The 115,343-nt window shown below is 43.4% G+C and carries 108 protein-coding genes, 5 tRNA genes and 1 rRNA gene (2 of these 114 running past the window's edge); 48 read left to right on the plus strand and 66 right to left on the minus strand.

Annotation, left to right across the window (positions count from 1 at the left end; translation table 11 throughout):
• Positions 1-251, plus strand: partial view of a (Fe-S)-binding protein gene (locus QW087_00525; protein MEM2943217.1) — the 3' end only. Its footprint begins 601 nt before the window's first position; the window shows 251 of its 852 coding nt (coding positions 602-852); its start codon lies off the left edge, out of view; it ends in the stop codon at positions 249-251.
• Between the two features lie 412 nt (positions 252-663).
• On the opposite strand, the gene QW087_00530 is transcribed toward QW087_00525, so the two are convergent.
• A tRNA-Ser gene (locus QW087_00530) sits at positions 664-762 on the minus strand.
• A 244-nt stretch (positions 763-1,006) separates the two neighbouring features.
• Here QW087_00530 and QW087_00535 point away from each other — a divergent pair.
• Both QW087_00535 and QW087_00540 read left to right on the plus strand, forming a co-directional pair.
• Complete coding sequence (locus QW087_00535) at positions 1,007-1,177, plus strand: hypothetical protein (GenBank protein ID MEM2943218.1); 171 nt, start codon at positions 1,007-1,009, stop codon at positions 1,175-1,177.
• Between the two features lie 117 nt (positions 1,178-1,294).
• A 16S ribosomal RNA gene (locus QW087_00540) occupies positions 1,295-2,762 on the plus strand.
• A gap of 191 nt (positions 2,763-2,953) precedes the next feature.
• Here QW087_00540 and QW087_00545 read toward each other — a convergent pair.
• From QW087_00545 to pyrG, 3 genes are all read right to left on the minus strand, one after another.
• Positions 2,954-3,868, minus strand: a complete 915-nt coding sequence (locus QW087_00545) for a presenilin family intramembrane aspartyl protease PSH (protein MEM2943219.1) — start codon at positions 3,866-3,868, stop codon at positions 2,954-2,956.
• A gap of 205 nt (positions 3,869-4,073) precedes the next feature.
• Positions 4,074-4,706, minus strand: coding sequence for a translation initiation factor IF-2 subunit beta (locus tag QW087_00550; GenBank protein MEM2943220.1), 633 nt, complete (start codon positions 4,704-4,706; stop codon positions 4,074-4,076).
• Positions 4,707-4,802: 96 nt separating this feature from the next.
• Positions 4,803-6,467, minus strand: coding sequence for a CTP synthase (glutamine hydrolyzing) (gene pyrG / locus QW087_00555; GenBank protein MEM2943221.1), 1,665 nt, complete (start codon positions 6,465-6,467; stop codon positions 4,803-4,805).
• A 124-nt stretch (positions 6,468-6,591) separates the two neighbouring features.
• Here pyrG and QW087_00560 point away from each other — a divergent pair, with 124 nt between their 5' ends.
• A complete protein-coding gene (locus QW087_00560) occupies positions 6,592-7,242 on the plus strand; it encodes a metallophosphoesterase (GenBank protein MEM2943222.1) in 651 nt (216 codons plus the stop codon).
• A 279-nt stretch (positions 7,243-7,521) separates the two neighbouring features.
• Complete coding sequence (locus QW087_00565) at positions 7,522-7,965, plus strand: ferritin-like domain-containing protein (GenBank protein MEM2943223.1); 444 nt, start codon at positions 7,522-7,524, stop codon at positions 7,963-7,965.
• Positions 7,966-8,283: 318 nt separating this feature from the next.
• On the opposite strand, the gene QW087_00570 is transcribed toward QW087_00565, so the two are convergent.
• The 8 genes from QW087_00570 to QW087_00605 all read right to left on the minus strand — a co-directional run bounded on the left by QW087_00570 (position 8,284) and on the right by QW087_00605 (position 15,167).
• On the minus strand, positions 8,284-8,406 hold the full coding sequence (locus tag QW087_00570) for a hypothetical protein (protein MEM2943224.1): 123 nt from the start codon (positions 8,404-8,406) through the stop codon (positions 8,284-8,286).
• A 993-nt stretch (positions 8,407-9,399) separates the two neighbouring features.
• Positions 9,400-10,515, minus strand: coding sequence for a hypothetical protein (locus tag QW087_00575; protein MEM2943225.1), 1,116 nt, complete (start codon positions 10,513-10,515; stop codon positions 9,400-9,402).
• Positions 10,512-10,985: a hypothetical protein gene (locus tag QW087_00580; protein MEM2943226.1), complete on the minus strand. Its 474-nt coding sequence runs from the start codon at positions 10,983-10,985 to the stop codon at positions 10,512-10,514. The genes QW087_00575 and QW087_00580 overlap by 4 nt, the downstream gene beginning before the upstream one ends.
• A gap of 35 nt (positions 10,986-11,020) precedes the next feature.
• Positions 11,021-11,962, minus strand: coding sequence for a hypothetical protein (locus tag QW087_00585; GenBank protein ID MEM2943227.1), 942 nt, complete (start codon positions 11,960-11,962; stop codon positions 11,021-11,023).
• Between the two features lie 70 nt (positions 11,963-12,032).
• On the minus strand, positions 12,033-13,046 hold the full coding sequence (locus QW087_00590; GenBank protein ID MEM2943228.1) for a homoserine dehydrogenase: 1,014 nt from the start codon (positions 13,044-13,046) through the stop codon (positions 12,033-12,035).
• A gap of 1 nt (position 13,047) precedes the next feature.
• On the minus strand, positions 13,048-13,545 hold the full coding sequence (locus QW087_00595; protein ID MEM2943229.1) for a hypothetical protein: 498 nt from the start codon (positions 13,543-13,545) through the stop codon (positions 13,048-13,050).
• Between the two features lie 366 nt (positions 13,546-13,911).
• Positions 13,912-14,016: transfer RNA gene (locus QW087_00600), tRNA-Ser, on the minus strand.
• Positions 14,017-14,372: 356 nt separating this feature from the next.
• A complete protein-coding gene (locus tag QW087_00605; GenBank protein MEM2943230.1) occupies positions 14,373-15,167 on the minus strand; it encodes a carbon-nitrogen hydrolase family protein in 795 nt (264 codons plus the stop codon).
• Between the two features lie 116 nt (positions 15,168-15,283).
• Here QW087_00605 and QW087_00610 point away from each other — a divergent pair, with 116 nt between their 5' ends.
• Positions 15,284-16,084 carry an NAD+ synthase gene (locus QW087_00610; protein MEM2943231.1) on the plus strand — a complete coding sequence of 267 codons (801 nt, stop codon included), beginning with the start codon at positions 15,284-15,286 and terminating at the stop codon, positions 16,082-16,084.
• Here QW087_00610 and QW087_00615 read toward each other — a convergent pair.
• Positions 16,053-16,577: a hypothetical protein gene (locus QW087_00615; GenBank protein ID MEM2943232.1), complete on the minus strand. Its 525-nt coding sequence runs from the start codon at positions 16,575-16,577 to the stop codon at positions 16,053-16,055. The two genes, QW087_00610 and QW087_00615, sit on opposite strands and share 32 nt — an antisense overlap.
• A 237-nt stretch (positions 16,578-16,814) precedes the next feature.
• On the opposite strand from QW087_00615, the gene QW087_00620 reads away from it, so the two are divergent.
• Positions 16,815-16,889, plus strand: a tRNA-Glu gene (locus QW087_00620).
• Between the two features lie 163 nt (positions 16,890-17,052).
• Here QW087_00620 and QW087_00625 read toward each other — a convergent pair.
• Both QW087_00625 and cimA read right to left on the minus strand, forming a co-directional pair.
• On the minus strand, positions 17,053-17,607 hold the full coding sequence (locus tag QW087_00625; protein MEM2943233.1) for a hypothetical protein: 555 nt from the start codon (positions 17,605-17,607) through the stop codon (positions 17,053-17,055).
• A gap of 129 nt (positions 17,608-17,736) precedes the next feature.
• Complete coding sequence (gene cimA / locus QW087_00630; GenBank protein ID MEM2943234.1) at positions 17,737-19,356, minus strand: citramalate synthase; 1,620 nt, start codon at positions 19,354-19,356, stop codon at positions 17,737-17,739.
• 158 nt (positions 19,357-19,514) lie between these two features.
• On the opposite strand from cimA, the gene QW087_00635 reads away from it, so the two are divergent.
• The 3 genes from QW087_00635 to QW087_00645 all read left to right on the plus strand — a co-directional run bounded on the left by QW087_00635 (position 19,515) and on the right by QW087_00645 (position 23,442).
• Positions 19,515-20,816, plus strand: coding sequence for a glutamate-5-semialdehyde dehydrogenase (locus tag QW087_00635; protein MEM2943235.1), 1,302 nt, complete (start codon positions 19,515-19,517; stop codon positions 20,814-20,816).
• Positions 20,813-21,910: a glutamate 5-kinase gene (gene proB / locus QW087_00640; GenBank protein ID MEM2943236.1), complete on the plus strand. Its 1,098-nt coding sequence runs from the start codon at positions 20,813-20,815 to the stop codon at positions 21,908-21,910. The genes QW087_00635 and proB overlap by 4 nt, the downstream gene beginning before the upstream one ends.
• Positions 21,911-22,149: 239 nt before the next feature.
• A complete protein-coding gene (locus tag QW087_00645) occupies positions 22,150-23,442 on the plus strand; it encodes a hypothetical protein (GenBank protein ID MEM2943237.1) in 1,293 nt (430 codons plus the stop codon).
• A gap of 209 nt (positions 23,443-23,651) precedes the next feature.
• Here the strand turns inward: QW087_00645 and QW087_00650 are convergent, their stop codons facing one another.
• The 4 genes from QW087_00650 to QW087_00665 all read right to left on the minus strand — a co-directional run bounded on the left by QW087_00650 (position 23,652) and on the right by QW087_00665 (position 26,699).
• Positions 23,652-24,386, minus strand: a complete 735-nt coding sequence (locus tag QW087_00650; GenBank protein ID MEM2943238.1) for an ATP-binding cassette domain-containing protein — start codon at positions 24,384-24,386, stop codon at positions 23,652-23,654.
• Complete coding sequence (locus QW087_00655; protein MEM2943239.1) at positions 24,383-25,039, minus strand: ABC transporter permease; 657 nt, start codon at positions 25,037-25,039, stop codon at positions 24,383-24,385. The genes QW087_00650 and QW087_00655 overlap by 4 nt, the downstream gene beginning before the upstream one ends.
• Entirely contained in the window at positions 25,040-26,026 is a 987-nt protein-coding gene (locus QW087_00660) for a substrate-binding domain-containing protein (GenBank protein ID MEM2943240.1), read from the minus strand. It lies immediately after the preceding gene.
• A 142-nt stretch (positions 26,027-26,168) separates the two neighbouring features.
• On the minus strand, positions 26,169-26,699 hold the full coding sequence (locus tag QW087_00665) for an inorganic diphosphatase (protein ID MEM2943241.1): 531 nt from the start codon (positions 26,697-26,699) through the stop codon (positions 26,169-26,171).
• A 298-nt stretch (positions 26,700-26,997) separates the two neighbouring features.
• On the opposite strand from QW087_00665, the gene QW087_00670 reads away from it, so the two are divergent.
• Positions 26,998-28,203, plus strand: a complete 1,206-nt coding sequence (locus QW087_00670) for a cation:proton antiporter (GenBank protein MEM2943242.1) — start codon at positions 26,998-27,000, stop codon at positions 28,201-28,203.
• A gap of 118 nt (positions 28,204-28,321) precedes the next feature.
• Here QW087_00670 and QW087_00675 read toward each other — a convergent pair whose 3' ends face one another.
• Positions 28,322-29,275 (minus strand): NAD(P)-dependent oxidoreductase, encoded by a 954-nt coding sequence (locus QW087_00675; GenBank protein ID MEM2943243.1) that lies wholly within the window; start codon positions 29,273-29,275, stop codon positions 28,322-28,324.
• Between the two features lie 290 nt (positions 29,276-29,565).
• Here QW087_00675 and QW087_00680 point away from each other — a divergent pair, with 290 nt between their 5' ends.
• The 5 genes from QW087_00680 to QW087_00700 all read left to right on the plus strand — a co-directional run bounded on the left by QW087_00680 (position 29,566) and on the right by QW087_00700 (position 36,190).
• Complete coding sequence (locus QW087_00680; GenBank protein MEM2943244.1) at positions 29,566-30,396, plus strand: polysaccharide deacetylase; 831 nt, start codon at positions 29,566-29,568, stop codon at positions 30,394-30,396.
• Positions 30,397-30,728: 332 nt separating this feature from the next.
• Positions 30,729-31,871 carry a glycerol dehydrogenase gene (locus QW087_00685; protein MEM2943245.1) on the plus strand — a complete coding sequence of 381 codons (1,143 nt, stop codon included), beginning with the start codon at positions 30,729-30,731 and terminating at the stop codon, positions 31,869-31,871.
• 375 nt (positions 31,872-32,246) lie between these two features.
• Positions 32,247-33,629 carry an FAD-binding oxidoreductase gene (locus QW087_00690; GenBank protein MEM2943246.1) on the plus strand — a complete coding sequence of 461 codons (1,383 nt, stop codon included), beginning with the start codon at positions 32,247-32,249 and terminating at the stop codon, positions 33,627-33,629.
• Positions 33,630-33,632: 3 nt separating this feature from the next.
• Positions 33,633-34,754, plus strand: a complete 1,122-nt coding sequence (locus QW087_00695) for a (Fe-S)-binding protein (protein ID MEM2943247.1) — start codon at positions 33,633-33,635, stop codon at positions 34,752-34,754.
• Between the two features lie 293 nt (positions 34,755-35,047).
• Positions 35,048-36,190 carry a zinc-binding dehydrogenase gene (locus tag QW087_00700; GenBank protein MEM2943248.1) on the plus strand — a complete coding sequence of 381 codons (1,143 nt, stop codon included), beginning with the start codon at positions 35,048-35,050 and terminating at the stop codon, positions 36,188-36,190.
• Between the two features lie 188 nt (positions 36,191-36,378).
• On the opposite strand, the gene QW087_00705 is transcribed toward QW087_00700, so the two are convergent.
• The gene (locus tag QW087_00705; GenBank protein MEM2943249.1) at positions 36,379-36,612 is read right to left on the minus strand and encodes a hypothetical protein; all 234 of its coding nucleotides are present in this window, start codon (positions 36,610-36,612) and stop codon (positions 36,379-36,381) included.
• An 89-nt stretch (positions 36,613-36,701) separates the two neighbouring features.
• Positions 36,702-38,168: a 4-hydroxyphenylacetate 3-hydroxylase family protein gene (locus QW087_00710; GenBank protein ID MEM2943250.1), complete on the minus strand. Its 1,467-nt coding sequence runs from the start codon at positions 38,166-38,168 to the stop codon at positions 36,702-36,704.
• 207 nt (positions 38,169-38,375) lie between these two features.
• Here QW087_00710 and QW087_00715 point away from each other — a divergent pair, with 207 nt between their 5' ends.
• Positions 38,376-38,699 carry a cupin domain-containing protein gene (locus QW087_00715; GenBank protein ID MEM2943251.1) on the plus strand — a complete coding sequence of 108 codons (324 nt, stop codon included), beginning with the start codon at positions 38,376-38,378 and terminating at the stop codon, positions 38,697-38,699.
• Positions 38,700-38,775: 76 nt separating this feature from the next.
• On the opposite strand, the gene QW087_00720 is transcribed toward QW087_00715, so the two are convergent.
• Positions 38,776-38,940, minus strand: a complete 165-nt coding sequence (locus tag QW087_00720) for a preprotein translocase subunit Sec61beta (protein MEM2943252.1) — start codon at positions 38,938-38,940, stop codon at positions 38,776-38,778.
• A 141-nt stretch (positions 38,941-39,081) separates the two neighbouring features.
• Between QW087_00720 and lysS the strand changes: the two genes are divergently transcribed.
• Positions 39,082-40,632, plus strand: a complete 1,551-nt coding sequence (gene lysS / locus QW087_00725) for a lysine--tRNA ligase (GenBank protein MEM2943253.1) — start codon at positions 39,082-39,084, stop codon at positions 40,630-40,632.
• A 57-nt stretch (positions 40,633-40,689) separates the two neighbouring features.
• Here the strand turns inward: lysS and QW087_00730 are convergent, their stop codons facing one another.
• The 3 genes from QW087_00730 to QW087_00740 form a co-directional block, all read right to left on the minus strand.
• Positions 40,690-41,787 (minus strand): DNA topoisomerase IV subunit A, encoded by a 1,098-nt coding sequence (locus tag QW087_00730; GenBank protein ID MEM2943254.1) that lies wholly within the window; start codon positions 41,785-41,787, stop codon positions 40,690-40,692.
• A complete protein-coding gene (locus QW087_00735) occupies positions 41,777-43,768 on the minus strand; it encodes a DNA topoisomerase VI subunit B (protein MEM2943255.1) in 1,992 nt (663 codons plus the stop codon). The genes QW087_00730 and QW087_00735 overlap by 11 nt, the downstream gene beginning before the upstream one ends.
• A gap of 99 nt (positions 43,769-43,867) precedes the next feature.
• The gene (locus QW087_00740) at positions 43,868-44,854 is read right to left on the minus strand and encodes a zinc ribbon domain-containing protein (protein ID MEM2943256.1); all 987 of its coding nucleotides are present in this window, start codon (positions 44,852-44,854) and stop codon (positions 43,868-43,870) included.
• Positions 44,855-45,102: 248 nt separating this feature from the next.
• Here QW087_00740 and arcC point away from each other — a divergent pair, with 248 nt between their 5' ends.
• The 4 genes from arcC (at position 45,103) to hisS (ending at position 49,806) form a co-directional block, all read left to right on the plus strand.
• Entirely contained in the window at positions 45,103-46,053 is a 951-nt protein-coding gene (gene arcC / locus QW087_00745; protein MEM2943257.1) for a carbamate kinase, read from the plus strand.
• Positions 46,054-46,064: 11 nt separating this feature from the next.
• Entirely contained in the window at positions 46,065-47,198 is a 1,134-nt protein-coding gene (locus QW087_00750; protein ID MEM2943258.1) for a GTP-binding protein, read from the plus strand.
• Positions 47,199-47,291: 93 nt separating this feature from the next.
• Positions 47,292-48,476 (plus strand): PLP-dependent aspartate aminotransferase family protein, encoded by a 1,185-nt coding sequence (locus tag QW087_00755; GenBank protein MEM2943259.1) that lies wholly within the window; start codon positions 47,292-47,294, stop codon positions 48,474-48,476.
• 55 nt (positions 48,477-48,531) lie between these two features.
• On the plus strand, positions 48,532-49,806 hold the full coding sequence (gene hisS, locus QW087_00760) for a histidine--tRNA ligase (protein MEM2943260.1): 1,275 nt from the start codon (positions 48,532-48,534) through the stop codon (positions 49,804-49,806).
• A 175-nt stretch (positions 49,807-49,981) separates the two neighbouring features.
• Here the strand turns inward: hisS and QW087_00765 are convergent, their stop codons facing one another.
• Positions 49,982-50,407, minus strand: a complete 426-nt coding sequence (locus tag QW087_00765; GenBank protein MEM2943261.1) for a ribonuclease HI family protein — start codon at positions 50,405-50,407, stop codon at positions 49,982-49,984.
• A gap of 161 nt (positions 50,408-50,568) precedes the next feature.
• Positions 50,569-50,910, minus strand: a complete 342-nt coding sequence (locus QW087_00770) for an aspartate 1-decarboxylase (protein ID MEM2943262.1) — start codon at positions 50,908-50,910, stop codon at positions 50,569-50,571.
• A gap of 198 nt (positions 50,911-51,108) precedes the next feature.
• On the opposite strand from QW087_00770, the gene QW087_00775 reads away from it, so the two are divergent.
• Both QW087_00775 and QW087_00780 read left to right on the plus strand, forming a co-directional pair.
• Entirely contained in the window at positions 51,109-51,447 is a 339-nt protein-coding gene (locus tag QW087_00775; GenBank protein MEM2943263.1) for a hypothetical protein, read from the plus strand.
• Positions 51,448-51,510: 63 nt separating this feature from the next.
• A complete protein-coding gene (locus QW087_00780) occupies positions 51,511-56,820 on the plus strand; it encodes a PKD domain-containing protein (protein MEM2943264.1) in 5,310 nt (1,769 codons plus the stop codon).
• A 96-nt stretch (positions 56,821-56,916) separates the two neighbouring features.
• Here QW087_00780 and QW087_00785 read toward each other — a convergent pair.
• Positions 56,917-57,009 (minus strand) — tRNA-Asp (locus tag QW087_00785).
• Between the two features lie 153 nt (positions 57,010-57,162).
• Between QW087_00785 and QW087_00790 the strand changes: the two genes are divergently transcribed.
• Positions 57,163-57,960 (plus strand): CBS domain-containing protein, encoded by a 798-nt coding sequence (locus QW087_00790; protein ID MEM2943265.1) that lies wholly within the window; start codon positions 57,163-57,165, stop codon positions 57,958-57,960.
• 38 nt (positions 57,961-57,998) lie between these two features.
• Here the strand turns inward: QW087_00790 and ppsA are convergent, their stop codons facing one another.
• On the minus strand, positions 57,999-60,332 hold the full coding sequence (gene ppsA / locus QW087_00795) for a phosphoenolpyruvate synthase (GenBank protein MEM2943266.1): 2,334 nt from the start codon (positions 60,330-60,332) through the stop codon (positions 57,999-58,001).
• A gap of 476 nt (positions 60,333-60,808) precedes the next feature.
• Between ppsA and QW087_00800 the strand changes: the two genes are divergently transcribed.
• The 4 genes from QW087_00800 to QW087_00815 all read left to right on the plus strand — a co-directional run bounded on the left by QW087_00800 (position 60,809) and on the right by QW087_00815 (position 63,775).
• On the plus strand, positions 60,809-61,393 hold the full coding sequence (locus QW087_00800) for a 2-oxoacid:acceptor oxidoreductase family protein (protein ID MEM2943267.1): 585 nt from the start codon (positions 60,809-60,811) through the stop codon (positions 61,391-61,393).
• Complete coding sequence (locus QW087_00805; GenBank protein MEM2943268.1) at positions 61,393-61,680, plus strand: 4Fe-4S binding protein; 288 nt, start codon at positions 61,393-61,395, stop codon at positions 61,678-61,680. Before QW087_00800 ends, QW087_00805 begins: the two co-directional genes overlap by 1 nt.
• A complete protein-coding gene (porA, locus tag QW087_00810; protein ID MEM2943269.1) occupies positions 61,680-62,840 on the plus strand; it encodes a pyruvate ferredoxin oxidoreductase in 1,161 nt (386 codons plus the stop codon). The genes QW087_00805 and porA overlap by 1 nt, the downstream gene beginning before the upstream one ends.
• 95 nt (positions 62,841-62,935) lie before the next feature.
• Positions 62,936-63,775 (plus strand): thiamine pyrophosphate-dependent enzyme, encoded by an 840-nt coding sequence (locus QW087_00815; GenBank protein MEM2943270.1) that lies wholly within the window; start codon positions 62,936-62,938, stop codon positions 63,773-63,775.
• Between the two features lie 112 nt (positions 63,776-63,887).
• On the opposite strand, the gene QW087_00820 is transcribed toward QW087_00815, so the two are convergent.
• The 5 genes from QW087_00820 to QW087_00840 form a co-directional block, all read right to left on the minus strand.
• Entirely contained in the window at positions 63,888-64,601 is a 714-nt protein-coding gene (locus tag QW087_00820) for a radical SAM protein (GenBank protein ID MEM2943271.1), read from the minus strand.
• 767 nt (positions 64,602-65,368) lie between these two features.
• Complete coding sequence (locus QW087_00825) at positions 65,369-65,584, minus strand: HypC/HybG/HupF family hydrogenase formation chaperone (GenBank protein ID MEM2943272.1); 216 nt, start codon at positions 65,582-65,584, stop codon at positions 65,369-65,371.
• Between the two features lie 8 nt (positions 65,585-65,592).
• Positions 65,593-65,988, minus strand: coding sequence for a nascent polypeptide-associated complex protein (locus tag QW087_00830; GenBank protein MEM2943273.1), 396 nt, complete (start codon positions 65,986-65,988; stop codon positions 65,593-65,595).
• Between the two features lie 62 nt (positions 65,989-66,050).
• Complete coding sequence (gene glnA, locus QW087_00835) at positions 66,051-67,403, minus strand: type I glutamate--ammonia ligase (protein ID MEM2943274.1); 1,353 nt, start codon at positions 67,401-67,403, stop codon at positions 66,051-66,053.
• 188 nt (positions 67,404-67,591) lie between these two features.
• Entirely contained in the window at positions 67,592-68,788 is a 1,197-nt protein-coding gene (locus QW087_00840) for an alanine--tRNA ligase-related protein (GenBank protein MEM2943275.1), read from the minus strand.
• Between the two features lie 256 nt (positions 68,789-69,044).
• On the opposite strand from QW087_00840, the gene QW087_00845 reads away from it, so the two are divergent.
• Together QW087_00845 and aspS are read left to right on the plus strand one after the other, a co-directional pair.
• Positions 69,045-69,527: an Lrp/AsnC family transcriptional regulator gene (locus QW087_00845; GenBank protein MEM2943276.1), complete on the plus strand. Its 483-nt coding sequence runs from the start codon at positions 69,045-69,047 to the stop codon at positions 69,525-69,527.
• Positions 69,528-69,767: 240 nt separating this feature from the next.
• Positions 69,768-71,594: an aspartate--tRNA ligase gene (aspS, locus tag QW087_00850; GenBank protein ID MEM2943277.1), complete on the plus strand. Its 1,827-nt coding sequence runs from the start codon at positions 69,768-69,770 to the stop codon at positions 71,592-71,594.
• An 18-nt stretch (positions 71,595-71,612) separates the two neighbouring features.
• Here aspS and gatB read toward each other — a convergent pair whose 3' ends face one another.
• The 3 genes from gatB to gatC are packed head-to-tail and all read right to left on the minus strand — an operon-like array spanning position 71,613 to position 74,574.
• Complete coding sequence (gene gatB / locus QW087_00855) at positions 71,613-72,968, minus strand: Asp-tRNA(Asn)/Glu-tRNA(Gln) amidotransferase subunit GatB (GenBank protein ID MEM2943278.1); 1,356 nt, start codon at positions 72,966-72,968, stop codon at positions 71,613-71,615.
• Positions 72,965-74,269: an amidase family protein gene (locus QW087_00860; GenBank protein ID MEM2943279.1), complete on the minus strand. Its 1,305-nt coding sequence runs from the start codon at positions 74,267-74,269 to the stop codon at positions 72,965-72,967. The genes gatB and QW087_00860 overlap by 4 nt, the downstream gene beginning before the upstream one ends.
• Before the next feature lie 32 nt (positions 74,270-74,301).
• On the minus strand, positions 74,302-74,574 hold the full coding sequence (gene gatC, locus QW087_00865) for an Asp-tRNA(Asn)/Glu-tRNA(Gln) amidotransferase subunit GatC (GenBank protein MEM2943280.1): 273 nt from the start codon (positions 74,572-74,574) through the stop codon (positions 74,302-74,304).
• 242 nt (positions 74,575-74,816) lie between these two features.
• On the opposite strand from gatC, the gene QW087_00870 reads away from it, so the two are divergent.
• Positions 74,817-75,308, plus strand: a complete 492-nt coding sequence (locus tag QW087_00870) for a tetratricopeptide repeat protein (protein MEM2943281.1) — start codon at positions 74,817-74,819, stop codon at positions 75,306-75,308.
• Between the two features lie 293 nt (positions 75,309-75,601).
• Here the strand turns inward: QW087_00870 and QW087_00875 are convergent, their stop codons facing one another.
• Both QW087_00875 and mptA read right to left on the minus strand, forming a co-directional pair.
• Positions 75,602-76,267, minus strand: a complete 666-nt coding sequence (locus tag QW087_00875) for a phosphoglycolate phosphatase (protein ID MEM2943282.1) — start codon at positions 76,265-76,267, stop codon at positions 75,602-75,604.
• A 47-nt stretch (positions 76,268-76,314) separates the two neighbouring features.
• Complete coding sequence (gene mptA / locus QW087_00880; GenBank protein MEM2943283.1) at positions 76,315-77,220, minus strand: GTP cyclohydrolase MptA; 906 nt, start codon at positions 77,218-77,220, stop codon at positions 76,315-76,317.
• A 460-nt stretch (positions 77,221-77,680) separates the two neighbouring features.
• On the opposite strand from mptA, the gene rnhB reads away from it, so the two are divergent.
• The 8 genes from rnhB (at position 77,681) to QW087_00920 (ending at position 84,629) form a co-directional block, all read left to right on the plus strand.
• Positions 77,681-78,334 (plus strand): ribonuclease HII, encoded by a 654-nt coding sequence (gene rnhB / locus QW087_00885; protein MEM2943284.1) that lies wholly within the window; start codon positions 77,681-77,683, stop codon positions 78,332-78,334.
• Positions 78,331-78,672, plus strand: coding sequence for an SCP2 sterol-binding domain-containing protein (locus tag QW087_00890; protein MEM2943285.1), 342 nt, complete (start codon positions 78,331-78,333; stop codon positions 78,670-78,672). Before rnhB ends, QW087_00890 begins: the two co-directional genes overlap by 4 nt.
• 58 nt (positions 78,673-78,730) lie before the next feature.
• Positions 78,731-78,805: transfer RNA gene (locus QW087_00895), tRNA-Met, on the plus strand.
• Positions 78,806-78,937: 132 nt separating this feature from the next.
• Positions 78,938-80,446, plus strand: a complete 1,509-nt coding sequence (gene glpK, locus QW087_00900; protein ID MEM2943286.1) for a glycerol kinase GlpK — start codon at positions 78,938-78,940, stop codon at positions 80,444-80,446.
• 9 nt (positions 80,447-80,455) lie between these two features.
• A complete protein-coding gene (gene glpA, locus QW087_00905) occupies positions 80,456-82,042 on the plus strand; it encodes an anaerobic glycerol-3-phosphate dehydrogenase subunit A (protein MEM2943287.1) in 1,587 nt (528 codons plus the stop codon).
• Entirely contained in the window at positions 82,014-83,291 is a 1,278-nt protein-coding gene (locus QW087_00910) for an FAD-binding protein (protein ID MEM2943288.1), read from the plus strand. The genes glpA and QW087_00910 overlap by 29 nt, the downstream gene beginning before the upstream one ends.
• Before the next feature lie 3 nt (positions 83,292-83,294).
• Positions 83,295-84,365: a (Fe-S)-binding protein gene (locus QW087_00915; protein ID MEM2943289.1), complete on the plus strand. Its 1,071-nt coding sequence runs from the start codon at positions 83,295-83,297 to the stop codon at positions 84,363-84,365.
• Between the two features lie 48 nt (positions 84,366-84,413).
• The gene (locus QW087_00920) at positions 84,414-84,629 is read left to right on the plus strand and encodes a hypothetical protein (GenBank protein ID MEM2943290.1); all 216 of its coding nucleotides are present in this window, start codon (positions 84,414-84,416) and stop codon (positions 84,627-84,629) included.
• A gap of 4 nt (positions 84,630-84,633) precedes the next feature.
• Here QW087_00920 and QW087_00925 read toward each other — a convergent pair whose 3' ends face one another.
• Both QW087_00925 and gvpD read right to left on the minus strand, forming a co-directional pair.
• Positions 84,634-85,320: an ATPase domain-containing protein gene (locus tag QW087_00925; GenBank protein MEM2943291.1), complete on the minus strand. Its 687-nt coding sequence runs from the start codon at positions 85,318-85,320 to the stop codon at positions 84,634-84,636.
• An 11-nt stretch (positions 85,321-85,331) separates the two neighbouring features.
• Positions 85,332-86,843 (minus strand): gas vesicle protein GvpD P-loop domain-containing protein, encoded by a 1,512-nt coding sequence (gene gvpD, locus QW087_00930; protein ID MEM2943292.1) that lies wholly within the window; start codon positions 86,841-86,843, stop codon positions 85,332-85,334.
• Positions 86,844-86,997: 154 nt separating this feature from the next.
• On the opposite strand from gvpD, the gene QW087_00935 reads away from it, so the two are divergent.
• Together QW087_00935 and glmS are read left to right on the plus strand one after the other, a co-directional pair.
• Positions 86,998-88,188 (plus strand): sugar phosphate nucleotidyltransferase, encoded by a 1,191-nt coding sequence (locus QW087_00935; GenBank protein MEM2943293.1) that lies wholly within the window; start codon positions 86,998-87,000, stop codon positions 88,186-88,188.
• Positions 88,189-89,979: a glutamine--fructose-6-phosphate transaminase (isomerizing) gene (gene glmS, locus QW087_00940; GenBank protein ID MEM2943294.1), complete on the plus strand. Its 1,791-nt coding sequence runs from the start codon at positions 88,189-88,191 to the stop codon at positions 89,977-89,979. It begins immediately after the preceding gene.
• Here the strand turns inward: glmS and cas4 are convergent, their stop codons facing one another.
• Entirely contained in the window at positions 89,980-90,957 is a 978-nt protein-coding gene (gene cas4 / locus QW087_00945; GenBank protein ID MEM2943295.1) for a CRISPR-associated protein Cas4, read from the minus strand.
• A 69-nt stretch (positions 90,958-91,026) separates the two neighbouring features.
• Complete coding sequence (locus QW087_00950; protein MEM2943296.1) at positions 91,027-91,785, minus strand: C15orf41 family protein; 759 nt, start codon at positions 91,783-91,785, stop codon at positions 91,027-91,029.
• A gap of 295 nt (positions 91,786-92,080) precedes the next feature.
• Between QW087_00950 and QW087_00955 the strand changes: the two genes are divergently transcribed.
• The gene (locus QW087_00955) at positions 92,081-92,686 is read left to right on the plus strand and encodes a hypothetical protein (GenBank protein ID MEM2943297.1); all 606 of its coding nucleotides are present in this window, start codon (positions 92,081-92,083) and stop codon (positions 92,684-92,686) included.
• Between the two features lie 6 nt (positions 92,687-92,692).
• On the opposite strand, the gene QW087_00960 is transcribed toward QW087_00955, so the two are convergent.
• Positions 92,693-92,956 (minus strand): RNA repair domain-containing protein, encoded by a 264-nt coding sequence (locus QW087_00960; GenBank protein MEM2943298.1) that lies wholly within the window; start codon positions 92,954-92,956, stop codon positions 92,693-92,695.
• A gap of 62 nt (positions 92,957-93,018) precedes the next feature.
• On the opposite strand from QW087_00960, the gene ade reads away from it, so the two are divergent.
• The 3 genes from ade (at position 93,019) to hpt (ending at position 96,025) form a co-directional block, all read left to right on the plus strand.
• Positions 93,019-94,662 carry an adenine deaminase gene (gene ade, locus QW087_00965; protein ID MEM2943299.1) on the plus strand — a complete coding sequence of 548 codons (1,644 nt, stop codon included), beginning with the start codon at positions 93,019-93,021 and terminating at the stop codon, positions 94,660-94,662.
• A 71-nt stretch (positions 94,663-94,733) separates the two neighbouring features.
• Entirely contained in the window at positions 94,734-95,396 is a 663-nt protein-coding gene (locus QW087_00970; protein ID MEM2943300.1) for a phosphoribosyltransferase, read from the plus strand.
• A 71-nt stretch (positions 95,397-95,467) separates the two neighbouring features.
• A complete protein-coding gene (gene hpt / locus QW087_00975) occupies positions 95,468-96,025 on the plus strand; it encodes a hypoxanthine/guanine phosphoribosyltransferase (GenBank protein ID MEM2943301.1) in 558 nt (185 codons plus the stop codon).
• On the opposite strand, the gene QW087_00980 is transcribed toward hpt, so the two are convergent.
• A complete protein-coding gene (locus QW087_00980) occupies positions 96,018-96,803 on the minus strand; it encodes an ABC transporter permease (protein MEM2943302.1) in 786 nt (261 codons plus the stop codon). The genes hpt and QW087_00980 overlap by 8 nt on opposite strands.
• Positions 96,800-97,708 carry an ATP-binding cassette domain-containing protein gene (locus QW087_00985; GenBank protein MEM2943303.1) on the minus strand — a complete coding sequence of 303 codons (909 nt, stop codon included), beginning with the start codon at positions 97,706-97,708 and terminating at the stop codon, positions 96,800-96,802. The genes QW087_00980 and QW087_00985 overlap by 4 nt, the downstream gene beginning before the upstream one ends.
• 159 nt (positions 97,709-97,867) lie before the next feature.
• On the opposite strand from QW087_00985, the gene QW087_00990 reads away from it, so the two are divergent.
• Complete coding sequence (locus QW087_00990) at positions 97,868-99,448, plus strand: tripartite tricarboxylate transporter permease (protein MEM2943304.1); 1,581 nt, start codon at positions 97,868-97,870, stop codon at positions 99,446-99,448.
• 37 nt (positions 99,449-99,485) lie between these two features.
• On the opposite strand, the gene trpA is transcribed toward QW087_00990, so the two are convergent.
• From trpA to QW087_01020, 6 genes are read right to left on the minus strand one after another with little or no spacing between them, the layout of a single operon-like run.
• The gene (trpA, locus tag QW087_00995) at positions 99,486-100,298 is read right to left on the minus strand and encodes a tryptophan synthase subunit alpha (GenBank protein MEM2943305.1); all 813 of its coding nucleotides are present in this window, start codon (positions 100,296-100,298) and stop codon (positions 99,486-99,488) included.
• Complete coding sequence (trpB, locus tag QW087_01000; GenBank protein ID MEM2943306.1) at positions 100,295-101,473, minus strand: tryptophan synthase subunit beta; 1,179 nt, start codon at positions 101,471-101,473, stop codon at positions 100,295-100,297. The genes trpA and trpB overlap by 4 nt, the downstream gene beginning before the upstream one ends.
• Complete coding sequence (locus QW087_01005; GenBank protein ID MEM2943307.1) at positions 101,464-102,054, minus strand: phosphoribosylanthranilate isomerase; 591 nt, start codon at positions 102,052-102,054, stop codon at positions 101,464-101,466. Before QW087_01005 ends, trpB begins: the two co-directional genes overlap by 10 nt.
• The gene (trpD, locus tag QW087_01010; protein ID MEM2943308.1) at positions 102,051-104,027 is read right to left on the minus strand and encodes an anthranilate phosphoribosyltransferase; all 1,977 of its coding nucleotides are present in this window, start codon (positions 104,025-104,027) and stop codon (positions 102,051-102,053) included. Before trpD ends, QW087_01005 begins: the two co-directional genes overlap by 4 nt.
• Positions 104,024-104,599 (minus strand): aminodeoxychorismate/anthranilate synthase component II, encoded by a 576-nt coding sequence (locus QW087_01015; protein ID MEM2943309.1) that lies wholly within the window; start codon positions 104,597-104,599, stop codon positions 104,024-104,026. The genes trpD and QW087_01015 overlap by 4 nt, the downstream gene beginning before the upstream one ends.
• A 1-nt stretch (position 104,600) precedes the next feature.
• Complete coding sequence (locus QW087_01020; protein MEM2943310.1) at positions 104,601-105,998, minus strand: anthranilate synthase component I family protein; 1,398 nt, start codon at positions 105,996-105,998, stop codon at positions 104,601-104,603.
• A 330-nt stretch (positions 105,999-106,328) separates the two neighbouring features.
• Between QW087_01020 and QW087_01025 the strand changes: the two genes are divergently transcribed.
• Complete coding sequence (locus QW087_01025) at positions 106,329-106,757, plus strand: hypothetical protein (GenBank protein MEM2943311.1); 429 nt, start codon at positions 106,329-106,331, stop codon at positions 106,755-106,757.
• A gap of 391 nt (positions 106,758-107,148) precedes the next feature.
• On the opposite strand, the gene QW087_01030 is transcribed toward QW087_01025, so the two are convergent.
• The 13 genes in view from QW087_01030 to QW087_01090 are tightly spaced (at most 18 nt apart) and all read right to left on the minus strand, a layout consistent with a single transcriptional unit that may run on beyond the window.
• Entirely contained in the window at positions 107,149-108,105 is a 957-nt protein-coding gene (locus QW087_01030; protein MEM2943312.1) for an RNA-guided pseudouridylation complex pseudouridine synthase subunit Cbf5, read from the minus strand.
• A complete protein-coding gene (locus QW087_01035; GenBank protein ID MEM2943313.1) occupies positions 108,090-108,635 on the minus strand; it encodes an AAA family ATPase in 546 nt (181 codons plus the stop codon). Before QW087_01035 ends, QW087_01030 begins: the two co-directional genes overlap by 16 nt.
• Complete coding sequence (locus QW087_01040; protein ID MEM2943314.1) at positions 108,632-109,279, minus strand: EMC3/TMCO1 family protein; 648 nt, start codon at positions 109,277-109,279, stop codon at positions 108,632-108,634. The genes QW087_01035 and QW087_01040 overlap by 4 nt, the downstream gene beginning before the upstream one ends.
• A gap of 2 nt (positions 109,280-109,281) precedes the next feature.
• Positions 109,282-110,862, minus strand: a complete 1,581-nt coding sequence (secY, locus tag QW087_01045; protein MEM2943315.1) for a preprotein translocase subunit SecY — start codon at positions 110,860-110,862, stop codon at positions 109,282-109,284.
• Positions 110,863-110,880: 18 nt separating this feature from the next.
• Complete coding sequence (locus tag QW087_01050; GenBank protein MEM2943316.1) at positions 110,881-111,306, minus strand: uL15 family ribosomal protein; 426 nt, start codon at positions 111,304-111,306, stop codon at positions 110,881-110,883.
• A gap of 10 nt (positions 111,307-111,316) precedes the next feature.
• A complete protein-coding gene (locus QW087_01055) occupies positions 111,317-111,781 on the minus strand; it encodes a 50S ribosomal protein L30 (protein ID MEM2943317.1) in 465 nt (154 codons plus the stop codon).
• A gap of 4 nt (positions 111,782-111,785) precedes the next feature.
• Entirely contained in the window at positions 111,786-112,487 is a 702-nt protein-coding gene (locus tag QW087_01060) for a 30S ribosomal protein S5 (GenBank protein ID MEM2943318.1), read from the minus strand.
• Entirely contained in the window at positions 112,488-112,988 is a 501-nt protein-coding gene (locus QW087_01065; protein MEM2943319.1) for a 50S ribosomal protein L18, read from the minus strand. It abuts the gene before it with no gap.
• Positions 112,988-113,443, minus strand: coding sequence for a 50S ribosomal protein L19e (locus QW087_01070; GenBank protein MEM2943320.1), 456 nt, complete (start codon positions 113,441-113,443; stop codon positions 112,988-112,990). Before QW087_01070 ends, QW087_01065 begins: the two co-directional genes overlap by 1 nt.
• 1 nt (position 113,444) lies before the next feature.
• A complete protein-coding gene (locus tag QW087_01075) occupies positions 113,445-114,251 on the minus strand; it encodes a 50S ribosomal protein L32e (GenBank protein ID MEM2943321.1) in 807 nt (268 codons plus the stop codon).
• Positions 114,248-114,820 carry a 50S ribosomal protein L6 gene (locus tag QW087_01080; GenBank protein MEM2943322.1) on the minus strand — a complete coding sequence of 191 codons (573 nt, stop codon included), beginning with the start codon at positions 114,818-114,820 and terminating at the stop codon, positions 114,248-114,250. The genes QW087_01075 and QW087_01080 overlap by 4 nt, the downstream gene beginning before the upstream one ends.
• Positions 114,810-115,199 carry a 30S ribosomal protein S8 gene (locus tag QW087_01085; GenBank protein MEM2943323.1) on the minus strand — a complete coding sequence of 130 codons (390 nt, stop codon included), beginning with the start codon at positions 115,197-115,199 and terminating at the stop codon, positions 114,810-114,812. Before QW087_01085 ends, QW087_01080 begins: the two co-directional genes overlap by 11 nt.
• 11 nt (positions 115,200-115,210) lie before the next feature.
• Positions 115,211-115,343 carry the 3' portion of a 30S ribosomal protein S14 gene (locus QW087_01090; protein ID MEM2943324.1) on the minus strand. Its footprint extends 14 nt past the window's final position, so only the last 133 of its 147 coding nucleotides appear in the window; its start codon lies off the right edge, out of view; the stop codon is at positions 115,211-115,213.

Raw genomic sequence — 115,343 nt, forward strand, 5'->3', positions numbered from 1 at the left:
TTATTTTCGCATGTGCTGGGTGTTACAGAATGTTCACCGAGATCTATCCTAAGTTCCTTCGCATTGATTTCAGAGTACAGCATCTTAGCCAATTCCTGCTTGATCGATTGGGAAAAGTATCATCCAGCAAACCTTCATCAATAAGAATACTCTTTCGTGAATCGTGTATGAGCAGACGTACGCGAGTGTCGGAGCACGATCTTAGACTCCCGGTGGCATTACCAGGCGTGGAAATTGTTAACATTGGCTGAATTTATTGCGGTGGTACGCCGGGCCTATGACTGTGCCGAAAACTGTTTTGAAACTAGGACCTATTATGTTAAAAACAATTGAAAGGAAATCAAGTTGTCAGGAAGTTGATTGTGTTGTGAAGGATTACCAATTGTTCGGATTGGTATGTCATCGTACAGGAAACAAGAAGTTCTGTGAAGTGAAAGATACATGGACCTTGATCAGTAAAATACCTGATGGCAGAACGTACGAAGGTCTCTGGGAGATTTTCGAAGGATTGGATAGTATCGAGAAATTTCTGCAAGGCAAAAAATTTCTTCAAGAGAATTGTACAAGCGAACAAGAAGCGAAATCGATCTTACTCTCGCTGTTCCCATAAAATATTCTCTTTTATGACTAATGAAATATTATTTCAAAAATAGCGATTAAAAGCGCGGGGAGGGGGATTTGAACCCCCGAGTCCTTTCGGACAATGGATGTTTGCCATTAATGATAGCAATCCATCGCCTTGCCGAGCTGGGCCATCCCCGCTTTTTTCTCAAAAGATTTTTGACGCTAATAATTCTTTTGATCATGGTATTACCAAATTATTATAATCGAGTTCATTCATTCTTTTGAACTGTGAACGAAGCTCTTTTATTGGACAACGAATGAAAAAATGATGATCTTATGAATAGAGGTCCCACTCCGGTTTAAATCTGGATAGAGAGCTGGAAAACTATCAACATAGAAATGCTCAAATACTTCCTCAAGTGATTAAATAAACAGGCGCTATTTGGAAAATGGCGCCCCGAAACGCATAAATACGGCCTCGATATTAGAGGGGCCTACGCTTATCCACAGCGTGCGAATTGATGCTGAGAAGGTCGCAGGACCGTCTATGAGGCAATCAAATCCAGAGCTGTGGACAATGATGGGGGACCGAGATCCCCGTGTTTGCACGTGAACTCTCGGTTCCGACGTTCGATGTACGACGATCAAATTGATTGTCGTTGGTGAAACTTGGAGATCCTGCCAATCTCCTAGAATCCTTAGCGGCATTTGATAATTGCCGAATGGATCGATTCCGGTTGATCCTGCCGGCGGCCACCGCTATTGGAATTCGACTAAGACATGCGAGTCGAGAGTCTTCGGGACTCGGCGGACCGCTCAGTAACACGTGGATAACATACCCTTGGGTGGGGGATAACCTCGGGAAACTGAGACTAATACCCCATAGGTCCAGGATGCTGGAATGCTTCTGGGCCGAAAGCTCCGGCGCCCAAGGATTGGTCTACGGCCTATCAGGTTGTAGTGGGTGTAACGTACCCACTAGCCTATGACGGGTATGGGCCTTGAGAGAGGGGGCCCAGAGATGGACTCTGAGACATGAGTCCAGGCCCTACGGGGTGCAGCAGTCGCGAAAACTTCACAATGGGAGAAATCCCGATGAGGGAATTCCAAGTGCCAACACACTGTGTTGGCTGTTCTCCTGTCTAAAAAGCAGGAGAAGTAAGGGCCGGGTAAGACGGGTGCCAGCCGCCGCGGTAATACCCGCGGCCCGAGTGGTGGTCGATATTATTGAGCCTAAAACGTCCGTAGCCGGTCTCGTAAATCCTTGGGTAAATCGGCCAGCTTAACTGTCCGAATTCCGGGGAGACTGCGAGACTTGGGACCGGGAGAGGTCAGAGGTACTTCCGGGGTAGGGGTAAAATCCTGTAATCCTGGAAGGACCACCGGTGGCGAAGGCGTCTGACTAGAACGGATCCGACGGTGAGGGACGAAGCCCTGGGGCGCAAACGGGATTAGATACCCCGGTAGTCCAGGGTGTAAACGCTGCGGGCTTGGTGTTGGGGGTCCTTTGTGGGCGCCCAGTGCCGGAGAGAAGTTGTTAAGCCTGCTGCTTGGGGAGTACGTCCGCAAGGATGAAACTTAAAGGAATTGGCGGGGGAGCACCGCAACGGGAGGAGCGTGCGGTTCAATTGGATTCAACGCCGGACAACTCACCAGGGGCGACGGTTACATGAAGGCCAGGCTGATGACCTTGCCAGATTTTCCGAGAGGTGGTGCATGGCCGTCGTCAGTTCGTACCGTAAGGCGTTCTCTTAAGTGAGATAACGAACGAGACCCTCGCCATTAGTTGCCAACGTCTTCTCCGGAAGGCGTGCACACTAATGGGACCGCTGGTGCTAAACCAGAGGAAGGAGAGGTCAACGGTAGGTCCGTATGCCCCGAATCCCCTGGGCTACACGCGCGCTACAAAGGACGGGACAATGGGCTCCGACACCGAGAGGTGAAGGCAATCCCGAAACCCGTCCGTAGTTCGGACTGAGGGCTGTAACTCGCCCTCACGAAGCTGGATTCCGTAGTAATCGCGGGTCAACATCCCGCGGTGAATATGCCCCTGCTCCTTGCACACACCGCCCGTCAAGCCACCCGAGTTGGGTCTCAGTAAGGATCTCTCATTTTGGGGGGTTCGAACTGAGATTCAGCAAGGAGGGCTAAGTCGTAACAAGGTATCTGTAGGGGAACCTGCAGATGGATCACCTCCTGCGCAAGGAGGGGCAGCAACGCCCCTCCACCAATTCCCGGCAGGATCCCAAGCACCATAAAACATCGAACGTCTGAACCCTGAGAATTTCTCACGATTTTCATTTCCAAACAAATGGCGTATCGTTACTTTTCAATGATCATAAATTGAAGGACCCAAATGAAACGACGATGGGGTCGCAACTTAAATTATCTAAAAAGTAAAATTGCCAAATATTAAAAGGTAAGTAATCAAGAACCCTGCTATCGCTCCCCCGTTGATAAAGGGTAGAGCTGCATGTGGCTTACCTTTTTTTGCAGAGAAAAAGAGCATTAACAAACCGCAAAAAGATCCGATCAGTGTGCCAACCGATACCAGCAAATTTGCTGAATATACAGAGCCTGGAACCCCTGAAAGAGAGACAAAAGAAGAGACGACCAAAATGCCAGGAATGATGGCATCGCCCAAACCCATGATCACTACTTCCCGTATAGAAGTTCCTTTTGGTATTTTGTCCAAGTTCATCGACCCAATCGAGAATCCCTTTCGCTTGGGAATGATAAACACAACGGGGATGCCCATGGAAACAATACCTTCGGCAAGCGGGACCATATGTTTCGTTACGTAGACAGCAATTGCGTCATAAAGCGCCAAAATCACTAAGAGAACGAGTGCAGGGATAACGCCCAGAGACATACCCAATAAAGCGGCGACGCCGCATCCCATCAGGAATGCCACGGTATTCATCACGTACCATTCTGAATGTATAAACAATAGAGCAATCATGAATCCCGCAAATATCATTGAAAGCGCAAGAGAAATCAGCATGTCTTCAATGACCATGAAGGCGAGCGGAAAAACAACAAAGGAGATCGTAACGAACACCGCATATGCAAAAACCGCCTTGAGAACGACTTCCATTCGCAGCTTCAAAAGGAGTAGCATCAATGCTGTAACCACAATAATAATCAGTACATAAAAGAGTGAGTTTTTGATGTCTCCTGGGTCACCGAAGATTCGGTATTCACGAGGATATATCGGCACAATCAAGAGCGCTACGATCTGTACGCCTAGGAATGTGAATGCCATTAATACCCGCGGAGAAATCGACTTCACTACAAATGCCATGATCTTGCTCCTCTGTTTCCAGCAATACAGGTTACGCGATCAATAATTAAAAGAACTACCTTTGAAGTTTGTCGATTAACTTTTTTATAGGATGGCTTTGAGGATAGTTTCTTACATAGAAACAACTGGCAATGGCAATCTATTTTGCTTTTTCACGAGCTCACTGCTAAAAGAATTTTTGGTTTTTCATTCCAGCTAAACAAAGTCACCTGTTGCCGGATTCTATGTGCACCGTGGCAAACGCGACGTTGCCTGCGACCTTATTGATTTTCACCTTTGTTCTTATCCCCTTTACCGTTCCAGGTACATAGATGATATAGTTGCCCAGTCGTGCAATGCCATCCCCTTTTTTGCCAACGTCCTCGATGAGCACTTCAATAATATCGCCGTCCTTGAGCGCCGTCTTCTCTTCGACCTTTGTAGTCTTTTTGACGCTCACGGGTCTATGAGCTCCACACGCCTCACATTCAAGGATGAGTATTCGACCTTCTTTCACTATGTGCGTATCTGGTCGCCCACATTCAGAACAAAGAACAAACGCTTCTGTGTAATCCCGAATTCTATCAGCAATCTGGCTGTCAGCAATTTTCGCTTTGAATACTGCTCTAGTTCCCTCTATATACCCAGGTGCCCCGAGTTCCCTCAAAAGAAACTGCAGTAAATGTGTTGGCTCGCGACGCAATGCGTCTGCGATTTCATTGAAATTCCTTATCATCGTTGTCTTCCCCTCTTGGAAGACATCCGGTTCAGGTACGGTGAATCGTTCATGCTTTTCAATTTTCTCAGGCAATTTCTGCTTTGCCCTATCAAGAAGGGCTAAATACTCTTCTTCAGCCATATTACCGAGCCTTCAAGCCGCTTCCCCCTTATAAATTTTGTCAGCAAATAGAGTGTAGCTGGATTGTGATGCAGTCTTTGAATAAATCGAAATGCCTCATCCGTATTTTCGTTTCAAAGCTTCCTGGACAAGACCATAATGAAGCGGAGAAGGTCTTCTCGGTCTTGATTTGAACTCAGGATGAAATTGCGCAGCTACGAAAAAATCATTGGCGCTGAATTCACCAACCTCCATTCTCTTTCCATCGGGCGATTTACCTGTGAATTCCCAACCATTCTTCTCAAATTTCTCTATGTACCTGGGATTGATCTCATACCTGTGTCTATGTCTTTCCACAATTAGCGCCTTTCCGTAAAGATTGAATGCCCTGGAATTCTCTTTAACGACAATCGGCTGCGCGCCCAATCGCATTGTTGCACCCTTCTGCCTCAGATTCTTTTGCTCAGGCAGCAAATCTACCACTGGGTCTGGCGTTTCTGGATCGAATTCGGTGCTGTTCGCGTTCTTTAATCCTAGAACATTTCTGGCAATTTCTATGGTAGCTATCTGGAATCCTAAACATATTCCCAAAAAGGGGATGTTACCTTCGCGTGCATACTGAGCTGCCATTATTTTTCCGCCAATTCCTCTACTACCAAATCCTCCAGGTATGAGAACACCATCAGCTTCTTTCATTTCCCGCGGAACGCCGCATTTCTCAATATCCTCGGCGTCGATAAAGACGATATTGACCTTCGTGTCCAATTCGGCTCCAGCGTGGTGAAATGCTTCGATATGGCTGATATAGGAATCGGCCAAATGCGTGTACTTACCGACACACGCGATTGTCACGGATCTTGATGGTCTCAAAATGCGCTCAAGAAACTCTTTCCATTCTGTCATATCCTCTTTGCGCGGGACGAGCTTCAGTCTACGGAGAATAAACTCTGTGAGTCCTTGTTCCTCCAGAATTAGCGGGACCTCATATATAGAACGAGCATCTGGTGCTGAAATCACTGCCTCAAGCGGTACATCACAGAACAGCGAGATCTTCCTTTTGATTGAGTACTCAAGTGGCTGGGATGATCGTGCCACGATGATATCCGGCTGAATCCCTAATGATCGCAACTCTTTCACAGAGTGCTGTGTGGGCTTGGTTTTCTGTTCACCCACTGTCCCAAGAATTGGTACAAGCGTGGTGTGCACAAAAAGGCAGTTTTCGCCCCGACCCAATTCGGTATTCATTTGTCTGACCGCTTCAAGAAATGGCATGGATTCGATGTCTCCAACGGTTCCCCCAAGTTCGACAATACAGATATCAGCATTTGTTGATTCCGCAACCGTTCTTATCTCATTTTTTATTTCGTTCGTAATATGAGGGATGATCTGAACGGTCTTCCCAAGGAATTCCCCCATTCTCTCCTTTTCGATAACAGTCCGATAAACCTTGCCTGTTGTGATGTTGTGAGCGCTTGTCAGATCGACATCAAGAAACCTTTCGTAATTGCCAAGATCCAAGTCAACTTCTCCGCCATCCTCAAGAACGAAGACCTCCCCGTGCTCAAAAGGATTCATCGTTCCAGCATCTATATTGAGATAAGGATCGATTTTAATGGCAGTGACATCGAAGCCCCTGGATTTTAGAAGTCGTCCAATCGAAGAAGCTGTGATTCCCTTTCCAAGGCCAGACAGAACTCCGCCGGTAACAAAAATGTACTTCATCGTCTCTACGGCAGCAGTCGATGCCTTTTTGATTAATAATAGTTTTCCATCCTTCTGCAAATCCCCCAGAGCATCGCAGATATATCAAAGCAAAAATTATGAAATATAATAATGTAAAAAATAATAGCGCAGAAACTACAATATATGCACGGGCAGTTAGATACGATAGCCTGGGTGTAAGTAAATGACATCATTGAAGTTCCTTGTGATATCAGACATACATGGAAGGGAGCGCGTTATCGAGTGGGCAAATAATCTCGCGAAGGAAAGGTCTGTGAATGGCATCATAATACTAGGGGATATAACGCAATTTGGTCCTCCAGAGTGGGCTGAACATTTCTTGAAGTCCCTCAAATTTCCTACTTATGCAATTCCTGGCAATTGCGATCCACGAGAAGTGATTGCGGCAATCGATAAATCTGCAATATTGCTACACAACAGAAAAGTGCGGATAGGGAATGAGACTTTTGTAGGATTTGGAGGATCAAATCCAACAATTTTCAACACGCCATTTGAGATGGAAGAGGACCAGATCGAAAATGCTCTAAGGAAGATATGTGAGCCTAAGATGGTGCTTGCAACACATACGCCTCCGCAGGGTATCAACGATATTGTTCCCTCTGGTAGACACATTGGAAGTACGGCAATAAAGAAAATCGTTGAGGAATTCAGACCAAAAGTCGTTCTATCTGGTCATGTTCATGAGGCGTGGGGAATCCAAAAGAGTGGTGAAACTGTCTTTGTCAATCCAGGTGCTGCAAAGGATTTTCGGGCTGCTACACTTGTATTGAACAACATTCCGCATGCGGAGCTTATTGAGCCGCAACATTCATAACTTTTTCAATTCTCCTCTAACCAGGAGTAACAACTAGTAAGCTCGAGACCTAACCATAAATACTTCAAAAATTTCCAAAAATATAGCAAATTAGCCATATTGCGTGGAAGATTTCAAGAATTCATGAATCGATTCGAATGACGTCGTAAACTAGGAGCTTATGTAGCAACATGAAATGAAGCTCTAACAAAGAAGTTGATAAACTTTCATAGTCATACAGTTCTACCAGCGATCGAATTATATATCGATTGAATCGTATTACACAATAGGGTGTTCAAAATGTCGAAGGAAGAAATAATAAAATTGCTGAACCATGCTCTTGAGCTCGAGCACGGTGCATACGTACAGTATCTCAGCCATGCCGAAGTGGTTGAGGGGATAGAGTCAGAGCCAATCATCGAAAGACTGAAAGAGATAGCGAATGATGAGAAGGCTCACGCGGAGAAATTTAGGGCCCTAATTGGGGCGCTCGGAGGCGTGCCGAGCATGGGAATAGCTGAGACGCACACAGCGAAGGATATCAAAGAGATCCTGGAGCAGAATCTAAAAGATGAAAAAATGGCGGTCGACACCTACCGCGCAATTCTCGAGAAGCTTAAGAAAGAGAAAATCAAGTACTACGATTTCTTGCTCGAGCACGATGTACGTCACATATTGATGGAAGAACAGGAGCATATCACGGAGCTTGAGCTGTTGCTTGGAATCAGTGGAAATAGCTACTAACAGTCTTCCCATCACTTTTTCTTTTTTTGTTGGCGCGTAATTTTTCAGTGGCAAATGCTGCATGTCATGATTTTCATGCCGATTTCAGTTGCTGTTTTCACTATCAACATGCGTTCTTTTTGCAATCCTTAGCTTCATTCATTTGCTTTATTAATGTGGCTATCACGCATTGATGAGTGATTACGATTTCAGTGATGGCTTTTTTTGGCACACGATTCCGATGTTCATGCGCGTTGGTTCTATTCAACGATCCTTAACGATAGACAATTCAACATAATGGCAGAATTCCCTATAATTTCAAAATTGGAAGTCACGAGATTAAACGAGGAAAAGGACAGCTCCCAATTCGATTCCAAAAAGGAGAACAAGCAGCAGCGCTGCTCTTAATACTTCAACGAGCCTAATTTCGTCGTAAATTTCTGAATTCTTGTTTTCATTCATACTTTCACCTCCGTCGTCTTGATTTGCGTACCTCGTGGACAGGAAGTTGGAGATCCAATTCTTGTCGATTTTGAGCATCCCGCACGGCTAATACTCCTATTTAATTTTTTGCAACTACAGGAAAAGGCGATAAAAATGACAGCAACTTTCTAGCCAAATTGTGGATAGTATAGATCCCAAGAAAAAGGAAAGATATTTCCAGTTTTTTGGAAATCCATCAAAACATCACATCCAGATTCAAATCCAGATAATAATTTATTCAATGGTGCTTATACATAGAATCTTGCAGTAAATTTTCCATAATTCGCTGTACTTGATCGATCAAAAGAAAAATCACCAAAGTAGTGAAGAATTCATATCAACTAATTTGCTGCGCAGAAAACACTATTTACTTATCGAAGTCTAGTATCTGACCCTAAATAGTGGCTGCTTTTTATTCAAAAGCTTTTTCTAATTCTTCCAATATTGCTATATTGGGGAGTCCCCGTGGACCTTCTCCAACTTCCCCACCGTTTTATCTTTTTCTTCGGGGACTCCCCACCAATTGTTCATTTTGCAATAAAAAGGTAGCTAGGCAGGTTTTCGCTATCGTTGAGTTTTGGACGCCTGTATTCTAGCTATTTTGCACGTAAGGGCTTTGGAATGAAGCATAAAATAACAGAGACTTCCATGCTGGGGCGTAAATGAGAAAAAATGAAAAAATGAGCATGTCAGGTTAAGATAATCAACAAGTTACTGATTTGGAGAAGCCTATTGGATTTATAAGGGATGCGTTGAATGGGGTAAACAGTATCACGCAGAGTTTGAGTTGAGGTCCTTTTTTTCTTCTTAGGGATTATTTTTTACGTACCTAGATGTTGAACTTCTCCCCGTTCATGAAACTCTATAATCGCTACCTTCTTTCTACAGAACCTAGTTTTTGATTTCATAATTTTCTGGTGAATTTGAAACGAGTTTTTTCAATTTTTAGTTATTTACAATGGGGCACGCCTCTCACTTAATGCATCTGATATCAGCCACTTCTTGGATTCTGTCAAGAATTTTCAAATCCCTCTGGATATTTTGTTCGAGCGAAGAGCCTTCCTCAATTAAGAGCTTAAGGTTTTCTGCGTAAAAATCATTTGTTGTTTTGCCAGACCAATCCCCTAATATTCTTATGCCAAGGTCTTTAAAAGAAATTGCGCAGAAAATCACAGAGAGATCGTAAAGAAGCTCAACAAGCAACCACTCATTAAGCTCGTGATTGAAAAATGGAATTGGAGCATAGTCAAGCCATATTGAGCCAACTTTGTTAGCAAGCGCATGGGCTCTGCATTTATCATCGGCTGTCACAAAAACAAGATCTAACTTCTGCGCATCGGCATACCCCGCCAAGACTCTAAGTATCTCAGCATCTCTCTGTTCCTTATTTTGATGAAATTCGCCGCCAGGTACGTCTATGCATGTATACATATCTTTGATGATTTTAAGTTCCGTCAAGGCTAAGAGGGCCTTTCGACCTTTCTTATTGCAACAGTTGAAGAGAGATCTCAAAATCTTTTTTCCATCGAGTGCGCGATAGAGTTCTTCTACGTCCTGCTTTGTGTATTTTTCTTTCACATTTGCTGTGATCTCCATGCGCACAAGATCTGGAATGAGAATCATAAAATTCCGTGCCCTCCCATCATCAAAAAGATCTGAGAAATCTGAATGGAACTGAAGTCTACTCATCAATCTCTTATAAATGATATTTGTATCTACCCCAATGCATTTAGATCGTGGAAATCTAAGAGTATTGTTGCTTTTTCTTTCGATGTCTTTAAATTCAAGAGCTAATTCGCTTGCATTCGACGGGAGCTGAAGAGAAGATTGCAACGCTTCCTTCAAGTCTGAGTAATCTGGAATTTCATCCTGAAGCTTTTTTGAGGAGATTCGAAGGTTAACTTGAGAGACAGCATCGTCGAAGTTTTTTTGATCGACAATCGTGTCAATCTTCTTCTTCCTAATATTCAAATTGAGCAGAGGTAGGTCAAGTAACTCCGATTGCACAACAAATCTTTCCACTCCGCTTAGCAGCATTTCATTTAAAACTGCCATAAGATAATCCTTGCAGATGATCGCTTCCATCATTTGGCCTCCGATATAATCTCGTGAAGGTGCTGGCACGAAAGCGGAATCAAAAGATATGGTCTATTTGCTTTAAAGAGGGAATCTATATACAAATAAAAAATAAAATCAAATACGTATCGATCCCAGCCAGCAAAAACCGATCCTAATACAAATATCTTCCTGCCAGGCGTAACCTCAAGCGCAACAACGTCGCCATTCTGTTTGTGCATTGTGGCGATACTCCTAACTTTATTCGATACTGTCCTTATTTCGTCACTCCTCAGGACTTCTATTTTGATTTCAAGTTGTGATCCGTATGCACCGACGAGATTTGGCAACAATTTTTCTAGCACTGCTGCTTGTTCCTGCTCCTCCTCTGTCGTAAGAATGTAAATCAGCTGAGGTATGAAATTGTAATTTCGAATCATTGCCCATACAGAATTGAAACCACCCCAAACACTCCTCCCGGTCATCATGATGAGAACCTTCATGATTCCACCATAATCATAGATTAGTAGGATGTATGTCAATTCCCAAGAACTAATTTTCGAATGGCTTCTTGCGATTCATGAGGCGTCTCTACTGTATTCACCAAATATACCTTCGACTGCTCCAGCAATCTTTTGAAAAACGCAGTTCTGATGTGCATTTTTCTTCGATCGCGAACGAGTTGATGCGGATTGCAGAAATCATGAGCGATAAGGTATTCTAAGGCTTCATCAGCTGAAAGTTCTCTCGTAATCACAGGGTCCTTTCGATCTCGTTTCAGCAGAATTATATGGTAAATTGATGTCATCGGAACGACACCACCGTCGCCAACTATCCACCTAACATTAACAATGGCCCTACCATTATAATCAAATTTCGATCGTTCGATGAGGGGTTTGTATTCTGACCAAATCTGTCCAATATCGGCCTCTGCATAACAATTCTTTTCAGATCCGAAAGCCAATGCACGTTTGCTCGATAACCTAACAAAGTACCAGTCGTCCGTCACTAGGCGAGCTTCTGGCAGCCTCAATAATCCCCAAGAATGCGTTGTCTTGCCTGTTTTTGATGGGGCTATAATTGAAACCCCTCTCCCATTAATATCTATCGCGGCACCATGCACATGGTAAATCCTATGTTCATCTTCGAGGACATCGCCAGCAACTGCGAGAGCTATACTTTTGATCCAGCCATAATAACCGATGTTGAATAGGAAAGCGGTCTTTGTAACAGGTTCATACTTAACATACTGCCTGCCAGTCTCATCTGAAAGAACAATGATGCGGCCGTGGGAGCGTATGTTTTCACTCATGGTATAGAAGTTGTCCTCCCATCTATCTTTCACAAATTCATTATCGGTAAGGAGCTTTATGCAGCAGCCGTAAATTTCTGCTTTTCTTGTGTAAAGAAAGCGATTCTGGAATTCTTCGTAAAGTCTGTCCATTTCTTCCATCGAAATCAATTCGATTTCATAACCCATTTTCTCACCCAAATCATATATGCTCAAGCACCTTATAGAATTCATTTGAATAGTAGACAAAATTGCAAGATCATGCTGACTTTCCTGAACGATCTTTTAGAAGCGCAACTAAATCACTGAGAATCGCACTTGCCGTCTCGAATTTGCCCGCTCCCCTTCCAACTACTGTGATTTCTCCTGCAAGATCTGTTGAAAGTTGAATGATGTTCAAAGTTCCGCCGATACTGAGAGGATGACCGATGGGGACCAAGCGCGGCGAAACTTCGAGTCGCTGATTCGATATTTCTGCAATCAATCTGACCACTTTCTTTTCTTCCGCGGCAAGTCCGATCGCATCTTCAGTGATGCCTCGAATTCCCGTTCTTTTAACATCTGAATACGTCTTGTCAACGCCAAAAATCGCGTTGGCCAGTATGACAGCCTTGCACGCGCTATCGACTCCCTCTATGTCATAAGAAGGGTCTCTCTCTGCTATACCGATTTCTTGCGCCTCCTTCAAGGCCTGAGCGAAAGGGAGTCCCTCTTCTCCCATTCTGTGCAAAATAAAATTGCAAGTACCATTAAGAATACCCCTAACGGAGCTAATCTTCTCGCCCATCAAAACGTCCTTTGCAAGATTGATCACCGGTGTCGCACCCCCAACAGTTGCTTCAAATCTCAGCTGGGCACCGTGTTTTTCAGCCGATTTCATCAGCTGTAAATAGCGGAGCGCCAGCGGTCCTTTGTTGGAAGTAATCACGTCTTTTCCATCGCATAACGCGGCAAGAATATTAGAATATCCGGGTTCGCCTGTAATGATATTTGTTGGCGTCGCTTCTACTAAAACATCATAATCGATGCTTTTGAGAATCTCAGGAGTATCATCAACGGATTCCCGACTTCCTACCCTCCCAGTCATTTTCTTTCGTCTTACTAGTTCAATTCCATCGAGGCCGCGACTCGAAAATTCGAATGAGTGCGAGTCAAAAACAGCCACGATTTTGACCTTTTCTTTAAAGATAGTTTCAAACCAATGGCTCCGCCTCGCTAGGACCTCGGCTACGCCTTGCCCAACCGTTCCAAAGCCCACAATTGCGACGTCCATGCTAGTCCTCCAGACTTCTGATGACAAGGAATCCCTTTTCCCTCGCCTTAGAATCAAGTAGCTGTTCTATCATCATAGCGGTCTCCTTTTTTCTCACCCTTCCAAAAATAAACGCGGCCTTACCATCTGACAATTGCGATACGGAGTAGCGAATGCTGATCGATTCGAGATCTTTCATAGACTCAATCTCACTCACAATCTCATTGAGCTCCTTTGTGCTAATATTACCTACAATCAAAAACTCGATCGCAAATGTCTCATAAATCGAGCCTAGACGTGCAACATCGATTTCCCTTTCTTTCCAAGTGTCCAAAATCCTTTCAAGAGTTTTCTCCGATTTTACCTCAAAAGTGACGTTTACAGTAATGTGGCCTCCCACAACAACGTCTCTATGATGCACTACACCGACAATATTTCCACCATTCGCTGAAATTGGTTCCAGCGCGAGGACCAATTGCCCAGGTACATCCTTAAGCCGGAGATCGACGTTGACTTTCAATGAAGAGCCTCCAGTTCTGATATGCAGAGGGTATATAGCTACGTGATAATTAATAGCATTCTGTTCCGCTATTAACTGAGCTCGCGCAAAAGAGAGTCGTTTGCTTCAAATATGAACTTTAGCATCATGTCTTACAATATAATTCGAATCGCGCTTTGGTCGATTCCAAGTCAATAATGAGTCTTTCCTAGGCGTTTTATAAAGGAAGTGCCTTAGAACGATTCTGCCCACGATCTCAAATTGAAAAAACGCATACTTGGCATTTGCCGATCAACAGATCTTCGTTCGCCACAGGAAAGTAGATCCATCCTCCATCCGATCGACGCTCAAGTGAGCGCTAACCTGTAAAATCATAGATTACCAAGTTGGCGCCGAGGGGGAGATTTGAACTCCCGAGGCGCATAGCGCCACGAGCTCTCCGTTGACAAGAAGACTCCAGGCTCGCGCCTTACCGGACTGGGCCACCTCGGCATTCTGTTGAGGCTTACTGCCTTATTAAACTTAAAATTTGCTCAATTTGCAGTATTCGGGCCAAGACTTTCAAGAAAAGGAACTTTCTCGGTGGATATAATGAGATAGCCAGTGTAATTTCTTCCCCTATCGGGAATCATATTCTTCAAATCTCCTATTCTAGTCGCTTTGAACTTGGTTACACAAGAAGAACTCAAAATCATCTTGATCTTGACTTGTGAAGGATCGAAGCCGCTGTATTACCTGCTAACGACCTCACAAAGAATTTGCCCCTAAACAATTTTCTGCAGGGATTTCATGTAAAAAACGACGTACCTCACAATTTTCAATTTCTATGGCGATGAACGCTACTTCAATTATTCAAACCATAGATTACTTAGCTCGATGGCATTGCGAAGGGTTGGGCGCATCTGCCTTGCAAGACGGATTGATGTTTGATCTATGTCAATTGCGACCAGGTCTTCTTCGAAGTACTTGCATTTTGCGATAATTTCGCCACGAGGATCTGATACCTGGCTTCCCCCGAAAAAGACTTGATTTAATTGTGTACCCGTTTGATTGACATAAAGGAAGTATGTAGTATTTTCAATGGCTCTCGCTGGGATCATGCGTTCGAAAAACTGCTTTGAAGTCAGTGGGGATGCTGCTATGCAAATAATAGCATCGGCTCCATTAAGCGCGTAGAATCTTGAAATCTCTGGGAAAAAGATATCATAACAGATAATAGGTCCAACTTTGAACCCCCCGACTTCAAAAAGCGCTGGCCTGCTTCCCCGCCGGAAATAGAGTTTCTCTTCGAAAGGACCGAAATTCGCGAGCGACAATTTGTCATATCTCTGTACAGTACCATCAGGGGATACGCAAACTGCACTGTTCGTAATCAATGAGGAAATTTCTTCATCAAGCACTGGCATTCCAAAAAGAATGTAACAACCATGCTCTGATGCTATTCTTTCAATTTCTTGAACGCTGTTTCCGTCCAATGGTTCGGCCAATCTGAAAAATAGGTCTCTACACATATATCCTGTGAGGAATGTTTCAGAGAACACGAATAGGTCTGCCTCATTAGCGTCGATGATTTCTTTCATTTTATCAATGTTTTTTCTCTTGTCTGCGAGAGCGCATTCTACTTGAACCAAGCCGACTTTCATAATGACATCAGGAATCGAATCGATCGGATATCATTCTTTTCATAACTTTTTTTGTCAAGTCAATAGCTCGTAGAACTCAAGAGTGCTTATTTATCTGCAGTGACGTTCTAGGATCGATGCACCCGAAACTGCACGAACATGCCTACGTTGCCATTACGAATTTCATCAAGCAAAAGGTAAGGGAATCAGGGAGCAATGGAGTAGTAATTGGCCTAAGCGGAGGTATAGATTCTGCAGTAGTTTCAAAATTATGTGCGGATGCGATAGGGCCCGATAAAGTTCTGAACATCTTCATGCCCACGAGCGTCTCCTCAGAGTCCGATAAAAGGGACGTTGAAGAATTTTGCGGAAAATTCCAGATGGAATTGAAGATTATTGAAATAGCACCAGTCGTCGAAGCTTTTGAAAAAATGCTCCCAGAATCAGGCCGTAAAGACTTGCTGGGAAATATTATGGCGCGGTGCAGAATGATTATACTATTCCACGAAGCTAATTTGCGTAAACGAGTAGTCATGGGCACAAGTAACAAGAGCGAGCTTCTCATCGGCTATTTCACTAAATTTGGCGATGGTGGATCGGATTTCTGTCCGATCGGCGATCTTTACAAGACCCAGGTACGAGAGCTCGCGCGGCAAATAGGCATTCCTGAGAACATCATAAAGAAAATACCAACTGCTGGCCTATGGAACGGACAAACAGATGAGGGCGAAATTGGCGTATCGTACGATGATCTCGACCGCATCCTCTATGGTTTCGAAATGAATATGACAAATGAAGAGATTGCCTTGAAAACTGGGCTACCGATGCATGTCATTGAGCGTGTCTGGAAGATGCATAGAACCACTGCCCACAAAAGAAAGATGCCGCTGATTCCAAAGATAGGCATTAGAACTCTTGGAATTGATTGGCGCGAATAGATTTTATGTGGTTCTCCAAGACGCGTAGCAATCCATCTGTGTCGATCACATCAAAATAAACTACTTCCGCCTTTTTTCCTAGAGCCCACACGAATCTCTGCTTTCTTTTCAGATTTAGCCTGATCAGATTGTATCTTGCAGAGGTTACGAAAAGTTCGGGACGCACGATACTGAAGAACACACCACGTCTCACGGGACCTTTTTGAACTCGAATTATTTGGTCGATGTTGGTTAAGGGTATTTTGGCTCTGAATACTAAACCTCTTTTCAAAACGAGAGTGCGATTGACTATTTCATGCGAAGTTAGGAGTGGAGATATTCCAAAAACGACAAGGAATAACAAACATACTATACATACTGCCAAGAAACCATATGAACTTGTACCAAAGAGATCAACTGCTATGATGACCGAAGAAAGCGCTATGATTAAAATGATGATTAGATCAAAATAAGCGGAATGGCGCGGATACGGAAATTCACTACTCTTGCTCACTAACTCCAGATTAGCTAATGGCGGATTAAAACATATTGGTTCACTCGATTTCGGGATATTGAGTAGAATTGCCTAGAAATTATTTTGCAAGCGTTCTTACACCGTGTTGAGGCTAAAAGAGAGAAAACAAATGCTGCCAGCGTCAAGTTTGCCGGGAGCTATGACATACCAGTCTAAATGAGAAACATGGATAGATATGAAAAGCTTTAATAAAGGCCATTTTATTGGCGCTTCGATGCTCCCGTAGTGTAGTCCGGTCAATCATGCGGGCCTCTCGAGCCCGCGACTCGGGTTCAAATCCCGGCGGGAGCATATCGTTACCCTCCATTCACACCGCATTTGTACTTGTTCATAGGCAATTACAGACGCAAGATACGATTCTCAGACCTTCAAAGCAAGCTTTAAGCAGATTATTCCATCTGATCTAGCCATATCGTAGATGCCGAAATTCAAGATTGATCATCTTACCAAGCTCTTATTTTCTCTCCTTGCGATCAAGCACATAATTTATTATGCACACGCACTGGGCTGAGGTATAATCTTTTCCGCCTAGGGACACTCGCCGGCCTTTCCTTAGAGCGTATTTTTCCTCCTTTTTCGGCAATCCAATCTGATCACCCAAAATAAAGACCGGATTATCACCAAAATCAATTTCGAATAAGTCGGTGCCTTTCCTCTCGAGCACGTACACTTCATCCTTCATATCAATCAGCGCTTGAAGGCTATTTTTCTTCAAGCCGACACCCTCATGCGTCCCGCCGGATAGTATCTTTCTCACGATTTTTTCCCATGCCACATCATTGGGAGGAGCGTCCTCAAGGAGACGGCCGTCTATGATCATCTCCTTAGGAGGGTCTGGGGGACCGTTGAGAAGTGCATGAAAAATAACGTCCTTCCGCATAGCGTAGGAGTGATAGAGTGCCATCTGGATGCATTGAGAAACGACATCAAGTCTCCCCGCTTCGTGAAGATTCCCAATCTTACCGCCTGTCCTACCCGTACGGGAATAAAGTACAAATTCTCTTAGCATCGACTCACTGACCAAACCATACAAGATGAATCAAACTAATCAAATTTGCAGTTCAAATTGATGAACGTCCACTGTTCTCAAATCATTACTAAGCGCCTTGAACCATCAAGAGACTCCATTTGAATAGAATTAAGATTTACCTTTTCTTTCTAGCAATTTGTACTCAATGGAATCGAGGAGTGCTTGTAAACTTGCTTCGATGATATTCGTTGAAACCCCCACGGTTGCCCATGTTCTACTGCCGTCCGTTGATTTTATGAGCACTCTTACTTTGGCAGCTGTAGCCGAAGTGGTATCAATCACCCTCACTTTGTAATCGATGAGTTTCATTTCTTGGATCTCCGGGAAAAACCGTACAAGCGCCTTTCTCAAAGCACGATCTAGTGCATTTACTGGACCGTTTCCGTCAGATGCCGTGTGCTCCACCTCTCCACGGGGATCGACGACCTTCACTATCGCTTCGGATCTTGTCGAACCCCCAGATACGTCAACAAGCACTCGGAAGCCCTCAAGACGGAAATGTGAAGGCATCTCATTTCTAAGCCTGCGGATGAGAAGATCAAGGCTAGCCTCAGCTCCTTCGAACTGATATCCATAAAATTCCATTCTCTTTAATTGTTCAAGCAGCGACTTTGCTTCTTCTCGATTATTAACTCCCAGAGTTTTCACTTTTGAAAGAATGCCAGAGATGCCTGTCAATTCTGAGATCACTATATGCCTCACGTTCCCAACCTCTTCTGGATTGACGTGCTCATACGCGGCAGGATTTTTCAATACCGCATCGATGTGGATACCAGCCTTGTGCGCAAATGCGCTTGATCCGACGTATGGAAGTCTGGGATCTGGGACGAGATTTGCAACTTCATAAACAAATTTCGATAACGACGTTAAATCGTGAAGATTCTGTACAGATAGCCTCCTTTTCATTTTAAGTGATAATGCGGGGATGAGTGAGCAAAGATTCGCGTTTCCGCAACGCTCGCCTAAGCCGTTGATTGTTCCCTGCACTAACTGTACGCCCACTTCCACCGCAGCAATCGAATTTGCGACTGCCGTTTCTGCATCATTATGCATATGAACTCCCAACTGGATCTGCGTCATTCTCCTTACTGCCTTGACTATGTCCGAAACTTCGAACGGCAAACATCCACCATTAGTATCGCATAACACAATGCAGTCTGCACCAGCCTCAACAGCAGTCGAAACAATACTCTCTGCGAAGTCCTTATTTTCCTTCCAGCCGTCGAAAAAATGCTCAGCATCAAAGAAAACCATTCGCTCTTTCGATTTTAAATATTCGATCGTTTCTCTGACGCTTTTGACATACTCTCCAGGCGTAGACGATAATACGTGTTTTGCATGCCTTTCCGAGGATTTTCCTACGACGCAGACCCATTGAGTATCGCTTTCAAGCAGTGCCTTCATCATTGGGTCGTCCTGTACGGTTCGATCTTTCCTCCTGGTAAATCCAAACGCCACCAATTTCGTATGCTCAAGAGTAATCCTGCTCGCTCTTCTAAAGAATTCCATATCCTTCGGATTCGAACCAGGAATTCCTCCCTCAACGAAATCAATGCCGAATGCGTCGAGGCGCTTCAAAACATCAATTTTGTCTTCGACCGAAAACGAGATACCTTCGGTCTGCGCACCATCTCGAAGTGTCGTGTCGTAGAGCTGGACATCAACAAATAAATAAATCCCTTCTTTGGAGGGGGTCGACCTGTATTTTGGTTTCCATGAAGCCAGCATTTATTGCAAAATTACTAATAAATGTTTCGCAGGAAGTTTCATTGGCTTAACTGAAGTATTACTGATTATATCCATAGAGATCCAATAAAGCCGTTCATTTTCGCATTGAGAATTCGATCAAAATTTTTAAGCTCTAGTGGCATTTGCTATGGCTTATCATGGACTACGGCATTGATCGAATAACGCAGGCCGCTCAAAAAGCAAAAAGCGCATTTCTTAAAATCCAAAGTCTACCGCATAGGATTCGAAATGATGCGCTCTTAAGAATCGCAGAAAGTCTCCAGGCAATGGAGGACGAAATTATAGCTGCCAATTCGATTGATTTGCAGCACGCAGAGAAATCGGGATTGCCGAAGGCCATGCTCAAGCGCCTTATATTTGACAGTCAAAAAATCAAAGAAGTGATAACCTCGCTTCGATCTCTGATGTCCCTCGAAGATCCGGTTGGAAAGGTCTTGATGAAGATGGAACTCGATGAAGGATTGATACTTGAAAAAGTTAGCTGCCCGATTGGCGTTATTTGTGTGATATTTGAATCAAGACCAGACGCCCTTGTTCAAATTTCATCGCTTTGTATCAAATCGGCGAACGCGGTGATTCTTAAAGGAGGAAGGGAGGCACAACATACAAACGAAGTTTTAGCGAGAATAATTGAAGAATCGCTTCTTTCCATTGACGCAAGGTTTGACGGTGCCGTTCAGTTGCTTTCAACGAGAGAAGAAATTGCGGAGATTCTCAAGATGGATGGGCTCATTGATTTAATCGTCCCAAGAGGATCGAACGAACTTGTCAGGACAATTATGAACTTGACCAAAATACCAGTTCTCGGTCATGCATCTGGCGTCTGTCATACATATGTGGACGAAGATGCAGATATCGGTATTGCGCTTAAGATCTGTTTCGACGCAAAAGTTCAGTACCCAGCCGTATGCAATGCGATGGAAACGCTTATTGTCCACGAAAAAATTGCGCCCATCTTCTTACCGAAGATCGCGCGGTTGTATGCAAGCGCAGGCGTGAAATTGAAAGGGGATGCGCAAACGAGAAACATCATTGAGGCGGATGAAATTAGGGATAATGATTGGTCGACAGAGTACGGGGATCTTGTTCTTAACATCAAAATCGTCTCTTCTATGGAAGAGGCGATCGACCATATAAATCGGTACGGCTCGCATCATACTGATGCAATAGTGTGTAAATCAAAGGAAAGAGCGACAAGATTTATGGAACTTGTTGATTCGTCGAGCGTGATGTGGAACTGTTCTACGAGATTTGCCGATGGTTACCGGTACGGGTTTGGTGCAGAGGTAGGAATCAGCACCAATAAGATCCATGCGAGAGGTCCGGTTGGACTTGAAGGATTGACGATTTACAAATATCGATTGATCGGAAATGGACATGTGGTTTCCGATTACGTTGGTGAAAATGCTAGGAAATTCGTGCATAGGCGATTGGTATGAGGCATCTAAATCCAAAAAGAATCGTTGTTAAGATAGGTACAAATACGATCTGCAAGGAAGACGGCACAGTTGATCAGGAATACATCGCTGATATTGCGAGGCAAATAGTTGAGTTGGAATCTAAGGGCATTCAATCGATTATCGTTACCTCAGGTGCAATTGGTTCTGGGTCAACTGAGCTTAAGCTCAACGGTAAAAATAAAGATCTCGCCATGAAACAGGCCTGCGCTGCGGTTGGCCAAGCTTTGTTGATGTTGGCATATCGTACTGCTTTTGCCAAATATTCAAAACCGGTTGGCCAGATCTTGCTAACCTATGGCGCCTTTTCTGATCGGAAAAGATATTTGAATCTGCGCAAGACAATCGATGAATTGTTCAAACTAGGTGTTGTTCCGATCGTGAACGAGAACGATGTTATCGCAACTGATGAAATCGACGAAATTTTCGGAGATAATGATAAACTTTCAGCGCTCGTCGCCACTCATATGGATGCGGACCTTTTGTTACTGTTGACTGATGTTGATGGTCTTTATGATCGCAATCCAACTGTGGATCCCGATGCAAGACTGCTGAGCGTGATCGATGAAATAACGAAGGATATTGAACGCATTGCAGGCGGTGGAAAGAACGAAAGATCTGTTGGGGGCATGCGCACGAAAATCACTGCAGCAAAGATCGCGATGCAGTCGGGATGCAATATGGTGATCGCAAACGGAAGACTTGAGGATGTCATCTTACGAGTGGTCGCTGGTGAGGAAATTGGGACGCTTTTCACTTCAACGCCAAAATATGCGATAAAAGAACGATGGATTCTCTTCGCATCTCCACGCGGAAAGCTCCTCGTTGATGAGGGAGCAGAAAAAGCGATCAGAGAAGGTAAAAGCCTGCTGTTATACGGAATACATAAAATTGAGGGTAACTTCAGAAAAGGCGACGTGGTGAGAATAGGCAATTTTGCAAAAGGAATTGTGACGTGCTCTTCAGAGGAGCTGAATACTTTTATTGCATCATTAAAGGATTCTGCATCGAAGAACAATGATAACATCAGAAAAAAAACTATCGTTGAAAATGAGAACATCGTCGTTCTTGAATGAATCTCAATAGGGATGCATACCCATTATGCAGGTTAGGATGATTATTACCATAACACAATTTGTTCTACTTTTCAATTTGCCGGAATAAGTATCGTCATTTTTCTGAAATGTATATTTCGCAAGAAATTGAATCAAAAGTGATGGAGAGGGGGCACCTCCATAATAAGAAGTTCGTCTCGCAATCTTGCCAGTACTTTTATTGAGAAAGGATTTAACATTTGACTGCAATCCCTCGATCGTTGTCTGAGGGTTCGCGAATCTCTGAAAGCTTCACTCGACCGATTATAATGATGTTTATAGCCACTATTGTTGCTGGTAGTTGCGATTACATATATCAGATTATCATGGGACGCCAGCTTGGACCAGCAGGTTATTCCGAACTTAATGCGATGCTATCGATTTTTTACATAATATCAGTTCCCACTCAAACAATTGCAGCGTTCGTCGTGAGACACGTTTCAAAATACAAAGCTCAAGACAATGACGAAGCGATAAGGTGGCTGGTTAGAAAAACCCTGTTAATTTCATTCTTTGTGGGACTCATAATTGCAGTAGGAATCTGTGCTACCGTTCCCACATTCACCCGTTTTGCATCGCTCAGTTCTAGCCTTCCCCTTTTCATACTAATGATTGGTACTGTTATCGTGTTGATGAGCCCTGCAGGATACGGGACAGTACAAGGTCTGCAAAAATTCCATTTGTCAGCTCTTTGCGCTATTTCGGGCCCCGTCGCCAAATTGTTTTTCGGTGTATTGCTCGTTTTCGCAGGTTTCAGTACCAACGGGGCATTTGGCGCCGCAATAATTGGTGTCTTTTTTACATTCGTTGTGGGGATAGTATTCATTAGAAACTTTCTTCGCCAAAAAGCGAGAAATGAAAACAAACCAGATCTTTCACACGCAGTATCCTATCTCGCAAAAGCGATTGTGGCGGTTGTGTGCTTTTCTATCTTGATCAATATAGATGTATTTATGGCGAGGCGCTACTTGGGCCCCTATGATGCTGGAGTTTACACTGTGGCATCTATTCTTAGCAAAGTCATCTGGTTCCTGCCAGGCGCTGTTTCCACTGTTATGTTCCCGAGAGTATCGGAATTCTACACAAGAAATAAAGAGACTGCTGGCGTGCTACGAAGAGCAATATTTTATACGCTATGCATCACGGGACTTGTTGCACTTGCTTATGTAGTTATACCAGATAGGATCATAGTAGTATTTTATGGAGATACGTACCTGGATGCGGCGCCGGCACTCTCAGTGCTAGGCATTGCAATGACTCTTTTCGGACTCTCAAGCCTGTTCATGAATTACAGTCTCGCAATTGAGAGCCGTGCTTACATCGCGATTTTCTGTTTCTTCACTGCTCTCGAGATTATTTTGATCATGACATTTCACACAACGATGATCAGCATCGCGTACGATCTTTTCATTGCAAGTGCAGGGATTCTGTCACTAAGTTGGCTTTATTTCGAAATCAAAACAAGAGAAATGCGAAGAAATAAGAATAAATTCCAAGAACCAAAGATCCGATAAGGCAATGATCACCAATATGACAATCTGTATCTGGAGGCACGATCTTATCACACCTTAGGTCATCTGGACATCTGCAGTTTGAAAAGTCACGAAAATTAACCAGACGCTTATCGCTGATCATGAATCAAGCAACTATTGAGGTTGAAAAAGCGGCCTGATGGGCAACTTTTCGTCGTGGAAATTAAGTAGAAAAAGTATGAAAGAGACTTCTAAAAAATCATTTCTCCACTGACAAATGCCCGGGTCCGCTCGTCGATAGGGTTTGTAAAAATCCTTGATGTTTCACCTTCCTCAACGATCTTGCCCTCCATCATTAGAGCAGTTCTGTTGCACAGCCTCTTTGCCTGGAAAGGATTGTGAGTGATGATGATAGCAGCTCTCTCGCCTTCCGATATGAAGTCTCTTACAGCATTTTCCAGAATCGATATGTTAACTGGATCTAAATTGGCAGTAAACTCATCGAGCAACAACAATGTGGGATCAACAATTACGGACCTTGCAAAGCACATCCTTTGCATTTCTCCTCCCGAGAGGGATCGAGCGTTCCTATCTCGACTTTCGGTAAGATAAAGCTTCTTTAGGTAATACTCTACCTTTTGCTCTATAATCTCACGAGGTACTTCTCTTAATTCTAAACCATAGGCAATATTGTTGAAGACACTCCTATTCATAGCAACAGGCTTCTGTGATACGAAAGCCATCTTCCTTCTTATAAGATAAGATAAAGGACTGAAATGCGAGATTTCTTGGCCCTCGAAGAGAATTCTTCCACTTGTAGGAGGCTCTAGCAAATTTATCAATCTGAAAAGTGTTGATTTTCCAGATCCGCTTGGTCCTATGATTCCCAAAACATCTCCCACTTTCACGGAGAGATCTACTTCGTCGACAACTGTGCGATTTCCGTATCGTTTTGACAACTTCTCAGTTCTGAGAAGCTCCTTCACAGCATCTCACGCTCCTGGATCCATCTCATAAGCAGAAAAACACCACAAGCAACGATCATCAATACAACTCCAAGCCCCACCGCATACTCGAAATGCCCCATCCTTGTTTCAAGCATGATGGCAGTTGTCAGGATTCTAGTCTTGCCCTCAATATTTCCTCCAACCATATATGCAGCACCGACCTCGGCAATCGCCCGGCCGAAGCCGATCATCACCGCTGTTACAACACCTACCCAAGCTTCTCTGATGATGGTAAAGGTCGCTTGTCGATTGCTTGCTCCCAACGATAGAATCGTATTCTTGATACTTTTATCTACCTCAGAAATTGAGGAGATTGTCACTCCTGCCACCAGCGGAGCAACAAGCAGGGTTTGTGCTAGTATCATTGCAGTTGGTGTGAACAATATGCCGAATGATCCTAAAGGACCTCCTCTTGAAAACAAGTAATAGATAAATAACCCTGATATTACAGGAGGAAAACCATACATTGTGTAAGTAATTGTCTTGAGCAACCCTTTTCCACCGAATTCTTTAAGCCCTATAAGTGCTCCCAGCGGCACACCAATGACTGAGCCGAGTACTGTTGCGCTTCCCGAAACGTATAGAGAGAGTAATGTTACTTGTAAGACATCATAAGACACTACGTCTGTCATTCAATTCCCCCATAGAATAATCTGGTCATGACCCAAGTGACTTTTCCATGAGGCTGCACATTGTTCCGATGCTTGCATCTTGAGGTAATAATAGTCTTTAATTAACGATAAAGAGTGAATATCGTTCACAACATTTGCATTTGGAACAAAGAGCTTGTGACCGTAATTATCTGTGAAGTTTCCGATCATTTGCTGAATCTCAGGCGATGTAATCCAATCTGCAAATTGCACCGCGAGTTCATGACGAACGTGGGGCCACTTCGTGTGGTTAACGAGAATTATACTATATTGATTGAATAAGATAGCGTCGCCGCTGTACAAAATCATGAGATTTGGAATCATACCAGTTTCTCGTCTCGTGTAGAATGTAGCTTCGTCGGATAAGGTGTACCCCAATTTTTCTTGAGTGATGTCAAGAACCGCACCCATTCCTTGCCCTGTCTTCAAATACCATCGATCCGAGAAAGCGGAGCTATCTAATCCTATCAATGACCAAATTTCTAATTCCTTAACATGGGTTCCAGAGCCGTCCCCTCTTGAAATGAAATAAATTCGTCCCAAAGTTCCATTTTCATAAATCCTCCGAAACGCATCAGTGGCATTTTCTGCCTCATGTATCCCCGCGGGATCACTTGAAGGACCAACAATAACAAATCTATTGTAACATACTGGTCTTCGATATTCTCCGTATCCCTTTTCTATGAAATCCAACTCGGCCTCTGGCGAATGCACTAGCAACACATCAACGTCTCCACTTTTTCCAAAGTTTATAGCCTGGCCGCTTCCTGCAGCGATGACGTCTACGGTGCAGTCGAACCGTTTTTCAAAGTCCGGGAGGATGTAGGACAAAAGACCGGTATCATAGACGCTTGTAGTAGTCCCGAGAGACAACCTATTGTTTGATTGCGATAATAATGGCAGGCCGATGAGAATGGGAATAGTGATCAAAATTATGATTGTCCCTATTGCAATCAGCCTCCCCTTCAAGTAAAGCCCCTCCGATATGCTTGATCGGACTTAACGCTCGCTTTTTATATAAGTTTTGCGAAGTGACCGGCTCTTCGAGCAAGATCCAGACGCACTTATCAAGTATGAGATTTGCTAGCGCAACAATTAATCTTAGAAGGCGCTATCTAAAATTCTTCCTGAACATCTCGAGACTTCTGCTGATTGCCTCTAGTGCAATTTCCTTCCGCTCCCATCCGATAACCTTAGTCCCCTTTCCTTCTTCTAATCGCTTGTATGTGAGAAAGAACTCGGCTATTTCGTTAAGGTAGTGAAGCGGAAGATCCTCCAACTGCTGATACTCCTTATATCGTGGATCTCCCAAAGCAACCGTCAGAACTTTATCGTCTTGTCCTTTTTCATCTATCATCTTAAGCAATCCAATCGGTCTTGCCTCGATCACACAACCGGGAAATGTCGGCTCGCTGATCATGACCATCGCGTCTAATGGGTCACCATCCTCGTAATAGGTTCTCGGAATGATACCATATGCCACCGGAAAAACTACGCTGGAATGCAATACTCTATCAAGAAGAATGCAATCATATTCTTTTGAGATTTCGTACTTATTCTTACTCCCCTGAGGCGTTTCAACAACAACATTTATGATCCTCGGGGGATCTCTTCCAGACGGTACCAATTTCCATAGAGACAAGAATAAAACCTCCCAGCTTTGCTGTTCAATTCCTTATCTGCCAATGGATGAACATTATTAAAAATGTATCATCTTACGCGAATCTATTATTGATCAATAAATGAGTTCAAAATGCAAATATGATTGGTATTAAACTGGAACTGCAATACCGCATGCGCTTCGACTTTGGTCCCAAAGTATCAAAAACAGGACATCTAGTGAGATAAGGCAATTAAGAGGCAGTCTTCTCAATAAAAATCTTATATAGATTTTGATCATACGCAACCGCTTCAGAGTCACATGGTAGAAGGTTGCGACTTTGATCGAATTCATCCTACTGCAATTGTTCGTACTCGTACTAATGGCGAGGGTTTTCGCCCAAATTTTCGAAGCGGTGAAAATACCACCGCTAGTAGGTGAAATTCTAGCTGGAATTGTCATTGGAAATACCTTCCTCTATGATTCTTTGCATTTAGAGACAGATATCGAAGTCTTTCGTGTGCTTTCTGAACTCGGTGTAATCTTTTTGCTTTTCACGATCGGTCTTGAGACGCCTTTTTCTGAGCTGAAAAAGGTTGGGCGCACCTCAACCCTTGTCGCATTATTCGGTGTCTTAGTTCCGTTCGCTGCTGGTTATTCTGTTATCATGCTTCTTGGTCATCCTGATGTTGAGGCACTTTTCATCGGAGCGGCAATGGTGGCTACGAGCGTAGGAATCACCGCCCGGGTTATCAGAGATATGGGGTTGACCCAAACCACCGAGTCTAGAGTGATCATAGGCGCAGCGGTCATAGATGATATTCTTGGTATGATTGTCCTTGCAATAGTCAGCGGAATTGCTGTTGGTGGCACACTCAATATTATTGATACAATAATTGTTGCGGCCCTTGCCGTCTTTTTCGTTCTTGCTGTAATTTTCATAGGAACCGGGGTTATTCCCAAGGCCAGTAGAAAGGTAAAACTTCAAACAAAGAAAAAGCAAAGAAGACTGCTGCGAGTGGGATCAAGTCCACTTGCCCTTGCGATCATCATATGCTTCGGGCTTTCAGCTCTGGCATCATACGTAGGATTAGCGGCGATCATTGGGGCATTCCTCGCTGGGATGGTATTCGCAGAATTCAGAGACAGCATGCCTGTTGCGGAAAAGTTCGAACCGATCAACGAATTTCTCGTGCCCTTCTTTTTCTTGTACATAGGAATATCTGTTGACATAGGCGCCTTTGGCCAAGTTGCCATACTATCCCTTATCATAACTTTACTCGCGATAGTCACTAAATTCATAGGCTGCGGGTTGGGGGCATACAAACTAGGAATGAAGTCCGCAACTGTCATTGGCGTCGGAATGTCGCCGAGAGGAGAAGTAGGATTAATAGTGGCTTCAGTAGGTCTTGGCATCGGATCGATCTCATCTGGCATGTTCTCAGTGGTAGTTGCCATGTCTCTCCTTACCACACTCATCGCCCCGTTCCTTCTAACCTATACTTTCAGGCGAATGCATCTCAATGGAAAAAGAGACATCAAATAATAGAAAAAAAACGCAAGAACAACACCCTGTACCTATTTCGAACAATCAGATAGGTCAATGTCAAAATGCAACACCAAGTAATGTCTGGAGGTGATGTGTTTGGTCAACTTATAATAGATTACACATATTCAAGTGGAATTCTGTTTATGACATTTCCAGATTTGTATGCATTTATTGTTTCTATTGTGGTAGCGACAATCCTATCTAAAACTTCCTTCGTGTAAAAAGCAGAATGAGGTGTGACAACGAGATTCGGCGCATTAAGTAATACCTCCCGTTCCACATGGTCTTCATCTTCCAACACATCTATCCCTGCGCCCCAGAGGTGACCGTCTTCAAGGGCTTCTTTTAGTGCCTTGCTGTCGACCACAGCGCCACGTGACGTGTTGATCAGTATACTCCCCTTTTTCATTCTCATAATCTTTTCTTTGTCAATCAAGTGATACGTCTTAGGAGTAAGCGGAATATGTAGTGTAACAAAATCGCTTTTGGAAAGCAGCTCTTCCAGGGGAAGATACGGGAACCCATATTTCGCTTGAAGAGGTTTGTTCTCGATAACATCGTACGCTACAATTCTCATACCGAATCCAGCGGCAATACCTATCACGGCTGCTCCAATTTTTCCAGTACCGACTACGCCAAGAGTTTTTCCCCTAAGTTCTATTCCCAGGAAGGGTTCAAAATTAAAGACTCTTTTTTCCTTCACATACGAATCTGCAAAAGGAATTTTTCTTGCAACGGAGAGGAGAAGAGCAAATACGTGCTCAGCAATGACGTGAGACCCATAATCTGGAACATGACATACAGCAATGCCTCTATCGAGTGCATACTTGGAAGCAATGTGATCAAACCCCACACTCCTAGTTACAATGAGTTGGAGGTTTGGAAGTGCGTCTAGGACTCTCTCTGTTACTTTCGTATAAATGAACACCGATAGAACTTCGGCATCTCTTGCGAAATCTTGTAACTCCTCTTCCGTCAAAGCTCTTTCGAAAATGGTGAGCTCATCATCGGGAAAGGCCGATCGAATATCTGTTACATGGCTTTTCAATTCTGTAAATACCATTCTCATGGCGAATCCCAAAATCCAATAGGCGACGAAGAATGAGATAAAGATATCCATTTCAAGGCAAAAATGTCGCCGGAATTTGATATCTCACAAAGCACGACTATCAGCTTTTGCGCATGACGAAAAATATATCGGCATGTAATCCAGCGGTAGAATTTGTCTGAACAAACAGAATTTCGGAGAATATATATTACTCCTTTATTTTTTCTACGATATCAAAACTTAGAATACCTCGGATGAACCTTTCGGAAAATAATATAGGTCATAAGGTATTCCCTGCATGCGGTGACATCATGTGGAAGAATGATGCAAAATGTGCTGTCTGCTTGACATTCGACTGCGACAGTGACATTTCATGGAAGAATATTATGCGAAGAACGGGAGCTGTAAAGGAGGGTGAACCTTTCAGTCCTGTTGTCTTATCTCAGGGACAATACGAAGTCAATGTTGCCATTCCAAGGATACTTAGATTTCTTGACAAACATGAACTCAAGGGATGTTTCTTTGTTCCTGGTTTGCTGGCTGAGGAGCGACCAGATATTGTAAAGGAAATCAAGAAGAAGAACCATGAAATCGGACATCATGGTTACATGCATCTAAATCCATCTAGACTAAACCCTGAGCAGGAGCTGAAGGAGTTGGAATTGGGAATGAGGGCCATAGAGGGCGTGATTGGTGAACGACCGAGAGGCTACAGAGCTCCTGCTTTCGATCTCTCACCAAAAACATTGGAATTCTTATGCGATTATGGATTTGTTTACGAGAGCAGTATGATGGCCTGGGATACACCATACATCCATCATGTAAAAGGTAAGAAGCTCGTCGAAATTCCATTCAATTGGTTGACTATTGACTGGACGTTTTTTGCATTTAATTTCTTTCCACCACTTGAATACCAAAATGGAATATCGAGCCAGGAAGACGTTCTGGAAATCTGGACTGAGGAGTTCGAGGGACTCTACGACGAAGGCGGACTGCTGACTATTGTAATGCATCCCCAAGCAATAGGACGTCCTTCAAGAATGAGAATGCTTGAGAGATTAATTAATCACATAAAAAAGAAGAGCAAAGCTTGGATTGCAAAACCTATAGATATTGCGGAGTACTGGTTGGAAGAGCACTAATGAATTTTTATTCCGACACCAGATTTCGAACCTTGCAATCTCAACGATTCAATCATCCTAAAATAGCGAGTGCTAAGCGATCACATTTTCCGAAGACTCACGAATAATGTTATAAGACTAGATCATCCAATAGCGCCATATCCAGTATTGAAATCCATTCGTTCTCAAATGGATAAAGTTTGATGATCTTCTAAATATTCGGGAAGTCCGAAAGTTACTAATATTCTATTTTTCTTATATACATGCGAGGAAAGTTGTCAGCCCCAACAGATACATTTTAGGGCTGGATGAAGACTTTCCACAATGAAAAACAGGGGGAGAAAAAGTTGCCGATGTTGAAAACCCGAGTTAAAGTAATGGCCGCTCCAAACCGATATATCATCGGTCCCGGAGCAGTTAAGGAACTTGGTAGGCGCAAGATATTGCTGGGAAAAAGAGCATTCGTCCTTGGTGGTACCCGTTCGATCGAAAGCGTGGAAAAGGAGATGAAGGAGGACTTCCAGGAGCACGGTCTCGAAATCGTGCACGTGGAAAAGGGCGTCCGCTACTGCACAGCAAAGGAGATAAACAGGCTTGCTGAGATGGCAAGAGCCAAGGACGCTGACTTCGTAGTTGGTGTCGGTGGCGGTTCGATCATGGATCTTGCAAAAGCTGTCGCAAGCAAGGAGTACGGTATCGGCAAGCCTATTGCATTGATCAATACCATTCCATCAACGGATGCTCCGTGCAGTGCCCTGTCCGTGCAGTACGATGAGAAACATGTAGTTGAAAAGGTGTTGTTCTACTATAGAAGCCCCGATCTCGTCATAGTACCAACAGATAAGACTGTCCAAGCGCCAGCGAAATGGTTGGTTGCTGGGATGGGTGACGCTTTGGCTACAAGGTTTGAAGCCGAAGCTTGCGCTGAATCGAGATCAGGTAACGCACTCATTGATGGTGGGTTGCCTCCATTTACTGCAACACGGCTTGCACAACTCTGCTACGAGACATTGATCAACTACGGATACCAGGCGAAACTCGCCAATGAGGCAAAGGCTGTTACAGAAGCATATGAAAATGTAGCGCAGGCAAACACGCTATTGAGTGGACTTGGATTTGAGAGCGGTGGTCTTGGTGCAGCGCACGCGATTCATGACGGTTTGACTGCAGCACCTGGAAGAATGAAGGCACCAAAACCAGAGCACGGTGACCTCGTGGCTATTGGTACAATAGCACAGTTGATCATGGAAAACAGGCCAAAGGCATTGATCGAAGAAGTCATAAACTTCTGCCTCACAGTTGGCCTGCCTGTGACACTTGAAGAGATTGGTGCAACATTTGATGATCTGCCGCACTGCATGGCAATTACAACCAACCCGAACCATCCGTATGCTCACAATGAGCCGTTCCCGATGACGCCTGAGAGATGCATCGATGCGCTCAAGGCGGTTGACGCTCTTGGCAGGGCATACCGCGACAAGTTCATGCGCAGATAAATAAACTCAAACCATTTTTTATATTTATTTTTATTATTGTATTTCTGGTAAGTTTCGTATTCATATTTGGTGTCGAGTTTTTTAAGAAATCACGGAAAAATCAAACAGAAAGAAAATTGAGAAAGTGCATTATTTGTCCATTTCCATTCGAATCAATCAATTCGATAATATAGCATATATGATGTTATTGCGCATCCTCATAATCCTCAAATTGAGGTTCCATAGTAGTTTACTTTAGCCATTTTTCAGTTCTTTCGAAAACCTGCGGCGCAAATTCGCTGCGCGATGATATTACAAGCGCGTCTCGATTCGAAGGGGGAAACATGATATATATCTCCATCAATCCGTGCTCCGCCTTACTCGGAGAGTGCGCAATTGGACGGAAAAATAATTGAGGAGCTTGTAGCGGTCGTTGGTAAGGAAAATGCTTCAACGAATCCTGTTGATCTGATATGCTACTCTGTCGATTGTTATGCTATAAAAGAAAGAAAGATGCCAGATATCGTTGTTAGACCTGTTTCCATTGCGGAGATACAGGAAATTATGAAGATAGCAGATCGCTATGTGATACCCATCGTCCCGAGAGGTGGCGGTTCGTGCTTGACTGGAGGATGCGTGCCGACTAGAGGAGGCATTGTTGTAGACCTGCAGAGAATGAACAAAATTCTTGAGGTAAGAAAAGAAGATCTCTCGGCAACGGTGGAAGCTGGTGTTGTTTATTCACAACTTAACGCCTACTTAAAAAAATATGGTCTTTTTTTCCCCCCAGATCCAGCAAGCGGAGAAATATGCACAATTGGCGGGATGGTTGCCGCAAACGCTTCGGGCATGAGGGCTGTTAAATATGGAGTCACTGCAGATTATATAATAGGAATGAAGGTCGTCTTACCAGATGGTAGGTTATTGAAGATCGGTGGCTCCGCAAGAAAGACCGCATCGGGATACGATCTCATCCACTTGTTCAACAGATCTGAGGGTACTTTAGGTATAATTGCAGAAGTAACGTTGAAACTCCGGCCCCTACCGAATTTTGTGATGAGTGCAGTAGCAGAGTTTGATGATCCTGAAGACGCAGGACGCGTTGTTGCTCGAACTATTGCATCGGGAGTGATTCCTGCTGCTATCGAAATTCTTGATTCAATTGCACTTGACGTCATGCGCGAAGAAGCACATCTTCCCCTTCCAAAAGTTGGGGCCATGCTTTTCCTCGAATTCCATGGCGACGATAAAGCTGAAGTCACGAAGACCTTCAATCGCTTTAGGAAAATTGCACTGGAAGAGCGATGCAAGGAGATAAAAATAGCAACAGATCCAGAAGAAATGGAGAAGCTATGGGCGGCAAGAAAACGCTTGTTCGCCACGTTGACGCGACTTAAGCCATCGCCAATTGCAACTGATATTGTGGTTCCCTTATCACAGATACCTGTTGCAATTAAGAAGATAAGAGAAATTTCGGAGAAATATGACATCAAAATCACGACTTATGGACACGCAGGCGACGGCAATGTCCACTCATTGTTGCTTGCAGATTTGAGAGTTCCAGGCGAGTCCGAAAGAGCTCATAAAGCGCACGATGAGATCAACAGAATGGCTCTTGCCCTTGGTGGAACGATTACTGGAGAACATGGTATAGGTCTTGAGAAGAAGTCCCTCATTGCAGAAGAACATAGCGATGTTGGTGTAGAAATCATGAGACGAATAAAAAAGGCGATCGATCCCAAAGGGATCATGAATCCAGACAAGATTTTCGAGGTGTAAGAGATGGTTGACGCTTCAAATCTGGAGAAATACAGAGATGCGCTGGAATACTGCATCCGATGCGGATTTTGCAAGGCAAATTGTCCTTCGTTCGGAGAAATTGGGTGGGATTCTGCAACTGCTAGAGGAAGGATGACTTTCATTAAAGCGGTACTCGATGGGGACATTGAGATCAGTGAAGAGGCAGCAAAACGCCTCTTCACGTGTACTACCTGTGGCGATTGTGAAAAGCGTTGCCCACCAGGGGTTAAAACAGGAGAGATAATTGAAGCAGCCAGAGAAGAATTCGCAAAGCGTGGATTCGTGCCAGAAAAGCACAAAAAGCTCCTTGAAAGGATGCGTGCTGAGCATAATCCATATGGGGAAAAAAATGCTGAGAAGAACAAGTTTAGGAAGTCCAGTGAGAACGCAGATACCCTTTATTTCATGGGTTGCACCGCGGCGTTCAGAAGCCCTGATACTGTCATAGCCACAATGGATATATTGGATGCGGCACAAATCGACTACAGAGTACTTGGAGAAGATGAATGGTGCTGCGGGTCTGTGCTCAGAAGGACTGGGTTTATCGAAGAAGCTGAAAAGCTAAAGGAACACAATATCAAGATGTTCAAAGAACATGGCGTGAAAACCATCGTTACGTCTTGTGCTGGCTGCTACAGGACATTGAAGAAAGAGTACCATATGGACGGAATCGAAGTTTTGCACATTACTGAGTTTGTGGATAGATTGTTAGCAGAAGGAAGGTTGAAGGTTAAGAAGAGCCGAGAAACGATCACTTACCACGATCCCTGCCATTTGGGAAAACACATGGGCGTGTATGAAGCGCCCAGGAGAGTCCTAAGAAGAATGGCAACCCTCATTGAAATGGAGCACAGTGGAGAAAACTCCCTCTGCTGCGGTGCCGGCGGCGGGGTAAAAGCTGCATTCGGAGAAGTGGCAAAGGGCATCGGGGCAAAGCGAATGAAGGAAGCAGAAGACACTGGGGCAAAGCTGGTTGTCACACCATGCCCCTTCTGTAAAACTAATCTCAGTGATGCATCATGCAATTTGCCCGTTGTAGATTTTGCCGTGTACGTCGCTTCAAAGATCGTAAAGAAAGAAAAGAAGAAAACGGAATGTAATTAAGAAAACCAAGGTCAAATCCTTCAACTGCGAATTGCCATTGAAACAAGTTGGATATTCTAAGTTTGAATCAAAATTACGAGTGGCTGCGATTCCATTTCCAAGGATGCGCTCCTTTTTGTACACATTATCATTTTTTGTATATCTCAATGTGGAAAACCATCATACCAGTACATTTCATTCAGTCAATATCGTACCAATACTTCGTATATTGAAGTGCAAATGATGAGTCATATGGCCTAGATTTCGAAACATTGATAAGTGCCGAATCAAATTAGGTAATCAGGGGGTAAAATATGGTAAAAGCCATGGTTTTAACAAAGGCGGGAGGCCCCGAGAATCTTAAAATGATGGACTTCCCAGTTCCTAAAGCAGCACCAGGTGATATCGTTGCAGATGTGAAACTCTGTGGAGTCTGCGGAACAGACACCCACATTATCTACGGAAGACTACCTGTACCACTGCCACACATACTTGGACATGAGTGGTTCGGAACAGTTCGCCAACTCGGTAAAGGCGTAAAAGTCGATTACACGGGGAAACCGCTTGAGGAGGGGGACTACATCGCTACATGCCTTGCAAAGTGCGGCGAGTGCTGGTTCTGCCACAACACGCCAGGTCGTGAGAGCCTGTGCATGAACATGGATGTTGTAGGGATCAGTACGCATACGGCGAACGATCCACCACACTTGTGGGGTGGATTTGCCGAGATGGTTTACATCCCGAAGCATATGCCAGTTTTCAAATTCCCACCAGGTTTGACCGAGAAGGAAATGGTACTCGTAGAACCAATGGCTGTGGCAACAAGGACATTCAAGAGAGCGCAGGCAGGTGGAACGGATTGCGCCCACGCTGGCGAAGGCGTCGATCCATCGCAAACAGTCGTGATCCAGGGTCTTGGCCCAATCGGTCAATGTCACACTGTCGTCAACAACGTGTATGGAATGACAAACATTATTGGTATTGACATTGTACCAAGCAGACTGGAGCAGGCAAAGAAGATGGGTGCGACCGAAGTCATCAACATGAAAGAATACGCAACAACCGAAGATCGTGTAGAAAGGATCATGGAACTGACCAACGGCATCGGTGCAGATGTCGTAATTGAGGCGACTGGTGTCCCGGCAGCATTTTCTGAAGCTTTAAAACTCGTAAGACGCGGAGGGACTGTCGTCGAGATGGGTCATTTCACAAACACTGGTGAGACCTCGGTAAACCCACATGTAGATTTCTGCAACAAGGAAGTAAATGTATTCGGAAGCTGGGGATACTCAAGATTTGAATACAGGACTGCGATGGCCGTAATGTCCAAGGCTAAGAAGATGGGAATTCCATTTGGAGAGATTTGTGCAGAAATAGCTCCGCTCGAAGACCTGCCGAACCAGGTCATAAGACAGGAGAAGAAACTCTCACCTGGAAAGATTGCGGTGAGACCTTAAAGAATTTTTGGCAGTGGACTCACGTCCACTGCTATCCGAATTTTTCAGTCAATTCTAAGGCAGATTCCTTGAGATCATGCTGTAAATTATATTATAGTTCGATAAAAAAATTAAAAAGACACAATCGCTGAACTATAATAAAGGGAATAAAGTGCGAAATTCTCCGGAAGCGAAGAGAATCCTCGCTATTAGAATTTGAGTGCCTTCTTTACTTCTTCGTATCTTGCTTTCTGCTCATCGGTGATGTTAGAGTCGCTTTCGATCTTAGAAGATATCTTTCCCCACAGCCACTCCTTATGATTTACTGGAACCCTGCTCCATTTCTTTACAACAATATCAATCGGAACTTCTGCCTTCATGATGAATGCAAGTGTCTTTCTTTCTGCTTCATCTTCAAGATGCATAGACATAAAAGCGCACATGGTGGCAGGAATTGAGAAAACCACATATAAGGGTTTCGGGAAAGAATATGGTGACGTGCCGCTTCTCAGGCACGTACTTATGAGGAAAATTAGTTTCCTCTAATTTTCTTCAAAACCTCGTCATCTTTAATTCCGCATAGGGTCTTGGCATATTCTGCCTTCGCCACAAGATCCCCTTGCCTCAAGATCATGATTCTTTGAGCTTGCGGCGATCCAGCTCCATGCATCGATTCAATGAGTGCTGTTCCAGTGGAAATGTTTTCAATCAATCTTATCAGTCTTGCTCTATGCTCCGTTGGCACACCATCTCTTCCCTTGAGATATTTCTCCAAATAAGGCTTGGTTATGGGATTATTGAAATCTTTTTGACTGGGGAGAGTCGCAACTATTCCCCCTGCGAGATCCTGCGCAATTCGACCGATTTCGTACATAAAACGAGTTACATTCTGCTTAGTGATATTTGCGAGAAGCGGATCTACCATATATGCTCCCGACTTTGTCGCAAACCCTTCGCTGGAACATGCAATTGATCCACTATAAAGAGTTTCAGTGAGGTGGATCATTTCTGTGAGCTTCTCGCGTACATGGGATGCTTGCTGAATGCCGTGAATATCTGCTAGGGCAGCACTCGCTCCTATGATTACATCGCTAACCCCTGCTTTGCAACCACCGTAATTCTGTCTATGATATGATGCAAATCGCTCAACAAGCGTCCCAGAGAACTCGAATTCACCGGCCATAAAGACCCTCTCGTTAGGAATGAATACATCATCGAAAACGACAAGTGCTTCTCCACCTACGATACCATATGAAATATTCCCTCGATCGAGCGTTTTCTCGTATTTTCTTGTATCGTTCGTCTGCCTGCCCAATATGTGAATGACGCCTTTCTCATCTGTTGGAACAGCAAATGACACAGCATAATCTGCGTCGTCAGCAGTCATATTGAGCGTTGGCATTACAAGCATCATATGAGAATTCACTGAGCCAGTTTGATGAGCTTTGGCACCTCTCACGATGATTCCATCGTCTCTTTTCTCGACGATGTGCATGAACATATCAGCATCTGCTTGCTGCGACGGGCGTATTCCCCTATTTCCTTTAACATCCGTCATTGCTCCTCCTATCATCAGATCGTCTTCCTGCACCCTCAGAATGAATTTCTTCAGCCTCTGGAAGTACTCAGTTCCTAGTTTCTGATCCATTTCATAAGTTGTCGTGTACAAGGCATTCATTGCATCAAGGCCAACGCATCTTTGAAAACAAGATCCAGTCTTACGACCGAGCAATCTCAACATCTTCACTTTTTTGACAAGATCCTCTGTGCTTTGATGGATATGAGTAAATCGATTGATCGTCTTTCCAGTTAGGTGTGATTTCGCTGTCATCAATTCTGCATACTGGGGATCGTGTGCCAGCTCGTAGGTCATTGCAACGGCATTGGCATGTTCCCAAGTAAAAGGATGATCAGCCACATTCTCGATTCTTTCGCCGAAAACGTACGCTTCCGTCTTCATCTTTCTGAGACTGTCAAGGTACTGCTTTCCATTCATCATAATAATCAACCCGATTAGTTCTTACACTGCTCTAGCAATTTATTTATGTTTCCAAAAAATGATTTTTTTCACATCGAAATCGATAATTTCTGCAATTTCAGAAAGATCATTCAAATCACGCCACTGCAAATAACAGATTTCATTCAATTGAGCAATAATTACGAATACTTGAAACATATTGGTCGGATAAATTTCAAAGGTGAGAATATGATAATCAGATCTTCAGCCACGAAGAGCGTAAATGTATCCGAAAAAATATTAAGAAGGGTCGTAGCGTCCGGCAAGAAATGCCAGATTGTGGAATTTGTCTTGAAGAAGGGTGCTGTGATACCGCCGCATAAACACATTCATGAACAAATTGGATTCGTACAGAAGGGGAAGATAAGGATCACAATTGGCGGGGTATCAAATATTCTGAATCAGGGAGATGCTTATCAAATCGAGCCGGATCTTGAACATGAAGTCGAGGTTCTTGAGGACTCGATAGCCATTGATGTATTTTCTCCACCCCGGGAAGATTTCATGGCTTAGCGCGCTATCAAATCAGCTACTTTGCGATCATTATTAGATTTTGCATAAGGTCCTTCGAAAACTCTAGACTCGAAACTCATGTCGGAAACAAACGTCCCAAAAGCTCTACAATGACAATAAGTGCAACCGCCATTCCAATAACAAACCAAGGATTAATCTTTATGGCCTTTTCATCTTCTGATTCAAAGTATCTGATGAGACCCGCCGCCGATTGAAACCCATCACTTTTTTTCTTAGGCATTACGGACTTTGATTTGGAATTGTCATATTTATAAGTTGTTGCACAACTGCTTACTGCTAGGTTCAATGCCTTCTTGCCTAAATACGACCGGAATATCCATAGGTTTATAACTACGACTCAAGATTCTGCCAATCCGGTAGTATGCATTGGGCCGATGTTATTGCATCCTCGTTGGCGACCTCGTCTCGTGAACATCTCATCTCGACTGGGATAAGCCCTTCGGGCTTTATTCATGTCGGTAGTTTGAGAGAAGCTATCACGGCGAGCGCAATTCGAAAAGCTCTTATGACTTTGGGCAGACATGCGAGGCTTATATATCTAGTTGACTCGTTTGATCCCTTGCGCAAGAAATATCCGTTTTTGCCAGACGATTTTGAAGTTGAAGTTGGGAAACCCCTTAGCCATATTAGATGCCCCTGTGGTGAGCATAAGAGCTACGCCCATCATTTTATCCAGCCATTCCTTGACGCACTTGAATTACTTGGAATTAAACCTGAGATCTTCTGGACTCATGAGCTATATGCAAATGGATCATTTGCAGAATCTATTGATAATGTCATTAATTCTAGAGAGAAGATTATTGAGATCCTTAAGGAAGTGACGAAAAGGGATGTTTCGGAAGATTACTATCCATACAATCCTCGTTGCAATGCATGCGGAAAATTCGCTGATGTCGAGATAATCCGATATGAAAAGCCGTACGTTTTCTACAAATGCCCGTGTGGCAATGAGGGGAAGGCAGATATCCGGAAAGACGACGGAAAGATGCCCTGGAGAATTGAGTGGGTGGCAAAGTGGAAGATTTTCGGTGTGACATGCGAACCATTCGGGAAAGATCATGCAGCTGCTGGTGGCTCATATGATACAGGGATCAGATTTGCCCGTGAGGTTTTCAACATCGAACCTCCCTATCCAGTTCCATATGAATTTGTTCAGCTAAAGGGAAAAGGGCAGCTGCATAAATCCACAGGGGCTGTAATCACCGGAATCGATGCACTCAGAATCACACCAGCGCCTGTTTTGAGCTTCACGATGCTCAGATATAATCCTGATCGCCATATTGATTACGATTCAGGACTCGGAATTCTTGACATGGTTGACGAATACGATAGGATAGAGAGGTTATACTATGAGGGGGGCGCAGAAGAGAAAGAATTGGATCTCCTGCGAGCATATGAACTCGCACAGCCAAAATTTATCCGCAAGAAAAAGCCTCTTCAGGTTCCATACAGGCACTTGGTGAATGTCGTTCAGATTGCTGATTCCTTTGATGCGATAATTGAGATTTTAAAACGCACAGAGCATGTTTCTGATATCTCGCAGATGGATGCTGAGATGTTGTGGGAAAGAGTACAATGCGTGAGGTATTGGTTAGAACATTTTGCACCTGAAGAGATTAAATTCTCACTACTGAATGAAACACCGCAATTAGAGATTAGCAACTCCGAAATCTCGTTCCTCACATGCTTGGCAACTGCTCTCAAAGGCATAAATTGGGAAGCTGATGCCATCCACAATGCTATTTACGGATGCATAAAGACAAGCGGGTTAACCGCAAATGCTACTTTTCAATTATTATACCAAATATTCATCGGAAGAAAATCAGGCCCGCGCCTTGGATATTTCCTATCAACTTTGGACAAGACATTTGTCCTATCCAGAATCGAGGATCTTTTGAGGAAATCATCTTAGAGTTTAATGGGCCTGTTTTTATTTTATAGCTCCTGAAACCAGCCTAAAAAGATAGATTCAGATTAATCCAAGTTCCGTCAATTTCTCAGGCAGATAAGTCTCCGTAACATAATCCAGGCCATACTTTGCCAGCGCCTGTTGTTCTGCCTTCTTTCCGATCTTGAGCATCGTCTCGATCTCACTTCTCCAGAATTCGTCGTTAAACCGCGGATCGTTAAGTTCTGCGTTCAAGGCCCTAATATCCATATCAGTCAATTTATCCGTTGGCAATTCGTACCGTATTATGTCGGTTGCAGTAATCCCAATAAATTCCGCGGTTGGCGTAGCCAAGTACTCCGAGATATGCGCGGTCTTTATTGCCCCGTATGCAACAGAAGCAAATATCCTGAACGACCAAGGATCGCCATCGGTAAAGACCGCAACCGGAAGTCCCATCTCCGAATTCAATCGCTTGATAAAACGCCTCGTACTTCTTGCTGGCTGGCCTTTGAGATGAACAAGGATTGCGTCAAATTTTTCATCAAATCGATTTTCCACGAGTCGATCGAACATACCACCTGTTTCAATGGCAATAACGAACTTCGCACTCGTTTCGAGCAACTCGATCTTTTCCTTTTCTACATTATAGGGAATCGTATAGCCAGAATCTCCGACGTCGTCTCTACAGTTTATGCGCTTCGTCCTTCCTTTTCGATCCACTTCCGTTATCGTAAGGTCTCCTAGAATGCTTGCACCATTCTCCTCGGGTCTGAGCTTGAAATCTTCTCTAAGACATTTTGTAACTATTTCGAGATCTTCCGCCAGGAAATTTGATTCATCTTGGGAGGAAAATTTTGCTTTTCCCCAACCTTCGGATATATAATACATCTCTCTGAGCGTTGAAGATTTATTTTGTGCAATCATATCTTCAATAAATTCAAGTAAAAACATTGTTCGAAGGAGCATTTGCGCTCCTTTTGTTTTTTTTGCAGATCTTGCACCCATTGCATTCCCGTATTTCCAGACCGCTAGCTTATGATCGAATTTTATATTTCCTTTGGTCCTGAGAGGAATCAACATCTTCGGGATTTTGCCTTGGGATATCTGGTCATATATAGAATTTGCAATTTCATAAAGCTTGTCAAGTGCCTGGTCATGCCTTTGGTCATTCGTCATTCAAGACCTCTCCTTCCTCATCGTAATCTATCTCTTCTTCCTCCTGCTCGATTTCAGATTCTTTTTGTGCCTCGATTTCTTCGATTTTCAAAATCTCAAGATCCCAGTCACCTGGTAGAGGATCTGCTCCAATGACAAATGCCGGATCAATTCCACTCGTGTAAACTTCGTTTTCATCGTACGAATCAGCTTCAAGCCCCTCGAGAACAAATCTTATGGTGTACTGCTCGGTAGATAAAATTCGATCAATTTTCCAGGTTATCTTCCCATTATCTCTGATTTCAAGAGGCTCAGGCGAAATGCTCTTTTTGTTAAGAGCTATGGAAGGTACTGCAATGTGCAGGAAGAAGCTCTGGGCTCTTGGCGTATAATTGTAAATATCGATCTTTACTCGATGTGTTCCGTTTTCGAAAGTCACGGAATCATCTATCCAGACGACATTCATGATCTTTGTTATTGTGCCTTTTAATGGTGGTACTTCCTTTCCAACAATCTTTGCACATTTCTCTGCGATTAATGGTAGAATTTCCTGAACAATCTCAAACTTAGCTCGAGTCTTTCCCTTTATTTCTCTTTTATTGAGATGCGTTCTCAGTTTCCTGGCACATGCCTTAAGTGCAAGTTGAATTTCATCGTAGAATTCTGGAATATTAGCTATTGCCTCTTTAGCTTCAGAGGTAAATGGTATTTTCGTTGATGCTACATGCACCAGTATGATCGCAGGACCGTATGGAATGCCCTCACCGCCCCTTTGTTCAAAACCGTACCGTCGCCAGTCCATCGTCTCTATGGCCTTTGTGATTACACACGCTCCTTGTTGATAAAGGAGGGGGACTCTATTTGCGAATCTCAATATGGTAACCGGCTGATCAACGGGTAGATTTCCCCCATACACGATGCCAGCTTCCACGACGAAAGGATTACCGGAATAGACTTTTGGTTGCCTCGTCACTGGTGGCGCATAGAATTCTGGTTTATACTCGTCCAGCACATTTCTTAACCCTTTGCGGATAAGAGTTTCGCCGATTGGAGAGAGACAATCTGTAGGTGGCGGCTGAACGCGAGTTGATGACATGGCAACTAGCAGTTGCTTGAATTCTTCGAGGTTCAACTCACGTGGATCCATTTCAGGATTGAGCGATGCGTTCTCACAAATTTCCCTCGCTGCTCGTTCGCTGATCCTATTAAATTCGTTTTTAAGAAAATTAATTAGCTTCTCTTCGCGCGTCATTTTGGCCATGTTAATAAGAGTGCCCAGTTCAATGCCGGTGGGATGCGGCCGGATCTCTCGGGTTGGTGAAGGAAGTTTATCGGTCGCCCTTGACATGACATATTTCTTACCATCGGGATCTGTGAATGTTATAGCAGCGTGAGGATTGACTATTGCTGTTTGCTTTAGGTACTCAAGAACTGACTGCTTTCCTGTTACGTATCGACCGGTCAAAAAAACTTCAATTTTTGTTCCATGCTCCTTTCCTTCCCAAATAACAAATTGTTTATCGATGATATCTGGCTCGTTCTTTCTAGTATTTATCTTGATTTCGACCCTCACCGCCGGTTCGTCCTTTTGTGTCTTTGAGGTAATTACTGCAGGTCTCCCAGTGGTGATCTGTCCATAAAGCACAACTGCAGATATTCCTATTCCTTGCTGCCCACGAGCCTGTCTAAGAGAGTGAAATCTTGAGCCATAAAGCAATTTACCAAAAATATTAGGCAGAACTCTTGGCGCGATTCCGGGTCCGTTGTCCTCAACAGTAACCTTGAATTCGTTCTGGCCGTTCTTTTCAATCGTAACAACAATATCGGGAAGAATTCCTGCTTCCTCGCATGCATCAAGGGAATTATCAACTGCTTCCTTCACTGCCATAAGGAGCGATTTTGTAGGAGAATCAAATCCTAATATCTGGCGATTTCTCTCGAAGAATTCTGAAACAGAAATTTCTCTCTGCTTTTTGGCCAATTGATCAGCAATCGTTACCATATTATCTACCCTAGTAAGATGGATGATATGCGAGGTGCATCCCCATTTTTATTAACCAAAAGGAAATAGATAAAAGTTGCCAAAGCCTTAATGAAAATGCTATTTTGCATCGAATACCTTGCCACAGTTCCAGCATTTTGTATCTGAGCTCTTTATTTCTGCACCGCATTCTGAGCAAATCCTTTTCTCTTCTTCTTCAAAAGGCTCACCGCATTGAGGACACTTTTTTGCATCAGGAGGAACTTCTGCACCGCATTCGGAACAAACAAATTTTTCAGCAACCTTGCCTTTCTCCGTCACCTGTTCCTCCTTATGTTCCTCAGATGATTTGCTGGCTCCGTCTTTCTCCTTCTTCAACTGATCCCTGCGGGCCTTTGAAATGTCCATCCACCAGACCAAGAGGATGACAAGGTAGAACAACAATCCAATCTGCAAAAATACAACCAAAAGGCGTGAGATAAGTAGCTGCTGGAATAATACATCATCAGGAATGCTCAATGGGCCAAAGCCCCAGTACGTACGTGTATCCCCGCAGGAGAACTGATATTCGAAAACCCCCTCCCACAGGGTAAGATCGCTGACAAAAACGTAGCCTTCGTCCGTTTCCGCATAGGGTGACATGTAGACTGACAAAGGAGTTCCAGAAGTCCAAAGATCGGTCACATTCAATTGCACTGTGCTGTCATTCGTCCCATTAACCACCGTTATAGAAAAGTGGTAAATCGTTGTGGCATTTCCGCGGAAAGGAGACACCGTCCCGTTGACTAGAAGTCCATCCTCGGAGCCTACCACATCTCCGCCGTAGCCAATAAAATCATAGTAGGTTTTTACACCGAATACTATACCCATTATTAGGAAAACGATTATACCAAAAAGTGCAAGTTTCCTTAAATTTGTCAGCCCAAAATACTTGGGCACAGCATAAATTGCAAGTGCAATAATGACAGATACGAAACATAGATAGTACCACATATAGATGAGTAGCGCTGTTGAAAGCACTATGGTGATAATCAAGACCAATGGAAGAGAGAATCTTTTCTTCTTGAAGTTCTGAATCCTTTTTATTAATTCATCGGTTGAACTCATTGAGTCATGATATAAAACGAGGCTATTTTAGGTTTCCCTGCCTATTAGAGGGTAGTTGCGTCTTTCCAAATACCAAATGACTTAGTAATGGGATACTATCGTGCAGATTTCTCATGGCATTTACTATATGAAACAATTACCAATCCCACGCTATTCAAAAAAGAGAAAGACCCAAAGCTTAGAGGACTTCGATAACTAATAAATAAAAAATCAGTTATGGGAATGCCCGCATAATAAAGGGGTTGTACATGGAAACAGCAGTCGTTGCTATAGGAGGCAATGCCATTCTGAGAGCTGGAGAGGAAGCTTCTGTAGAAAATCAAATGAATAATTTAAGAATAACATGTTCCAGCCTTGCTAGAATCATAAAGAAAGGATATAATTTGACAATCACACATGGAAACGGGCCACAAATCGGAAATATTCTTTTGCAGAATGAACTGATGAGGGACGATGTCCCTCCCATGCCTATTGATGTATGCGTAGCCGAATCTCAAGGTCTTTTAGGATACTTGATTCAGCAAGCCCTTACTGAGGCACTTAAGAAAGAGAGTATAGATAAGACCGTTGTAACAATTTTGACCAGAGTGCTCGTGGATTCCAACGATGATGCATTCCTGACTCCTACAAAACCTATAGGACCATTTTACTCAGAAGAGGAGGCCGAAGAGCTTAGGAGAATAAAGGGATGGATGTTTGTAGAAGATATCAAAAGGGGTGGATACAGGCGTGTTGTTCCCTCGCCATACCCCATTAGTATAATCGAGTCTGATGCGATCAAAAGAACGATCCTCGGAGACGGCACCAAGAGAAATATCGTGATCGCTGCTGGGGGAGGAGGAATACCTGTCATGCAGAAAGGTCACGGTCTTGTTGGCGTCGAGGCTGTTGTTGACAAAGACTATGCAGCTTCTGTCCTTGCACGGGAGTTGGGAGAAGAATTGCTAATATTTGTCACCGATGTTGACCATGTATATCTGGATTTTGGAAAACCCCATTCCCAAGCAATTGGGGAGATCTCCCTTCGAGAGATGGAAGCCTATTTAAAAGAGGGACAGTTTCCGTCCGGAACCATGGGACCGAAAATCGAGGCCGCTATAGACTTCCTTAAGGGTGGAGGAAGGCGTGTTATAATAACCTCACCATATTTGCTGGAAAGAGCATTAGATAACAAAATTGGAACTCGCATTTACCGCTAAAGAGGTGATTCATGGCTAGCACGATTGAAGAGCAAATCAAGGCAATCGAAGAAGAAATCGCATCTACCGACTATAACAAAGCAACGCAGCAACATATCGGAAGATTGAAAGCAAAATTGGCTAAGCTAAGGGGTGAACTGGAGAAACGAAGGGCAAAATCGTTAGCAGGTCAAGGATATGCTGTGAGAAAATCGGGGAACGCAACAGTAGCGATTATTGGTTTTCCGAGTGTCGGAAAATCAACTCTTTTGAACAAACTCACCAACGCGCGAAGCGAGGTAGGCGATTACCAATTCACTACATTAGACGTGGTTCCAGGTATGCTTTATTATAGGGGAGCTAAGATCCAAATCTTGGATTTGCCTGGTTTAATCAAGGATGCTTCAAAGGGAAGAGGCAGGGGAAGGGAAGTGTTATCAGTTGTAAGAGCAGCAGATCTCATACTTTTTCTTGTTGATGTTTATGAATCTCGCGCCGATGTCCTCATTCGAGAACTTGAAAATGCAGGCATAAGGATAAATCAAGCTCCACCAGATGTTGTAATTTCCAAGCTTGAAAGAGGTGGAGTGACAGTTAAATCTACAATCAAACTGTCAAGAATTGATGAGGAAACTGCAAGAATCATCGTATCTGAATACGGATATGTGAACGCTGAGGTGATCATAAGGGAGGACATCACTCCTGATCAGCTCATCGATGTGCTAGCCGGAAACAGGGTGTATTTAAAGGCAATCCTAGCCGTTAACAAAGTCGATCTTGCGAGTGAGGAAGAAATTGAGAATATTAGAAAAGAAATGGCCCACCTATCTCCCATTTTTATTTCAGCAGAGAAGGGTATCGGCTTGGACGCTTTGAAGGACAAAATCTACGAGAGCCTCGACCTTATTAGGATTTATCTGAAACCCCAGGGTGGTGAGCCTGATTTTTCCGAGCCGCTTGTAATCAGAAAGGGTAGTACAGTAGGCGACGTGTGCGATCACATTCATCGAACCTTTCGCACAAATTTTAGATACGCAAATGTATGGGGAAAAAGCGCCAAATTCCCGGGTCAGATGGTAGGACTTGAACATCGACTCGTGGACGAAGATATACTTACAATAGTCATCGCGAGAACTGGAGACAAAAAAACCAATAAGGAGCGCTAGATGCCGAGAATTTCTGGCATCCATTGAGAATAGAAATTAAATCTCTAGCGCTCATATCTCAGATTTGCCTACAATTCGAAGAGGTTATCCAATATGGAAAAAAGTAAGAGAAATTTATCGACATTAGCTGTCCACGCAGGTGAGAAAAAGGAAAGAACATTTGGGGCTGTAACACCACCGATATTTCAAACTTCGACATTCTACTTCCCAACTGACGATGAGCAAACTTGGGAAGGAATCGTTCCTGAGGGCTCGTACATTTACACGAGACATGGCAACCCCACTCTCAGAATGGCTGAAGATAAAATTGCGGTTCTCGAGGGTGCGGAAAGAGGATTGGTATTTTCGTCAGGAATGGCATCAATAGCTACGACTCTCATTACCTTTTTGGAAAAGAATGATGTCGTCGTATCTATAAGGGATGTATATGGTGGCACCCATTCATTAATGAAGCGTGAACTTCCACGCATGGGAATTCGCGTTGTCTTCGTTGATTCAGCCAATACGGAAGAGATTCTTGAAACGGTTGAAAAATATTCACCAAAGGTGCTCTATCTCGAGTCTCCGACAAATCCGATGCTGAAAATCGTTGATATTCCCAAAGTCACGAGGAAAGCCCATGAGTTGGGAACAATCGTGATCATTGACAATACATTTGCCACCCCAGTGAATCAGAATCCGATCGACATGGGTGTAGATATCGTAATCCATAGTTGCACAAAATACCTCAACGGCCATTCGGATCTGATTGCTGGAGCCGTCGTTGGGAAAAGTAAGCATATGGAGGAGATAGCAAAGAGGCGAATTGTTTTTGGTGGCGTACTGGATCCATTTGGAGCGTTCCTTCTTTTGAGGGGATTAAAGACGCTTGCCGTAAGAATGCAGAAACACAACGAAAACGGGAAAATAATAGCTGAATACCTTGAATCAAATAAATCAGTAGAGCGTGTTTATTATCCTGGACTCGCTAGCCATCCCCAGCATAATTTGGCAAAATCTCTGTTAAGAGGGTTTGGCGGCATGGTAAGCTTCGAAATCGCAGGAGGAAGAAGGGAAGCCGAGAGAATGCTGAAAACCCTACGCTTGATAAAATTAGCAACGAGCCTTGGCGGGGTAGAATCGCTAGCGAGCATGCCGTTCAATACATCCCATGCCTCACTCTCTCAACAGGAGAGGGAACAACTTGGTATAAAAGACACTCTTATTCGCCTCTCCATCGGGATCGAAGACAGCGAAGATATTGTGAGAGATCTTGATCAGGCGATCAGAATCGTATAGCATGCATGTGGATGCGTGAGAAATCATTATTATATGCCTTTTCAATGGGGACGAGATGATTCAGCGACCCAGAGGTACGAGGGATTTCGGACCTGATGAAATGGAAAGAAGGCGCCACTACGAAGGTATAATGAGGAGAGAAGCTGAAATCTTTGGTTTTAGAGAAATTGCAACGCCGATCTTTGAGCACGCTGAGCTTTTCACGATAAAATCTGGACCGGGTATTCTTGAGGAAATGTATGTGTTCGAAGATAAGAGCGGCCGCCAGCTCACCCTGAGACCAGAACTCACCGCGCCTGTTATACGCTTCTTTATCAACGAACTTTCAGATCTGCCCCGTCCATTAAAATTATTCTACATCGGCCCGTGTTTCAGGTATGAAAGACCGCAGAGCGGTAGATTCCGCGAGTTTTACCAATTTGGCGCCGAGTTAATAGGTGTCAAGAATCCTGAATCCGACGCGGAGGTTATTGCCCTTGCGCATTCAATCATTTCAAGAATAGGACTTGAAGGTTATAGAATAAGGATCGGGCATATAGGCATTTTAAGGGATCTTTTGAAAAGAAATGGCATTGATGGTGATGATGCTGCCCTGATCCTGCAGAAGCTTGACAAGAAATCATACGATGAAGCACGCCAACTCATGCAACAAAAGAAAATCAATGAAGACTCCATTCGTGAAATTATCGAGATAACATCGATCTCAGGATCTCCAGACATACTCAAGCAAACCAGGCATTTGCGGGGAGAGGCGATTGAATATCTGCAAGACCTGGTGGACATACTCGAAATCATGGGCGTCACGAATATCACAATAGATCTTGGTGTTGTTCGCGGACTCGATTACTACACTGGTATGGTGTTTGAGATAGAAGTACCATCTCTTGGCACAGAAAAGCAAGTTTGCGGCGGGGGATCGTATTCTCTTGCCGAACTTTTCGGAGGCGAGAAAGTTTTTTCGACTGGTTTCGCCATAGGATTTGATCGGACATTGCTTGCCCTGGAAAAGCAAGGCGCAAAAATATCAAGGAAGCGAATTGATGTTTTTGTGATTCCACTTCATGAAGACTTGAGGCTGAAAGGTTTTGAAATTGTCACTAAATTGCGAAAAGAGGGGATTTCTGCAGATATCGATTTAATGAGAAGATCATTGCAAAAAAATCTAAAGTACGCATCGTCTACAGGCGCTCGCTATTCGATTCTCCTGGGTCCCAAAGAGCTGCAGGAAAATTCAATTATTTTGAGGAACATGGACACAGGCGTGCAGCGCCAAATTAGAATTGAAGAAATTGCAACAGAAATAAGGAGTGAAAGACCCGAGAGCGTCTGATGATATATTTTGAGAGGCATGGAACTCTCAGGAGGAGATTTCTTCATCCTCAGGCTCGTGTTTCGCGATCGGCAGCCATCAATTTCACAATAGGCCACCGTTTTGGTACAAACCATTTAATATATTGAGAAATCGGCGTAGTCTCACTAAATGAAATTCTTGAGATCTTCAAATTTTAATGGTTCTTTGTGGTAGAATTTCGTTCACGCGCATCGAGCGCCATATTAACAAGCCTATCGGCACGAGAGATCATCGGATCTTCTCTCCTGACTGCTGCTATCAACACCTCATCGAAATTCCTCATGAGCTCAAATGCTTCTCCAGCCAATGGAATCAAGTTAGATGCTCGAATGGCGTACTCTCTCAGCAATTGTTTTGCGATGAGCTCACTATCAACGAATAACCTTATCTTCTTAGCACCGAACTTCGTGGCCTCTCTTAGACCAGCGATAACTCCTCTATATTCAGCTTCGTTGTTCGTTGCTCTGCCAACATACTGGGAGAATTCCCTTAAGATCTCACCGCGCTCACCTTCGATGATAACGGCGTAAGCAGCAGGTCCTGGGTTACCCCGTGAGCCACCATCAGTATAAACATTCAAAGCGATGATCTCCCTCCGATCAGGTAGATAGCTTCCTATATCATTTAAGTTTCTTGATTCCCAACGTCGGCTAGTTTGCGCGAGGATTCAACGATGTGACTTCTACATGGACAAATGTTCTCGAAACAAATAAAGCTTAGATTAATGCATAAAAGATTCTACTATGAGTATCTGATAAAACGATTTTCATCGTCTACAATAACAACCTTTGGTTCTACAGGCGCATTAGTGACTTCAAATGCCATAATAATGATTTTATCACCAACACTCACAAGTCGTGCTGCTGCCCCCTTAACAGCAATAATACCAGAGCCTGCTCTCTCTCTAACTACATAAGTTTCAAACCGCGCGCCGTTATTTATGTCTGAAATGAGGACTTTTTCTCCCTCCCATATATCGGCTTTTTCTAAAAGGAATTCATCAATGCCGATACTTCCAGTATACTCTGGTTCTACATTAGTGACGGTCGCACGATGTATCTTTGCGTGCAATAGTTCTCGCATAGGCTCCCGATTGATAAGCAGGGTTCAATAAACTTTTCGTTACTAGGGATCGTCATCTTTGACAAATAAATGGAATTGGGAACAGTCTTTAAGGAATGAGCTTTAGGATCTCTATATTTCACATATGAAAATTAAATCTCTGGCTTCGTTTCGCTACAAAACATCTAATATCGTAGACGGTATTTCGATAAGGCTAAGGTGAGTCATCTGGTTTCAAGAGTCCTTGTCGACATGGATCTATGTGCTCACAGAACAGTCATAGAAGTAAGGGACAATGGCGATGGAGTTCTTTCGATCAGAATAGATTCTTCGTGTGCTCACGTCGTTGATTATGCAAGGCTTTTAACTGCCGTGACTATGGAAGATATATGCATATTGAAGGGGTCGAAGATTATCGATCTCGCTTCAAATGCGCGTTTGACTCCTACATGCCTCGTGCCATCAGGCGTTTTCAATGCATGTTGGCTTGAAACTGGCATGATATCAAGGAACCTTGTGAAATCTCGGCCAAAAATTTGCATAAATTTTCTCGATTGACCGCAAAAACACAAACAATTTAATCTGTTGATTGCTATCTTTTTCCAAAGGAGAATTCAACGGATGAAGTTGGGTCTGGCGAACCCTCTATGTGCACTCTTAGCGGTCTTAATACTATTTACTGGATTAAATGCACCTGGAACGAATGACCACGTCGTATCTACAGACGTTGTTTCCAAAAATTTAGAGGTCACTATTGATTTGGGACAGTATGAAGTTTGGACAGCCACTCTAGATGTGAATGAACATATGAATGATGTTTTTTGGAAGGTAAACGAATATGGCATAATGTTTCCATGCAAAAGTATCAACATTTTGCTTCCACCGGATGCAATATTTCTCGACTATCGGTATGAAACGGTAAGTCCTATTTGGATCAGGCAAAATTCATGGGCTACAAATTTTGGAAAAATATATCCAATCAATGATACCAATAAGTATGAATTAAAAGAATCATTGCCTGCAGTCCTTGCAAGACTTCCAGGCGTTCAAGTTGAATTCGGTGGAGTTCATCGCCTTGAGGGTTTGCCTGTGGCAACTTTTTGCGTTTGTCCAGTATCATTTGAATTAACAAACAACTCCGTGATTTTTTCGAAAATGATGAAAATAAGATGCATTTTGGAGTCAATCAATGTTGAAAGGGATGATAGGAACGAAAACATTCTCGGTTGGATCTCCGATGATCTGAGACAACGCATTGAGAATCCGGACATGTTGGACAGATACTTTGACCCTTATAGCACGTATTTACCCGCAAAAAATCTGGATACGTCGGAATATGTAATCATTACAGACGAAAATATGAAAGGTGCTTTCCTGACATTAAAAGAATGGAAGGAATCAAGAGGATCCGTAAATCCGCGATTAAGAAATCTGACCACAAGGATCGTCACTGTCGAATGGATCAAATCAAGTAGGGTCTTCTGGGGAGATCCAGAATCACATAGCGAACATGGAAATGACACTCAGACCAAAATAAGGAACTTCATTAAATTTGCGCATTATAACTGGGCCACAAAATACGTGCTTCTTGGAGGTGACGATGAGCTCTTACCTTGCAGGAAAGTCTTCGTGAAAAATGGGTTGTACCAAGCGCAGATACCGGCAGACATCTATTATGCAGGATTAGACGGGGAGTGGGATAACGATGGAGATGGTGTATACGGCGAAGGTGATGGAGATGGTGGGGGGGCAAACGGAGAAGAGGCGGATCTTCTCGCGGAAGTGTATGTTGGGAGGGCTCCTGTAAGCACCGTATATGAAGCACACAATTTTGTTTCGAAAACCATTGCCTATGAAACCTCACAGTGTGATGATTGGCTTAACAGAATTGTTCTTGTAGGCAACAAACTTGACAATTATCCAACCTGGGGAGGGGATTATAAGGATGAAGTTGCTGAAAGTACTTTCCCTGCTAGCGATCCCGATTTGGATATCTTGAGGCTTTACGAAAGAGATAGGTCGTTCTCAACTTATGCCTTGACAAATGCGATTAACCAAGGCATACACATTTTGAACCATATAGGACACGGCAGCGTCACTAGCTTTGCAGATCTGGATATCAACGATGTTCGCGCCCTGACTAATAACCGTTACTTTTTGCTATACACCCAAGCATGTGACGTCGGGGCCTTCGATCTAGAAAAAGGCGGCGAGACAGACTCGATTGTAGAGCACTTTGTTGCGGGTACACATGGAGCGTTTGCAGCGATTGCGAACTCACGCTATGGGTGGTATACTCAGGGGAGTACAGAAGGGCCTTCCCAGAAATTTGATATTGAGTTCTTTGACTCGATCTTCAATGAGCGCATAAGGAATCTTGGGCATGCTCTTGCGGATTCGAAAGAGGATCTTCTTGCGGCGGTGGCGAGCACTGGACCATATAGATGGGCATACATGTCGCTTAATTTACTAGGTGATCCAGAAACAGAAGTTCATTTCGTTGAGTCGAGGAGTCACGACATAGCAATTACCGGGATTCAATGCGATGAGTGCTATGTGGGTGAGAAGTGCAATATCACCGCAATAGTGACTAATCTCGGTTCCAACACCGAATTTAATTTACCGATTGAACTCATCGTTGATGGCGAATTGATCGCTGCAAATTTCCTCAACCTCTCTCCACAATCATCTAGTATATTGTCATTTTCATGGACTTGCAATATGTATTCCCCAGTCCTGATTCAGATAAGAGCGAACGCAACGTTTGATAAATGGAAAGCAAATGACGAGATGAGCAGCTGGTGCATTCCAACATTGAAGATAAAAGAAAATTATAGCATCCTAAACGAAAACGTCACCCTTTCCTGCAATGTGTTAGTTGAGGAAACTGGACAATTCTATGTGGAGAATTCCACCATTATGTTTTCGTGGAATCGTACTCACGAATTCACGATTCTTGTATGCGGCATGTTTGTCGTGGAGAATTCCAAGCTTACCACGGGTGGATTTGCATTTTATTCCATTTCGACAACTGGGAATTCAGACGTTTCATTTTTAAATTCTACAATTAGGGGGTTTTCTAGCTGCTCGGGAAGAAGTGGTATTGAAATCGAGGGGTCCCTTATAATTAATCATTGCATTCTGGAATCACCCGATGGATCGGTTAACATCAACAATACATCTCATGCTGTGGTAGCAAATACAATAATTCTGGGATCAGAGAATGGCATTTCCATGAGTAATTCTACGGGATCGGCCATTTTGAATATTACCTCAGAAGTGAAACTCACTGGGATCGAAATCAAGAATTCTTCAGGCATAGCTGTAATTGGATGCGTGATTTCTGGAAGCTCTTTTGGGATAGTTCTATCCTATTCAAAGAACCTTAGTTTAATTGATAACAAAGTAAGCAACAATAAATACGATTTTATTATTTATGGATCTTCAAGAGATCACTTTATTCATAATCTATCTGGAAATTTCATCACTTCAGGACCTTTGACCTACCTCTACGAAGAGAAAAATAAAGAATTTAATCCAGATAAACTAGAAAGTGGTGCATTCATTATTATTGATTGCACCAATCTTTCAATTGAATCTTTCACATTCTCGCATAATGGGTTTGGTGCGCTCATTATTAATTCGATTGGTATCAAGATCAGCAATTGTTCATTTCATCACAATCTTTTTGGAATAAGATCTATAAACAGCGCTGATTGCTTCTTTTTCAGAAATGACTTTTGCATGAATGAAATAAGCGCAATGGATAATGGTAACAATCACTACAATCTAGAATATCCCCTAGGAGGTAACTATTGGGATGACTACAGGGAATTAGATCTCAAAAGTGGGCCACAACAAAACATAAATGGGAGTGATGGCATAGGTGATACTCCCAAATATATCTCAGGCGGATTATGTGCTGACCAATATCCATTTCTCACTCCGCTAACAGATGCATCTGCTCCTCCAATAGTATCCTTTTTTTGGTCTCCCTCGGAACCCACCACTTTTGAAATCGTAAGATTTTTCGATGAATCGACAGACCATGATGGGACCATTGTGAACTGGACATGGGATTTCGGAGATGGGGTCTTTTCATACGACAGAAATCCCATGCATATCTATTCGCGAAGTGGAGTTTACAATGTTACATTAAGAGTGCGAGATAACGAGGCAATCGAAGTCTTTGAAATCGAAAAAGTCAAAATTAGAAACACTCCTCCCGTAGCGGATTTCTCATATAGCCCCGATTCCCCTCGGATGAATGAGACTGTCGTTTTTGCACAACGCTCCTATGACCTAGATGGATATATTGAGGCATTCACATGGGATTTTGGCGATGGTGGTAATTCTACTAATCCTTCACCGATTCATGTTTATCAGAAAAGAGGCGTGTACAATGTGACACTATCTGTAATGGACAATGATGGTGAATCTTCATTCTTGGTGAGGGCAATAGCAGTCGGCAATGTGAAACCTGTGGCAAGAATTAACTGCTCTTCGTTCAAGGCAACTATTAACAATGCCATCCAATTCATAGATGAATCATTTGATATCGATGGAACAGTAATTAAAAGATCGTGGGATTTTGGCGACGGTTCAACCTCGATTGACAAGAACCCCCTTCACCTATACTCAGCAAAAGGGATTTTCTGCGTAACACTCACTGTTTGGGACGATATGGGTGCAAGCAACACGAGTGGATTAATCGTATCAATCGAGAACCTCCCACCATCCGCGCTCTTTTCCTGGTTTCCTGAGTCACCCTGTGGCGGAGCTGATGTTTTTTTTATTGACAAATCATATGATCCAGATGGATACATAACTAGTTATTATTGGGAATTTGGAGATGGCATATCCTCATCATTGAGGAATCCATCGCATCGATACAATAGACCAGGCGAATTCGTGATTTACCTCACAGTTGTTGACGATTCAGGTGCTCAATCAAAAATCAATTTTACTATAACTGTGAAGAACTCGCCGCCAATTGCTCAATTCGAAATCGACCCATTGGATGCGAAGAGCTTACAGCCAATTCACTTCTACGATTTCTCAATAGACCCAGATGGTTACATCATAGAGTGGAAATGGTCGTTTGGCGATGGAACTTATAGCTCTGAAAGAAATTCTACACATGTTTATCTTTCTCCAGGAAGATATGAAATCACGCTATTTGTCAAAGACGATCTTGGCAGGACCAATTCCTCATTTTCTGAAATCATCGTACGCAACCTTCCTCCCGTCTGCGATTTTGGTTGGCAAATAATCGATATGAAACATCCAACAACAATCACATTCACCGACTTGAGTTACGATCCGGACGGTTTGATCACTTCTTACAAATGGCATTTTGGCGACGGATCAACATCACTTGATGCCACTCCAATACACACATATTCAAAGGAAGGAGAGTACAGAGTCCGATTGACGATTACAGATAATTTCAATGAATCTCGATTTCTTGAGCAATTAGTACAAGTAAAAATACCAGATTTGATTATTTTTTCAGCGATCGAGATCTTTCCGAATTACCCAGAGAGAGGAGAGGATATCAGTATTACAGTTTATGTAAGGAATGCTGGTATTTACGATCTGCATAACATTTCGCTGTCGTTTATGGTGGACGATTATGTCTTCAGAGAATTGAGAATCAACATGCAGGCAAACGATACAAGAGCGATAGTTGTAACCTGGACTTCAACTGAAGGGGCGCATTTCCTGAAGATCACCGTAGACGGCGAAAACGCAGTCGCTGAGATCTCGGAGTTCAATAATGTTGTATCAACCAGAATAATTGTGAAGCCTGGCACGGAGATAGCATCTTACAGATTAGAGGTGTGGCATGTCCTGATAGCAGCAACTAGTTTTTTGATTCTATTCGCATTTATATATACATTTAAACGGAAAGGTAAAGGAAAAAAATAACGTATACCTTTAAAGAATGCCCAAATCTTATTCTTTATCTAATATTTCTATATGAATAAGACTTCATTCAGTATTCTAGCGTAAGAAAATACCCAGCGCCCCGGCCGGGATTTGAACCCGAGTCCCGGGCTTTCTGTTTCCTCGGCGGAAACGACAGGCCCGGATGATAGGCCACTACACTACCGGGGCATCGTGCAGAAAACCCACAATAAGTATGATATATTTATCCCTTAGGTCAACCGTATGTGCAAGTGCCCGTTATAGTTTCCCGTTGGAAACGCTAAAAGAGGCTGCACAATCACATGACGCGGGTATGTATGCACAAATCATGGGCTGATTAAAATGGATAAGAAAATCAAGGTTGAAGACTACATGATAAGAAATGTTGTGTCTTTACCTCCAGACATCAGTGTAGAAGAGGCAACAAAGAGATTGATTTCGACGGAATTTCATGGATTACCAGTCTCAGAAAATGGAAAGCTTGTTGGTTTCATCACGGCTAAAGAATTGCTTAGAGCAGCATCCAAGCCGGCGGCGAGAATAAAAGACATCATCAGAAAGGGAACAATCAGCGTACCACCAGAGATGGATATCGATGATGCTGCGAGAATTCTTTTCAGATATGGTCTGAGAAATCTACCAGTAGTGGACAAAGAAGGCAAACTAATAGGAATGATTTCAAACATCGATATCGTCAGATCTCATATCGAACGCGCCACGCCTAGTAAGGTGATGATGATCAAGGCTTTCCTCGAATCAAAGCACAAAATTAGAATCAACGTGAAGAGGAGAGTTATACCCATTGAATCCTTGCGGCCTACTCAGCACGAGGTTTATGCGGATGAACTTCGAGGGCGTCAATATGAAATCAAGAGAGGGCTCGTTGAGCCAATTATCGTTGTGCAGAAGAAGGATCACTACCTGCTTATTGATGGACATCATCGGGTTTTGGCAGCAAAGGCCATGGGAGTCAGGCAGTTCACAGCATTCGTTCTTGAGCCGAGCATCGATGTTGAGCTGGGCCTTGAGAAAACAGCCACTGGAAGAGGATTATTTACAATGGATGATGTGAAAATAATTGAAGGGTCTCACCATCCTCTCGTCGAAGTAACGACACGATTACTCCAGGAGGGAGGTTAATCCCCATTGAAGTCAGTTTCTGATGGGTTTCTATTTCTTCATTTCCTGATCGATTCCAATATGATCTTTTGTTCAACCTGGGCCACCAAACTGATTGTATCAATAACTGTATCAGGATTGAGGCTTATGCTGTCAATTCCCTGGCGAACAAGAAATTCCGTAAACTCAGGGTACACGGAAGGAGCTTGTCCGCAAATCGAAACGGTCTTTCCTTTTTTGTGCGCTGCCCCTATCAAATGAGCAATGGCCCTCTTGATCGCTTCATTCCTCTCATCAAAATACCCCATTTTTCCGAGAATATCTGAGTCCCTGTCTGCACCCATGATGAGCTGAGTTAGATCATTGCTTCCGATTGAAAAGCCGTCACAGTAATCTGCAAATTCATCCGCCATGAAGATGTTGCAAGGAACTTCTGCCATAAGGTAAAGCTTGAGATCATTGCCACGTTCGAGTCCTATCTCTTCCATCATTTTATTGATTTTCTTTAACTCTTCAACGGTTCTGACGAAGGGAAGCATTATCCAAATATTTTTCAGACCCATTTCTTCTCTCACTTTCTTAATAGCCAGCAATTCGAGTTTGAATGCTTCTCGGTACTGCTCAGAAACGTACCTAGAACAACCTCGCCATCCGATCATCGGATTCGATTCGTGAGGTTCGAATTTTTCCCCACCTTTCATTTCGCGATACTCGTTTGTCTTAAAATCGGATGTTCTTACAAGAACGGGTCTCGGATAAAATGCCCGCCCTACAATCGATATGCCCTCGGCGAGTTTTTCGACGAATTCATTGGCCCGACCCTGCTCCATCATCGCAAGAGGATGTTCATTGATATAGCTGGTGAATATGAATTCAATCCTCATTAGACCCACGCCCTGAACTGGTAATTTTGAGTATTCTTCTGCTTTCTGAGGTACGCCTATATTCACTAGGATCTTTGTTCCAGTTATGGGAACAGGCCTTCCAATCTGGGACGTCAATTGAACTTCCTTTTTTTCACTCAATGATACTGCTCCTTCATAAACTACGCCCATCTTTCCATCTACAGTAACGATCATCCCATTTTTGAGCACCTTTGTCGCGTTATTTGCACCAACGACGCATGGTATCCCCAGTTCACGGGCAACAATCGCAGCATGGCAAGTCATTCCACCCTCATCAGTCACAATAGCAGAAGCCCTTGCCATTGCTGGAACCATATCTGGAGTTGTCATAACGGTGACAAGAACGTCACCGTCCTTCACAACGTCAAGACTCATCGTCTCCTCATATATCCTTACAGGTCCCTGCGCTACACCGGGACTTGCTGCCAATCCCCTCACAAGAACCTTTTGACCCGATATTTCCACTTCGACTTGTTCTTGCATCGAACCAGCTCCGGTAATTTCCTCCTCAACGCTTCCTGTTACTGAGGCAAGCGTAGTAACAGGTCTTGCCTGCACTATATAGATCCTGCCTCTTTCAATACACCACTCGATATCCATCGGTGTATTATAATGCAGCTCGATCTGTCTTCCAATCTCAGCAAGAGTGAGAATCTGCTCATCTGAGAGTTTCTGGATTGATGCCATTTCCTCACTTACATCTTGCTTCTTACTTTCTCCATTATCACCTTTTACAAGCTTCCACGTCTGCTTTGCCACGCGCTTATTTATGATCTTCCTGTGAAACTTATCGACAACATATGTATCTGGTGTGACCCTTCCTCCAACCATCGCTTCTCCTAGGCCGTAACCAGCCTCTATGATAATATGTGGAAGCTCAGAATTTGGATCCACAGTAAACATTATCCCAGAGACTTCCGAGTTAACCATTTTCTGGACGACGACTGCGAGCTTAACTTGGTCATGAGCGAATCCTTTGCTCACTCGATACGCAATCGCCCTAGGGGTAAAAAGCGATGACCAGCATTTCTTGACTTTATCAAGAAGCTCTTCAGATCCGCTTACATTCAAGAACGTATCCTGCTGCCCTGCGAAACTCGCCGTCGGAAGATCCTCAGCAGTTGCACTCGAACGCACTGCAACCGAACACTCGAAACTCTCCTTTTTGATAAGTCTCTTATATGCTGCCAAGATTTCCTCTGAAAGATCCCTCGGAATGGCCGCCTCATCGAATGCATTTCTAATTTTATGTGAAACATCTTGCAGATTCTTGTCATCTGAGATATTTAGATGTGACAGTGCAGATTCAATTATTGTCATAAGACTGTTCACTTCAACAAAATAGTCAAAAGCCTCCGTCGTTAGAACAAATCCTGGGGGGACATTGAAACCAGCGTTTACTAATTCCCCTAAGTTCGCTGCCTTTCCACCTGCTATGTTGATATCTTTTGATGTAAGTTCCGATATATCCAATATCCTCGCAGCCATTCCATTCCCTACCTCATTTCGTGGGCAGCCATCCGTTATCTGCCTCTGGGAACTTGTATAGTGTTATCCCGTTTAAATCCTGCGGTTTTTTCGAGGAGCAATTACCAAATGATGAGTAAGGATCGTGGTTATCGAAGCATAATAGCGAAATCCAAGAAACAATGCCTGTCAACATAAATTGGGCTAAATCTCGCAAATCTCAAAGCAAAAGAGTGTTCACCTGTATGCAACGTGAATACTAGACGAGCCGACTGCCAACTCCTTGGCGCAAAGAATCGAAGGAACCCATTTTATGAGAAATGAAGAGACAAGTATCTGAGGTGTCAATCCCCAAATGTTTTTTGACCGATTAGTGAAGTCGGTCGTTAAATGTTCGAATACTCTTTCACGAAAGACGACTATTTGAAAATCAAAGGGAATTGAAATAGGGAAATAGAATAATATATTGTAACATCATGACGCGTCGGGTGTAATAGATGTCATCAGCGCATCAACACATAAATAGGATGGTAGAAATTCGATGGCACGGAAGAGGAGGCCAAGGAATCGTGACGGCAAATGAAATCTTAGCTGGTGCAGCTCTTCTCGAGGGCAAATACATCAAGGCTTTCCCCGAATTCGGACCAGAAAGAATGGGGGCACCGATCAGGGCATTTGCGAGGATTTCAGATAAACCGATAACTATTCACAGTCAAGTGTATCATCCAGATTTTGTCGTCGTTGTTGACTCAACGCTTCTAGGACAAATAGATGTAACTGAAGGATTGAAGCCGGATGGTGCGATCATTGCGAATTATTCAGAATCTCCAGAGAAATTGAAAACGATCATCGGTGGCAATTTTGAAGTACACACTGTTGACGCGACGAGAATAGCCATGGAAGAAATTGGAAGACCACTGGCAAACACAGCAATGCTTGGGGCACTTTCGAAAATAACTCGTGTGGTAGCTCTTGAAAGTGTCGTGAAAGAGTTGCAGCGCAAATTTTCTGGAAAATTCACGTCAGAGGTTACTTCGAAGAACATCAGAAGCGTAGAAAGGGCATATAACGAGGTGGTATGATGGCAGATTCTGAGGCAAAGGCTAAGGATCTTCCAGAGGGTGGAATTATTGAAGAGGCGGGAAGCGCTAGAAAATACAAGACAGGAGATTGGCGCTCTCAGAAGCCTGAGGTTGACAAAGAGAAATGCATAAACTGCCTTTGGTGCTGGGTATATTGTCCCGATAATTGCGTACTTGTTGAGGAGGGTAAAATGGTTGGATTTCGATACTCCCACTGCAAGGGATGTGGAATCTGTGCGAATGAATGTCCTAAAAAGGCAATCACGATGAAAAGGGAGGGAAAATAATGCAAACCGTAGCAATGAACGGCGATCAGGCAATCGCCTATGCTTGGAAGCAAATCAATCCAGATGTTGTTGCTGCTTATCCAATTACTCCTCAGACGATCATTGTTGAGGCATTTTCAGAGTATGTTGCTGATGGATTGGTAGATACTGAATTCGTTTGCGCTGAGTCCGAGCACAGTGCACTGAGTCTTTGCATCGGTGCGGCAGCTGCTGGCGCAAGAACTTGCACCGCCACGGCTTCTGCAGGGCTCGCATTTATGTGGGAAATGCTTTACATTGCAGCTTCGATGAGATTGCCAATTGTCATGGCCGTTGCAAATAGGGCGCTCAGCGGGCCTATTAATATACACTGCGATCACAGCGATGCCATGGGCGCACGGGATTCTGGATGGCTTCAGATGTTTAGTGAGAATGCACAGGAGGCGTATGACAATTCAATCATGGCATTCAAGATAGCCGAACATCTGGACCTTCGGCTTCCAGTTATGACAAATCTAGATGGATTTGTAACAACGCATTCTCTTGAGAATCTGAAACTGCTTGAGGATGAAGTAGTGAAAGGATTTGTAGGCGAATACAAACCGATCAAGCCACTATTAGATTATAGAAACCCAGTAACCTACGGACCCTTTGATCCTCCAGATTTTTACTTCGAGCATAAATATCAGCAGGTTGCCGCTATGGGGCGTGCACTCAAGGTGATTAAACAAGTTTCGGAAGACTATGCAAAGACAAGCGGTCGATACTATGACATTCTTGAGCCATATCACGTAGATGATGCTGATTTTGTGGTCATGGCAGCAGGATCAACTGCCGGCACACTTAAGGGTGTGGTTGATGAACTTAGGGCAGAAGGTATGAAGGTAGGAAGTCTAAAACTCCGAGTATTTAGGCCTTTTCCGGCGAATGAAATCGCTAAAATGTTAGAAGGAAAGAAAGCAGTTGCGATTCTTGATCGGGCGGTAAGCTTCGGAGCAGCTGGTCCAATTTTCCCAGAAGTTAGATCTGCTCTATATGACTCACGCGATAAACCGAAGTTGGTCAACTATATCTACGGACTTGGTGGCAGAGACGTTTCCATGGATGAATTAAAGTCTGTGTACAAGGCATTAGCCAAGAATCAGGCCGAACTCATTAACTATTTGGGGGTGAGAATCTGAATCTGAAAGAACTGTCGAAGAAACCATCAGCGATCACTGAGGGACATAGGCTGTGCGCCGGTTGCGCAGAGCCCATCATCGTTAGACAGATCTTGATGGCCACAGACAAGCCGGTCATAGTGGGAAATGCTACTGGGTGTTTGGAGGTTTCGACCACAGTATATCCATATACGGCATGGGCTGTTCCGTGGATACACAGCGCCTTTGAGAATGCCGCGGCGACGATAACAGGTGTGGAAAGCGCATACAGGGCACTAAGAAGAAAAGGCATAATCAAAGATGAGATAAGGTTTGCAGCGTTCGGAGGCGACGGTGGCACGTACGACATAGGATTTCAATCACTATCAGGGGCTATTGAAAGAGGACATCAGTTTGTCTACGTATGTCTCAACAATGAGGCGTACATGAACACTGGCATTCAGAGATCTGGAGCTACTTGGAAAGGGGCTAGCACTACAACTTGTCCAGCAGGAGAATGCATTCCCGGTAAGAAAGAGTATCCAAAAGATCTTACTAAGATCATAATTGCACATGAGCTCCCGTATGCTGCTCAAGCATCTCCGCACAACTGGAAAGATCTTATCGATAAGGCTTCGAAGGCATTTGAAATCGGCGGCCCTGCTTTTATCAATGTCGTCGCTCCCTGCCCAAGAGGGTGGAGGTTTGATTCAGCTCAGACAATTCAAATTGCGAGACTTGCTGTGGAAACCTGTATATGGCCACTATACGAATACGAAAGAGGCAAATGGAGGCTTACAGGAGATAGCAAAAGAATTGCGGAAGGAAAAAAGGAGAAACTCCCAATCACCGATTGGTTGAAATCTCAAGGACGCTTTAGGCATCTCCTAAGTGATAAATGGAAGCACATTGTGGATGAAATTCAAGCTGAAGTTGATAGAAAATGGGAGGAATTGAGGAGACTTTGCGCGGAGTGATTCCTTTTTCCTCTCATATTAACATTTATTTATTGTCTTAATAGAGCTTCCATTTCGTTGAATTTCCCGCGATTATCAAATTATATCTTGATTTTCAGAACACTTTGATTATTCATTTGAATCTTTCATAAACAGTCAAAGTGGAAAGACCTTCGAATTCTGACTGGATTATCCTCATCCTCCTTCGGCCAAGCGATGCAACAGATTTGCAGTGCATAGGTGTATCTAGAAAGAGGACCTCTGGTTTTATTTCATTGCAGAAATCAACAAACCCTGGCACTTCCTTTAGATTTTCCTCAATTAAAGTGATCACCATGTAGAAGCGACCATTATAGTGCTTTCTTATTGATTGAATTTGATCAAGAATATCGGTGATAGATATCCCTCGATGGGGCTCATTTATCGTTTTGAAAATGACGTCAGTAACGGCATCCAGCTTCGCAATAATAAAATTGAGTCCTGCGACTTCGTTCCGTGAAAGAAGGTCATCTAACAATGTTGCGTTCGTGATGATACCCAATTCCAGATCACAAATTGATCTAATGACGTCAACAATTTCCCCAAAATTTAATGCTAATGTTGGCTCACCTGTTCCGGCAAAAATAAGCGAGTCAGAGCTAGGAAACTTTCTGAGAGCAAGCGACAGTTCCTCCGAAATAATCTTCGATGAAGCAAATTTCGTCCTTGCATTCATGAGGATTCCTTTACGCCCTAGGCGGCAATATATACAATTGAAATTGCAGACCTTTGGCTCTGTTCCGATAGGATCGATTCCGATCGATCTCTCAGAAAGCCATGACCTCAATGGTCCATAAACGTGACGCATGAATTCGCTACCACAATCACAAAAGGGGAACATCTCTGTAATAATACCTATGTATAACTCAATGTAACTGGAAAGAATGTGGATAAAACCAATTCGATATATGCGAACAATATCATTTCAGGTGGAATTCAAATCTGAGATATGCATGGTATTTGGCAGTACCACTCCAGAGTACGACCGATGGTACAGAGAAAATATCGGAATCAACGTGTTAGGGTGCGAGGCCGCAAGAAGGCTCGACCAATAGGGATTTGGTATTGAAATAGGAATTAGAAACTGCAAATATCGCTAAGAGCGCAAATGTTGATATCAGCATCGATCCTTAATTTGATATGCTAAGATCTTATGAAAAAAAATGCTTAACTTTTTGCGGCATTGGGGAAGCGCTACTTTTTTTTGTATTTATCCTCCCTGCAAATACCTGCTTTTTGCTTTGTCCAAAATCCGTCAAAAGATGTTGAGGGGGCTCGCAGTGTACTTAAGAAAAACGGGAGTATCGCGGTATACGATTCCCTAAGGACTTAATCTGCGAAAAATATTATACAAAAAAGGCTGGGATGAGTCATCTATTTATCGCCATGCGCAATTCTTCAGTTACGAAGAAATTGATGTTTCACACTTGAGTATGGCCATTTTGTTATTGATCGTAGAGTCTCAATAATCAATTATTCAACCTTCCAAAATCCGCGAGTAGAGCGGGCATTAGCTGGAAGTCCGAACGGCGGATTTTACGTTCGTCCGCGTCAAAAAATCCTGAAGTCCGAATTTTAAGATTGTGCAAGTACTTCATCCCAAAGTCTTAAGGTCTCTTTTGCTTCCTCTTCATCAACTGTTTGTATTGCAAACCCAGCATGCACGACAACCCAATCTCCCACTTTGACGTCAACGAGTGAAATATTGACCTTTCTCAGCACGCCACCAAATTCGACCTCAGCCATATTCTCCTCGATGGAGCAGACTTTCCCGGGAATTGCCAGACACATCTCATGCATCACCGCGAGGACATAATCTTTAAAATTGCTTCTGCAGGTTGACCGTCACATTCGATAAGAGCTTTCAAGGCTTCCTCCTCAGAACACCCTGTCTGCTCCACGACAAGTTTAATGTCCTCCTGTGGCACGCTAGGCTCCGATTTGCCTGCTATGCTTTTCTCATGAATTTCGAATTCACCAGCGACTTGGAATACTTTCTGGCCCTGCATCTCCATCAAAGTGACTGCTGCCTCCTTTACTACATATTCCTTTGTTTTGGTTTTGATGATGACTTCTTCTACATTTTCAATTTCCTCGGCTTTAATGCCAAGTCGCTTCATTGCCTGTTTTAACTGTCGCGGATTGACTCGTCCGATACCGGGCATCATGCGATCAACACCCGTCATTGGCGTCATGAAGTTAAATATTTTGAGTCAATTGAGCTGCTACGTCTAGGAATGAAGAGCTATAGCTGATATTACAAGGACTTCAGATATTTTGCAATTTCCCAATCTGTGACCTGCGTTCTATATTCGTCCCACTCTTTGCCTTTTATATGGAGGTAATGGGTGAATATATGCTCGCCGAGCGTTTCTTTCATAAGTGGGCTCTTGCTCATGATCTCCAAAGCCTCTCCGAGACTTTCTGGTAAACTCTGAATCCCATGCTTTTCTCTTTCCTCTCTACTCATATGGTATACGTCCTTTTCAACGGGCTCGGGAGGATCAATATTTCTGTCAATTCCATCAAGACCCGCAGCAAGCATTACGGCAAATTGGAGATAAGGATTGCCAGCGGGATCTGGATTTCTCAATTCGATTCTTGCCTTTGCACCTCTCCCAGCAGGAACTCTGATAAGTGCGCTGCGGTTTCTATTCGCCCATGAAATGTAACAGGGAGCCTCATAGCCTGGGACGAGACGTTTGTAAGAGTTTACATAGGAAGCGAGCACGGCACAGGTTTCCCTTGCATGCCTTATCAGGCCGCCTATATACTTGAGCGCTATTTCACTTAGTCCATAGCGACCAGATGGATCATCGAATGCATTTGATCCATCTAACCTTGAAAGGGACTGATGCGTGTGCATACCCGAGCCATTACAACCATAAAATGGTTTAGGCATGAACGTAGCATGCAATCCATGCCGCAAAGCGATGGTCTTTATACCGAATTTCAATGTTATCATTCGATCGGCAATCGTCAATGCGTCGTCATATCTTAGGTCAATCTCATGCTGACCTGGTGCAACCTCATGATGAGAGGCTTCCATGTTGAATTTCATTGCATCGAAATTCATCATGATGTCCTTTCTAACGACCTCACCAGTATCAAGAGGCATGAGATCAAAATACCCCCCAAAATCATTGGGAATGGGCCGTGGACTTGTGTCTTCAGCGACTTTTAGAAGGAAGAATTCAAATTCTGGGCCGACGTTAAATATATATCCTTTTTCCCTAGCTTTGGCCATCATCCGCTCCAGGACACAACGGGGATCGCCCTTGAATCGATTACCGTTATGATCATAGATCTTGCACATGAATCGCGCAGTCGTCATCCAGCTATCACGAGTCCAAGGATAAACAAGAAATGAGTTGAGAATTGGAACGGCCCTCATATCGGATTCTTCAATTGTAGCATATCCCAAAATCGACGAGCCGTCAATAAAAACACCCTCGTCGATTGCTTTTTCTAGTCGTTCAACTGGTATAGAAACGCTCTTGACAGTTCCCAAAATATCTGAAAACTGCATTTCCACGAATCGAACATTCTCTTGTTTCACAATGTTTAGTATGTTCTCCTTTAATTCGGATTCGCTCGTATCCGGATTCATGGAAATGCCGTATAAGACAATTATATAATAAGCATTTCGTCTGATATAAGTTTGTTTGAGAAAATATAAACAAAATATATGAGCATATACCATATGAACGAATTATATACATACTGATTATTTAATTTAATAATTCATATGGTAAAGACGGAATCTGAAATCTCATATGCTAAAATCACCCAAGCAGCTCATACATCGATCATTCTCAGGTTAGATTTGACGCTAGCGACTAGTTCATATACAATTTCTTCACTGTTTTCAGATCCAGATACTCCACCTGAAGCGAAGTTTTTTTGACCCCCGCCCTTACCGCCGAATCTAGAAATGCAGTTGTTAAGAATTTGAGAGCAGTCAATTTTCACATTTTTCCCTGCTGCCAAGATTACAAAGATTCTGTCGTTTTTCGATGCCAGAATAACAATTGAATCATCGTCCTCGATGAGTCGGCTTGATTCCTCTATAAGAATCCGCCTGTCTCCTCCTTCGATCACATCTGAAAAAATCTTGTAAGAACCATAGTGTTCTGGTTTCAAGGACATGAGTCTCCATCTCAGACACTTTTTCAGCGATTCCTTTGTTGCAAAAAGATCGTGTTTCATATTCATAATCGCACTTACGAGGTTTTCAGTTTGTGCGCCTGCAATCTCTGAGGCCTGCAATGCAACTAACCCTAATTCCGCAGATGATTTAATCGCCTTTCTACCTATTTCGAAAAAAATTTCAAGGTCACCAACAGGTTTGGCAGAAACCACCTTTGTTATGAAAATCATGCCGATCTCAGCAGTGTTCCGCACGTGAAGTCCGGCACATGCCGCGGCGTCAAATTCACCTATTTTGACAACCCTTATTCTTTCGTCGGCAATTCTGTCCAATTTGGCCCTAATCCCCGATGCTTCTACATCATTCCTATTCAGCCAACATTCAGTTACATGAAGTCCGCGCATCACAATGTCGTTGGCCAAGGATTGAGCCCTTGCAATCTGAGACCATTCAATAGTACCCTTGACAATAAAACTTTTCTTGGTTGGTGAAATCTGGATCTTCACGATTTCAATACCGGGTGATTCTCTGCGCAGAGAGGAAAAAAGAATATGCTCGCCCGTATGCCCTTTCATGAGATCATATCTGCGTTCCCAGTCAATTTTGCAACTAACCCGTTGACCGGCCTTGAAGGATTGCTCTTTGACGCGATGGTATACGGTATCACCTTTGATCCTGACTTCAAGTACTGGGATGTCATCAATAGTGCCCAAATCGCAGTCTTGCCCTCCGCCACCTGGAAAAAAGGCCGTGCGATCGAGGATCACACAATCCTTGTCGATGCCCTCAACTTCCGCTTCGAAGTCGCAGATGTATTGATCAGTTGCATAAAGAAGATTGCTCATTGTCAAGAGCCAATTCGATCGTACTTAATAAAACTATCAATGAAATGCGAACATGCCATATCATTAATGGCAAATCTTGGGGTTATTCCCCTATCAGAAAAAACCTTTGTGAATTCCGCATGGAGGTAACAATAAAAACTTGAACCCTCCGTTAACGAGGCACAAAAATATGCATTTATTAGGAAGTCGTTACTGGAAAAGGAAATATATTGCCAGAGTTGATGGTACTCAATGGTAAAAATTGGCGGGTGAAGATTTGCCAGAAAATATTGACGATCTAGACATGAAGATAATAGAGGAGCTCTGCAAGTCCAGTCAGGGCTCCTACCGTCAGATAGCGAAACGTTTAGGAATCCATCCTGCGACTCTTATCCAACGCGTCAAGAGTCTTGAAGAACGCCGGATAATCAGGGGGTATAGAGCAAATGTAGATTATCTGAAGCTTGGCTATGAATTTATGGCCATTGTCCATATTTATGTCGAGGGCGACTTGCTAGAAGTCCAGAAGAGGATTAGGAGCATAAAAAATGTAGTCGCTGTCTTTGACGTGACTGGGGAATGCGACTCAATTGCATGGATCGCGTGCAGAAACAGAGAGGAATTCAGTAATGTGATTAAAGGAATGCTGCAGATGCCAGGAGTAAAGAAGACCAGTACTTACGTTGTGCTCAATGTAATTAAGGATCCCTATGAATTCATGCCTGATTTTCACAAACAAGACGCTATGTTAGGTGAGTAAACTGGGCTGCTAGTTTCAATTGATATAATCAAATAAGATATCCAGAAAATCAAGTTTTCTGGATTTTCGATAAAATTATAGAAAAACGGCAAGATTTTTCGCGAAATGAATGAATATTTTGCAGAAATTTCTATCAAAATTCAGCAATTTTCTGATAAGAATTATCGGAATAGGGCAAAATGTTTAATACGATGCTGTATTTAGAGCCTACACCCCTGAAAATATAAGAGAGGAAACACAATGATTCGGACACACAACTGTGGCCAACTGAGGTCTGACGATATCGGAAAACACGTCAAGATTGCAGGATGGGTCAGATTTTCTAGAGATCACGGTGGTGTCAAATTCATTGATTTAGCTGACTCGTATGGTATAAGCCAGGTAGTTTTTGATCCTGCCTCGATACAATCGGGAGTTGATACGGAATCCCTTTCGAAGAAAATCGATTCCCTCACAAGAGAATCCGTTATAGTGGTCAGTGGCGTCGTTAGAGAAAGGGTACCCGGCACTGAAGATCCTAGAAATCCAACCGGTATGGTTGAGGTGCTCATCGAAGATTTGACTATTATCAGCAAGGCCAAGCCTATTCCGTTCGAAATTGCAGATCAGAAAAAATCTTTGCTGCCGAGCGAAGATCTCCGATTGAAATTCAGATATCTCGACCTTCGACGTGCAGAAATGATCAGGAATTTGAGATTCAGACATCAACTTGTCGCTGCTGCACGTGAATTTTTTAACGCCGAGGGATTCATAGAGATAGAGACACCTGTTCTTACGAGAAGTACTCCAGAAGGAGCGAGAGACTTCATCGTGCCTTCAAGAACCATGCCGGGTAGATTTTATGCCTTACCACAAAGCCCTCAATTATACAAACAGATGTTGATGGTAGCTGGCATCGACAGATACTATCAGATCGCGCGTTGTTTTCGTGATGAAGATTCTCGAGCAGATAGGCAACCTGAGTTCACACAAATTGACCTGGAGATGTCCTTTGTCGAAGAAAAAGATATTCAAAATACCGTGGAGAAATTATTGTCACATATCTGGCATATATTATACAATGAGGCTCTCGAAACGCCTTTCCCGCGCGTGAAATACAAGGATGCGATTAATAAATTTGGGACCGATGCACCAGACATAAGATTTGGGCTTGAAATCATTAACGTTACGGATGCGGTTATTGATTCTACTTATGACGTATTTCGAAAGGTCATTCGGAATGGCGGGATCATTCTGGGTATTAACCTGCGATCCTCCCTTCTGTCATCTTCGAAATCTGAATCAATCCAGCTGGGAAGAAGAGAAGTAGATCGGCTTATAGAATGGGCAAAATTGGAAGGAATAGGGGGGCTTACATGGATGAGGGTAACGAAAGAGGGGCTTAGCTCAAACATAGTGAAGTATTTTCCTAATGAAATTAGACAGCGCATCATGCGTATGATGGATGCGGATATCGGCGATCTTCTTCTCTTTATCGGTGGTCCAGAAGCACAGACGAGGAAGACAGCTGGAGCGCTGAGAATGAAGTTAGCGAGAGATTTGGAACTTCTTGAAGGAAAGAACCATCAATTTGTGTGGATCGTCGAGTGTCCCCTCTTCATTAGAGATCCACTTACGGGAAGTCTCGAACCCTTCCACCATCCCTTTGTCATGCCTGAGAACGGGTGTATTAATGATGGAGATGATGTTGAGGAAATAATAGGGCTTTCCTATGATATTGTCCTCGACGGATGCGAAATCGGAAGTGGTTCGGTTAGGATACATGATCCAGAACTGCAAAGAAAAGTATTTAAGTTACTTGGCATGACAAATGAAGAAATTCAAAGGAAATTTGGATTCTTCCTGGAAGCACTAAGCTACGGAACGCCTCCGCATGGTGGAATAGCATTAGGTCTGGATAGGCTCGTTTCTATTCTCATGGGTTGTGAAACAATTAGGGAAGTTATTGCATTTCCAAAGAATAAGCGCTTTCAATCACCATTGGACGACTCACCAGCGCCGATTGAGGATGCAAAATTAGCGGAACTGCAGTTGCTGTCACTTGCACCCAATAAAGAGGACGATTAGGAACGACATTTCTGCGCATCACTGCGAAGCTCTTTTGTCCATTTCCTCAAACACGATCTTAGCAATCTCCTCTGAAGGTATCTTTCCGCGATAGATCTTCATAAGTTGCCCTACAATGAAATTTGCCGCCCTCTTGTTTTCCGCATAATCCCTCAGCACCTCTGGTCGCTTGCGGATAATTGCATCCACCTGCTCAACGATTTTTTCTCTATCAAAATCAGTGCCACCTTGCATGAATTCTGTGCCTCTCAGGTAAGAGACAAGCATTCTTCTACCATCAGCGGATGGGAGGGCTCCAGAGAGAATAGCTTCAATTATTTCTCCAAGTTTGCCTACAGCATCATCAGTGATGCGCTTTTCAAAAGATGACCAGTTTGGGATAATTTGTTCGAAAAGCAGAGTAAGAACCTCTTGCTTAGAAAATTTAGCGACCGCTTCTTGAAAGATACTAGCAAGAACCGGCGATTTGCCAATGATTTTGGCTTTTTCAAATGGCAACTCAAATTCCCTTGAAATCCGTTCCGCCCGCATCAGTGGGGTCTCGCAAAGGACAAGTGTCTCAGCGAGTTCTTTGATATTAAATACACCAAGGTCTGGTTCAAGAATATAGCCGTAATCCTCTTCAAATTCCTTTTCACGCGCAGGCAATGTAACTTTGCGTTCTTCGTCATAACGCCTAGTTTCCCTTAAGACCTTTTTACCAGCCTTGATGAGCTTTGATTGTCTGGCATATTCAAATTCCAGAGCATTCTCAAGGTTTTTGAGTCCCAAGATATTCTTGACCTCTACGCGCTCTTCAGCAACAGAGATATTTGCATCGACTCTCACCGATTGCTCGTCCTCACCCGAAATACCGACTAAACTCCTGATGTCATCTAGTAGTACCGCAATGAAGTCCCTTGCTTCTTTGGGCGAACTTATGTCCGGGGCGGTAACAATTTCCACAAGCGGAATTCCACTCCGGTTGTAATCAATCAGCGATATTTCCTCGCTTGGTTTACCAACGCGTTTAATCTTTCCAGGATCTTCTTCTAAATGTACCCTCTGAATGTGTATGATTTTCCCGTTGTTAACAAATTGTCCGTCGATTCCGAGAGGCGACTCATATTGCGTAATCTGGAAGTTCTTCGGCAAATCAGGATAGAAGTAAGTTTTTCTTGAAAACCACGTGACATCAGGAATTTTGCACTGAAGTCTTTTTGCGATCATCAATGCAAGCGTGAATGCTTTCTTATTAAGACTAGGTCGAGAACCTGGAAATCCTAAACATGTCGGGCATATCGATTCATTTGGCTCAGAGGCTTTTGTTGGGCACGAACAGAAAAGCTTTGTTAACGTAGGTAGCTGAAAGTGAATTTCCAAACCGATCTTCATGAGATCCCCTCTGGGAATTTGTAAGAAAACACCTCCTCCCATAATTTTGCAAAATGGATAAGGCGTTCTTCTTCCCAAAATGGCGCGATTAATTGAAATCCTGCCGGGATTCCATCAGGATAGCCACATGGCATAGAAATATGAGGAAGACCGACGAGATTTGGTGGAATCGTAAGGAAATCTGCCTTGTACACTTCCAGAGGTTTCATTTTCTCAATCTCTGAGAAGCGGGGAGCTTTGAATGGCATTGTGGGAGTCATAACTAAATCATATTCACAGAATAATTTTTTGAACTCTTTCCTAATCATTTGTCTGACAGCTAGCGCCTTGAGATAATAGCGATCTCTAAATCCCACGCGCCTACAATGGGTGCCAAGCAGAATTCTCCTCTTTGCCTCTTTGCCGAATAATTCTGATCTTATTTCTGAAAAGAACTTGTTGAAATGCTCATTGGTTGCATCGCTAATGACGCCAAACCTCATGCCAGAATAGCGCGCAAGATTCGTTGAGGCTTCTGATGTTGCGAGTACATAGTAAGCGGGCAAGGCGAATTTTAGGGATGGCATATCAACCTCTTCAACATCTATTGCCAACTGTTCACGAATGATTTCAATTGCCACTTCAAGGGCAGATTCAATGTCATTATCAATTCCTTCAAGCGCTGCACTAGGTATACACATTCTCTTGATACGGGGTTTCTTGGGTTTATATACTGGCTGACAACATGAAGTAGGATCATGCGAATCAGGACCCATTATTATGGGGAGATACTTCTCCAGGTCAGACGCGGAGCGACAAATCAAGCCAACTTTATCGAGGGAATTAGCATAGTCAATCAATCCATAACGTGAAACTCTTCCATAGGTTGGCGTTATGCCAATCACACCACAAAAACACGCAGGGCAGGAAATAGAGCCACCCGTCGAAACAGCCAGAGCCACATGTTCATTAATTAGGCTCACTGCAGCGGCAGCACCACCACTCGATCCACCACAACTTCTTTCGGGATCGAATGGATTTAACGGTACACCATAAGATGAATTCATACAAAAACTTCCAAAGCCAAATTCGTCCATGTTTGTTTTTCCGATCAACAAACCACCGCTTTCTCTAAGTCTTTTCACAGGAGTGGCATCGAATGGCGGTCTGTAACCATCAAGAATTTTCGATCCGGCTCGAGTTTGAAAGTCTATTGTACAGAGGTTGTCTTTCGCGGAGAAATGAAATTTAAATCCTTTCTTTATTTTCTGAAGTTGCTCTTCGCTGATCAGTTCTGAAAATATATGGAATTTTTCGTTCAATCGACGAATTGTGAGAATATCGAATCCCTGTGTCAAACCAATCGTGGCCCCCTTACAAAGCCTTCGACCGTTTTCATAGATTTTCTCAGGAGCTCTGCATCAAACGCTTTGCAGATTTCATCTTCTCGAAATATGTTCTCGATGGGGACTGGGGTCAATGTAAAGTCCTCTATCGTTGGTGCCTCATCTAGGATTGAAAAATAGTTAAAAATATCTTCAAGGTCCCTTGAGAATTCTTCAATTTCATCATCAGTGAGCACCAATCTTGCAATCTTAGCTACATCCTTGACTTCCTTTACCTCCATATGAATCTTCCTCCGGTGGTTATATCGAATGATCATGGGTTATACCATTGATGTAGTTCGCGTTTATTTGTGATATCCCATATATAGCATTCCACATTTAATAGAATATCAATTTATCAAGGGCATCCTGCTCGATTGACAGTGCTTGGAAGAGTTCTCAATTTGATAATAAAGACTACATAAACGATTACGAATGGGAAAACATTTATCTTCATATCGGAACTTACACGGTTGGTGCATTCATGGATGAAGCGGATAAACTTGTGAAACAAGGTTTCCAGCTGCTGAACGAGGGCGAGTATGCGCAGGCATTATCGAAATTCGAGAAAGCAATAAAACTCAACCCGAAAAACGCTGAAGCTTATTTTGGAAAAGCAGAAGCGGGCCTTTGTGTGACCAAAATGAGTTCTGAAGAGATTCTCGAATCATACAAAAAAGCCGTTGAACTCGATCCACAAAACGCGTATTACCTAACTTCATTGGCGTCTTTCTGTTTAGACGTGGGCAAACTAAACGAGGCGGAATCAGCTTACAACAAGGCTGCTGAGATCGACCCAGATAACGCTGCTTATTACTATTCCGAGTTTGGGGTGGAGTATTCAAAAAAAGCTCCAGAAATCTATGAGCAATTTTTAGATGAAAAGACTAGGGAAATCATCTTGAAGAAATCTTTAAAATACCTACTCAAAGCTATCAATCTCGATGAGGATAAAGCCAAGAAGCTTCTGTGCTAGTGAGCATCGGGCCCGATTTCGCTTCGGTCGCTATGATCGCCATTTCATTTACTAAGTCATTAGGTACTTTATCTTGTCACTCCAATCGTCTAAACGTTTGGTCTTTTTATAGCAGCGATCACACACCCCTTCTCTCTGATGGTAATGTTTGGCGCAAACAAGCTGACCACAAATGACACACGTATATCCCGCTAATCCACCGCAGACAGTACATTGCCCGAGGATACGCATGTCAATTTAATAGTTCATACAAAGGTAAATCTCTAACGGTCAGGGCAAGGCGGACGGCCTCTTCACAGAATTCCGAGCCAATTCAGCCCTTCTATAACACCATCTGCGTGGGGCTTTTCGCAAACGTAATCCGCAGCACGCTTTGCGGCCTCCGATGCATTTGACACTGCTATCCCGATACCACAATGCTCGAGCATTGAAACATCATTGTCGGAATCACCGATTGCAACCACGTCTTCAACACCAATCCCGATGAGCTCTGAAGCTTTCCTAACCCCGTTCATCTTGCTGTGTCCTGGCTCCATGATGTGAATTGCAAATCCCGTTGCCTCGAGCTTTACGTTCCATTCCATCAGTAAAGCTCTAATTTCTTCCAGATCCACGGTTCTTTTTAATGCTACCTCCGTTTCTCTCCATTTATCGGTAAATAGCCTTTCAACGGGGAGTTTTTTTCTCAAGTACTCATACGCTCTGAGAGGCTGTTCGATAGAATTGAGCTTATGAATCGTATCGCGAAAACTCACAATGCCACCGTTTTCCGCAATAATCGGGCCATTTACGCCTATAAAGATCGCGAGTCCATAAGCTACGGGAAGGACATTGCCACTTGCAATCATGACGACATATCCCTTTTCCTGAACAAACCGTAGCGCTTCTATACCCTGCGGCTGTATTCTTCTTTGAGAATCTGTCAATGTACCGTCGACGTCTACAACGATTGCCTTCATGGTTTTTCCCTCACTGAATATAATCCATCAGGGGATGAACCGCTCATTCAAAGGTCTGATTCTTGATCCCTTTTGAGTTCTTTTAGAGTCGTGACGCGCTCCGCAAATGCATTGTGTTTGTGAATTGATTCCTCGCTTTCACTTCTAACGGTCACTAGAACGTCATCGGGAAGGTGTCCGTACTTGGCAAGAATTCTTGCCAAAATCTCTCTTACAACATCCTCAACAAATTTTGGATTTCTGTGCGCGTTGAGAACGATTCTCGCTTCATCTGACCTTTTCAAGATCTCATAAGTGGGACTGCTGAAAGAACTTTCAACGATATCGATCAGATCGTTAGCTTCGATGTCTAACTCCTCTGGGACTTCAATCATGACAGTGGTAATATTCCTTTGGTTATGAGTAATAGTTGGCAGCATCGAGTCGCATGATTGTTGTGACTTCAAGAATTCTTCCTGTATTGTTTCCATTGCACATGGACATGCAGTCATGCCAGTAACCTTGACACCAATCATCTTTTTCACATTTCCGTCTCTTTGACATACTGCCCGGGCCATCAATTCATATGATTCCATCGTTTTTTTGCCGCTTGGCGCCTTTCTTTCGAGAAAATAATCTGCATAAACATGTACTTCAGAATATGTAGCGTATTCATGACGATCCAAAAGCGACCTACAAATCTGGCCGCTTAGCATCTCTATGCCGGTCACTGGTTCTCTCACACTCTGATCAACGATCTCCGATACAACTTCGAGATTTCTCGAGAGATGGGAGCCCTTCTGATTAGAAGGCAAGTCTACGAAAATATCAAATCTGCAAGTGAGCGTCAAGGTTTTATCTCCACGCCTTACAATCACCGGCTTCTTAACATTCGTAACACCAACTCTCGTCAATCTGAACCCGTTTGGAATGCGTGTATTCTGGCAATCTATTCTGGCGATACGATCACCGATCCTCGATAGGACCTTTAATTAAAAAAATAAGCCTTCAACCAAATATTTAGTAATTCCTGAAGAAAATTGTTTAATTGTTGATATCTTGAATACATTTGGTATAAAGATAACTAACTTTTTGAAAAAAAAGACTGCAAAAATTCTGATAGACGAGATAGATATATCGACTCATATCCCTGCGAGTAGGTTTTGACGACATGTTGTTCGGTATTAGCCATGAAAGAATAGTTCGAGATTCGTGCCACTTGTGGTGGCATTTCAAAAGACCTACGCGGACAACTCCCCTTTAATTCAAGCAAATGATGATACGAGTGTTTTGACAAGGGGCAGAATGATTCGGAAACTATTTGAGCGATGTCAAAAGAGCAGAAATGATAAGACCTCTCTCGATTATAGCATACAAATTGAAGGGCAATATACTCGACATCAACTTATAACCCCTTGCTGATGATCGGTAGAAATGCTTTGCGGAATTGATGAGGCGGGAAGGGGACCCATCATTGGACCGATGGTGATTGCTGCGGTCTGTGTAGATAACGATTTGCAGCTAGTTCGATTGAATGTCAACGATTCAAAGAAGCTATCTCCTTCCAGAAGACTGAAACTTGCTGAAGCAATTCGACAAATTTCGATTGTACGAATCATAATTGTTAATGAGGATGAGATCGACAGCGCAGTGGAAAGACACCAGCTGAATGGCCTAGAAGCGGCTAAATTTTCTGAATTAATCAATGAACTGCGACCGAGAAACGCGTTCATTGATGCGGCCGACGCCAATCCGGAGCGCTTCAAACACCTGATCTGCAATAATCTGGCGTGCAATACGAATCTCATTTGTGAGCACAAGGCAGATGAAAGATACCCAGTTGTCTCCGCGGCATCAATAATTGCCAAAGCTAAGCGTGATGAACTAGTGAAGACTATTGAAATGGAAATAGGGGAGCCAATAGGTAGCGGCTATGCCTCTGATCCTGCCACAAGAACATTTTTAATGAAGTGGGTTCAGGAAAAAAAAGAACTCCCACCCCATGTTAGACGCTCTTGGATCACCTCCAAAAACATATTATTTCAGTTAAGAAATTCGAAAATCGATATGTGGGCTGATAAACCATGACTCTTAGAGAACTTTTGAACGAGACCGTATCTAAATTTAATAAAAAAATTCTTGAAGACGAAAAACTACGTCAGGAACTTGTTGGTATCAAAAAGCGTGTGCTGATAGATCTTGGAGAAGAAAAATATAATTTCATGCTCGAAAACTGCATGATATCTCAAGTTATTGAGGGTGAAATTCCTGAACCTGATATCACAGTTATTTCTGATCCGGTAACTTTTGAGGGCGTATTGACTCGGAAAATAAAACCGATGAAAGCTTGGGCGCTGAGAAAGATCGTTTTCAAAGGATCGATTGAAGATTTGATGCATCTCAGAAGTCTCCTTCAATTTAATTGATCTTTTTTGATTATACAAAACTTTTATTTAAGAGACTAATGTTAAGAGTCTCACCAAAAGCGGGGTGGGGTAGCCAGGACATCCCGTCGGGCTCATAACCCGGAGATCGGTCGTTCAAATCGACCCCCCGCTACTTCTCATTGAAGAAGATGGATCAAAATTATGGTTTTGTATAGCATTGGTTAAAAGAAGAATTTAATGGATTACGAAGATCAAAACGAAAATATTCCGTGAAGTGCATACAATAACAATTGGGGACGATTTGATGGGAGGATTTGTCGGCGCAATCGATCAAGGGACTACTGGAACGAGGTTTGCACTTTTCGATCACGCAGGCAATCTGATTGCCTCTTCTTATGAAGAACATACACAGATATTTCCAAAACCAGGTTGGGTTGAACACAACCCTGTTGAAATCTGGCAAAAGACAAAAAAAGTCATGCGAGATGTTTTTCAGAATACTGGCATCAGCATAAAAGAACTCGATGCGATTGGGATCACCAATCAGCGTGAAACAACTGTTATATGGGATCGCAAAACGGGCTTGCCGTTGTACAACGCGATTGTATGGCAATGTCGCCGAACCTCGGAGATGTGTGATGAGCTCATAAAGAACGGCTATCTCGAAATGATAAGAGAAAGAACTGGTCTCGTCGTTGATTCTTATTTTTCTGCGACGAAAATAAGGTGGTTAATGGATAATGTGAATAGCATCGCTGAGAAAGCAAAAAAAGGTGATGTCCTTTTTGGAAATGTCGATACTTGGTTGATATGGAATTTGACTAAAAATCACATAACTGATTACTCTAACGCATCTCGAACTATGCTTTTTAACATTTCAAAATGCAGGTGGGATGAAGAGATTCTGGAAATACTCAAAATACCTGAGGAAATCCTTCCTGAGGTTCGGCCCTCAAGTGATCCCCAAACGTATGGCACGACGACTCCTTCTGAATTCATGGGTGCGAGCATACCGATATCTGGGGATCTTGGTGACCAACAAGCAGCCCTTTTCGGACAGGCGTGTTTTGAACCTGGGGAAACCAAGAATACCTATGGAACCGGATGTTTCATGCTTATGAACACAGGTCCATCGATCACGAGATCAAGAAGTGGACTTCTAACTACGATTGCTTATAAAATCGGAAACGACCCTGTTAAATACGCACTGGAAGGGTCCATATTCATTGCTGGGGCTGCGATCCAGTGGCTGAGAGACGGTTTGAAAATCATAGAAAAAGCATCCGACACTGAAAAACTGGCAAAATGTGTGGAGGACTCGGGTGGCGTTTATTTCGTGCCAGCATTCGTGGGACTTGGAGCTCCACACTGGGATCCATATGCGAGGGGGTTGATCATAGGCATTACAGGCGGTACAAGGAGGGAGCATATTGTCCGAGCGACACTTGAAGCAATTTGTTATCAGACGAAGGAAGTGCTCGATACTATGAACAAGGAATCCGGTATCCCATTAAAAGCGCTGAAGGTCGATGGTGGAGCAGTGAAGAATAACTTCCTGTGTCAGCTTCAAGCGAACATACTCGGCGTTCAAGTGTTGAGGCCGATTGTCCAGGAAACAACGGCGTTGGGAGCGGCTTATGCCGCAGGTCTTGCAGTTGGATTCTGGAAAGACATAGACGAACTTAGGAATAATTGGATAATTGATAGGACATTCGTTCCGATGGTCAATGAGGCCGATAGGGAAAAAGGATATGCCTGTTGGAAGCAAGCCGTTGATAGATCCAAGAGATGGATGGTTCCAGAATCATTCTGAGGCTGTGAGATGTTTAAAACTGAAGTACTGGTAATAGGCGGAGGAGCTACAGGAGCCGGGATTGCCAGAGATCTTGCGCTTCGCGGTGCTGAAGTCACTCTGATTGAAGGGTCTGATTTTGCGTTCGGGGCCTCGGGACGTTGTCATGGCATGTTGCACAGCGGAGCTCGTTATGCCGTAACTGATCCTATATCAGCTTCTGAATGTGCAATAGAGAATAAAATTCTGAAAAGAATAGCAGACTTCTGCATAGAAGACACTGGCGGTTTTTTTATAGGCTTACCGAACGATGACGAATGCTATCCAGATCTTTTTATGTCAGCATGCAGAAAAGCGGGGGTAGATGCAATAGAGATTTCGGTTAATGAAGCTTTCAAAGAGGAACCACTACTTTCTGAGAATATCGTTGCTTCAATTGATGTTCCTGACGCGTCTATCGATCCATTTATGCTAGTACTCGGAAATATTGAGTCGGCCAGAAGCGCTGGAAGTACTGCTCTTAATTATCACCTTGTCAGGAAGTTTGACGTACGAGAAAGTAGAATAGAGAAAGTTTATGTTGAAAATTTGAGAAATGGTAGCATCGATGAGTATAGACCTGAAATTGTTATAAATGCAACTGGTGCGTGGGCCAATCACATCGCCGCTCTAGCTGGAGTCAGCATCGATCTTACGATGGACAAGGGTTCGATGGTCGTTCTCGGAAGAAGATTTACACATAGGTTGATAAACAGATTAAGAAAACCGTCAAATGGGGATATAGTAGTTCCGAATTACTCTTCATCGATAATAGGTACAACCTCAATTACAGTATCGTCACCGACATCAACGTCAGTATCGGAACAAGAAGTCGATCTACTTATGCGCGAAGCTGCAATGATGATGCCCCCGATAAATGCATCCAGGGCTATACGTGCTTACGCAGGAATCAGACCGCTAGTTAGCAGAAAAGGGGGAGATTCAAGAGAGATAAGTAGAACTTTTCAGTTAATTGATCATTCAGAAAAGGGCATCGAAAATCTCATTAGCGTAATAGGAGGAAAACTAACAACGTATAGACTTATGGCCGAGAAGGTGTCAGACATCGTGTGTTCTAGACTTGGGATTTCTGCTTCTTGTCGGACTTCATTAGAGCCTCTTTCCATTCCATATGGAGAAATGCACAACAAGATGATCGGCAGAGGTTCGCCGACAGTTGAAATCCAAACTCATGAAAATAATGGGGAATTGAGACGCGACGAAGTCGTATGTTCCTGTGAGAAAATTAAGAGGCAGGAAGTGGAATTTTGGGCTTCGCATCCCGACGTCAGGGGGTTATCGGATGTCATGCGACGGACAAGAGCGGGAATGGGCTACTGTCAGTCAGGGCTCTGCGTCTTCAATCTCTTGACCATGCTTATAGAGTACAGCGACACTGACCCACTATATTTGCTCACAGAGTATTTGAAGGAACGAGAAAAAGGGATCAAACCTGTTTTGCTTAAGGGGCAGATTGTCGAGGAGATTTTCAAAGAATGCCTGCTGAATGGTGTTTATCATATCTCTGATCTTGCAGAGGCGCTTCGGAATGAAGAAAATGCTGAAGGCAGAAACTGATGTTTTGGTGATCGGAAGCGGCGCCGCCGGATTGCTTGCTGGTACCATACTATCCAATTTAGGCAATAATGTCATTATTGCTGGCACTGGCGCAACGATGACTTCCATTTCAACGGGCAATATTATTTTTCTGAACGATATTTGTGCGATTTCGAATGATAAGAAGCCGCTGAGAATTAAGGATTATCTGAAATTTGAGCTACCGGGGGTTTTTGACAGAGTAGATTTGGATAAAATCAGACCAGAGATTTGCAGAATGCTATCGTTCCTTGTCCCGAGATTAGATGGTGCCGGTTTAGCAATGATGGGGGACTTGCAGAAGAAATATCTTATTCCATCGAACACTGGCTTTACATATTCATGCGAATTGGCGCAGTATTTTGCCTCGCAGGGAAATCTCGAAGATATCTCACACGGGTCCGTTGCCCTATTAGGACTCGTCGGCTATTCAGATTTTGATCCTGACTTAGCATCAAGAATACTCATGAGGACCAGCGGTTTGAGCACAAAAGCTTTTTGGACACAGATGCAAGACATAGGAAGAAGGGGAGAGATGCACGCTACGGAAATTGCTTTTCTTTCCCGTAATACAGGATTTCAAGAATCGATTGCAGAAGCGATAAAGGATATAGATTGCGACACCGTAGGCATACCGCCGATCTATCCTCTGCAAGATTATCACAAAAAGATGGAGCTTTTGCAAAAAGAGACAGGAAGAAGGATATTCGAAGTCGTCACTCCTCTATCGTTGCCAGGTTTGCGGCTCCAAGAAGCAATGGAATCTATCGCTAGAAATGAAGGAGTTAAATTATGTCCTGGTCTTATAGCAACGAGACTGAAGACTTTTGGAAATAGGGCTGAATCAATCGTACTAAAGGGGAAATACATAGAAACTGAAGTGAAATTTCGATGTCTCATTGCAAGCACTGGCGGAATGTTTGGGAGGGCGATAACAAACAGCGATAATGGCATGAGAGATATTCTTAATGCATTCGAGATTTCCAATATTGACGGTCTGGATGATGCCGTTGCACAAAGCAGATATAGAGAATCCATTCAGATCATTAGCAGAATGGGGTTGCGCTGTGATAATATGCTAAGAATTTTCCTAAGAGGTGGTAAAGTTGCTGAAAATGTTTTTGGCGCAGGTTCATGTCTTGAGGGGCTTTCTTTCGCATCTGGCTATGGTCTCGGTACCGCATTCTTTACAGCCTGGCTATCGGCGATGAATGCGATGGAGGTGTTATAGATCATGTTTTTCCAATCGAATATCGGCAACTGCATAAAATGCAACGCATGCACAATGGCATGTCCTGTTGTTTCGATTGAGGGGATATCTGTTTTTTCAGGACCTCGAAATCTCTGTGTTGACACAGCAAGGTATGGTAACGCAGCAGCTATTCTCCCTTCGGATGTATACCGGTGCACAACATGTTGGAAATGCGAGGAATTATGCCCTCAATCCCTTCCTTTGGCTGAAACTATCTTGGAATTGCGTAAATCTATTTTTGATTTCAACGTTCTCTCAGATGGACATAAAAAGATCATTGAAAATATCGATAAATACGGAAGATCCATCGTTCCAATAACCCAGGAAAGAAAGAAATACAAAGTGAAAAAAGCACCGCTTCTGTATTTCCCTGGATGCATAAGCGAGATGCGAATTACCTCAATCTTCGATTCAACAATAAGACTTCTTGAAAGGAGCGGTGTCAAATTTGGAATTCCAGATGAATGGGTATGTTGTGGTGCTCCACTAGAAAAACTTGGAGACTCAGAAAGGCTCGAATTCCTGAGAGATCGGAACCTAGACTATTTCGACGGCTTCGAAGATATTGTAACCTCATGTCCAGGATGCGCAACACATTTTCTGAAATACTATGATAAGGATCCGCTTCATACCATCGAAATTGTGTGGGAGATGATGAGAAAAAGAAAATTGGTGTTTAAGTCTCGCAAAAAAGGTCTGCGGGTGGCGCTACATCATCCATGTCACCTCAATCGCACGATAGGTCCGCAAATAATTGATCAGGCGTATGACATTCTCCAATGTGTAGAGGGTATAGAAATAATCGATCTGGACAAACCAGACGCCTGTTGCGGTGGCGGGGGTGCCGTGGTTGCTGGCTTTCCAGAATTAGCCCTAAAGCTCGCTACCGAAAAGATGCTAGATGCTCTTCACCACGATGTAGGCCTTCTACTTGCACCATGCCCCTTTTGCGTGCTGAATTTGCGAAGGCCAGGCATAGGAAAAGTAGAAGATTTCGCCACTTTTATAGAGAGGAATTTGGCATGTAAAAAAGAAGGAGACAAGAAGAAATAAGCATAAAATAGAAAATCATCAGCTCCTCTATAATGAGAAGGTATAAACATGAATGAGAAACCTCTGTGTTTTTCCTGCCTCTTCCTTGAGGAGAGGCCAGAAGTAGGGGTGAACAATAGACTTATATATTGTAGAAAGAAAGATAAAATCTTAAGACCAAAATCGAGCTGTGAGTTCTACATTTTAGCTACCGAAGAAAATCGAAATGAGTTACAAAGCCAGCTGTACGGAGTTTTCTTCGAGGATGAATTCGAAGGAGAATAATATTTCATTGCCCCCATTCGAGAAGTGTGATTCTCGATACATCTTGAAGTTGTTTGATTTCAAAAGGTATCCACTGCGATGATGTGAGCTGTCCTCGCATATGCCTAATCCTCATCTTTCTGTTCAAATGTTCGTCAAATTTCAATTCAATTACACCATCGGCCATAGCCATTAGATGATTAACTGTCCTGTCATCATGGACTCCATCATGAACGGTGAAAACAGCCATTCCGACTTCAGATCGTATCCTTGATGATGATATCTGGAAGAACTTCAAAACAACATTTGCCTGATTGTAAAGGAATAACGTAGATAACGAGTGGACAAATACTTTCAGAGATGTACCTACCTGTTCTGATATTCCCAGAAGGTTGAACATAATCCCTTCAATATCAGAAACTCTCCGAATAGCCACGTCGTCACATTTAGAGCGAATATCTGCTCCACCAAGGAGACTCGAATGATAATCGACGATGAAGAGATTTGTCCCCAATACGTCATGCGGATCGACGCCAAAGGATTCTAGAAGACTCAACAAGTCGCTTGGAAGACAGTCGATTGTCACGAACACCACTTTTTCCCCTTTTTCAAGATATTTCTGAGCTAGCCCTACATTGAATTCCAGAAGTCCGATGCCTGGACTCCCTATCATAAGGATTGACGAGTTCTTGGGGAGCTCAAATCGCGCCATAGCAACCTCACTCACACAATTGGAACTAGGGAAATTGGACTGCCTTCCGTCTTTTCCTCGAATTCCAAGCCATAGCATGCTGTAAAAGGTTTCTCACCATATACAACAACTGTTCCCCTGATTGTATCGATTCTGATATGTACCGTTGCTAAATCTGCTATGCGTCTCAGAGATGAAGCTGAGGAGGGTGCCATGCCAACGAAGATGGCATTATTCTTTCTCACTGCGGTGAGATGATCAGTCAGCTGATCAACCACTTTGTCCCCGTAAATTGATTCAAGTGTGTCAAATCCCATTAGAGACAATAAAGGCATAGATGATGTTTGGAGTGCATAGGTGAGATTTTGCCAGCTAAGATCATGCGCTGCAGATTCACCTTCGATGGGAAGTAGGTATTTCTGGAGAGTGTTTATATGAGTGGCTTTTTCTGGAATCCTTACGTGTTCATCAAATTCCACTTCACCAACGGAAGTGGATAATCGATTCCTCAGAGTTTCAGCGCTCGCCTTCCGCATTGGCATCCAAATCACCCCCCTACCTTGTGAAACGAAGTTAAATACCAGAGCTTTTTCAATTGCCAAACTCACGCTCGTCGGAATTCCGTATCCAAACTCAATAAGCACGATTGACCCTTTTTCAACTCCACCTCCAAGCAACCGATCCATGTCTCCTATGCCGAAAGATATGAGCCCATTCGAATCTTTAATCGATTTCCACTTGATCCGTTCTGAAAGGTCAAAATAATACGCTGTGCCGAAAGTCCTTACTCGACCTCCTGAAAGGGAAAATAGGCAGTGTGTATGCTCTATCTCAAATCCCCTCAATTTCTTTATCTCGATCTCCCTGATTCTCCTCATTCGGTAATCTAACAATTTTAATAACACAACACCGTCTGCGAGGTAATCCAATTGAGTGTCAGCGCTTTCTAGCACGAACAGGACACTCACGCCACGGCATTCCACAAAATCTGATTGAATTGTTGTAATCAAATCAGCACAAGTTTTCCCGTACCTTTGTGCAAGTGCATCAATGCTATCGATGATAATGAGGACTTTTTCCTTTTCATACCTATTAATTATGTCACGGAGAATTTCCACTTCCTCGAGATCATTACCAATCTTCAGAACAACATGCTTCTTTGAAATCTCGGAAATACCGGCAGATTCAAGAGTCACTCTATCGGACCCGTTTTCGTCACTTGTCGTCTTTCCATGTCCTTCTTTTGCATGATGCGCTGCATAGAGCGCTATGCTACCCTCAAGTATTTTCTCTTTAAGCCATGGAAATTGAGATATCAAAGAAGCATCGGAAACTCGAGTGGAAAGATAGAAGCATTTTTCCTCTGCTCTCAATTCTTCTACTAATTGAAGAGCAAGTGTAGTTTTGCCTGTGCCAGCATTCCCTCGCAGTATCATTGATCGACCGCCTTTCTCTGCTAAAAAGGCGAGTATTTCTGAAGGAAGTCTGGAATTTCTTTTCAAGATTCCATCAGACGCAAATGCCGACTTGGCGGCGCTGTTCATTAGTTCTTTATCCGATTGATACCAAATAAAATTTGTTCAGATATTTTCATTTGCGATAGCAAGAAACAAAATGACTTAATGCTATGGATAACTATCAATGCAAAAAAAGTATAAAGAAGGAGAATTTGAATCAAACCTGCAGGAGGATGCATTCATGAAAGCCGTTGTCTTAGCAGCTGGGGAGGGGACAAGACTCCGCCCATTTACAAACTCACGTCCGAAACCTATGCTGCCAGTTGGGAATAAACCTATTATGGAATACATTATTGAATCACTTGCTTCAAATGGCATTAAGGACATTATTGTCGTAGTTGGATATAAAAAAGAAAAAATCATGTCTTATTTCCAGGATGGGATGAAATTTGGTGTAGACATTCATTACGTTCATCAGGAGAAGCAAATAGGCACATCACATGCACTACTTTGCGCGAAAGAATTGCTCGATGATGATTTTATCGTTCTGGCTGGGGACAATATTATCGATGCTAACAGCATCGGAGATCTGCTCAAATATCACAAAATCCCATCAGTACTTGTTACTGAAAGCGATAATCCATCAAAATACGGAGTTGTTGAGATCCACAACGGTAAAATAACAGGTCTAATCGAAAAGCCCGCAGTTGCGCCTGGAAATTTGATAAGCACTGGCATATATCTATTCAGTCCTGATATTCTGAAAAGGATTGAGAGAGAAATGAATGACGGTGCCCTTGGCATTTCAAATGCAATGCAGAAGATGCTCAATGAAATTGAGATTTTTGCAGTAAAGACTCATGGAAAATGGGCAGATGTTGTTTATCCATGGCAAATAATTGAGGTTAATTCGGCAATTCTCAAATTCAAAGGACAGACAACGTCAGGGACGATTGAAGATCATGTCGTTATAAAGGGGCCAGTAGTTGTAGGCGCAGGCACAACAATTAGATCCGGAACCTATATTAACGGACCGGTTTTAATTGGAGAGGGTTGCGAAATTGGTCCAAATGCAACTATTTTACCAGCATCGAGTATTGGCAAAAACGTACAGATTGGATCTTACACCCTCATCAGCAATTCGGTCATAATGGATAATGTGTTCATTGATTCTCATTCTCATATATCGAATTCAGTCATCGATGAGGGGACAAAAGCATCACCAAGTCTCATGTGCATATCTGGTAAGTCCTTCGTCAGAATTGGCGAGGAGTTTCATAAATTAGACAATGTAGGTGCCCTGATAGGTCAAAACGCAATCATCGGATCTCATGTCTCAATAGCGCCGGGAATAGTCGTAGGTGCTGGCGTCACCATCAAAGACGGAGTGAGAGTTACTGAGAATCTTGAAAACGGCTGCGTAGTGGTCTGAATGTGCGGCATTGTAGGGTATACAGGTTCCAGGGAGGCATCTGGAATTCTGATTGATGCCTTGAAGAGACTTGAGTATCGAGGATACGATTCAGCGGGTATTGCGGTCACCGGGGGTAAAATCCAGATTGCTAAAGACAAAGGCGAAATATCTCGTCTGGAAAAGACGTTGCCGAAGCTCAGTGGCAAGGTAGGTATAGGCCACACAAGATGGGCTACATGCGGCAAACCATCGCAAAACAACGCCCACCCCTTTCTTGATTGCTCAGGCAGATTCGCATTAGTACACAACGGTATAATTGAGAATCACAGAGAGCTGCGCAAACAACTCGAAGCTGATGGACATGTATTCACATCCGAAACAGATACAGAAGTGCTTGTCCACCTCGTCGAACGTTTTTCCGAGAACGGAGCTGACGATGGGTTGCGAAAGGCGCTTAGATACGTCAAGGGTACCTATGCCATTGCGTTAATTGAAAGAGGATCCGATAGAATTGTTGCTGCGCGCAAAGAAAACCCACTAATAATCGGATTGGGCGTGGGGGAGAACTTTGTCGCATCTGATGTCACGGCGATACTCAATCATACAAATAAAGTCATCTACATGATGGATGGAGAACTAGCGATAGTAACGCCCAACAAGGTTGAGTTGTATGACGAAACTGGTACTGGAATCACAAGAAAACCCGAGTTTGTAAATTGGAATGTCGAAGATGCTGAACGAGGCGGATTTGAGCATTTCATGCTCAAGGAGATTTTTGAACAACCATCCTCAATTCACAATTCCCTGCTCGGTATTCTGGACAACATAGAGGAAGAGGAGTTTCTCCAGAATGTCGATTTCAATTCGATAAAGATAATCGCCTGTGGGTCCTCCTATTACGCTGGGATGACGGGAAAATATATCATTGAAGCTCTTTCTGAAATTCCAGTTACATTAGAGTTAGCATCGGAATACAGATATTCCTGTGGAACTTACGAGAAGCCGCTTGTAATCCTCGTCAGCCAAAGCGGTGAGACCGCAGATACGCTCGCAGCAGCGAGGGAAGCTAAGAAAAGAGGATGCCGCACGGTCGCGGTAACGAATGTCGTAGGCAGTACAATCACAAGGGAGGTAGACGAGGTTTTCTATACAAGAGCAGGGCCAGAGATAGGAGTGGCTGCCACAAAGTCGTTTGTTACGCAACTTGTCTCACTATATCTAATTGGAATACGTATTGGGTTACTGCAAGGGAAGCTATCTTACGAGAAGCTTCGATCATTGAAGGAAGAATTGAGATCCATGCCAAAACATGTCAATATGGTTTTGGATAAGAAGAGTGAAATAGAACAAAATGCAGAATTACTCGTTGACGCTCAAAGTGTTTTCTACATCGGAAGGAACATCAACTATCCAATTATGCTAGAGGGCGCCCTGAAATTGAAAGAGATCTCTTACATTCACGCAGAGGGTTATGCAGCAGGTGAATTGAAACATGGTCCGCTCGCCCTTCTCGATAGGAAAACGCCTGTTGTCGCTTCTTGCGTTAGAGATCATACTTTTGAGAAGATGATTTCAAACATCTCCGAAGTAGCAGCAAGGGATAGCCCTGTGCTCGCCATCGGATTTACTGATGATCGCGATGTTATGGCGGTTGTGGATCGATTTATCGGAATACCAAGGGTCGATCCGCTCTTCACGCCAATTCCGATCACAGTTGTGCTACAACTTCTTGCATATTATACAGCGAAGAAAAAAGGATGCTCAATTGATAAGCCTCGGAATCTTGCCAAAAGCGTGACCGTTGAATGATCAGGCAAGTTTTTCGGGACAAATTGTTCTTCTCGAGCAAGAAAGGCACTTATTTATTCTTCTGTGATTTCTGTGCGCAATACCCTCATTTATTATTTTTTTCATCTCATCAAGCTTCTCGATAACTAGATTCTTCAATAATTCGTCATAATCGATTTCAAATTCTGCGTCATTGTATCTCAGGAGACCCCGCGTAACCTTTGCGCCAGTTTCCTCCAAAAGGAGGCAGTAGGCTCCGATTTTGATGATGTGAGAAAAAAGCGGACCGCGCGGTGTGCGACCTGTCTTGACCTCGACGGGCACAGATTCGCCGTCAACTTCAATTACATAATTCGGTTTTCCGGAAAGACCGTACCTTTCGGATCTGAAAGATTTGGTGTTCTCGGTACCAACAAAGAGTATTTTTCCATGAATCTGCTGCTTATTTCGCTTTGAAGATGCAATATTGATAGACTTTAGATAGATGTAAAGAGCTACACTCGCGGCAATGAGCCAAACAAGCGCTAACACCTCATAAATCAAGGCAATTCTAGGCTCTATGCCTAGTATCGTCACAGCATTTATGACGATAATCATTGCGATGATAGCCGCCAAAACCGTAAGCTGTTGATACTTGAGCTTGATGTTCTCTTCAGCAGCAAACGCCGAACGGTAGAACGAGACTATGCCCATAATAATCCATGGTATAGATAGAAGACCGAGTATCCCCCTCCATTCCTCCGCGTTTTGCAGCGGTCGAAATAGAGCACCACTTATGGCTAATATCGTTGCTGTTACAGCAAACCAAGCAACTACCCTCTCCCAGACGCTTGCTTTTGACTCGTGCTCAACTATTTTACTGACTTCCTCAGTTAAAATCTCATGCTCTTTTTGACCTTCTTCTAAGATGGGCACTGGGATATCAGTACCCCGGCTAAGCCACCAGCTCAGCGGACAATATGCGAATTTTTCAAGCTCGCTGGCGGATATAAAGGTCATGTTGCATATATTGGCACGTGTATTCTAAATGCTATGCATGGTTGCCGTTTCATAAAGAATCTGCACTTGCTATTTCGGTTCATGATTCAAACTTACTATTGAAGAGTCGCTAATTACGATTCCATCAGGGCATCTTATGTCCTCGAGGTATCCAAACCAGTAAACGACTAGGCCGTCACCAAAAAGCTCCGTATACGCACTAAGTTGTCTGCGAATATTCTTCTTGACTTCGATCAAATCCCCAAAACTTGCTTTGGATTCAATCCAGTTAATTTTCCACCCATTTAACCTAATCGGCCTTTGGAGGAGACAATCTGGCGTTTTTGGAAATTCTCCCCTAAGATCTCTTTCTGTCTTATATTCAAGCCCTTGAGCATCAAGCCATTGTTTCAATTGGTTTTCTCCCCATTCCCCTCGCTTATACTGAATTTCAGTAGCCCATGGGGAATAAACGACGTCAGCGCGAATTACGTCCATTATCTCATTCATAAGCCTTGAATCCTTAATCAATTCGGGCTGCTTTACCATATTCCAATACTGCTTCTTTGAAAGTCCGTTGGCCTGAAAAATAATGAGCCCCGTTAATATAGGTGAGAATCGCCATTTCCTTGCGATCGAGAGAATGCTTTTCCCTTTTTTCCAGGATTCAAGCAATATATCAGCATTGCGCTTTACGAGATAGAAACGCTTGGTAGTTTCCCTCACGGTTTTTTGGGTGAAAATCACAGTTAATAGTTCCTCATTCAATTTTTTCTCGTTTGCAACCTTTCTAATATCCTCAGGAAAATTCAGTGAGTCATAAATTTCCCTGTATTCACTTAACTTCATCTTTTCACACTTTATAAATTTACACTGTTCATCGTCGTAGTGAGCTATTTCATATTTAAATTTGTCTATTCAGGGGATGTCATCTCCGCAATCTGGATGAGTACATTAAGATGAAAATCAAACAACTCACTAATTTGATACTTTGAAATGTGAGAACTATGTAGCTCCGCCAGAAGTTATGAAAGTTACCAAAAACTCTGTTGTATAGTAGCCACATGCAATATGATTAAATATGCATCATGCTGATTCATTCAAGGTAACTCGATGCGATTGAAAATGCAAGATGGTGATTACAATGAATAGCTCGTTTCTTGCAAGTAGTCGTGGTCCTCCATGGCTCCCAGCAGCTGCCGTAGATGCTAGACGCCTCGCATACTGGGGTCAAATTTTCTTTTTCGTTGTGATGATCGTAGCGGCCGTTTTCGGAATTATATCATTATTTTTGCTTATTCTGGATCAGACAGGCGGAGGAGGAACGATATATCTTCTCATAACGGCGCTCGTGGATTTCATAATTCTCTACATAATGAAACCCACACTTTTTGATCACCTCGATCAGGGCAGATTTAGCGAAGCAAGCGATCATATGCTGATATATGGAGTACTTGGGCTGATATTTGGAGTAATTCCAGGCATCCTTCTCATAATCGGATTTGCAAGATTGCAGGAAGTATTTCAGCCACAGTATCAGCCCTATCCGCCAAGCCAAGTTCAGACAACGCTCGAGGGCGAATCCGTTAAAACTCCACCGCCACCGGTGCAACCTCAACAGCAAGAAGTTCAACAGCCTGTTGCCCAGCAACCAAAAACAAAGCATCCAGAAATGGTGAAGTGCAAGAAGTGCGGAGTACAATATCCAGCATTCATGAGAACATGTCCGAACTGCGGTGAGGAGCGATAGATGGTCTTATAGACACTCTTTATTATTTTTTGATCTAAGTTTCCGAGATTCATAAAGAGTTTTTCCTTCATACAATATTTTAACGACTCTGTGATACGGTATTGCAATATTACCTACTTTGAAATAATACCTATCTAATTCTCTTATCTCCGCACCTGAAATGATTCGTGTGTTGTCTGGTGCCCCGCGGTGCAAAATATGAACCTCAGCTTTTGCAAGGTCGTAACCTGGCCGCCACTTAAGTTCGTTTAATATTTCTTTGGGGAACATCTGTTTTATTAGTCTCAAGCCGATAGAAAAATATTTTTGATTGCATGAAAAAATGAGATTTGATGCGTCTGCATATAATAGAAGGACAACTTGTCGATGTTGCGAGCGAAGAGATAATCCCCGCGCGTGTCATAGTTCAGGGAGAGAAGATCGTCGGCATCGAAGAGTTATCAGAAGCACCAGATCGTTATATTCTCCCTGGTTTCATCGATGCACATATTCATATAGAGTCCTCCCTCCTGTGTCCTTCAAGATTTTCGGAAGCAGCTGTTCCCCATGGAACCACATGCATCATAACCGATCCACATGAAATTGCAAACGTTCTTGGGATGGAAGGGATAAGATACATGATTGATGATGCGAAAAGAACTCCGATGCGCATATATTTTACCGCTCCTTCCTGCGTTCCAGCTACCAAAATAGAGACTTCTGGAGCGATACTTACATGGAGAGAAATTTACGAATTGCTCATGCTAAATGAAGTTGTAGCTCTCGGCGAAGTTATGGATGTTCAATCCGTTCTCGAATATAAAGATGAAATTCTTAAAAAAATTGAAATAGCGAGGATTCTCGGAAAACCTATCGATGGACACGCACCCGGATTAACTGGCTTTGATCTTGATCAATATATTTCTGTTGGTATCTCAACCGACCATGAATGTTTGACTCTGGATGAAGCAACTGAAAAGTATCGCAAAGGAATGAAAATAATGATAAGAGAAGGTTCAACATCAAAGAATCTAAAGCAACTCGCACCTTTTGCTGATAAAAGAGAATTCTTTCTCGTATCGGACGATCTCGATGTGATTGATCTCGAAAAGGGTCATCTAGATCGTCTTCTTAAGAAAGCAGTTGAATGTGGTATTGACTCCATATCAGCAATTCAGGCCGTAACGATAAGGCCCTCAAAACATTACGGTCTTCCAATTGGACTCATCGAAGTGGGAAAACCTGCGGACATCGTCATTGTCAATAATCTTTGTGAATTCAATGTTTTGGAGGTTTACATAAACGGCATTTTATGTGCGCTGGGTAAAAGAAGACTTTTTGACCTGAACCCTCAGAAATTGAATTATAAAATGGTAGAACAACGTATATTTGAAAAGGATCTCGAGCTTCGTGTCGATCAGCGATCAGGTAAAGCGAAAGTAAGGGTGATTAAAGCCGTTCCAGATCAAGCCGTGAGTTTTTCGGATACAGCCGAGTTAAAAATAGTTGATGGAACTGTTCAACCTTCTATAGAAGACGATGTCCTGCTAGTTGCTGTCGTTTGTAGGTACAGGCAAAAGAAACCTGCAATTGGATTTATTCGAGGTTTTGGATTGAAAAGGGGGGCAATTGCCTCTACTGTGGCACACGATGCTCACAATATCATTGCTGTTGGTACTGAATTGAAATCGATGGCTTTTGCTATTGAGTATGTATCCAGGGTCGGAGGGTTTTTTGCAACAGATGGACATGAGTCAATTTGCGTAGAACTGCCCATCGCGGGACTCATGAGTAACGAGCGGTCTGATTCCCTAGGGAGGAAAATGATACGAATTCTTGAGTTCGTAAGGAGCCTTGGTTGCGATTTTGATGCACCCTTTATGACGCTATCATTTCAAAGTCTTGTAGTGTTGCCAGAGATCAAGATTTGTGATATGGGTCTTTTCGACTCAAGAAAATTCAGATTTGTCGATCCGATTATAGAATTAGAACAATAAACTTCGATGAAAAACTTTCAAAAAGATTTTTTGCATCTAATTAATACTCCCATCCCTAAAGTGATGAAAAAATGTCCGATCTCGAGAGATTCAAGACAAAGATCGTCACATGGGATGAAATTTCAAAATGGACATTAGATGTCGCCCGCCAGATTAAAGACTGCAATTACAATCCGACTGTCATCGTAGGTCTGACAAGAGGGGGGTGGATACCAGCAAGATTGTTGTGCGATTATCTCCACGTCAAAAAACTTTATGCTATTAAAACTGAGCACTGGGGGATAACTGCAAATCAAAGCGGAAAGGCCCTCCTCACGCAGGAGCTTAATGCTAGTATCGATGATGAGAATGTGCTTATCGTTGACGATATTACTGATACTGGCGAAAGTCTGAAGCTTGCAATAAAACACGTTGACGCACTGAATCCAAAAACGATTCAGACGGCTACTTTATTACACATTACCCGATCTCAGATAGAGCCGGACTATTACTCAGTCAAGGTTCCAGCGACGCAGTGGACTTGGTTCATATTTCCATGGAACCTGCATGAGGACATGAGGACCTTATTACCAAAGACTTTGAGTGACGGCAAAGCTGAGGATGAAATTCGAAAGGCATTCATGGACCAGTTCGAAATCGACGTCTCTGAAGAACTGGTGCGGGAAACACTCAAAGATTTAGAAGCCGAAGGAAAGGTCAAAAGGAAGGGAAGAATCTGGGTAAGAATCTCATAGGTTGATCATTCGATGCGATCCTTACAACTCCGTCATTTATATCATCATAGAAGGAAATTAGAGATCCTGTGATGCTCCATAAACTCAAGAGAGAGCTCGAACAATCTCCCGTGATTCGATTGGGCAACTACGATTATTTTGTGAGTCCGATCACAGATGGTATTCCAAAAATGGATCCTGACATCTTGGCTGAGGTCATTGAAGCAATAATTGAAGTCGGCGATTTTGATTGCGACATGATCACGACACCCGAAGCCATGGGAATACCGATTGCTGTTGGCCTTTCTCAAAGGCTACACATTCCATATAATGTTATCAGAAAGAGAAGATATAGACTCCCCGGTGAAATCACTGTTAGCCAACGTACAGGATACTCTGCGACAGATCTGTATATAAATGGAATAAAAAAAGGAGATAAAATCGTCTTCGTCGATGATGTTTTGAGCACTGGCGGTACATTAATAGCAATCATATCAGCATTGATCGAACTTGGTGCGATTATTAAAGATGTAATCATTGTCGTCGAAAAAGGAAACGCGAAGTCGAAGATAGAAAAAACGACTGGTGTGCGGATTAAGACTCTTGTAAGAGTAGATGTAAGGGATGGTAGGGTAGTCGTATCTACTTGATAAGGCGTCTCCTCATCAGTATGATTGCCACAACAAAAGTTATTCCAGTTAGCATTATAATATAGATCACTCCAAGGAGATCCGTCCATCCTATCATGTTGTAACTGAGATCTCTGATAAGCCTCGTTGAGTGAGTGAGTGGAAGAAGCTCAGCCAGGGCTTGTCCCCAACCAGGCAGTACGCTCAGGGGGAAGAAGGTCCCGCTAAAGAGGAACATCGGAGTAATAAGGAGGAAGAAAGGGTAGTTGAATGAGTCTATATTGGGGACCAGAGCGGTGAAAATCATGGCAATGGCGGCAAACATAAGCCCAGACAAGAATCCAATGAATGGCACAATAAGAATTCCCGGAAATCTCGCCAGGCCCGCGATGCAAACAACGACAAGCACAATTGTCGAATTTAAGAAGCTCTTCGTAGCGCCCCAAAACATTTCTCCGGCTATCACATCCTCAATGCTAAGGGGCGTAGCAATGATTGCATCGAATGTTTTCTGATAATGCATTCTCACATACGAACCGTAAGTGCATTCAAAAAATGCTGAGTACATCGAGGAAATTGCTACGAGACCTGGGGCTAAGAACATTGCATATTCAACCATTATCCCCTCATATTCCACTTTCCCGATCAATATCCCGAAACCCAGACCCATCGCTACCAAATATAGAATTGGCTCAAGGAAAGGGGGCAGAAAATTTGTCTTCCATGTGGTAAAGAATACGTCCCGATTCCTTCTCCAGACCATGATAGATCTTCTTGTAATGTTTGAAAGAATACTCAATCTCTCAACCCCCTTCCAGTGAGTTTTAAGAAAACATCCTCCAATGTTGAATTTCTTATCACCGTATGGTTCAGTTGAAAATGATTACGAAGAGGAGCAAGGAGCTCTTGAGGAGAATTAGTATATGCGTAAATTCGATCCAAACCTCTTTCAAAAGAAATCCCGCGAGACTGCAAATAATCTTCCAGCCCAACAGGTGGCTCAACGATTTCTACGACGCTACCATAGGAAAACTTAACGATCAAATCTGCTGGCCTACCCTCAGTGAGTATTCGGCCGCGATCCATGATTAAGAGGCGGTCACAGAGCCGCTCTGCCTCATCCATATAGTGGGTAGTTAAAACAACCGTGACTCCTGATTTTCTTAATTCCCTGATTTTATCCCATATAAGATGCCGTGCCTGAGGGTCGAGACCTGTCGTGGGTTCGTCTAGAATCAAAATTCTAGGATCATTTATCAATGCCCTCGCGATGATGAGACGTCTTTTCATACCTCCAGACAGCTCAGTTATCAATACATTCGCCTTTTCCTGGAGTTGCATGAATTCAAGCAATTCTACCGCTCGCTTTTCAGCCACCTTTTTTTCTATTCCAAAGTATCTTGCGTAAACAGTAAGATTCTTGAGGACCGTAAAATCTGGATCTAAATTGTTTTCCTGGGGTGCTACACCTATCAGAGCCTTTACTTCCCTTGGTTTCTGTTCAACGTCCAATCCCATAACAGATAATTTACCAGATGTAATTGGAGAGGAGCAGTAAATCATTTTCATTACCGTGGTCTTGCCAGCACCATTCGGACCGAGAAATCCATAGCACTCGCCTTCGTTAATATAAAAGCTAACCCCATCAACGGCCGTCAACGTTCCATATTTTTTCGTAAGACTCAATGCTTCAATCACTTTCATGTCGCAGGGTAATCTCACGGTCATTTAATTAAAATGTCTGCATATCTCAGCAAAATCAAAGGACGTTGATTATGCTAAGAACATCATGCCCATTTGAAGACAATTAGCATAATTGTAATGGAATGAACATATGACAGCATTGTACGATTTGAACTCCTTGTGGAAGTAGAATTTCTAATTTATATTATTCCCTTCATCATCCTTGGGAGTTTTCTGGGGATATTTAGTGGGATTGCTCCTGGTATTCATGTAAACACCCTCTGTGCGATCTTAATACAACTGCACCCTTGGGTTGCCGGCTTTATCAATGAAATGAAATGGATACCGGATAACGAAATTACTCCTGTCCTCATCTCTTCCATGATCATATCTGCTGCAGTAGTTCACTCATTTCTTGATATAATACCATCGATTTTCTTCGGCGCGCCAGGAGATCCCGATTGCCTTTCTGTTCTCCCGGGACATAGACTGCTGCTTTCAGGAAAGGGAATTGAGGCTTTATATTGCGCAGCCAAAGGAGGACTCATCGGCACTTTCCTTGCCATTCTTCTAGCTTACCCACTTTATCTTTTGATGGGGGAGCCATTAAAGGTATATGAGCATTTCAAACCGATAATACCTTTTTTTCTAATTTCTGTCATAGCGCTTCTTGTCCTGTCAGAAAAAGATGAAAAAGGTAGTTCCGCAATAATCGACGTACGCTCTGGCTCTATTGATTACAACCCATGCACCATTTACATTAATAAGGTAATTCCGAGCGATAATAGTGATGTCTTGGTCTCTGGAAGAATTTTGAAAAAGAATTTAAGGAGTTATATGTTGCACACTCCCTTTGGCTATTGGGAAATAATTCCCACACGTGGTATCAATGAAGGTTTTGCGACTCTTAAGGGCAGATGGAAATTCAAAAGGCATTATGCAAAAAAGAAATTGATAGCCTTCATCCTCTTTCTTTCGTCGGGCATTCTTGGATATGTTGTTATGAATGGTAACTTGCCAACTTATCCATTATTCCCATATGGAGGTATGGACCTCTTGTTCCCTCTTCTAAGTGGTCTTTTTGGAGTTCCATCGCTGATTCTCTCATTAGGTCGCTCTACAATTCCTCAGCAAGATTACATATGCAGAAAAGAAGAGGTGAGCTATGGCTCCGCTACGAAAGGCGCGGTCATCGGCATAATAGTTGGTTGGATTCCTGGTATTACGCCAACGACAGGAGCAGTGCTCGCAAACCTAGTTCGCCGGAAGAAAAGAAATGACGTGCTTCTTTCTTCAAGGGAATTTATCACAATGGTTTCTGCATTGGGAACATCAGCCACACTCTTCAATCTTGTTGCATTATTCTCTATAGGAAAGGGAAGAAGCGGGGTTATGCTCGCTATCGAAGAAATCCTCCAATTTGACTCTAGTCCTCTTCCTGCAATTAATTCCTTTCAGATTTTTCTGCTACTATTGTTCTCAGGATTCGTTTCATCTGCGATTGGTTTTGTATCGACATTGATCTTTGGAAAGCTCATCACAAGAAAGTTTGAAAAAATAGACTTGGATAAAACTAATAAATTGATTCTCATCCTGATTGTTCTCCTTGTCGTACTATTGACTGGCCTGAACGGTGCTCTAGTACTCGCAACGGCAACTTGTCTGGGACTACTAGCACCTTTGCTCAATATCAGGAGAGTCCAGCTGACGGGGTGCCTTTTATTACCTATTACGATTTTCTTTGTCGATATGAGTATTTAAGCAGAAAAATTGGTTGCTTGGCTAGAAAATATGACAATCAATACTGAGAAAGCATCATTGCCATCTTCATCTCACACACATGGTTTGCGATGCTTCGTAGAGCTTCCTCGGTGTCATCATTGCTGGTGTATATTTCTATTATATGGGAGCCTTCAACCACACCTTCTGCACCTGAAAGAACTGCCATTCTCGCTTGTTGAGGATTCGATACTCCAAAACCCAAAAGGACGGGTAAGTTAGTATGACTTTTGATCAATTTTAGGAACGTGAATGCACTCCTTGGGAATCTCCTCTTTGGTCCAGTTACGCCGGGCACGGACACCATATAAATGAAACCTGAGCTCGCATGAACAATCTCAGCAATGCGATCCATTGAGGACGAGGACGAAACGATCCTTATCATTTCAAGACCGACACTCTTTGCAATGTCGTCGATAACAACTGATTCCTCCAGTGGAAGGTCGACTATCAGGAGCCCGTCAGTTCCAGCAGAGAATACAGATTCACAGAATCTTTGAATTCCGTATCGAAAAATCGGGTTCATGTAACTCATTACGATTATCGGCCTGTCTTCAGCTACTCCCCTCAGTCTATTCACAAGCTGGAAAAGATGGTCCGTTTTGAATCCTCTTGACAATGATCTTTTCATTGCACCCTGTATGATCGGTCCGTCGGCTATTGGATCGGAAAACGGTATTCCGATTTCGATCATGTCGGCACCAGCCTCGATTAAAGTTTTTCCAAGGCGCTCCGAGAAGGACAAAGATGGGTCACCAGCACAAATATAAGGAACAAATGCACCAGATCCCCGATGTTTGAGAACACTGAAAAGAGATGAGATCCTGCTCATGCAAACCCTTCCTCTCCTGCGACGTGGGCCACGTCTTTGTCACCTCTTCCTGAAAGATTGACAATTATAATTCGATCCTTTGGCAGATTTCTTGAGAGACGACTTGCAAAGGCAATAGCGTGAGCGCTCTCCAGTGCTGGAATTATGCCTTCCAATTTCGACAGCAATCGAAATCCCTCCAATGCCTCTTGATCCTCAATGGAAACGTAATTAACTCTCCCAATTGACTTCAAATACGCATGTTCAGGTCCTACGCCTGGGTAATCCAAGCCAGCAGCGATTGAGTGCGTCTCTTTGATCTGACCATCTTCATCTTGGAGGATCATTGTGCGGGCTCCGTGCAAAATTCCTTCGACGCCAGCAGTGAGACTCGATGCGTGCATTCCCGACAATATTCCCTTTCCGCCTGCTTCGACGCCGAACATCTTTACAGAAGTGTCTGATAAAAAAGGATGGAAAAGCCCAATAGCATTGCTTCCTCCCCCTACGCACGCAATGAGCATGTCGGGCAACTTGCCAGCATGTTGCATTATCTGCATTTTTGCCTCTCTTCCTATCACAGACTGAAAATTACGAACGATCAAGGGATAGGGATGCGGGCCAACTACGCTACCTATAATATAATGTGTGTAATCGCTTGATGCGGTGAAATCCCGCATCGCCTCATTAATGGCATCCTTGAGCGTTCTTGATCCTGATCTCACAACATTTATTCTCGCGCCAAGCAGCTTCATTCTAAAACAATTGAGCTTCTGTCTTTCGACATCAGTTTCGCCCATATAAATCTCGCATTTCAATCCAAGAAGTGCACACGCGGTTGCAACCGCTACCCCATGCTGGCCTGCACCAGTCTCCGCAATAATTCTCTCCTTACCCATCCATTTTGCAAGCAGTGCCTGACCCAGAGCATTATTAATCTTATGAGATCCTGTGTGTGCCAGATCCTCACGCTTCAAAAATATCTTAGAACCGCATTTTTCTGAAAATCTCTTGGCAAAGTAAAGTGGGGTTGGTCTTCCTGCGTACTCGCTCAAAAGAGTATCCAGCTCATCCTTAAAAGCACTTTCATTTCTTATGCGATTATATTGGCACTCGAGTTCTTTCAGAGCGTGTATAAGAATTTCTGGAACATAAGTTCCACCAAATCGCCCAAAATAAGGCGATTCTAACAGGATCTACACCTCCTAATAAACTCCGAGACCAAGGTTTGATCTTTTCGACCAACAGATTTTTCGACGCCAGAGGACACATCAACAGCGTAAGGTCTCATGGATCTCACGAGATCTACATTCTCGATGCCAAGTCCCCCAGCAATTATAGCCCTGCGACATAGTTTCAAAGGTATCGCGCTGTAGTCGTGAGCCCTGCCCGACCCAGGAACTGGACTATCGAACAAAAGCGCATCTGCAACTTCCAAAAATTCATAGATTTCCTCATCGGTCGGCTTCACTGCCCGAATAACTGCTATGCCATGAGATCTGATGCTTTCGATCTCTTCACAATCGAGGTTGTAGAGTTGGATAACATCGACGTTCGCAGCCTTGACGAATTTTATCGCCTCTTCAGTGTCTGCAGGAGAACAAACTAAAACTTTTTTTGTAAATGGCCCAACAGTTGATACAATTTCGCGAATGCACCTGAGAGAGAGACTTCTTATAGAGCTAGGAAAGTGAACGAAGCCGAGAGCGTCCGCCCCAAGATCTTCGCACATGATTGCATCAGACGCATTAGTTATACCACAGATCTTGATTTTCAACGTCTAATCCTCCTCGCCTTTGCAATGATTTTTTGTACTTCATTCACGGGATTTACGGAAGTGAGGATAAAGGAGCCCACGAGCACTGCATCAAACCCCGCTAACATCATCAAATCATTAGCATGAGTCACACCGCTCTCCGCTATCAGGATCTTGTCATGAGGAATGAGATCTTTGATTTTGCTGAGAACGGAGAGATCGGTTTCCAATGTTCGCAAGTCTCTTGAGTTGATCCCAATGAGTTTGAGCTGACAAAAATTGGAACAGGAGGAGACTTTATCAACATCTTTGCGGTCATGCACTTCGACCAAAGGTTCGATGCCGAGATTAATGCTTTCATCAATCATTTCCTCCAATGCTTCGCGATTCAGCAATTTCGAAATTATCAATACCGAATCAGCGCCTACGTTTGCGGCCGTTCCAATCTGTTCTTTTGACACGACAAAATCCTTATAGATCAGCGGTAGCTTGACTTTATTGCGAAAGAACTCGAAAAGCTGCAAACTCCCTGCAAAAAAATGCTCCTCAACAACGACGGACATTCCCTGCAACCCTAGTGATTGGTATGAGCTCGCAATTAAAGATGGTGGAGGCGGAACGTACATCTCCCGAGCGGAAGGGATGCGGTTCTTAAACTCACCTATTATAGCAAGACCGGGTGCGTTGGTTATAGATTCAGATAGTTTCTTTGAACTTCGCGAAAGACGATCGTGTTCACCTGCAGGAAAAGCAGGATCTTCAGAAGTGATCTTCAGCATTTTCTTAAGCGCAATAATAGTTAAGGCATTCGTTTCGTTGAGTATATCCCCGTCGAGATTGCCTAATAGCTCCCGACCTTTTTCTTTCGTCTTTATTCTTTCAATCAATAGATCGGCAATCTCTCTATATCTTGATGACAGTTCTCTGAGGTAGATACGTGATCTCTCCATTAAAGTAGAAACGCTTATGCGAAGCTGCCGCTCTGCTTCAAGCTCATTAGCAAGATGATATAAATTCCTCAGCGATTGCAGAGATTTTCCGCTTTCAACTGCTTTCTTAGCGATGCAAACACCGTCTTCGATACTTTCAGCACGATTTGCCGCATAAATCGCTGCACCTGCATTGAGCAAGACGAGATCGAGTTTTGGACCTCGATGTCCATGAAGTGCCGAGAGCAAGATCCTTGCATTGTCAAATGCGTCCCCACCGGCAGTCTCTCGTGGATCGACGCGATCCATTCCAAACATTTCTGGTTCAATCACATATTCGAATATTCTATCTTGGTTCAGTTCCACGATCATCGTTTCGCCAGTGTTGGTTATTTCATCAAGACCAGAACCATGAGCAACTAATGCGTGTTCAACGCCTAAAGATTTGAGCAATCTGGCCATCCGAGCAGCGATATGGGGATCATATACACCGAGCAAACGGTAACGAGCATTAACGGGACTTGCAAGGGGTCCGAGAAGATTAAAGAATGACCGAACCCCGAGCTCCTTTCTTATGGGACTGACTTTTTTCATAAGGGGATGAAATTTTGGCGCATACAAGAATCCAATTCCTGCATCAAAGAGACATCTCTCAACGTCAGGGGGATCCATGTCATAGGGAATTCCTATTGCACCAAGAACATCTGCAGAGCCACACACGCCCGAAACGGAATTATTGCTGTGCTTCGCCACAGGTATGCCGCAAGATGCAACAACGATCGAGGCGACCGTACTTATGTTGAACGTTCCTAAACCATCACCGCCTGTTCCGCAGAGATCGATGGTTCCATTGGGTGAAGCTATCTTAATGACATTTTCCATCATCTCTGAAACAAAACCCAATAGTTCCTCCTCTCTTGCGCCCTTCATTTCCAGTCCCATAATCAGAGCTCCAATTTGACCAGGCGTCACTCTGCCAAATAATATGTCATGCATTATAGACTTTGATTGCTGGTACGTGAGATCTTGGCCACTAATCACCTGTTTAATTGCATCTCGAATCATTTTCTGCACATCCGCAAGAAATTCGAGAATATTTGACGTCCAAAAGAAGTCAATATGGATTCTGGATGAAATTGAAGTCCAAACATCGGTCTGTCTAAAACTTCAAGGGCCATTATTTCCTGGGCTTCACTTACGGCAATGACTTGCAACGAGTCTGGCAACGTATCGGGATCGACAACTAAGGAATGATATCGAGTTGCCTTGAATGACCGAGGAATGCCATCGAAAATGGAAGAACCAAAATGACGGATTTCTGAAAGCTTACCATGAACGGGCAATTTTCCTTTGACGATTTCGGCACCATGTAGATATGCAATTACCTGATGACCCAAACAAATGCCGAGCAAAGGTAAAGCGATTCCTGAATTTGCAACGATTTTCAGGCTTCCTTTTGATTCTCTTGGATGACCTGGACCTGGAGATATAATGATGCCATCGAAATCTTCGATGCGTTCCTCTAACCCCAACACATCATTTCTCAAAACAACAACATTTGCGCCCAATTCGCTCATATACTGGGTGATATTGTATACAAATGAGTCATAATTGTCAACAACGAGAATCCTTACCATATTATGCACGCTCCCTTTGTGAAATCGAGGAAATTGCCGTGATCATCGCTTTCATTTTCTGTTCTGTTTCATGATATTCTAAGGTTGGAATCGAATCTGCAACGATTCCAGCTCCTGCCTGAATTCTTGCCTTCCCATCTGAGACAACGATCGACCTTATAGTAATGGCAAAGTCCATGCAACCATTGAAATCAAAATAACCCACCGCACCAGCATACGGTCCCCTTGGCACTCTTTCAAGTTCAGATATTATTTCCATCGCGCGGATCTTTGGAGCTCCTGTTACGGTGCCTGCTGGAAAACAGCTCTTCAACACGTCAAATGCGTCGCAGTCATCTCTCAATTCGCTCTCAATATTCGAAACGATATGCTGGACGTGCGAATATTTTTCAATTTCCAAGAGTTCGGTCGCTTTCACAGTTCCAGGCTTGGAGACCTTTCCAAGATCGTTTCGCGCTAGATCAACAAGCATAATGTGTTCCGATCTCTCTTTTTCATCCAGCAGCATTTCAATCTTGAGTTTCTCGTCCTCTTCCCTATCAGGATCTCTCCGACGTGTGCCAGCGATCGGCCTCGTAGTGAGTTTTTTACCCTCCATCCTCACGAGCATTTCCGGCGAAGAACCTATCAATTTGATCCCTTTGAAGTCGATGAGAAATAAATATGGGGAGGGGTTTATCTTCCGCAGTGCGAGATACATCGATAAAGAATCGCCTTCAAAATCAAACTCAATCCTTCGTGAAATAACGACCTGGAATATATCTCCTTGCACTATGTATTCCTTGGCTTTATGAACAATTTCCTCGTAAATTTGCTGGTTGGGTTCTGAGACAACTGTGCCCAGTCTAACTGGTGCGAGACTACATGTTTCAGCCGCCTTCGCACATTCATGCAATTCATGCAGTGAACCATATGAAATGAAAAATGTTCGATTGTGCAAGTGGTCGATGCAAACGAGATGCGTTGGTATCAAGAAGTACGCTTCAGGTGCATCATACTCGTTTCCCTGTTTAAAGCCTTTGATATTTTCAAAATGCCTTGCGAATTCGTAGGAAAAATATCCGACTGCTCCACCTGAATATGGTGCGAGCTGCGAGAGACCACAATCGAACGAGTAAAACCATTTTTTCATGGCTTCATAAGGATCTTTGACATAAAAACATTCATCATCGATCCAGATTCTGTTAGATTTCGATTTAAATGTAGAAATCGGACATGCCCCGATAAATGAATACCTAGCAGTCTTCACCGTACCTTCCACTGACTCCAAAATAAAACATTCACCAGGAAAGTGTTTTCGCATCGATAAGAACACAGATGTGGGATTAGCAACGATTCCATCCTGAAATGCTACACTTATCTTCAGCGATCGCCCATTTTGTTTCGTACCAAAGGAAATACCTTCTGTCTTTCATGCTCATTAGTGATAATTAATGACCTATTTGTATCTTTTGTGCTTATATTTGTACACTAATATTCCCAAATCCATTACAAATCAATAAATAAATTTTGCAAATTTTGCAAGCCGCGCATCAATGCTATTATTTGATGAAACGCCGCACTAGCAGATGTGGACGGTATGCTAAGAAATCACAAGATAAGAAGAAATGGCATTGAAATTAAGCTACAATCTATTTGTTACCCAGACCAGCAAATCTTGACCTCAAATGGAACTTCCCGTGTTAAACATGCTCATACAGACCACCTACCAAAGAGGTTCATATGATCTATGGCGATTTGCACAGAGCTTGCAGCTCGTCTCGCAAGGGTTAGGGCAAAGCAAGTCATTGATATTTACAGCGATTGGAGAGTCAAAATTTCAAATTCAGGGCGTGTGCCAGGCGCCTCGATGGTCCTGATAAACAATGAGAAACGCGTGCTCCACACCGGAGATTTCACCACAAGAAAGAGATTCGAAATCGAATCGGCCAAGCCTATTCATGCAGATATTTTGATAATTGAAGCACCATATGGAACTCCTGGGTTCATTTTTCCGAAAACCGAAGACGTTGTGCATCAAATTCGGGACTGGGTAGAAGAAACTCTTGCTGATGGTTTTTCAGTGATCTTTTTGCATATTCGCTCGGCAATGCGCAAGGACTCATATCGATCCTTTGGGCTTATTCGCCCTATGTGCATGAATCAATTGGAGTTATAATGGAAGTCTTAAGAGAGTCCTCTTCTAATTTCTCCTATAAAATCAAGAAACCAAGATTCTCTAAAGTGATGATTTATCCTACCAGTTATCTCCGCAGGGACTTTATTAAAAAATACAAAACAAGAAGTATAAATTTGCCACTGCTTCCGGTGCTGCCGTTGATCCTTTCTTCAAAGTAAGGATGCAACTCGATGCTGCATTTCCACTCTTGGATCACGCTGACTTCGAAGAACTCATTTCGTTCGCTGAAAAATGCAACTCAACACTTGTGCTTACCCATCATGGGCATGTAAGAAGACTAGCAGGAGAAATCCAAAAAAATAATACGAATCACCTCTAGACCTCTCATGAAAAAGCATATTTCACTGCTCGATTACTTGTAAACAAGAAATTACCACATTTTTGGATAGGTACCTGGCTTCATGAATACCCGAATGGTCTTCGCAGCAATGCCATCTTTTGCCACGAGCATTCGTTCTGCATTCATTAGAGCCGTCGCAAGTGCAACAACCTCTTCCTTTTCCGTAAATATCGCAACGTTGCTTCCTTTCAGGATCGTATCTTCAATACGCGTGATTCCAACCACGGCCAGGTCAGCACCGTGACAGATTGCGTCTACTGCGCTATCTTTCACATAAATCTTAGGGATGCTATCAAATAATTTTTCAAAAGGCATGATGATTTTTTTAATCATAAATTCATTCCCATCTTCTTTCCAAAATACCCACGCATCTTTGATGTCCTGGAGTTTGCAAGAGTCCTCCTCCTTCAAATTGCCAGAGCGAACGCGCCTTAATTCCTCCATGTGCGCTCCGACTCCAAGAGCTTCACCAACATCATAACAGAGAGTTCTGATATAAGTTCCAGCATCGCATGAGATTCTAAATAAAACGTCCCTTCCCCTAATCTCGAGTATTCTAATTTCGTGTATTTTCCTTACTCGCAATTGGCGCTTCACTGCAGATCTTACCGGCGGAATCTGGTAAATGTCGCCAACAAAGCTCATCAAGATTCTTGCCACATCACTTTCCTTTTTTTCCCTATGTAACTTCATAAAACATACATATTCTTTATCGGATTTTAGCGTAAGATCGATTGCACGCACAGCTTTTCCAGTTGCTATTGGAAGCACGCCACTCACATTTGGGTCTAGAGTACCACCATGGGCAATTTTCTCGACCCCCAGAATATCCCTCACCCAAGCCGTCACCTGATGAGATGTTGGTCCAGGCGGTTTATCGAGATTGATCAAACCAGCTTCCAATAGTTCTTCAACTGTTCGTTCTGATGGCGGTTTCCCCCACCTCTCAGTAGAAAAATATTCCTCCCTAATCAGTATTTTCGACAACCCTTTTCCTCCATCGCTCTGAGAATTCTAGAAACGACCTCATCAGGCGAAAGGCTTGTCGTATCGATAACAAAATCATAAAAATTTCTGTCTTCAAAGCTGAAACCATAATATTGCTCATATCTCTTGAGTTCGCAGCGCTCCCTCTCCGCAATGGAAGCTCTTGCTTCAGCAAGATCGATCCCATCTCTCTTTGATGCACGCCTCGCCCTCTCTTCAAAATCCGCATCCAGGTAGATCTTGAAAGCATCAATCCCATTTTTATGCATGAGATATCCGGTCAGACGACCTTCGAGTATGATGTGATCATTCTCTCGGGCTATCTTCAAGATCTCTTCGTCAAGCATGCGATCGATAGAGCTGTCCTCGCTGGCGATTTTTCCGAAATCCTCCAGAGAAACGCCTCTCTCTGAAGCCATCTTTCGGAAAATCGAGCCGGCCACGATATAGTTCAGACTTAATTTTTCCGCTAATTGTCGACAGACCGTTGTTTTTCCAGAGCCGGGGGGGCCACTAATCGTGATTCTCATTCTCCACCGGCCTTTAGCTGGTTCAATCTTTTCTTGAATGCAAAAAAGCGTAGCACACGCGCAAGCACCTGCCCAAACGGCAGACTTATCAATGAATAAAGCAGGATCCAGCTTGGCAATACATACACAGCATTCAAATTTGCATTGTGCGACCACGGAACCGCAAAATAAGCCGAACCGATTTCGATCATGAAAATAGAAAGCCATGCAAATATGGGTACAACGATAATCATTGTAATAGGAAGGAGTTTCATCTGAGATGATGAAACTTGCATCGACTTCTCAAGGATTTTTGGCTGTTGTTCTGTGAGTTTCTTGATCTTGTATGTATTGTTTTCAAGTCTTGCCTGCCTGAATTCTTTATTGAAAGCAGAAACGATTTTTTGACTCTTTACTTGTTCGATATAATCTACCGTAAAGTGTCTTATAATTACTGTCAAGCCTGTCATCACTATGCCTGCTAGAAAGAGTGTTGCAACAGGATATTTTCCACCAAACCCGATGATCGGCTGCAGACCATACCCAACAAGCTGACCGAGGCCGTTTCTCAAAGTAGGATCAAATAGAATAAACAGGGCGATAATAAAAACTAACATCGTGGTGATCCGTGATGTACTGCTCTTTTTGCGATCGGGATTTGCCAACGCTATTCACCTCCAAAGAATTGTCTCAATACTGGATGCATCTCCATCATTTGTTCTCTCCCTATAGCTTCGTAGAACTGTATCAAAATTCCTACGGCGAGAAGAACCCCAGTACCGCTGGCGTTTCCAACGGTTCCTATAAGGTCTGCTATCGCAGCCAGTGCGCCGACAATAGCACCACTGAGTATGGTCACTACGGGAATGTATCTTTCCAGTACGCGTCTCAGAACCCTAGGATCCCTTCTGAAACCGGGAATCTGAAGACCACTAGATTCGATTTGTCTTGCAACTGCTTCAGGACCCATATTTGTCGTCTCGATCCAGAATTTCGCGAAGATTATCGATCCGACGACCATGACGCCAAGGTAAGCAAAGACATGCAACAAAACCTGAACGCTATTATGACCAGCTGCTAAATCACCGTACTTATCAGGACTGAGCAGAGGCAGCAGCCAATCAGCAAGACCACGGGGCGTGGAGAGATACCAAGCAAGTCCCCCCGATGGTTGCGTGCTTCCTGGTTCATAATAGCCGATCCACCATTGGCCACCAATTAATGGCAAATCTCTGAGAGTGGGATTATTCCATAAGAGCATGGAAAACATGCTGACGTTGGCCAATAGAGCTGCCATAAGGATAACGGGAATGTTCGAGGCGTAAATGAGCTTAATTGGGTATCTGCCTCGAGCACCCCTCGCTGCTCCGTGAGCTAAGGGGAGTTCAATGCGTGTCGACTCAACATAAGCGACAAAGAGGAAGATTGCAACGGTACCTATGAGCGCGATCATAGGATTGGGATTTTGAAGGAGAATCCTTTCATATCCCCCACCGGCCAGCCCAGCAGCAGAAGTTGTCTGCAAAATATAGAACGTTTTGGGGATAGTTCCTGCTGGAGGATTGCTAGCACTCAAGGGAAGATTAGGATCGACCGGTTGCCAGTTAACTGTTCCCGTAAAGATTGCCTCAGCTACTCCTGCCGCGATGAATAGGGAAATTCCGCTGCCAATCCCCCATTTCGAGACAACCTCATCCATTAAGAAGACAAGATAGGAACCAATAAAGAGCTGAAGTATGATGATGAACCTTGCGAAATTGAGCCCATTGACTATTCCGCTTGTTCCGAAGATTCCCTCCAGATTGTGAACAAATGTATCTGAAGGTACCAGATAGCCGAATACCTGCGGAACCGCCTCAACAATGATCATTATGATGACTAAGAATTTTTGCGTGCTCTGATATACAGCCTTATCTTCATCATTGCGGAGATCTAACTTTATGATCTTTGCACCAACAAACAGTTGCATGATGATCGAGCCAGTAACTATTGGCCCAATACCTAGATGCATGAGCGATCCTTGAGCGCCAGCTAATATCGCCCTGTACTGGGCAAAAAGGTCTATTGTTTGGGCTTTGTCCAGACCATATATGTAAACATTTGTCATTACGAAATAAAAAACAAGAATGAGGACAACCCACATCATTTTTGTTCGGAAATGAACATGGCCTTCGGGTCTAGATACCGCAGGCAACCTGTCTGTCAGGGGTTTAAGCTTGTAAAGTCTGCTCTTTTCCCCTTCTGCCATGTCCATCACAGAACAATCTCAAGGCTGGACAATTGCCCCGCCAGCAGCCTCGACCTTTTCCCGAGCCAACGATGAACAATCTTCCACTATGATGTGAACGGGTTCAGCGATATTTCCAGATCCCAACAGCTTGTCCACGCCCATTTTAGTGAGATCCAAAATAATTTTTCCATCTTTATTCTCAGCAAATCCATCAGCAATGAGTCTCTGCAGATTCTCCTGGATTTCACCTACGTTCATCGTAATCTTCGCTCCGACAACACTCTGGGGGCGCTTGAATCCGTGCCTTCCGAAATGATCTGGATCGTATTTCAGCATATACATCACTTTGTGCTTGTGGAGCCCAGCATTTCCACGTCCACCCTGAAGCCCAGCTCCACGCCCCGCCTTCTTTCCACGACCGTGTGTGCGACTTCCTCTGAATTTCTTAGTTTTGCTCGGCATCGCTCACCACCTACAGCATTCTTTCTATGAGTTCGTTTATTTTCTCACCGCGGTATCCAAGCGCACCGCCACTAACAAAGGATCGCTTATTTCCTCCGTATCCTTTTCTTGGAGGACTAAGCCGGAATAAGGGTTTCACATTGGGCAAATCTGCATACTTCGTTTCATCCTTTGCAACGCTTCTTGCAAATGAGATGATCGATGTAAAATTAGTGTGTTCTTGCACATAAGAATCATCAATAGGTTTGTCGCCTATCAATCGGCCCCTGAATTTTATCATTCTCGCAAGAGTTTCCTCGCTGATTTCACCCCAGGTAATGTAGTCCTTAGCCTTCTGCAACATGCCTCTGATGCTGTCTGTCTCGGTTACAACAACACAGTGATTGGGGCGAGTAAGATTCAGCATGCGCATTGTATCTTCAATTTCCTTCTTCACGCCGCCATGCCCTCTTACCCTTATAACAGCGTAAGCCACCACCTCATCCCTCCTGCTTTGTTGTCAAATCCTGCTTATTTAAGTTCACTTCCTGTTCCGAAAAATGAACTCTAGCTGGACCGCTCATGATCTTCAATCTAGTCTCCTGTTCCTCTGTGATTCTCAGAACTGAGGTCTTCTGGAGAGCATCAAAAGTTGCTAGTGCGTAATTGACCGTTGTCTTTGTATGACCTCTCGCAAATCCCCAGGCATCCTTGATGCCCGCCAACTGTAAGATTATCTTCGCAACATCCCCAACAGCAAGGGACACGCCACGGGGAGCAGGCTTGAATGCCACCTCAACCGACCCAGCCTTACCAACAACCATGAATGGCAATGAGTGTGGTGTACCACAACCGCATTCCCAAGAGCCGCAACCTCTTTTTATTTCAATGATGTTAAGCTTCGCATTGTCGATTGCTTTTCTTATGGCAGGTCCGACTTCCTTCCCTTTTGCCCTTCCAATCCCTACAAAACCATCGGAATTTCCGACGACAACGGTTATCGCAAATTTGACTCGTCTGCCAGAGTCCGTCATGCGCTGCACCATGTTAACGTCGATAACTTCATCTTTCAAGTCTGGTAGCAAGACATCAACTATTTCAGGTTCCCGTAGAGGGAGTTTCGTTGCAAGTGCGTCGCTCATCGAGGTGATCTCACCCTTCACCACCATCTTTCCGAGCTTTGTCTTTGGCGTCCATTCCATTTACTGCACCTCCACCTTCCTCTTAATCTCCTCAACAACCTGCCCCATGTCCTCACGTATGTGTTTTCCATGTATCCTCTCATCGGAGGGGATCACCTCAGCCCCATGGGGAACTTCTATTCCCGCGTCAATAATTCCCTTCAGCGCTGCAAAGCATGAGGCACCGCGTGCCGGATTCCTTAGACCTATGTCCAGAACTGCCTTCTCAACGCCTTTCCTTTTGGCTCTTATTCCCGCAAGATATCCCGTAAGATACGCAGCGGGTGTATTACCAAGCGAAAAGTTCCAACCAAGCTTCACAAGTTCCTTTGAATGAGCTTGCGCAACAACCTGGTCGCCTACTGGATCGTAGTCAATAAATTGCACACACGTATTTCTTAGGGAAATTCTAACAACAGCTCTTGGTGCCCCTGCTCTAAGCAGCCGTGCGCGTTGCCTGTAGTCCGTCCTTCCCTCACGCCTCCTGCGAAATTGAACCTTATAACGGGGACCATGAGCCATCAGTTTCCCTCCTTGATGTGGCCTTCCATCTTAAGGTGAGCGATCAGGTGAGCTTTACTCTTAAACATTCCGCCTTTTGCTTTGAGATAGAACTCTCTATAAACATCACGACTAATCTTACCCTCATCTTTCAGCTGTCTAAGTGTTTCTCTGATTGGTCTAATCGTCCGAATCCATCGCTTCTTTTCAGGCGTCCTTGCCCCACTGCTACCCTTCCTGCTTCCAGGTCCCCTCCTCCTTCCCTTCTTTTTTTGTGTGATTCTATATCTAATCCTGGCGCGCGAAATGCCCTTCTTTGGCAGAGCAATGATGGCGCCTGAATCGATAGCAGTTCGAATATCAGCTCTTGTGATAGCATCGGCAAGATCCTCGATTCGGTTAGGATCGATCCAAACCCTATTAATACCACAGCCAAGGATTTTCGCGGCAATCCGTCTCTGATTTCTCAAGTTCATATCATCCCGTCCTGTTAAGAACTCTGATACCCAATTGATCAGCTTTGCTTTCAATTTGCATGCGCTTTTTGTACCCCACTGTACTCCCGATTCTGATGGCTTGTTTCTTCGGATCGAGTCCCTCCAGCTGCGAGAGGTTGTATACTAGGATCTCCTCATAGCCCGATGGGTGCAGACCTCTCACTTCTTTCGGACCTCTATATCCAATCGACACAACAGGGGGTCTGTATTTGTAATGCCTTCGCATTTTGCTGTGCAAGCCACGCGGTTTTCTCCATTTCTTTCCCAATCTCTTGTACCTAAACCATTCCTGCCTAAAGAATGAGGGTCGTCTTTCTGCAATTTCTTTTCTCAAGGAAAGTAACTTCTTCACACCAGAATCGAGCACGGGTTTTTGTTTGACTATATATCCACCCTTTTCAACAACTTCGGTTGCCATTTTTGGTTCCACTGACTCTTCGATAACTACTTTATCAGCTTCTTCCTCTACAACCCCTTCGCCCTCAGAGACCTCCGCCCCAGCATCCTCCTTTGATCTCTCCCCACTTTCTTTGTCCTCTCCAACGTAGATCTGAGACGATTCATCAACGATAGCACTAGCTCCAAGAACTTCTAACCAGTGATCGGCGATCTTGGGTCCGACACCCTTTAAGCGGTCGATGATCTCTTGTTTGCGCACTTCGTCACGTAGCGCCCTTAGGAGTTCTGAAGGTGTATGGATGCCCATTTCTCCGAGTTCGGCCGCATACTCCTCCTTGTAATATGGAAGCTCGGAAATATCATTGATCGCCTTTGGATGTTTGGTCATTGACTCATCCTCCTCGCTTTATCAATAATATAGATGCCGTCCTGGAATACCCTTGTATCATACCCCTTTATTGCTGTTGCATGCTCAATATTCGCGGCGGTCTGAGAAACCGCTTCAATGTCTGCTCCAGTAAGAATAACCTCATTTCCTTTGATGCTAACTTTTGTCTCGCCCAAGATCTTTGCTTTTCTTGGGGTTCTTTCTCCGAGGAAGTTTTCGATGATAAAGGTATCGCCCTTCACTTGTACCTTTATTGGGAAATGAGAATAAACGATCTTCATTCTGTACTCGAAACCGTGCAGTGCCCCTTCAATCATATTTCTAATGTGTGCTGCGAAGGTACCGACAACTGCCTTTTCCTTCTTTTTTGGAAGTTCGCATCTTATCGATATTTCTTCTCCAGATACCGATATCTGGACCCGAGGATAGATCAATTGTCGAGACACTTTTCCCTTTGGACCGGAAACTGTTACCATTCCATTGGTCATCTCAATCTTAATACCCGGTGGAACTTTGACGACTTCTTCAGCCACGCCCGTAATTGCCATATTCTCATCCTCAGTACACAAACGCGAGTAGCTTTCCCCCAATTCCAAGCTCTTTTGCCCTAACATGACTGACGACGCCTTTTGTTGTAGTCAAGATAAGAACACCGAAGTCCTGTGCGGGGAGATACCTCGCTTCAAACTTTTCTAGTTCGTTTCTCTTTACGGCGTATCTCGGTTTTATCACGCCGCAGTTGTTTATTCTTCCATGCAATGTGACTTTAAATACACCGGCCTTACCATCCTCTATGAATTCAAATTGATTGATGTAGCCATACTCTTGCATGACTTTCAGCACTCTTCCAATTAGCTTCGAAGATGGTCTAACAATACATTCTTTCTTGCCGACTAGAGACGCGTTCTTTATTGTCGACATTGCGTCATTAAGCGGATCGTTCTGCATAACTCATCACCCTAAGAGTACTTCTTAAATCCAATGTGAGGTGCGATCTCTCTAAAACATTGCCGGCAAAGGTGCATGCCATAACGCCGAATAATTCCGCGCTTTCTTCCACATCGCAGGCAACCTTTTTTCCTGCCGAACTCC

It is taken from the genome of Methanomassiliicoccales archaeon (genome assembly GCA_038850735.1).
Taxonomy (GTDB): domain Archaea; phylum Thermoplasmatota; class Thermoplasmata; order Methanomassiliicoccales; family JACIVX01; genus JACIVX01.

Coding starts and splice junctions, on each gene's coding strand:
- QW087_00545 (MEM2943219.1), bottom strand. CDS start 3,868: ATGGCATTTGTAGTGAAGTCGATTTCTCCGCGGGTATTAATGGCATTC.
- QW087_00550 (MEM2943220.1), bottom strand. CDS start 4,706: ATGGCTGAAGAAGAGTATTTAGCCCTTCTTGATAGGGCAAAGCAGAAA.
- QW087_00560 (MEM2943222.1), top strand. CDS start 6,592: ATGACATCATTGAAGTTCCTTGTGATATCAGACATACATGGAAGGGAG.
- QW087_00565 (MEM2943223.1), top strand. CDS start 7,522: ATGTCGAAGGAAGAAATAATAAAATTGCTGAACCATGCTCTTGAGCTC.
- QW087_00570 (MEM2943224.1), bottom strand. CDS start 8,406: ATGAATGAAAACAAGAATTCAGAAATTTACGACGAAATTAGGCTCGTT.
- QW087_00575 (MEM2943225.1), bottom strand. CDS start 10,515: ATGATGGAAGCGATCATCTGCAAGGATTATCTTATGGCAGTTTTAAAT.
- QW087_00580 (MEM2943226.1), bottom strand. CDS start 10,985: ATGAAGGTTCTCATCATGATGACCGGGAGGAGTGTTTGGGGTGGTTTC.
- QW087_00585 (MEM2943227.1), bottom strand. CDS start 11,962: ATGGGTTATGAAATCGAATTGATTTCGATGGAAGAAATGGACAGACTT.
- QW087_00590 (MEM2943228.1), bottom strand. CDS start 13,046: ATGGACGTCGCAATTGTGGGCTTTGGAACGGTTGGGCAAGGCGTAGCC.
- QW087_00605 (MEM2943230.1), bottom strand. CDS start 15,167: ATGAAAGTCGGCTTGGTTCAAGTAGAATGCGCTCTCGCAGACAAGAGA.
- QW087_00610 (MEM2943231.1), top strand. CDS start 15,284: ATGCACCCGAAACTGCACGAACATGCCTACGTTGCCATTACGAATTTC.
- QW087_00625 (MEM2943233.1), bottom strand. CDS start 17,607: ATGCTAAGAGAATTTGTACTTTATTCCCGTACGGGTAGGACAGGCGGT.
- cimA (MEM2943234.1), bottom strand. CDS start 19,356: ATGCTGGCTTCATGGAAACCAAAATACAGGTCGACCCCCTCCAAAGAA.
- QW087_00635 (MEM2943235.1), top strand. CDS start 19,515: ATGGACTACGGCATTGATCGAATAACGCAGGCCGCTCAAAAAGCAAAA.
- proB (MEM2943236.1), top strand. CDS start 20,813: ATGAGGCATCTAAATCCAAAAAGAATCGTTGTTAAGATAGGTACAAAT.
- QW087_00655 (MEM2943239.1), bottom strand. CDS start 25,039: ATGACAGACGTAGTGTCTTATGATGTCTTACAAGTAACATTACTCTCT.
- QW087_00675 (MEM2943243.1), bottom strand. CDS start 29,275: ATGAGAATGGTATTTACAGAATTGAAAAGCCATGTAACAGATATTCGA.
- QW087_00680 (MEM2943244.1), top strand. CDS start 29,566: ATGTGGAAGAATGATGCAAAATGTGCTGTCTGCTTGACATTCGACTGC.
- QW087_00685 (MEM2943245.1), top strand. CDS start 30,729: ATGTTGAAAACCCGAGTTAAAGTAATGGCCGCTCCAAACCGATATATC.
- QW087_00695 (MEM2943247.1), top strand. CDS start 33,633: ATGGTTGACGCTTCAAATCTGGAGAAATACAGAGATGCGCTGGAATAC.
- QW087_00700 (MEM2943248.1), top strand. CDS start 35,048: ATGGTAAAAGCCATGGTTTTAACAAAGGCGGGAGGCCCCGAGAATCTT.
- QW087_00705 (MEM2943249.1), bottom strand. CDS start 36,612: ATGTGCGCTTTTATGTCTATGCATCTTGAAGATGAAGCAGAAAGAAAG.
- QW087_00710 (MEM2943250.1), bottom strand. CDS start 38,168: ATGATGAATGGAAAGCAGTACCTTGACAGTCTCAGAAAGATGAAGACG.
- QW087_00715 (MEM2943251.1), top strand. CDS start 38,376: ATGATAATCAGATCTTCAGCCACGAAGAGCGTAAATGTATCCGAAAAA.
- QW087_00720 (MEM2943252.1), bottom strand. CDS start 38,940: ATGCCTAAGAAAAAAAGTGATGGGTTTCAATCGGCGGCGGGTCTCATC.
- lysS (MEM2943253.1), top strand. CDS start 39,082: ATGCATTGGGCCGATGTTATTGCATCCTCGTTGGCGACCTCGTCTCGT.
- QW087_00730 (MEM2943254.1), bottom strand. CDS start 41,787: ATGACGAATGACCAAAGGCATGACCAGGCACTTGACAAGCTTTATGAA.
- QW087_00735 (MEM2943255.1), bottom strand. CDS start 43,768: ATGGTAACGATTGCTGATCAATTGGCCAAAAAGCAGAGAGAAATTTCT.
- QW087_00740 (MEM2943256.1), bottom strand. CDS start 44,854: ATGAGTTCAACCGATGAATTAATAAAAAGGATTCAGAACTTCAAGAAG.
- arcC (MEM2943257.1), top strand. CDS start 45,103: ATGGAAACAGCAGTCGTTGCTATAGGAGGCAATGCCATTCTGAGAGCT.
- QW087_00750 (MEM2943258.1), top strand. CDS start 46,065: ATGGCTAGCACGATTGAAGAGCAAATCAAGGCAATCGAAGAAGAAATC.
- QW087_00755 (MEM2943259.1), top strand. CDS start 47,292: ATGGAAAAAAGTAAGAGAAATTTATCGACATTAGCTGTCCACGCAGGT.
- hisS (MEM2943260.1), top strand. CDS start 48,532: ATGATTCAGCGACCCAGAGGTACGAGGGATTTCGGACCTGATGAAATG.
- QW087_00770 (MEM2943262.1), bottom strand. CDS start 50,910: ATGCGAGAACTATTGCACGCAAAGATACATCGTGCGACCGTCACTAAT.
- QW087_00780 (MEM2943264.1), top strand. CDS start 51,511: ATGAAGTTGGGTCTGGCGAACCCTCTATGTGCACTCTTAGCGGTCTTA.
- QW087_00790 (MEM2943265.1), top strand. CDS start 57,163: ATGGATAAGAAAATCAAGGTTGAAGACTACATGATAAGAAATGTTGTG.
- ppsA (MEM2943266.1), bottom strand. CDS start 60,332: ATGGCTGCGAGGATATTGGATATATCGGAACTTACATCAAAAGATATC.
- QW087_00800 (MEM2943267.1), top strand. CDS start 60,809: ATGTCATCAGCGCATCAACACATAAATAGGATGGTAGAAATTCGATGG.
- QW087_00805 (MEM2943268.1), top strand. CDS start 61,393: ATGGCAGATTCTGAGGCAAAGGCTAAGGATCTTCCAGAGGGTGGAATT.
- porA (MEM2943269.1), top strand. CDS start 61,680: ATGCAAACCGTAGCAATGAACGGCGATCAGGCAATCGCCTATGCTTGG.
- QW087_00815 (MEM2943270.1), top strand. CDS start 62,936: ATGGCCACAGACAAGCCGGTCATAGTGGGAAATGCTACTGGGTGTTTG.
- QW087_00820 (MEM2943271.1), bottom strand. CDS start 64,601: ATGCGTCACGTTTATGGACCATTGAGGTCATGGCTTTCTGAGAGATCG.
- QW087_00825 (MEM2943272.1), bottom strand. CDS start 65,584: ATGTGTCTGGCAATTCCCGGGAAAGTCTGCTCCATCGAGGAGAATATG.
- QW087_00830 (MEM2943273.1), bottom strand. CDS start 65,988: ATGACGCCAATGACGGGTGTTGATCGCATGATGCCCGGTATCGGACGA.
- glnA (MEM2943274.1), bottom strand. CDS start 67,403: ATGAATCCGGATACGAGCGAATCCGAATTAAAGGAGAACATACTAAAC.
- QW087_00840 (MEM2943275.1), bottom strand. CDS start 68,788: ATGAGCAATCTTCTTTATGCAACTGATCAATACATCTGCGACTTCGAA.
- aspS (MEM2943277.1), top strand. CDS start 69,768: ATGATTCGGACACACAACTGTGGCCAACTGAGGTCTGACGATATCGGA.
- gatB (MEM2943278.1), bottom strand. CDS start 72,968: ATGAAGATCGGTTTGGAAATTCACTTTCAGCTACCTACGTTAACAAAG.
- gatC (MEM2943280.1), bottom strand. CDS start 74,574: ATGGAGGTAAAGGAAGTCAAGGATGTAGCTAAGATTGCAAGATTGGTG.
- QW087_00870 (MEM2943281.1), top strand. CDS start 74,817: ATGGATGAAGCGGATAAACTTGTGAAACAAGGTTTCCAGCTGCTGAAC.
- QW087_00875 (MEM2943282.1), bottom strand. CDS start 76,267: ATGAAGGCAATCGTTGTAGACGTCGACGGTACATTGACAGATTCTCAA.
- rnhB (MEM2943284.1), top strand. CDS start 77,681: ATGCTTTGCGGAATTGATGAGGCGGGAAGGGGACCCATCATTGGACCG.
- QW087_00890 (MEM2943285.1), top strand. CDS start 78,331: ATGACTCTTAGAGAACTTTTGAACGAGACCGTATCTAAATTTAATAAA.
- glpK (MEM2943286.1), top strand. CDS start 78,938: ATGGGAGGATTTGTCGGCGCAATCGATCAAGGGACTACTGGAACGAGG.
- glpA (MEM2943287.1), top strand. CDS start 80,456: ATGTTTAAAACTGAAGTACTGGTAATAGGCGGAGGAGCTACAGGAGCC.
- QW087_00910 (MEM2943288.1), top strand. CDS start 82,014: ATGAAGAAAATGCTGAAGGCAGAAACTGATGTTTTGGTGATCGGAAGC.
- QW087_00915 (MEM2943289.1), top strand. CDS start 83,295: ATGTTTTTCCAATCGAATATCGGCAACTGCATAAAATGCAACGCATGC.
- QW087_00920 (MEM2943290.1), top strand. CDS start 84,414: ATGAATGAGAAACCTCTGTGTTTTTCCTGCCTCTTCCTTGAGGAGAGG.
- QW087_00925 (MEM2943291.1), bottom strand. CDS start 85,320: ATGGCGCGATTTGAGCTCCCCAAGAACTCGTCAATCCTTATGATAGGG.
- gvpD (MEM2943292.1), bottom strand. CDS start 86,843: ATGAACAGCGCCGCCAAGTCGGCATTTGCGTCTGATGGAATCTTGAAA.
- QW087_00935 (MEM2943293.1), top strand. CDS start 86,998: ATGAAAGCCGTTGTCTTAGCAGCTGGGGAGGGGACAAGACTCCGCCCA.
- glmS (MEM2943294.1), top strand. CDS start 88,189: ATGTGCGGCATTGTAGGGTATACAGGTTCCAGGGAGGCATCTGGAATT.
- cas4 (MEM2943295.1), bottom strand. CDS start 90,957: ATGACCTTTATATCCGCCAGCGAGCTTGAAAAATTCGCATATTGTCCG.
- QW087_00950 (MEM2943296.1), bottom strand. CDS start 91,785: ATGAAGTTAAGTGAATACAGGGAAATTTATGACTCACTGAATTTTCCT.
- QW087_00955 (MEM2943297.1), top strand. CDS start 92,081: ATGAATAGCTCGTTTCTTGCAAGTAGTCGTGGTCCTCCATGGCTCCCA.
- QW087_00960 (MEM2943298.1), bottom strand. CDS start 92,956: ATGTTCCCCAAAGAAATATTAAACGAACTTAAGTGGCGGCCAGGTTAC.
- ade (MEM2943299.1), top strand. CDS start 93,019: ATGCGTCTGCATATAATAGAAGGACAACTTGTCGATGTTGCGAGCGAA.
- QW087_00970 (MEM2943300.1), top strand. CDS start 94,734: ATGTCCGATCTCGAGAGATTCAAGACAAAGATCGTCACATGGGATGAA.
- hpt (MEM2943301.1), top strand. CDS start 95,468: ATGCTCCATAAACTCAAGAGAGAGCTCGAACAATCTCCCGTGATTCGA.
- QW087_00985 (MEM2943303.1), bottom strand. CDS start 97,708: ATGAAAGTGATTGAAGCATTGAGTCTTACGAAAAAATATGGAACGTTG.
- trpA (MEM2943305.1), bottom strand. CDS start 100,298: ATGAGCAGGATCTCATCTCTTTTCAGTGTTCTCAAACATCGGGGATCT.
- trpD (MEM2943308.1), bottom strand. CDS start 104,027: ATGATTCGAGATGCAATTAAACAGGTGATTAGTGGCCAAGATCTCACG.
- QW087_01015 (MEM2943309.1), bottom strand. CDS start 104,599: ATGGTAAGGATTCTCGTTGTTGACAATTATGACTCATTTGTATACAAT.
- QW087_01025 (MEM2943311.1), top strand. CDS start 106,329: ATGGCGATTTGCACAGAGCTTGCAGCTCGTCTCGCAAGGGTTAGGGCA.
- QW087_01035 (MEM2943313.1), bottom strand. CDS start 108,635: ATGAGAATCACGATTAGTGGCCCCCCCGGCTCTGGAAAAACAACGGTC.
- secY (MEM2943315.1), bottom strand. CDS start 110,862: ATGGCAGAAGGGGAAAAGAGCAGACTTTACAAGCTTAAACCCCTGACA.
- QW087_01050 (MEM2943316.1), bottom strand. CDS start 111,306: ATGCCGAGCAAAACTAAGAAATTCAGAGGAAGTCGCACACACGGTCGT.
- QW087_01060 (MEM2943318.1), bottom strand. CDS start 112,487: ATGGAATGGACGCCAAAGACAAAGCTCGGAAAGATGGTGGTGAAGGGT.
- QW087_01065 (MEM2943319.1), bottom strand. CDS start 112,988: ATGGCTCATGGTCCCCGTTATAAGGTTCAATTTCGCAGGAGGCGTGAG.
- QW087_01070 (MEM2943320.1), bottom strand. CDS start 113,443: ATGAACTTGAGAAATCAGAGACGGATTGCCGCGAAAATCCTTGGCTGT.
- QW087_01075 (MEM2943321.1), bottom strand. CDS start 114,251: ATGACCAAACATCCAAAGGCGATCAATGATATTTCCGAGCTTCCATAT.
- QW087_01085 (MEM2943323.1), bottom strand. CDS start 115,199: ATGCAGAACGATCCGCTTAATGACGCAATGTCGACAATAAAGAACGCG.